Raw genomic sequence first — 115,343 nt, 5'->3', positions numbered from 1 at the left:
AATCGATTTCCCAAGGTCCCCACAGTGTACGTGGGCCGCCCCAGATTCTGGAATGGTGCCTTGTTGCAATGAGGCGCGTTGCGTTCACCGGACCAATCGCACCAGTCGATCTGGTCGACCTGTTCCCCGTCGACGATGAGCTGCTCGAGGTCGTTTGCCTCCTCATAGTTTGGATCCATCTGGTCAGGGACCATTTCTCCCACATCGTCAGTGCCAAATAGGGGCGACGATGAGACGGTGAAGCCGTAGAGGCCGCTGGACCCGTACCTGGTCCAGCCTCCCGCACCTTGGTGAGCGGGGAGTTCGTCGGCGCCTGACACGATCACTGTGGCGTGTTGTGCTGCTCGGATCGTGAGATTGTCGCGGTTGTAGGGCACTCGTATTGACTCGCGGTAGGTGCCGGAACGGACCACGACCGTCGAGCCGTTCGAGGACGCGGCCACCGCTGCGGAGATCGTCTGGTACGGGTAGTTGTCGGTGCCGTTGCCGCCAGGTGCAGCGTTCTGGTCGACCCACAACACGTCGCCACCGGTCGGGTTCGGCGTCATGATCGGCAAGACCGCCCCCGCGTATTCCCGCGCCCGGTTCGGGTCCCACTCGTAGGCAGGCACTGCCGCTTGAATGCCCGTCGACACCGCCGCGGTGATGAACTTCACCCCACCCGTGACGTATTCGCGTTCGAGGTAGTAGTTCGCCCCGACCGAGTTGTAGTCCAACTGGCTGGACTCCGCTGCCGCCCCGGTCACAGCGACACGATCCATCGTGACCGGTCCACCACCGACACCGACGAGCGACCGCTTCAACGTCCAAGTTCCCTGAGTAACCGACGACGACCACTGTGCACGCAGCCGCCACGGACGCATCGGATGCCCACTGCTGTGTTGAGCGATGGTCGGTACCGGTGGCATCTCCAGCTGAAACGCCGGCGAAGCCGTCGAATGGATACAGGTCGACTTGCCCGACCCTGGCCAGCAACTGTCCGCGGCGGTCTGCGCGATGACGGTGAACTCGTACAGATCGATCCCCGCCGCGTCGGGCACCTCTACGATGCCGTACGCGTTCGTGCCGAGATCGGCGTACTGCGACCCCGATCCCGTCACCCGCTTCTTTTCGGTCTGATAGCCGTACTGGCCGTCAACCAGCGTGGATGAGGAGATCGTTGGCTTGTAGGTGCCACTGTTTCCAGTCCATGACTACGACCCGCCCGACGGTTTCCACCAGATCTGATAGCTCGCCACGGTTGCGTCGACCGGCGCCCACCGCACACGAACACGGTGGAAGTTCGGGTTCGCGTTCCCGGGACCGGAATCGGTACCCGAGGCCAACAAGGCGACCTCGGTTATCACCGGCGTGGCAACGGCCGCACCTGCCGCTGGTGATGACATGACCGACAACGCTGACGCCAAGAGCGTCGTTGTCACGATGGCAGCCGCCATTGTGAATCGTTCAAACTTCATCGCACCCCTCCAGAAGTCCGCTCGCGTGCGAACCCTGTCGGTAGGCGCGCCGAGTTGTTGAGCTTCCGACCGGAAGGGCCCGCGGCACCCGTAGCCCGACAGCCGTGCCGGCGACTGCTGGCGACCGCCGGCAGCGCGGCCGGGTAGTGTCCCGCTGGCATGCCAGCGTTTGTCGCCGTCGTCGTCGTTCTGGCCGTCGTCAACCTGACGCGTGATCACGCTCCCAACGGGGTGTGGCAGGTCGTCGTGATGGCTGCGCTCGGTCTCGTGGTGTGGCGCGCCGGGTTGACCCGTGACGAACTCGGCTTGGGTCGCGGAACAGCGCGTCGTGGACTACGGGTCGGGGCGATCGTCTTTGTTGGCATTGCGATCTTGGTGATACTCGGCGGGGCGCTTGGGCTCGTCACCGACGAGCGGGTCGCCGGCAGCGGCGCCGAGGCGGCGTGGCGCATTTTCGTGGTCATCCCGCTCGGCACCGTGGCGGTCGAGGAGTTCGCGTTCCGGGGAGTGCTGTTCGGTTTAGGGGAGCGGCTGTGGGAATCGCGGACTGCGCTGGTGGTTAACGCGGTGCTGTTCGGAATGTGGCACCTCTACCCGGCGGCAACCGGCGGGGCGGTGACGTCGCCGGACACGGCGGGCGTTGAGGTGGCAGGTCCGTGGCTCGTGGCCGGCACGGTGCTCGCGACGACCGCAGCGGGTTTCGCCTTCGCCGGGCTCCGCCGAACGACAAAAAGTGTGATTTCGCCCGCGTTTGCGCACCTCGCTCTCAACAGTGTTGGCTACGCTGTCGCGTACTGCGCGGGATCCCGTTTTGGAGGAATGACATGAAGATCGAGGTGAGCGTCGGGTCGGTACTGGAATCTGCCGCATCGGTGGGCATTTTGGGTTGGCTCGGCGATACCGACCTTCCCGATTCCCTAGCGTCTTCGGTGGAGGCAGCCGACTTTACGGGCAAGCCGAACCAGACCGTCGTCGTCTACCCCCGCACCGAGGGCCTTCCGACACGGCTCGTGCTGGTGGGGTTGGGCGAGGCCGACAAGGTCGATGGTGAACGCATCCGCCAGGCGGCCGCCTCGGCGATTCGTGTCGCGCGAGGCTTCGGCGAGGCCACGGTCGCGATGGGGCTTCCTGAAGGGCTCGTGGTCGCCGGGGCCGAACTCGGCGAGGCGGTGGCCGTCGGTCTCCTGTTAGGCAACTACCGCTTCCTTCGCTATCGCACCAACCTGAGCGACGCCGAGTCCCACGAAATCGAGGCGGTGGAGGTGCTCGTCGGCGCAACTGAACTCGACGCGGTGAGCGGCGGTGTTGCAACCGGCACGATCGTCGGCAACGGCGTCGTGTTCGCACGCGACCTCGTCAACACCCCGGGGGCTGAGAAGACTCCGCCACAACTTGCCCAGCGGGCCGTCGAACTCGGCGAGCAGGTGCCGTCCATCTCGGTGACGGTGCTCGACGAGAACGAACTCGAAGCGCAGGGATTCGGGGGAGTCCTCGCCGTGGGCAAGGGTTCGGACAGCCCGCCGCGCTTCATCATCATGGAATACGGCGCCGACCTCGAAGGGGTCCCGACCGTGTGCCTCGTCGGCAAGGGTCTGACCTTCGACTCGGGTGGTCTCAACATCAAGGTCGGCGACTTCATGACCAACATGAAGAACGACATGGGCGGCGGAGCGGCGGTCTACGGGGCGATGAAGGTCGCCGCCGAACTGCAGTTGCCGGTCCACCTCGTCGGGCTCGTTCCGTCGGCCGAGAACATGCCGAGCGGCCGGTCCTTCCGCCCGGGCGACGTCGTCACGACCCTGTCGGGGTCGACCATCGAGGTGCTCAACACCGACGCCGAAGGCCGGGTGATCCTGAGCGACGGTCTGCATTACGCACAGCGCTACAACCCCGCGGCGATCGTGGAACTGTCCACGCTCACCGGCGCCGCGATCATTGCGCTGGCCCACCACGCGACCGGGCTCATGTCGACCGATCAGAGCCTTGCCGACGCGTTGCTCGCCGCCGGCGAGTCCGCCGGCGACCGCGCCTGGCAGCTCCCGCTGTGGGAGGAATACCGCGAGATGGTCAAGAGCGAGATCGCGGATGTGAAAAACCTCGCGGGGCCGGCCGGCGGTTCGATCACCGCAGGGGCTTTCCTCGCTCATTTCGCCGGCGACGTTCCCTTTGCCCACCTCGACATCGCAGCGACGGGTTGGCTCGACAAGCCGGTCAAGCCGTACCAGGCGGCCGGGGCGACCGGGGCCGGTGTGCGCCTCGTCGCCCAGTACCTCCGCGATCTGGTGGGCTGACCGAGACGTTGGTGATCAGGCCCTAACACTGTCAGGCACAGGAGCCCAGCAATGAACGACACAGCGGCAGTGGCCCCCGAAGGCGAGTCCTCGGGCTTCCTCGACAAGATCGAGACGATCGGCAACAAGGTCCCGCACCCGGTGATCATGTTCCTGTACCTCATCGCCGGTGTGGCGGTGTTGTCGATGGTGCTGTCCATCTTCGATGTGTCGGTCACCGAGGAAGTCGTGACGCCGGTCCCCAAAGCCGAACTCCACGATCTCCAGGGCCAACTCGGCGGCTCGATCGTCGCGTGGGATCTCCTGACCGGGCAGGAAGCCGAACTTCCCGACTACACGGTTCAGGAAGTCACCTACCCGGTTCGGAACCTGTTGTCGATCGATGGGATCCGCTACATCCTCAGCACCTTTGTTAACAACTTCGCCGGGTTCGCGGTCGTCGCCGTGACGTTCGTGGCGATGGCGGGCGTCGGGGTCGCCGAGCAGGCGGGGATGATGGATGCGCTCATCCGTCGACTGGTCTCGGTGGCGCCGTCAGGAGCGATTGCCTTCAGCCTCATCTTCATCGGTGTGCTCTCCAGCGTCGCATCCGATGCGGGCTACCTGATTCTGATACCTCTATCTGCCGCGGCATTCCATTCGCTCGGGCGACACCCGCTGGCGGGTCTCGCCGCGGCCTACGCCGGAGTCGGGTGCATCTTCGGGGTGAACCTGCTCATCACCCCGGTCGACTCGATGCTGACCGAAATCACCAACGAGGCGATCGGTTCGTCCGGCGAACACCTCGACGTGACGGCCAACCTGTATTTCGGCATCGTGTCGTCCTTCCTGCTCGCAGCGGTGGCGGTGCTGGTGACCCAGCGGATCGTGGAACGTCGCCTCGGCGCCTACGACGCGGCTGAGGGCGACCCGGCCTACGTCGGCGGCGGCGCAGCATCCGGCGACGAGGTCGACGAAGAGGCCGAGCGCCGCGGGCTCAAGTTCGCCTTCCGGGCCATGGTCGCGATGCTTCTCGCGATCGTCGTGCTGGTCGCACCCCCGGGTGCGCCCCTGCGCCACCCCGTCACCGACGCCATCATCGGCAACACGCCGTTCATGGCGAGCCTGATCTTCCTGATCACCCTGGTGTTCCTCGCCTGTGGCATCGCCTACGGCATCGGCGCCAAGACGATCACGGCAAGCGACGACGTGATCGCGGCGGTGACAAAGACCTTCGCCGGGCTGTCCGGCCTGATCTTCATGTTGCTGATGATTTCCCAGTTCATCGCCTACTTCAACTACACGAACATCCCCCGGGTCCTCGCGGTGGTGTTGGCCGGCGTGCTCGAGTCGGCGAACGTCGGTGCGTTGCCGTTGCTCATCGCCATGATCCTCGTGATTCTCCTGTTGGACTTCATCCTTCCCGGGGTCGTGCCGAAGTGGGCGATCTTTGCCCCAGTGTTCATCCCGATCTTCATGAGGCTCGGCGTTGCGCCTCAGACGGTGCTGGCGGCGTACCGAGTTGGGGACGGCCCGGTCAACGTCATGACCCCGCTCATGGTGTATTTGCCGTTCATCGTGACGGTCGCTCAGCGCTATCAGCGCAAGGCCGGCATGGGCACCATCGTGGCGTTGATGTTGCCGTACGTGGTCATTATTTCGGTGGCGTGGATCCTGTTGTTCGGCGTGTTCTGGGTCTTTGGGATCCCGCTCGGTCCTGGAGCCCCCATCTCCTTGTGATCTACTGATCACAGAGGAGTGGGTGTGACTGAGAACGAGTTCGAGACCGAGGACACGTCGAGCAACAGCAACGGGAGCCACCGCGCCCAGCATTCCTTCGGGGGCTGGGTGCGGTGGTTGGTTCGTCCGCGCCTGACCTTTGGCGGGCTGGTCGTCGGTCTGTGGTTCGCGTTGTGGTCGCTCAGCCCGTCGTTGTTGCCGCGCGGGTGGGTCACCCAGAGCGTGGTCACCGGCATTGCCGCGGTGTGCGGGTATGGTATCGGGTCGGGCCTCAGCGCAGCGTTGCGGCGATGGGTCGTACGACGCGAGCCGTCACCGCTGGTCAAGCGGCGCGCCTGGATGGCCTTGGGTGCGATCTCGGTCATCGGTTTGGCGACGATGCTTTGGAAATCGCGCGGATGGCAGGACGAACTGCGCACCAAGGTCGGCCTGGAGCCGGACCCGGCGCTGACGCGGGCGTATGTGGTCGTGGTAGCCGCCGTGGTGGCGGTGCTGGTGTTGTTCATCTCCCGCTTGGTGCGCTCGGGAACCCGGGCGTTGATCCGTCCACTGAACCGGGTCGTCCCGCCACGGGTGTCGATGGCGGTCGGATCGTTCATCATGTTGTTGCTGATCGTCGGGTTCGCCCAGGGGGTTCTGGCCCGGCTCGCCGTGTCGACCATGCAGTCCATGTTCTCCACGATCGACCACTCGACACGCGAGGGCATGTATCAACCGACGAATGCCGAACGCTCCGGAGGGCCGGGTTCGGTGGTGGACTGGGACGAGTTGGGATTCCAAGGCCGCAATTTCATCGGGTCCGGACCTCGGCTCGCCGAGTTGGAAAGCTTCGGTGGTGACGACTGCTGCGAGGAGCCGATCCGGGTGTACGTCGGGTTGGCCGCCGACGATTCGCTGGCCGAACGGGCCCGCCTCGCGGTTGAGGAGCTCGAGCGAACCGGAGCGTTCGAGCGCGAGGTCCTGGTGTTGTTCACCGCTACGGGTACCGGATACATCAACCCCTATGCGGCGGATGCCATCGAGTATCTGTACGGCGGCGACACGGCGCTGGTGGCGATGCAGTATTCCTACCTGCCGAGTTGGATCACCGTGCTGATCGACGACAAGCCACCGGGCGACACCACCCGGGCCATGTGGGACGCCGTGATGGAGCATCTCGACGAGATGGACCCCGACGTCCGCCCGACGGTTCTGGGATTCGGAGAAAGCCTGGGCTCCTTCGGGTTGGAGCGCGGGCTCGAGACCGTCGAAGAGATCCAGACGCTCAGCGACGGGGCGTTGCTCATCGGCCCGACCTACGACAACCCGTTGCGTCAGGAACTGACCCGCCATCGGGTCGAGGGTTCGCCCGAGTGGCAGCCGAAGCCGTCGGTGCCCGGGGTGTTTTTCGCCCAGGAGCCCGCCGATCTTCCCGGGCCACCGAGCGCGGATGATCCGCCGCGAATCGTGTACCTCCAGAACGCATCGGATCCCGTGACGTGGTGGAACTGGGGTCTGTGGGCGCTGGAGCCGGATTGGAACGAGCGGCCGTATGCTGTCGACCGGTCACCGGCGTTCGGGTGGCGTCCGGTCGTGGCGTTCTGGCAGATCGTCGGGGACCTGCCCGGTGCTGGCGAGGTCCCTGCCGGGCACGGCCACATCTTCGGCGAGAACGTTGTCGACGGCTGGTTGGCGGTTCGGCCGCCCGAGGGCTGGGTTGAGGCCGACACGGCCCGGCTGCGCGACCTGCTGCGCGACAACCTGGGATAGGGCGACGGTCGACGTGGGCGCTTCGACATGACCGACCTCAGCTGTGGACTGAGCGCGGCCAGCCTGAACGCAGCGGCGACCGCTGGCTGGTATTCCGCGGTTGCCGGGCTCCTGAGCGGGTTTGCGCTGCTGGCGATTCTGATTCCGCTCGACCACACCGACGATGACTGCGACAGCAACGATCTGTCGGCCGGGGCAGAGGTGTTCACCGCTGCCTTCTTCACGTTGCTCATCTTGAGCCTCACCTACGCGCGGCTCGCGGGCGAGACAGGCGCCGACGTCGACCGAGGCCGCCTCACACACGAGATGATGCTCAACGGTGCCGCGCTGTCGATGTCGGCGTTGTTGTTGCTGTTTGCGTTACGCAGCATCCTGGGGGCCTACAGCGCGGCACGTGCGCTCTTCGTGCGAACGAGAGGGCTGATCCTCATCGCTACTGCGGTCGTGGGCCCGGTGATTGCGCTGTCCTCGCAGTTCGCCAGCTCCCTCGACCTCGAGCGCTACCGCATCGCCGCAGGCCGTACCACCTGCGAGGGAGCGCTGCCGGCCGGTGTGGCGATCAATCTCACCATCCTGCTCGCGGGTTGGGCGATCATCGCCGGGTTGTGGTGGCAACGTCGACGCATTCGATTGGCGTCCGCCATCCCGACGGTTGTCGCCCGGACGGTGCTGGCGTTCACGGTGGCCGTCGCAGTGTGGACGTCGGTGGTCGTTCCACTGCTCGACATCGAGGTGGCGACGAGCCCCTGGTTCGAACATATCGTTCTAGCCGCGACGGCGCTCGGCGGTGCCGCGATCGCCGCGGCGTCGTGGGCATCCCGATGACCCCCGCTACGCACCCGCCACATGGTCATCGGTTCCAACCGAGTCCATCACCGGAGAACCCATCATGAGTCTGTTCAAGACCGCCGGCCGGACCGCTGCGGTCGGCGGGGTCGCTCAGGGCGCGAACGGCCACATGATCGGGATCACGACCAATGCGATCGCCAGCCATGCGAGCAGAACCGGTGCGCCGAGGCGCCAATAGTCGCTGAACCGGTAACCCGCCGGGGCCATCACCATCATGTTGCCCGGGGTCTGAACCGGGGTCAGGACCGCAGCGGAACTCGCGACGGCGATCAACATGAGCACGGGCTTGGCGGCGTACCCGGTCTCGGCCGCGACGGACAAGGCCACTGGCAAGACGATGAGCACGGTGGCGGTGTTGCTGATGACGAGGCCGAGCACCGCGGTGAGCGCGAAGAGGGCGAGCATCAACAGCATCGGCGAACCCGAACCCACGAGGTCGATGACACGCTCGGCGATGCTGTCAGCGGCACCACTTGATTGGATGGCCGCCGACATCGGAATGAGTCCGCCGACCAGCACGACGGTTTCCCACGACACCGCGCGGTAGGCCTGTGCCGAGGAGATCGAACCGCTCAACACGAGGGCCAGTGCTGCGATCAAGCCGGCGCCGGCAGGGGGAACGAGACCGAAGGCGAGCGACAGCACCATGGCGCCGACGATGATTGCGGTGCGGGTCGCGGCCTTGCCGAGCGGTCCTGCCTGGCGGCGCATGAGGTCCGGGCTGTCGACGATCAAGACGTCGCGGTCGGTGACGAGGCCGTCGACCGAATCCCAAGAACCCCACACGAGGATCGAGTCGCCCGCAGCGATCTTGACCGGCTTGTCGCCGAAGTCTCGGCCGTACCGCTGGATCGCCAGGATCACGAGGTCGTCGCCTCGGACCATGCCAGGGAACATCGTCTCGTCGATCAGCGGTGACCTCGGCGGCACCACAACCTCGGCCACGCCGGCCTCGCGGCCGATGAGGGTGTCTGGGGAGTCCGGCGACGCGGGGCTGAGTGCGACCGCAAGCCCATCGGCGACCGCCAACGTGCTGACGTGTTCGGTGGTCCCCGAGACGACCAGCACGTCGTCGGGTTCGAGAACATGTTCCACAGCGCGGGCAAGGCCGTCGGCCCCTTGTGTGGCGATGAGGTCGATCGTGGGGTGATCGTCGAAACGCAACGAGGCGACCTTGCGGCCGATCAGCGGCGACTTGTCGCGAACTCGAAGCCGGTAGAAACCCTCGCTGAGTTGATAGTGGGAGGCGAGCGCGTGGGCGTGCCGGCTGAGGTCGGGTGGGGCGCTGACGGGCTGACGATCCGGCACAAGACGGCGTGTCAGCAGGGCGCCGATGAGCATCGTGGCGATCAGGAGGGGTACGCCGAGGACGGCGAACTCGAAGAACCCGAAGGCGCCTTCGCCGACCTCGCTGGCGGCATCGGACACGATGACGTTGACCGGGCTGCCCATCAGAACCAGCATCGAACCGGCGCTACCGGCGTACACCATCGGCATCAATAGACGTGACGGTGGAACCTTCAGCTTCATGGCCAACATGACCGCCATCGGCAACAGCGCTGCCACCGATCCGTTGAGACTGATCAGCGCTGTGAGCACAGCGCACAACGCCATGATCGACACCAGCACCCGCGACATGTTGTCGCCGGCGATCGCGACGACCCGTTGCCCAGCCCAGGTGGTGAGGCCGTTGGCGTCGATGGCTTCGCTGACGATGAACAGGGTGGCGATGAAGATCACCACGGGGTCGCCGAACCCGGCGACGGCCTCGTCGAAGGTCAACAGGCCCGTGGCCCACAGCGTGAGCGAGGTGGCGACGGCGACGGAGCCCACGGGGAACCGGTTCGCCATGAACAACGCGATGACCCCGCCGAGGACGAGCAGCGCGACAGCCGCGTCGGTCATGGTCGCTTCTGGGGTTCGTCGTCGAGTGGGTCCAGATCGAGCGGCACGTCCACGAAAGGGTGGCCGAGAACGACGGTGCGATACACAGGAACGGCCCGCTGAGCGATCACCACGATGGGAACGGCCATGATCATGCCGGGAATGCCGGCCACGGTCGCGCCGAGGGTGGTGGACAACAGGACGACGAGCGGGTGGATCTGAAGCGTCTTGCCGGTGACGGCGGGTTCGACGAGATTCTCGATGACGATGTTGGCGACCATGACCACACCGAGCATGACGATCGCCGACACGATGCCGTTCGAACCCAGCGCGACGACGACGGTGAGCGCGCCCCCGATCAGCGCTCCCAGATACGGGATGAACCCGCCGACGAAGGTGACGACGACGATCGTGGTGATCAACGGAAGGTTCAGGATTGCGGCACCGATTCCGACCACGGCAGCGACGACGGCCGAGATGATGGCCCGCCCGAGCCAGTAGCGGCGAAAGACGAAGAACGTGTCCTCGATGAACGCATTGAGGTGGGCCTGCTGATCTGCCGCGGCGCGGTTGACCGCGCCTCGGCGGATTCTCGAGCCGTCCTTGAGGAAGTAGTAGAAGATCAGCCCGCCCAACAACACCCCGACCAGGGTCCGGCCGACGGCGCTGAACCCTGCTGCAACCGATCCTGCGGCCCCGGACCCCAGCCCGCTTCCGAGGTTCTGCAGTTGGTTGCGGATCGCCTCGATATCGGCGTTGTCGATGTCGAAATGCGTCAGAGCGGATTCGACCTCATCCGCGATCCGGTCGTACTGCTCGATGAGGCCCCGGGCGGTGAGCGCTATCACGCCGATGATGGTCGCGGCGATGGCGAACACGATGAGTCCGGCAGCGAGCCCCGGTGGGATCCGGCGGTCGAGCAGCCAGCGCTGCATCGGCTGGGCGAGGATCGCAAAGACGGCGGCAAACACCAGGGGAAGTACCAGCGTGCTGATCGCGGCGAGCCCGTAGATCGCCCCCGCTGCGACGAGGGTGATTCCGACCACTGCCCAGGCGCTGCGTCCAACACTGTTGAGTGTCGGACTCTCGAAGCGGGGTCGTGGGGCGGCGGGTGGGCTCGTCGTCGTGCAATCCGCGCTCGTGTCGGCCATGAGGGCAGGTTAGGGGGCCTGGGTATGCACCCGCTGCCGTCCACAGAACTGCCGTCCACAGAGTCAGCACCCTGGGGCTAGTGTCGACCCATGTCAGCCGCCGATTCCCACGCCTCTGATCGATTGGGTCCCGGCGGCGTCGTTCGCTCGGTCGTGGTTGCCCTGGTCTGCGCTGTCGCGGTGGGAGCGATCGCGTTGTCGGTGGTGGGTTCGTGGGTGAACTCGATCATCGATTCGCCGGCGCGCACCAGCGACGCGGTGGCAGCGGCACTAAACGATGAGGAGGTCGTGTCGGACCTGGCGACCGCTGCGGCCGACCGGGCGGTGAGCGCGGCGATGGAGGTGTTGGGAATCGACGACGCGGACTCGACGTCGAATCCGGTGGTTCGGCGGCTCCGCTCGACCGCACAGGAGTGGGCTGCCGATGTGGCGGCTGCGCGAATAGCGGCGCCCGTGATCGGGTCCGATATCGCCAACTCCCTCGCAACGTCTGCGGCAGGTCGGCTCCATCGGGTCATCGTCGAGACGGTCGTCGACGGCGGCGGCCTCGGGGAGATCTCCGCCGATGAGCCGTTTCGGGTCAACCTCGTGCCGTTGGTGGTCGACGCATTCGCAGCGGCGCAGACGGTCGGAGTGCTGCCGTCGGTCGAACTGCCCGATCTCGCTCAGATCGACGGGGCGGACGCGCAGCGTGCAGCGGTGTCCGAAGCGCTCGGGGTGACGCTGCCGAGAAATTTCGCCGAGTACACGATCGCCCGGGAGGGGTCGGTCGGTGGAGTCCTTGCGGTCATCGAGTTCGTGGTCTCCCTTGCCCAGCGTGTCGGGCTCTATGCTCCGCTGATCGCGGTGGGGGCGACGGTGTCGGCGTTGGCGCTATCCCGGCGACGGTTGAGAACACTCGGCGCCCTGGCTGCCGCCACCGCGGTGATGATGGTGCTGCTGTGGGGGTCGACCCAGGCCGGGATCGACCGGTTGGACGATGCCGGCCTCACCCCCGGGGCGGTCCGGGCGATACGCATCGTGGCGGAGGAACTCGCGGCCCCGCTCGCTACAGCCGCCTTGTGGGTCGGCGCCGCGAGCCTTGCGATAGCCGTGGTTGCCACCGCGGCACGAGGCTGGGGGAAGAGGGGGGTGACCCATGCGACGTGACCTCAAGGACCATGTGCACATCGAGCGCGCTTATGACCCACCCGAGCCCGGCCGTCGGCGGGTGCTCGTCGACCGCCTGTGGCCCCGGGGCGTCTCCAAGGAACGGGCCGCCCTCGACGAGTGGTGCAAGGACGTGGCGCCGAGCACCGAGTTGCGGAAGTGGTACGACCACGCGGTCGACCGATTCGAGGAGTTCTCCTCCCGATACCAGGACGAACTGCGCCACGGCGATGCCGGAGCTGCGGTCGAGCGCCTCAGAACCGCCGCCCAAACCGGGGAGTTGGCGTTGGTCACTGCGACCCGCGATATCGAGCACTCCGGGGCCGTCGTCCTGCGGGAATTTCTTCTTGGCGGGGCCGGTATCTGAATCGAAACCGGGCGTCACGGCGCAAGCGGCGAGTTGTAGCGTGAGCTCGAGACGAGGAGGGGCGCAGATGAACAACCCGCAGGTCACGCTGAATGACGGCGTTACGATTCCGACCCTGGGATTCGGCGTCTATCAGGTCGTCCCGGAGGAGACCGAACGCGTCGTCACCGATGCGCTCGAGGTCGGCTATCGCCACATCGACACCGCTGCCGCCTACGGCAACGAGGAGGGGGTCGGCCGAGCGATCGCGCGCAGCGGTATCGCCCGCGACAAGCTGTTCGTGACGACGAAACTGTGGATCGTCGACGGAGGCGAACAGGGCGCGCGGCGCGCGTTTGAGTCGTCGCTCGAACGTCTCGGCTTGGGCTATGTCGATCTGTATCTGATCCATCAGCCCTACGGCGACTACTACAGCTCGTGGCGGGCGATGGAAGCGCTGCAGCGAGAGGGGCTCGTCCGCTCGATCGGGGTGTCGAACTTTCACCCGGATCGCCTCATCGATCTCATCGATCACAACGAGGTCGTGCCGTCGGTCAACCAGGTCGAGTTGAACCCGTATTTCCAACGGGCCGACGAACAGCGGTGGATGGCCGATCACGGCGTCCGGATCGAATCGTGGGGGCCGTTCGCCGAAGGCAAGAACAACCTCTTCGAAGACCCGACCCTTTCCTCGATCGGTGCGGGCTACGACAAGTCGGTGGCTCAGGTGGTCACCCGATGGCTCATCCAACGCGAGGTACTCGTGATCCCGAAATCGGTTCGACGGCAGCGGATGGAGGAGAATTTCGACGTGTTCGACTTCGAGTTGACCGCTGGCGAGATGGCGCGGATCGCTGAGCTCGACACGGGTGTATCGCAGTTCTTCGATCACCGTGACCCGAAGATGGCCCACGTTCTCGGCGGGGTGAGGGTGGATTGATCGCTTGGCCGATCCGTCTAAGCGGCTGCCCGGCGAGGTAGCGTTTGGCGGGTACGGGCCAAGCGAACGGAGAACGGGTCATGGCAGATATCGCGTTGGGCTTGGTGGCCATCATCGCCGGGGCGGCCTTTTGTTTCGCCGGCTATCAGTGGTTCCGACTCATCATCCCCGTGTGGGGGTTCTTCGCCGGGTTCAGCGCGGGCACCGGGCTCATCTCCGCCATCACCGGCGATGCGGTGTTGGCGACACCGCTGGGGTGGATTCTGGGGCTCGTGCTCGCGGTCGTCTTCGCGACGTTCGCATACCTGTACTACTCCGTGGCGATCGTGATGGCGATGAGCTCGATCGGGTTCATGTTGGGTGGAGCGCTCATGACCGCACTGGGGGTCCCCTGGAACTGGGCAATCGCCATCGTCGGCATCTTGGTCGGCGTCGCATTCGCCTTTGCCGGCATCGTGTCGAACCTGCCCCGAGTCGTGCTGGTGGTGGTCAGTGCGATCGGCGGAGCGACGGCGATTGTCGGCGGCCTCATGTTGTTCGGGTCGACCCTCGACACCGAGGACTTCTCGCGGGCCGTGATCACCGAGACGATCAACGACTCGTGGGGCTGGTGGCTGTTGTACGCGGTGTTGACGATTGCCGGAATCATGACGCAGAGCGCTATCGCCTCGACCGAGGACGAGCTGCGCGCCGCGTGGATGTCGGTGGACCAGAACTAACCGAGGTCGGCCGGCGCCTGTACGTCGGCGGTCGGGAAGCGCGAACCTGACAGCTCCTCGGAGATCGTCCACAACCTGTGGGCGAGTTCGCGGTCGTGGGTGCGGCCACTCGATCGCACCAACGTTGGATTGCCGCGGGCCTCAAGGAATCGATCTGGCCCGTAGTACTGCCCGCCGACGGCCTCCGGGTCGGTGGCGGCGCGCACGGCCGGAAGGCATCCGAGCGAGGCCGGTTGCGCGAGCCGGTGCAGGTACTTGCGCTGCCACTTCATCCCCGGGAGATGCTCGGCAATCTCGGTATCGGACGCACCGGGATGGGCCGCCAACGAGATGACCGTCGATCCAGCCGCCTGCAGACGTCGATCCAGCTCGTAGGAGAACAACAGGTTCGCGACCTTCGAACGCGCGTAGGCGCCAAAGCGGCTGTACTTGCCGGTTGCGGTCAGATCGTCGAGGTCGAACGCGTACGGAAGTCGGTGCCCGAGACTGCCGATGGTGACCACCCGTGCCCGCGGGGCGGCTTCCAACGAGTCGATCAACTCGAGGGTGAGTGCGAAGTGTCCGAGGTGATTGGTGCCGAACTGCAACTCGATGCCGTCACGGGTCAGTTCGCGTTCGGTGTACATCACCCCGGCGTTGTTGATGAGGGCGTCGATCGCCCCGAATCGCTGGCGCAGCGCGGCGGCTGCGGTGCGCACCGATTCGAGTGACGCCAGGTCGAGTTGTTGTACCTCGACGTCGGCGTCGGGCACCGTGTTGCGGAGGTCGTCGAGTGCCGTCGCGGCGCGTTCGGGGCTGCGGCAGGCCATCACCACCGTGGCGCCGGTGCGAGCGAGTGTGCGGGCGGTTTCGAACCCGAGGCCCGAGTTCGCGCCGGTCACGACGAAGACCCGGCCGCGTTGGTCGGCGATCTCCGCGGTGGTCCAGGTGTTGGTAGTGGACATCCGCGAATCAGAACACGCCGATGCCGGCGGCCTCGTTGCGCTCGCGCCACTGCGCCTTGGGCATGCGGGTCACGTCGACGCCGGCGGCATCGGCGCGTGCCCGAAGCGCCCCGACGGTGGCGTCTTCGCGAGCGGTGTGTTTGAAGGGGTCCCAGTCGAAGAACCGGCAGGCGTTCTCCCAGGTGATCTTGTGGATCTCGTCGTCGCGGCAACCGGCGTCTTGCAGTTCGCCCCACGTGAACTCCGGTGAGTTCGGCCAGGTGGTGTCGGTGTGGGGGTAGTCGCACTCCCAGGCGATGTTGTCGATGCCGATCCGGTCGCGCAGCAACAGCCCCGAAGGGTCGGAGATGTAGCAGGCCAGGATGTGATCGCGAAACACCTCCGAGGGCATCTTGCCGCCGTAGTCTTTGCTGAAACGTCCGCCCGGGGTGATGATCCACGGGCGTCCTCGCTCGCCGATCACCTCGTAGGCCAACCCCAGGCCGTTCACCGTTGTGCGGTCCATGTGGGCGAGGGTAGCGTGCAGATACAAGTGAGGGAGCGTTTACTTACTCCCTCCGTTCGTAGAGTCCACAGAGCAGAGTTCACAGAGCAGTGTCCGCAGAGCGGAGTCTGCAGAGCAGAGGAGAGCCGATGGAGCGCATCGACCATTGGATCGGGGGCAAGTTGTTGAGCCGGGACGGCCGAGTGTCACCCGTGTTCAACCCGGCGACCGGGGTTCAGCGCGCCGAGGTGTCGCTCGCCGATTCGGCCTTGGTGTCCGAGGCGGTGGGCGTCGCCGCGGGAGCCTTTGAGAATTGGCGCTATTCCACGCTGTCGAAGCGGGCGAAGCTGATGTTCAACCTTCGCGAACTCCTGACCCGCAACGCGGATGACCTCGCCCGAATCGTCGTGGGCGAGCACGGCAAGGTGCTCGACGATGCCCGAGGCGAGGTCGAACGGGGCCTCGAATGCATCGAGTTCGCGTGTGGGATTCCTTCGTTGCTCAAGGGCGGGCGCAACCCGGAGGTGTCGAGCGGTATCGACGTCCACACCGCATACGAGCCGGTCGGTGTCATCGCGGCGATCACCCCGTTCAACTTCCCGGTCATGGTGCCGCTGTGGATGCTGGCCAACGCCATCGCCTGTGGAAACACGGTGGTGTTGAAGCCCTCCGAGCGAGACCCTTCCGCGTCGATGCGCATCGCCGAGTTGGTGACCGAGGCCGGGTTCCCCGACGGGGTGGTCAACGTCTTGCACGGAGACGCCACGGCGGTGAATGAACTGCTCGCATCGCCCGATGTCGCCGCGGTGTCCTTCGTCGGCAGCACCCCGGTGGCGCGCTCGATCTACGAGGTCGGGGCCAAGCACGCCAAGCGGGTTCAGGCACTCGGCGGGGCGAAGAACCACATGGTCGTGTTGCCCGATGCCGATGTCGACGCGGCGGCGGATGCAGCAATTTCCGCCGGGTACGGCGCGGCGGGCGAACGCTGCATGGCGATCTCGGTGATCGTGGCGGTCGGTGCCGTCGCCGATCCGCTGGTGGAGGCCATCGTCAAGCGCATCCCCGACGTGAAGATCGGGTCGGGTCTCGACTCGTCGTCGATGATGGGGCCGCTCATCACCGAGGCGCATCGCGACCGGGTGCGCGGATACGTCGACGGCGCACCGGCGGAGGGGGCCACGATCGTGGTCGACGGAACCGACGGCATCCCCGCGGATGGCTTCTATCACGGGTGTGCATTGCTCGATCACGTGACGCCCGGGATGAAGGCCTATGACGACGAGATCTTCGGCCCCGTTCTCAGCGTGGTGCGCGTCGACACCTTCGATGAGGCGCTCACGCTCGTCAACGATAACCCGTATGGCAACGGCACGGCGGTGTTCACCCGCGACGGGGGAGCGGCTCGCGAGTTCGAACGCAAGGTGCAAGCCGGCATGGTCGGCATCAACGTGCCGATCCCCGTGCCGGTCGCCTGGCACAGCTTCGGCGGATGGAAGGCGTCGATCTTCGGCGACAGCGCGATCTACGGCCCCGACGGCATCCGCTTCTACACCCGGCCCAAGGTCGTCACCACGCGTTGGCCGGACCCGGCGTCGAGCGCGATCGACCTCGGCTTCCCGACCACCGACTGAGCCGCCAACTGGCCAACCCGCCGCGTTCCCCCGGCGGGGGTTTGCCGCGAGTCTGGGTGACGGCGTGGCCGGAGGGGTCAGTCGAGGAAGCGGTCGACGGTGGCGCGTAGTTCGGGCGAGTCGAAGGAGCGGAACTCCGCGTTCAGGGCGAAATCGATCGATCCGTTGAGTGCCCGGTCGAGGTGATGGTTGAGCATGCGCCGGGTGTCCTCGACCGCACCCCGAGGTTGTTTAGCGATGCGGTGTGCGCACGCGAGCGCGGCGTCGAGGACCTCGTCGTCGGCCACCACGTGGTTGGCGAGCCCGATGCGTTCGGCTCGTTCGGCCGTGATCCGATCGCCCGTGAGTGCGTACTCCTTGGCCAGGTGCAGGCTCATCATGAGCGGCCACGAGATGGCACCGCCGTCGGCGGCGACGAGGCCCACGCTCACGTGCGGGTCGGCGAGATAGGCGCTGCGCGCCATGTAGACGATGTCGGACATGGCGACCAGTGAGCAGCCCAGCCCGACCGCCGGCCCGTTGACCGCAGCGATGATCGGCACGCGACACGAGGCCATCGCGGCGGCGATGAGCTTGCCGTGCAGCAGCGACAACTTGCGGTAGTCGGGGTCGCGGATCTGTTCGTCGATATAGGCCATGTCGCCACCGGCGGAGAACGCCCGTCCATTACCGGTGAGTACGACGGCGCGGGCGTCGAAGTCCTCATGTATCTGCGGGAACACCTTGGTGAGCTGTTCGTGCAGTTCGTGGTTGGTGGCGTTGAGGTGGTCTGGCCGGTTCAGGCGCAAGATTCGCACCGGTCCGTCGTGGTCGACCTGGAGTACCGCGGACACGTCGTAACTCATGTACAGTCCTTTGCGACCCACTTTTGACAGTGGCGTCAAAGTCGATTTTGAAGGTTGATCAGATGCGCAACCGTACCCTATTGAAGTGAGCGTTCGCTTACATGTAGCGTGCGGAACGCCGATGACATGCCATCGATCCGGGGTTGGGGTATCGCGGATCGACGAGGAGGGGGACAACATGCCCGCACGAGACTTTCCCATCTTTGATGCCGACAACCACCTGTACGAGACCGAGGAAGCGTTCACGAAGTTCCTGCCGGATCGGTACAAGGGTGCCATCGACTACGTGCAGGTTCGCGGCCGCACCAAGATCGTCGTGCGCGGCCAGATCAGTGAGTACATCCCCAACCCGACCTTCGAGGTCGTCGCCCGGCCCGGCGCTCAAGAGGAGTACTACCGGGTCGGAAATCCCGACGGGAAGTCGCGCCGCGAGATTTACGGCGAGCCGATGAAGGCGATCCCGGCGTTTCGTGCACCTGCCCCGCGCCTGGAGTTGATGGACGAACAGGGCCTCGATCGCACCTTGATGTTCCCGACGCTCGCCAGCCTGCTCGAGGAGCGGATGAAAGATGACGTCGAACTCACCCACGCGGCGATTCACGCGCTCAACGAGTGGCTGTATGAGACCTGGCAGTTCGACTACGAGGGACGCATCTTCACCACGCCGGTGATCACTCTGCCGATCGTGGAACGGGCGATCGAGGAACTCGAGTGGGTCGTCGAGCGCGGTGCGCGCGTCGTGTTGATTCGTCCCGCCCCCGTGCCCGGCCTGCATGGCCCGCGGTCCTTCGGGCTGCCCGAGTTCGACCCGTTCTGGGAAAAGGTGGTGGAACACGATGTGTTCGTGGCCTTCCACTCCTCCGACAGCGGCTACTCGCGCTTCACCGGGGAATGGGCGGGCAAGCAGACCGAAATGTTGCCGTTCCAGCCGAATGCCTTCCGCATGATGTCGACGTGGCGGCCCGTCGAGGATGCGGCGGCGTCGCTCATCTGTCACAACACGCTCTCTCGCCACCCGGGCCTCAAGGTCGGATTCATCGAGAACGGCAGCACCTGGGTGCGGCCGCTGCTTGAGAACCTTGCCGACGTCTACAAGAAGATGCCCCAGGAGTTCATGGAGAACCCGGTCGAGGTCTTCAAGCGGCAGGTGCACATCAGCCCGTTCTGGGAGGAGGATCTCGGCAAACTCGCGGATCTCATCGGCCCGACCCAGGTGCTGTTCGGTTCCGACTATCCGCACCCCGAAGGGCTGGAAGTCCCGAGTACCTACATCGACGACATGGCACATGTCGACGCGGAGACGATGCGTCTGGTCATGGGCGGCAACCTCGCTCGGCTCATGCGGGTCGACGACGTCGCGGTGGCCCGGTAGGGGTCCGGCCGAGGCACGCAGGGCACGACACGGGTACGACGCAGGGCACGACGAGACGAGACGGGACGACAGCGAGGCGATGAGTTACGGGGGCCGACTCAGCGAACTGGCCGGGAGTGATCCCGACCGCGTCGTCGCGCGTCATGTCGACCCCGACGGCTCGCCGGATCACAACTTCACGCTCGCCGAACTGAACACGACCGCCGAGGCATGCGCAACGGAGTTCGCCAGCCGGGGAGTCAGCCTCGACGATCTGGTCGCCATCTCGCTTCAGAACTCACCCGAACTGCTCGTTTCGGTCTTCGCGGCGTGGAAGCTGGGAGCGACTCCGGTTCCGGTTCGGTGGGACCTGCCCGATTGGGAACGGTCCCGCGTGCTCGCGGCCGTGTCGCCGGCGTTGCACGTCGCCGACGGCACGGCCGTGTCCCTCGCTCCACAGCCCTTCGACACGCGGTCGGCGCCACATCGCACTGCGTTGGCCAGCGAACCCGTCGGCGCCGCGGCGTGGGGGATCTGCAGCGGCGGCTCGACGGGCACCCCGAAGGTCATCGTGGCCGATCGGCCCAGCCGATGGGCCGAGGCCTACGGCTCGTGCATCATGGGGCACTGGCGCGAGGTGGCGCGGCCGCAGCGGGTGTTGGTGCTGGCGCCCATGTATCACTCGACCGCCTTCACCTCGACCCTCAACCTCTTGGCCGGCGACGAGATCGTGGTGCTGCGCCGCTTCGACGCAGCGACGGCGCTCGACACGATCGAACGCCTGGACATCACCAACTTCGTGGCCACTCCGACCATGCTCGCCCGCATGGCCGACGCTCAACAGCGCACCCCACGCGACCTGTCGAGCCTCGACTGGGTCCTTCAAGGCGCCGCCCCGCTGCCGCCGAGCCTCACCCGGCGCTGGATCGACCTCGTCGGTGCGCAACGCTTCGTGATGGCCTACGGCATGAGCGAGGGCCTGGGCCTCACGGCGATTCGTGGCGACGAATGGCTCGAGCATCCGGGCAGTGTCGGTCGCGGGATTCGCGGCACCGAAGTGCGGGTGCTCGACGCCGAACGACGCCCGGTCGAGCCGGGGGTCGTCGGCGAGATCTACCTGCGAACCCCGGGCGGTTCGGCGCAGTATCTCGGCGACACCCCGGCGCTACCGACCACCGCGGACGGGTTCTCATCCGCTGGCGACCTCGGCCATCTCGATGCCGACGGGTACCTCCACCTTGCCGACCGTCGCACCGACCTCATCGTGACCGGCGGCGCCAACGTGTATCCGGCCGAAGTCGAATCTGCGTTGATCGAACACCCGGCGATCGCCGATGTCGTGGTGGTCGGGCTGAGCGATGCGCAATGGGGTCGACGCGTGCACGCGATCATCGAAGCGGCCGAGGGAGTCGAGGCGCCGGGGTCCGACGATGTCGTGGCCTTCGCCAGGTCGCGCCTCGCCGCCTACAAGGTGCCCAAGACCGTCGAGATCGTCGCGGCGATTCCTCGCAGCGCCGCAACGAAGGTCAACCGCCGAGCACTGGTGGAGGCTCGCGGTGGGTAGACCCAGCCACGACCCACCGCCGTCCCACCGACACATATCGACCGCTCAACCCTTCACCTATCGACCGAATACCCAGGGGAACCCATGACCGACCTGCCAACCATCCATCCCGAATCCCGAATGTTGATCGACGGCAAGCTCGTCGACGCCAGTAACGGGTCCACCTTCGACGTGTTCAATCCCGCCACGGGTGGGCTCGTCGGCAAGGTGGCCGACGGAACCGCGCAGGACATGGAGGCCGCCCTCGCCGCAGCCCGGCGCGCCTTCGACGAGACCGACTGGTCGACGAATCACGAGTTCCGCATCCACTGCCTCAATCAGTTCCAGGACGCGCTCGATGCCGAGTGCGAGGAGCTTCGCGAGTTGCTCATCCAGGAAGTGGGCGCGCCGCGGATGTTGACCCACAGCGCGCAACTCGACGTTCCGCTGAACCACTCGTTGCGCCATCCCATCTCGATGATCAGCACCTGGGAATGGGAGCGCGACCTCGGCGAGGCGATCAGCATCTAGGGTTCCCTCGATCGCCGCAGCGTCGTGTCGATGGCCGCCGGTGTCGTCGGCGCCATCACCCCCTGGAACTTCCCCTTCGAGGTCGCGATCATCAAGCTCGCCTACGCACTGGCCACCGGCAACACCGTGGTGCTGAAGCCCGCCCCGGACACACCGTTCAACGCGACGCTGCTCGGACGGCTTATCGCCGAGCGCACCGACATTCCTGCGGGTGTGGTCAATATCGTGACCTCCTCGGATCACCTTCGCGGCGAGCAACTCACGCTGTCGCCGCTGGTCGACATGATCTCGTTCACCGGCTCCACCGCGGTCGGGCAGGGGATCATGGAAAGAGGCTCGCGGACCATGAAGCGGCTCTTCCTCGAACTCGGTGGAAAGTCGGCGACGGTGGTGTTGGACGATGCCGATCTGCTCGCCGCCTCGTTCATGGGCCTCGCCGTGTGTACCCACGCCGGGCAGGGGTGTGCGATCCCGACCCGCATGCTGTTGCCGAAGTCGCATTACGACGAGGGGGTCAACGCGCTCATCGACATGATGAAGAACGTGCCCTATGGCGACCCGCAGCGGCCCGATGTGTTGCAGGGTCCGCAGATCTCGGCGAAACAGCGCGACCGGGTGATGGGCTACATCCAAAAAGGCCAGGAGGAAGGCGCCAAGTTGGTGCTGGGCGGCGGCATCCCGACCGGCCCCGAGTTCGACAACGGATTCTTCGTCGAGCCGACCCTGTTCGTCGACGTCGACAATTCGATGACGATCGCACAGGAGGAGATCTTCGGTCCGGTGCTCGTCGTGACCCCTTATGAGGACGAAGACGATGCGGTGCGCATTGCCAACGACAGCCGTTATGGACTCGGCGGTGGGGTGATGGCGGGCAGCTTCGAGCGGGCCAAGGCGGTGGCGGATCGGCTGCGCACCGGCATGGTGAGCATCAACGGCGGTGCCCCGTACGGAGCGGACCTGCCCTTTGGCGGGTTCAAATACTCCGGGGTCGGCCGCCAGAACGGTGACGCCGGGTTCGCGCAGTATCTCGAACTCAAGTCCTACGCTTGGCCGGCCTCATGAGCGACACGGCCGCACCCGAGGTCTATTACGACCCCTACGACTTTGGCATCGACGACGACCCGTATCCGATCTGGAAGGCGCTGCGCGACGACCATCCGCTCTATTACAACGAGAAGTTCAACTTCTACGCGCTGAGCCGGTTCCGCGACGTCGAGGCGGCGCTCAAGGACTGGCAGACGCTGAGTTCGGCCAAGGGGACCCTGCTCGAGTTGATCAAGGCCGACATCGAGATGCCGCCCGGCACGATCATCTTCGAGGATCCGCCGAACCACACGTTGCATCGCGGGCTGTTGTCGCGGGTCTTCACGCCGCGTCGCATGGCCGCGATCGAGCCGGAGGTGCGGGCGTTCTGCGCTCGCAGCCTCGACCCGCTCGTCGGTGCCGACGGACTCGATGTGATCGCCGATCTCGGGGCGCAGGTGCCGATGCGCACGATCGGGATGTTGCTCGGCATTCCCGAAAGCGACCAGGTGGCGTTGCGCGATCAGATCGACGGCGGCCTGAAGCTCGCCGAGGGGGAGATGCCGACCATCTCCGAAGGCTTCGGCGCGATGTCGATGACCGAGCAGTTCGAGGAGTACATCGACTACCGGTACAAGAACCCCTCCGACGATGTGATGACCGACCTCATCACCGCCGAATACGAGGACCTCGACGGCGTTCATCGCCGCCTGACCCGCGAAGAGGCGCTCAACTACATCAACCTCGTCGCCGCAGCCGGGAACGAGACGACCAATCGCCTCATCGGGTGGTCGACGCGGTTGTTGTCCGACCACCCGGGTGAGCGTGAGATCGTCGTGTCGGACCCCTCGATCGTGCCCAACATGATCGAGGAGGTGCTGCGCTACGAGTCACCGTCGCCGGTGCAGGCCCGCTACGTCACCCGCGACGTCGAGTATCACGGCACGACCGTTCCCGCAGGCTCCGCGATGCTGCTGCTCAACGGTTCGGGCAACCGCGACGAGCGGGTTTTCGACGACCTCGACCGCTTCGATGTGCGTCGAAACGTCGCCCATCACCTGGCGTTCGGACACGGCATCCATTTCTGCCTCGGTGCCGCGCTCGCCCGTCTCGAAGGACGCGTGGCGATGCAGGAACTGCTGGCCCGGTTCCCGAACTTCCATGTCGACGACTCGGTCGCCAAACGGGGTCGCACCTCGACGGTTCGCGGCTGGGAGTCGCTGCCCATCGTCATCGATCGGACGGCCTCGTGAGGCGCGATCGTCGAGTAAGCATCTGCGAGGGGTCGTCGTGGGCGGCCCGTTTACGAAAGGACACAAAATGGGGATCGAAGTGAAGCCAGGGGATCGGCTGCGCTCGACGGTCTGTGCGACGGCGGTCGTCGTGGTCAAGGCCCCCGCAGGTGAGATCGACCTTCGCTGCGGTGGGGCACCGATGGTGCCACTCGCCGACGCCGGCGAACCGAGCGGTAGCCCCGCTGGTGGGCTCAACAACGGCACGGTGCTCGGCAAGCGCTACACCGATTCCGAGGGTGTCGAAGTGCTGTGCTCGGCAGGCGGGCTCGGCACCTTGTCGCTCGGCGAGGTTCCGCTCGAACTCCAGGGGGCCAAACCCCTGCCGTCCTCGGACTGAACGGCAGGCCCGATGCACCTCGAACTCGTGTTGAAAATGGCCGCCGCGATGTCGGGGGACCGCGTCGCGTTCGGCTCGCTGGAGGGCGGCACCACGATGGCCGACTTCGCCGAGCGGGCCGGGCGGGTCGGGGCGCGGTTCGCCGCGTCGGCCGGGGCCGAACGCGTGGCCATGGTCGACCTGAACTCCGAGGCGGTTCCGCTCACCCTGTTCGGCTCGGTGCTGGCGGCCAAGCCGTTCGTGCCGATCAACTACCGCCTCACCGACGACCAACTGCGGGCCCTCGTGGCCCGTACCGCGCCAGCGCTGGTGGTGGTGGGCGAGGGGGTGGCCCAACGGATCGGCGAGATCGAGGGGATCGAGTTCCTGGAGCGCAGCGAGTTGTTGGCCATCGCCGCCGGTGACGGCGAGGGTGGAGGAGAGCGCCTCGACGATGCCCTCGACACCGATCCGTCTGCGATCGCCGTGTTGTTGTACACGAGCGGAACCACGGGCGATCCCAAGGCCGCGGTGCTGCGACACCTCAACCTCGGTGCATACGTTGTGACGACGGTGGAACTCGGCGGCTCGAGCCCCGAGGAGGCGGCGCTGGTGAGCGTTCCGCCGTATCACATCGCAGGGATTTCCGCCGCGGTGACCTCGGTGTACGGGGGCCGACGTGTGGTGTATCTCGAGTCGTTCGATCCCGTGCAGTGGGTCGCCACGGCGCGCCGGGAGGCGATCACCCATGCGATGGTGGTGCCGACCATGCTCGGCCGCATCCTCGATGTCATGGAGGCCGAGGGGCTGACACTCGATTCGCTGCGCACCCTCTCCTATGGCGGCGGGCCGATGCCCGCGGCGGTGATCGAACGGGCGCTGTCGCTGTTGCCCGGGGTGGACTTTGTGAATGCGTACGGGTTGACCGAAACCTCGAGCACCATCGCGCTGCTCGGCCCCGATGATCATCGGGTCGCGTTCGCCTCAGACGACCCGCAGGTGCGCGCCCGTCTGAACTCGGTGGGGCGGCCGCTTGCCTCGGTCGAGGTGTCGATACGCGACGAGGACGGCAACGAGGTGCCGGTGGGGCACACCGGCGAGGTCTGGGTGCGAGGCGAACAGGTCTCGGGGGAGTACCTGGGCCGCGATGGCGGCGGCGATGGGTGGTTTCACACTCGCGACGCCGGCCACCTCGACACCGAAGGGTTCCTGTTCGTCGAAGGTCGACTCGACGACGTCATCGTTCGAGGCGGCGAGAACCTTTCACCGGGCGAGATCGAGGCTACCTTGCTCGAACACGACGCGGTCGCCGAGGCCGCGGTCGTCGGCGTGCCCGATGTCGAATGGGGCGAAAAGGTCGTGGCCGCGGTGGTGGCCGTGCCCGGGGCCGAGGTCGATGCCGAGGAGTTGCGCGAGTTTGTACGGGGCCGACTGCGTTCGACCAAGACCCCCGAACGCATCTCGGTGGTGGAGGAGCTGCCCTTCAACGAGACCGGAAAGCTGCTGAGGCGCACGCTGCGTGAACAACTCGCCGATCCTCAGGGCTGAAACGGCAGGGGTGAACGGTCAGGGTTGAAACGGCAGGGTTGAAACGGCAGGGTTGAAATGCTCGGCTGAGAGTAAAGTTTGCAAAAACCGGTAATGGCGTTTCCGCTACAGTGGATATGGCGTTGACGCGTTGGCATCGGGGCCCAACGCAGGGGAACTCACAGGGGGATTTCGACATGCCACAGGCGCACGATGGCGCAGCGCACGGCGCACGGGTGCTCGAGGGCGTCCGCGTGCTCGAGGTTGCCGAGCACACCTTCGTTCCGGCGGCCTCGGCGCTGCTGGCGGATTGGGGTGCGGAGGTCATCAAGATCGAACACGTCACCCGCGGTGATGCCATGCGCGGCCTGGCGTCGACCGGAGTGGCCGAACTCGGCGGCGAGGTGCACGCGTTGTTGGAGCACTCCAACCGCGGCAAGAAGAGCCTCGGCCTCGACCTCACTCAACCGGAGGGCCTTGAGGTGCTCTATCGGTTGGCGGCCACCGCGGACGTGTTCATCACCAACAAGTTGCCCGGAGTTCGCGAGCGGCTGAAGATCGACGTCGACGACATCCGCGCGCACAACCCGTCGGTCATCTACGTGCGGGGCACCGGTCAGGGTGAGCGTGGGCCCGACGCCGACAAGGGGTCATACGATTCCCTCGCCTTCTGGGCGCGCGCCGGCATCGCCATCGGCGCACAACGACCCGAATACGACCTCACCCCGATCCCCCCGGCGCCGGGATTCGGAGACTCGATCGGCGCCATGACCATCGCCGGCGGGGTCATGGGGGCGCTGTATCAGCGCGAGCGCACCGGCCACGCAGCGGTGGTCGACGTGTCGCTGCTCGGCACCGGCCTGTGGGCGATGGGCCAGGCCATGGCGCTGTCGCTGTCGCTCGGTGTGCCGTGGCAGGCTCCGCCCGCCGATCGCATCGGGGCCAACCCGCTGTCGCGCAACTACGACACCGGCGACGGACGCACGCTGGCGTTCACGTGCCTGCAGGGGGCCAAGTACTGGCCGACCCTGTGCGTGGCAATCGGCCGCGAGGACCTCGCCAACGACGAGCGATTCGCCGACCAGCCATCGCTGCTCGCCAACAGTCAGGCCGCCGCAGCACTGCTCGAAGAGGTCTTCGCCACCGCCACGCTCGAGGAGTGGCGCCAGCGCCTCGAGAGCTTCGACGGACAGTGGGCGGTGGTGCAAAACACCCTCGAAGCGGCGGTCGATCCTCAGACTCTCGCCAACGGCTACCTGCAGGACCTCACGACCTCTGGTGGTGTGGCGTTTCAGCTCGTGTCGGCCCCGGTCCAGTTCGACGAGACCCCGGCCCCTTCGTGCCGCGCCCCCGAATTCAACGAACACGGCGACGAGATTCTCGAAGGCATCGGTCTCGACTGGGACCGCATCGTCGATCTGAAGGTCAAAGGCGTCGTCGCCTGAGCGTCATCCACCGACCTCGAATCATCTCAACAGCCACCAATCCCTAGTTCCCAACTACCAGCGAGGCAGAACATGTCGACCTTTCAAGCATTCCGATTCGATGGCAAGCGCGTGCTCGTCGTGGGCGGCGCCACCGGTATGGGCGCGGCCGCGGCGCAACTCGCGGTCGATGCCGGAGCCGAGGTGATCGTCGCCGACTTCGCCGAGATCACCCAGAGCGGCGTGCAAACCGTTCACGTGAACCTGGCCGAGACCGCGTCGATCGACGCGCTCGTCGGCGAACTCGGCGCTCCGATCGATGCCCTGTTGTCGTGCGCGGGCGTCGCGGATGGCACCCCCAACATCGAGAAGGTGAACTTCCTCGGGCACCGCTACCTCATCGACAAGTTGGTCGACGGCGGCCTGCTCGGTCGCGGGTCATCGATCGGGTTCATCTCCTCCGCGGCCGGCCTCGGCTGGGAAGCGAATCTGGAAGTGCTGAACGGTCTCCTCGACACGCCGGACTTCGAGGGCGGCGCCGAGTGGTTCGCCCAAAACGAAAAAGCCGACTACTACCACACCAAGCAGGCGGTGTGTGCGTACGTGGCCCGCGAGGCGTTCACCTTCATGAAGCAGGGCATCCGGATCAACGCCATCTGTCCCGGGCCAACCGAAACCCCCCTCGCCAAGGCGAACGCCGACACCTGGTTGGCCTTCGGCGAGGACTACCGCCAAGAACTCGGCATCGAGGCCTCGACACCGCTTGAGCAGGCCTATCCGCTGTTGTTCCTCGTCAGCGACGCGGCCGTGGCCATCTCCGGCATCACGCTGGTCACCGATGTCGGGTACATGAGTTCGGGACTCACCGAGTCGTTCCCGCCGGCGACCTTCCTCGCCAAATTGCTGAACGGCCGCCCGGTCGAGATGTGACCAGGGGGCTGTTGATCGTCGAGTCGGCGCCGTCGTCTCCCGATCGGGTCGAGGAGTATCACCGCTGGTACGACGAGGTCCACATTCCTCAGCTCCTCTCCTTCGACCTGTTCGTCTCGGCGCGCCGATTCGAACCGGTCGGTGGGGTGGGAGCCGGGGTGGGAGCCGCGGAGGGAGCCGCCGAGGGCCCCTTTGTCGCCGTGTACGAACTCGAAGCCGACGACATCGCCGCGGCCTTCGCGAAGTACCGGGCGGCCTCGGCCCGCGGTGAACTCGACCGCAGCGATGCATTGCAAACCGACCCGCCGCCACGGGTGCGCCTCCTCATCGAACGATGATGATGCCGCCCACGCAGCCCACGGCTGAAGCGTTGCCCCACCGAGGAGAGCCATGAGCGAGTATCAGTTCATCACCTACGAGACACTCGACGACGGGCGGATCGCTCGCATCATGTTGAACCGTCCCGAAGCCCGCAATGCCCAGAACCGGGGGATGCTCGTCGAGCTCGATGAGGCGTTCCTTCGGGCAGAGGCCGACGACGAGGTTCGAGTCGTGATCTTCGGGGGGCTGGGTCCGATGTTCACCGCGGGCCACGACCTCGGCTCGAAGGTCTCCCAGGAGGAGTACGCCACCCATCCGTCGTGGAAGGTCAACGGCGGTACCCGGCAGGGCGCCGAACGGCTGATGCTGCAGGAGTGGCATCACTACTTCAACAACACCCGGCGGTGGCGCAACCTGCGCAAGATCACCGTCGCTCAGGTGCACGGGCCGGTGTTCGCCGCCGGTCTCATGTTGATGTGGGCGTGTGACCTGATCGTCGCCGCCGACGACACCGTGTTCGCCGATGTCGTCGGTACGCGCCTTGGCATGTGTGGGGTCGAGTACTTCGCCCACCCGTGGGAACTCGGGCCGCGCCGGGCCAAGGAACTGTTGTTGACCGGCGACTCGTTGTCGGTCGAGGAGGCCGTGCAGATCGGCATGGTGTCGAAGGTGTTCCCGCTCGACGAACTCTCCGAGCGCACCGTCGAGTTCGCCCGTCGTATCGCCGAACAACCGACGATGTCGGCGCTGCTCATCAAGGAGGCGGTGAACCAAAGCGTGGACAACATGGGCTTCTACAACGCGCTCAACGCCTGTTTCACCTTGCACGAACTCAACCACTCGCACTGGGCGCAGGTGCATGAGAACGGGTTCCCGGTCGCCTTGCCCGAGGACGGTATTCAGGACTGGCGAACCGCACCGCCGGTGCAGACCCGCGACCCGTATTCGGTCGGCGGCGAGGTTTCCCCGCAATAGTCCGTTCCCGGGCAATAGTCCGTTCTGTAGGTACTTTCGGTGGCTATGACCACCGAAAGTACCTACAGAACGGCGAGGGCGGCGCGGGTGAGGCGGTCAGTCTCGGCGTAACAGGAAGGCACCCGACGGGGTGCCGCCGCCGGTCGACACGACCGCGACGCGGGCGTCTGCAACCTGTCGATCGCCGGCGTCGCCGCGAAGCTGGGTGACGGCCTCGTGGATGAAACCGAATCCGTGGGTGCGGCCCTCGGAGAGTTGGCCGCCGTGCGGGTTGAGCGGAAGGTCGCCGTCGAGGGCGATGCGACGCCCCCCGTCGAGCCAATCCTGAGCTTCGCCGTAGCCACAGAACCCGAGGCCCTCAAGCCAGGAGATCGCGTTGAAGGTGAACCCGTCGTAGAGCAAGGCGACGTCGACGTCCGCCGGTGTGAGATCGGTACGGGTCCACAGGTGAGCCGCCTGGCCGAGGACCTGCGGTTCGTGGGTGAGGGTGCCCTGATCCCACGACACCCGTTCGGTGATCTGGGTGCCGACGGCATCGAGCCGAATTGCCGGTTGAGCGAGGTCATCGACCGTGTCGGCGGCCGAAACGACCACCGCGATCGCTCCATCACACGGAACGTCGCAGTCGTACAGACCGAACGGGGTGGTGATCATGCGGGCCGACAGATAGTCGTCCATCGTCATCGGGTCGCGATAGATCGCGTCGGGGTTGAGGGCAGCGTTCGCGCGTGCGTTGAGAGCGATCCAGCCGAGCATTTCGCGGGTGGCGCCGTAGCGGTGCAGGTATTGCGAGGCGTTGAGGCCGATCCAGTTCGCGGCCGACATCGCTCCGAACGGCGCACGCCACTCCATGTTCGGACCCTCGACGCGTCCCATGCCCGAGGGGCGATTGCCGATGACCCCGAAGGTGGTCTCCCACACGGTGCGAAACGTCAGCACGTGGCGGCACAGCCCGGCGTTGATCGCCAACGCGGCGGCGATGATCGCACCGCCCGGGCCGGGGATGTCGCCGCCACCGTTGATCCATGTCGGGTGGACCCGAAGCGCCTCTTCCACCGCGGAGACACCGCCCTCGCTCATCCCCATGCCGACCGCGCCGGGGTAGGTGGCGAGCCCGTCGATGTCGTCGAGGGTCAGCCCGGCGTCGGCCACCGCAGCGAGGCAGGCGTCGACGGTCAGCGACAGCGGATCCACCAGAAGGCGTCGACCGATGCGCGACTTGCCGACGCCCGACAACACACTGCGGCGCTCGAAGCGGTCTTTGGTGAGCGGGGCGCGAACCCTGGGGGTCTCGGGTTCGGCGACCGGGTTGGCGACGGTCTCGCCGGTGAGCGTGAACAGCGGAACCCACACGTCGTCGATCTGCTCGAAGCGAACCTGCACGACCGATCCGATGGCGACCTCGTCGGGGTCGCAGTCGACGATGTTGGTCGTGAGGTGGACCTCGGGGTCATCGTCGAGGGCGACATTGGCGATCACGTAGGGCGGTGCGAATCCGGGAAGCCACTGCTGCAGGTTCGTCGTGTGCCCGGCAACGACTCCGCGTCCGGACACCTCGGTGGGTTCGTGGTTGAGGCTGCCGCAGTGTGGACAGCGCGGTACGGGCGGATGGACGAGGCGTCGGCAGTCGAGGCAACCCTGCACTCGTAACACCCCGTCGGCCCCGGAGGTCCAAAAGGGGGTGTTCGTCGGCGTGAGGTGGGGGAGTGGTCGCACGTACTGAAAGTTAGCGTTCACTTGCTTGAGTGGCCACGAATGACGCGACGAAGGCGGCGGTTCCGTGACAGGCTGCCAACCATGGTGAGTACCCCACCCCAACGTCTGGGACGAGAAGTCGTCGCCATGTCGGCCATCCTCGTGCCGCTGCTCGACGACCGATCGATCGACTGGGCCGCGCTCGAGGCCCACATCGCGAGAACTGCCGCGGCCGGCCTGACTCCCGCCGTCAACATGGACACCGGCTATGTCCAGCTTCTGTCGAGTGCCGATCGGCGACGCGTGTTGGAACTCGCCAGACGGGTCACCGACGCGCCCGACCGCCAAGATGCGTTCGTCGCCGGTGCGTTCGTTGGTGACCGCGCCGGGGACGCGTACGACCGTGCGGCGCTGGCCAAGGCGGCAAACGAGGTCGCAGCACACGGCGGCACCCCGGTCATCTTCCCGAACCACGGGCTCGGCGGTCTCGACGATGACAGCTGGGTCGCAGCCATGACCGAACTCGGCGACGAACTCGACCGGTTCATCGGTTTCGAGCTCGGCGAGATGTTCGTGCCCTATGGCCGCATCCTCGGCCTCGACGCGTACGAAGGACTACTCGGCGTGCGGTCCTGTATCGGGGCGAAGCACTCCTCGCTGTCGCGCACGCGTGAGTGGCAACGCCTCGAACTTCGAGATCGGGTCCGGCCCGGGTTCCATGTGTTCACGGGTAACGACTTGGCGATCGACATGGTGGTGTACGGCTCGGATTACCTCCTGGGCCTGTCGACGTTCGCCCCCGACCTGTTCGCCATCCGTGATCGACTGTGGCGTGACGGTGACGCACGGTTCTGGGAGGTCAACGACCTGTTGCAGTATCTCGGCATGTTCGCCTTCCGCGACCCCGTCCCCGCCTATCGCCATGATGCCGCCATGTTCCTCGAACTGCGCGGTTGGACCTCGAGCAGCGAAGTCCCCGACGGGGCGCCCAGGCGACCGGATGCCGATCGCGACGTGCTCGCCGACATCGCGCGCCGCGTTGACGCGCTCGTGGACGAGTTGTCCTCCGAGGTCGAAGCGGGCGGAGCGACACCATGAGTCGCCGCTATCCGCAGGTCAAGACGATGCGTACCCCGCAGCAACTACGCGGTCGTCTCGACGAGCTCCAACTCGACCTCCCCGTTGTCGATGAGGTTCACCCCGACGGCCCCCTCGCCGACTCCGTCTCGTTCAGCGACATCGCGGCCGGCACCATCACCACACCGAATCGATTCGTCGCGCTTCCGATGGAAGGGTGGGACGGCACCACCGACGGTCGCCCGACCGAACTGGTGCGCCGCCGGTGGGAACGCTTCGCCGCGAGTGGATGTGGGTTGGTGTGGGGCGAAGCGACCGCGGTGGTGCCCGAGGGTCGGGCCAATCCGAACCAACTCGTGATCCGCCACGAGTCGGTCGAGGAGTTCGCGGCGTTGCGGTCGGTGATCGACCCGAGTCAGGTCGTCGGCCTGCAACTCACCCATTCGGGGCGCTGGTCGCGCCCGGAGGGTGCGCCTCGACCTCGTACCGCGCAGCGCCATGTTGTGCTTGACGATCGAAGCGGGGTGACAGAACTCGGCGGGGCGGACGCGGTCATGTTCAGCGACGATGAACTCGACGAGTTGGTCGAATCGTTCGTGGCCGCGGGAGTGCTGGCGGCGCAGGCGGGATTCGACTTCGTCGACGTCAAGTGCTGCCACGGGTACCTGTTGCACGAGTTGCTCGGGGCCGTCGATCGACCGGGCCGATACGGCGGGGACTTCGAGGGCCGCACCCGGTTCTGGCGCAGCGTCGTGGAAGGCATGCGCGACCGTGCCCCCGGCCTGGCGGTTGCCGTTCGGCTGTCGGTGTTCGACCTGGTGGCGTTTCGAGCGGGGGCGGACAACGTCGGTGAACCCGTCTGCGCGGTCGGCACCCCCCGGCCATTCGGCGCGACCGACGACGGTCTCGATGTCGACCTCGCCGAGCCCACGCGATTTCTCGAACTGGCGCGACAACTCGGTGTCGGGCTCGTGTGCACGACCGCAGGCAGCCCGTATTACAACCCACACATCCAACGACCGGCGTACTTTCCCCCATCGGACGGATACCGCCCACCCGAGGATCCCCTGGTCGGGGTGGCCAGACAGATCGCTGCAACGGCAGCACTTCGGAGTGCATCGCCGGACATGACGATTGTGGGTTCAGGCTATTCCTACCTACAGGACTGGTTGCCCGAGGTCGCCGAGGCCGTGGTCCGTTCCGGTGGGGCGGACCTGATCGGCCTGGGTCGGATGATGCTCAGCTACCCGCACCTCGCCGCCGACACACTCGCCGGCGCCGAACGTGACCGGCGACTGATCTGCCGCACGTTTTCCGACTGCACGACCGCCCCGCGCTCCGGGCTCGTGTCGGGGTGCTACCCGCTCGACGATTTCTATAACGAGCGGCCCGAACGCATCGAGCTTGCAGCGATCAAGCGCCGCCTGCGCGACCCCTGAACCACCGCCTGAACCACCGCCCCGCCTGTTCTCCGATAACCAGTGGTCGTGATCACGACCACTGGTTATCGGAGAACAGGCGGTGAGCCGATGCTGTGTTGGGTAGTTCTACCTGGGCTGGGTGATCCACTTGCACTGGTGTTTAGAATTGCCCCCATGCGTTTGACTCCCCTCATGACCGCAGCCGCTGTTGGTGCTCTGCTGACCGCTGCTGCCTGTACCCCTTCAACCGGCGGCGGTTCGTCGACCACGGCCCCGCCCACGACCCCGCCCACGACCCCAACCACCGAGGCGCCACAGCCGCTCGAGCCCTTCGAGGTGTCCGGCACCGCGGACAAGACGGTGGGATGCTTCTCGGGCCTTCTGGGCGACGACAACCAGGAGGTGAACCTCGGCTCCGACGGTTGGTGGAACTTCGGGTTCCAGGGATGCAGCCTGGGTGCGACCGAAACGGTCGCCCTGCTCGGCGTCGCTCCGCACGTCGCCGACGGCTTCAAGGCTCCGACGGGATATGAGTGCAAGCTGGCGATCGCCGGCACCTCCGATGAAACCCCGTGGTACACCAACCAGATCGGCTCCACCGCCGATACCGGTGGCAAGGTTTTCCTGAGCAGCAGCTCGGCCTGGCCGAACACGACCACTTGGACGATCACCTGCCGGCCGCTCACCCCGATCCCGATGTGATTCCACTGCGTTGAGGCCCGCGGAGTGACGATCGCTAAGCGGGCACCGCAGTCACCTCAACCGTGAGCTCACCTCAACGGGGTGCCCGCTAGTGGGCACCCCGTTTGCGTTGGACGAGCCCGCCGGCGAACAGCAACGCCAACCCGACCATGAGACCCACGATCGCCGAACACAGGGTGTTCGCGACCCACCCGAGCACCCCTCCCACGCCGGAGACGTCGTGGAAAGGTTGCTCGATGCGGTGCACGAGGTCGTAGGGCCCGTGCCATCCGAGAGCGGCAGCGCTCGACAACAAGATGTGACCGCCGACCCAGAGCATCGCTGCGGTTCCCACGACCGTCAGCGTCGACAGCACCTTGGGCATGGCGGCGACGAGCGCTCGGCCGATTCGTTCCGACCGCCCGTTGTCTACGGTGGCCATTCGCAGCCCGACATCGTCCATCTTCACGATGAGGGCGACAGCGCCGTACACGATCGCCGTCATCAGAAACGCGACGATGACAAGGACCAGCAGGCGATTGATGAACGGGTCGTCGATGACCTCCTTGAGGGCCAGCACCATGATCTCGGTCGACAGGATCAGGTCGGTTCGGACCGCGCTCGAGATCGTCTTCTTCTCGGCCTCTTCGCCGGACATCGCGGCCGGTAGGTCGTCGTCGTGGTCGTGGCCATGGCCGGTGATTCGGGCGTGGATCTTGTGTGCGCCCTCATAGGCCAGGTAGCCGCCGCCGAAGATCAGGATGACCTCGATGAGTTTCGGGGCCACCGCGCTGAGCAGCAGCGCCGCCGGCAGGATGAAGACCAGCTTGTTTCGAAGCGACCCCGCCGCGATCTTCTTGATGATCGGGAGTTCTCGCTCGGCGGCGAGTCCTTGCACATAGGTCGGCGTGACCGCTGCATCGTCGACGACGATTCCGACGGTCTTCGAGCTCGCCTTCAGCGCGGCGGCGCTGGCATCGTCGAGGGTTGCCGCGGCGAGTTTGGCGAGTGCGGCGATGTCGTCGAGTAGGGCTACCAGGCCACCGGCCACGTTCACGTCCTCAGGTTCGAAGGTTGACGGTGAGCGATACGATACCCACGCGGTGCCCAGCGCAGGTGCCACAACCGGGGGCGTAGGTATGGGTGTTGCACTGGAGGAGCTTCGCGACCGGGTGGAGCGGCAGGGGATCGATTTGCCGGGGATGTACGGCGCTTTCGACTTCAACGCGATTCCGGAGCGGCTGGCGCTTCGACCGGAGGACGAGACCGAGCTCGACACCGTGCCGCGAGTGAATCGGGCCGACTTCTTGGCGGACCAGGGTCTCATGGATCTGATGGCCGCAGCGACGATGCTCGGCGATGCGGTGTGCGACGCCTATGTCGCGCTGATTCCGACCCATGGGATGCACGGCCTCATCACGATGTTGCGCACCGCGTGCCAGGGCAGCATCGACGACGTCGAGGACCCTCCGGACGAACTGCGCCGTTTCATCACCGAACTCGAGACCGTGCCGGCGTGGATCGACCTCGAACTCGTCGCAGAGGGCGCCCGTCTGGAACGAATCTCCGCCGCGCTGCTCGCCCCGTTCGGGGTTCGCGGGGCGTTCCTCGCCACCTTCTTGAACTCCTATGCGGCGCTTCCGATGGCGGTGACGGGTTCGTTGAGTGACAAGCGTTCCGCCAAGCGCGTCAACGAGACCGCAGCGTTCTTCGCGTCGACGGTGCTGCCGGGTGGAATGGATCGCAATGGTCCGGGCTTTGAGGCCGCCGCGATGGTGCGTCTCATGCACTCGATGGTGCGATACAACGCCTTGCGCCCGGAGCGGAACTGGGATCAGTCGGTCTATGGCGTGCCGATTCCCCAGGTCGACCAGATGCCGGCGGGGCTCATCACTTCCTTTCTCATGGCGGTCGAGGCGGTTCATGCGAAACGCGGCTACACCGACGACGAACGGGCGATGGTGGAGATGGCGCGGTACCGCTGTTACCTGCTCGGCCTGCCCGAGGTGTTGTTGCCCGACGACCCCGAAGGGCTGATGCGAGTGTTTCTCGCCCGTGCCGCGACCCTGCGCCGCGGCTACGACGACTCCACTTGTGGCGAATTGGTGCGTGGGACGCTCGCCGCCTATCTGCGCCCGGACACGACGCTCAAGAGCCGCGTCGCCGAGTCCTTCGAGCGGAGCTTCTCGACGGCCTTCTTCATTCGCGCCTTTCTCGGCAACGACGCCAACCGTGCGGCCGAAATGGGTGTGTCGTTGACGGGTGCCGACAAAGTGCGTGTCGCACTCGGCGCCCCGTTCATCTTCGGTCGGCACCGGATCGTGTCGCGGCTCAACGGCGTGGCACGTCTGCAACCGGCGATCGATCGCTACATCGTTCGTCGGCTCAACCGTCGCCTGCGCGACTACGGACATGCCGAGTATCGAAGCGATGCTGCGAGCTACACCGACCGGCGTGCGTTGGTGGGCAGATAGGCGCCGTTTGTATCCTCGTGGCCGACATCGCCGATCGGATCGAGGATTCATGACCAAGACGAACCCGGGCAACTTCTTCGAGGACTTCACTCTCGGGCAGGTCATCGACCACGCCGTGCCCCGCACCATCACCGAGGGTGACCGCGCGCTGTACACGTCGCTGTATCCGACGCGATTCGCGCTGCCGTCGGCGGCGACCTTCGCTGCGGGGGTCGGCCTCGCTGCGCATCCGGTCGAGGAACTCGTCGGGTTCCACGTCGCCTTCGGCAAGACCGTGCCGGACGTGTCGCTGAACGCCGTCGCCAACCTCGGCTACGCGGAATTGCGGTTCCACCGCCCGGTGCTGGTGGGCGACACGTTGCGTTCGAGTTCGGAGGTCATCGGCCTCAAGGAGAACTCCAACGGCAAGACCGGTGTGGTCTATGTGCGTTCGACGGCGACGAATCAGCGCGGCGAGGTGGCGATCGACTGGGCGCGTTGGGTGATGGTGAACAAGCGCGACCATTCCGCCGCGGCCCCCGAGACCGTCGTGCCCGAGTTGGCGAAGGCGGTGTCGCCCGAGGACCTGCTGATCCCGGACGGCCTCGACTTCACCAGGTACGACTTCTCCGCGGCCGGTGAACCTCACCGCTTCGACGACTACGAGGTCGGAGAGAAGATCGATCACGTCGACGGCGTGACCCTCACCGACCCCGAACACATGTTGGCGACTCGCCTGTGGCAAAACACCGCCAAGGTGCATTTCAACACCGAGGCCCGCCCCGACGGTCGCCGCCTCATCTACGGCGGCCACATCATCTCGATGGCTCGGGCGCTCAGCTACAACGGCTTGGCGAACGCGCAACTCATCGCCGCGATCAACGCCGGTGCCCACACCAATCCGGCCTTCGCCGATGACACCGTGTACGCATGGTCCGAGGTGCTCGACAAGGCGGACACCTCGGCGCCTGGCGTCGGTGCCATTCGACTGCGCCTGGTGGCGACAAAGGGTCGCGACACTTCGATGACACTCAAGGGTGAGGACGGTAAGTACGCCTCGAACGTGCTGCTCGATCTGGACCTCTGGGCGTTCATGCCACGCTGACCTGTTCTCCGATAACCAGTGGTCGTGATCACGACCACTGGTTATCGGAGAACCGGTCAGGAGGCGGGGAGATTTTGCAGGCGTACCTGCCCGCGGGCGACGAGCCGATCGTCATCAGTGCGGATCTCGACCAGCCACAACTGTTGCAACCGGCCTCGATGGATTGGTGTCGCCGTGGCGGTCACCACGCCGTCGCGGACGGCTTTGAGGAAGTCGGTGTGGTTCGACACGCCGACGACCTGACCCTGCGATCCGTACCACATGGCGCCGCCGACACTTGCGCAGGTTTCGATGACCGAGCACCACACGCCGCCGTGGGTGATGCCGTAGGGCTGATGATGCTGCGGGCCGATCTCGACGGTGGCGACGACCCGATCGCCGGACGCCTCGAGGAACTCCATCCCGAGGGCCTCGTTGAAGCCGAATTCGCCCATCGCGGTGAGTAGTTCGTCGGTCATGGTGTCTCCAGTCGGTTAGGGAGTTGCGATTCGTTGTTGGGTTCGACCTCGCTCGATGACGCCGTTCACCCGGTCCGCTGGATTGGCGAGCCCACCGAAGTCGTGGTGGAGCGAGGCTTCGAGCGCGAACCGATCCGACAAGGTCGCCTGGTCCTGCAGACCCCGGTAGTGCGCGACGAGCGCCCGAACGGCTCGCTGGTCGTTGCTCACGATGTCGGCGGCCGTCGCACGCGCCGTAGCCATCAGCTCGTCGTGAGGGACGACCCGGTTGACGAGCCCCAATTCATAGGCGGTTTGTGCGTCGAGGAAGTTGCCGGTGAGGGACAGTTCGGTGGCCCGTCGGACGCCGACGGCCTCGGTCAGCAACGCGGTGAGTCCCGCCCCGGGCAAGATGCCGACCCGGGCATGGGTGTCGGCGAAACGGGCTCGTTCGGAAGCGATGATGAACGTGCATTGCAGCGCCACCTCGAACCCGCCGGTGATCGCCGGTCCGTTGACCGCAGCGATGATCGGCTTGTCGACGACGGGAAAGAAGCGCATCGGCAGCCCGGGCGGCCGCGGGTCGGGTTCCTCGTCGCGAAACGCCGTCCCAGAGGCGAGTTCTCGAAGGTCGAGCCCGGCGCAGAACGCCGGATCGGCACCGGTCAACACGATGGCGTCCACCTCATCGGAACCGGCGACCTCCTCGACGGCCAGCCACAGTTCGCGGGTCAGCCGCGAGTTCAACGCGTTGCGAGCCTGCGGACGACTCATCGTCAGCACGGCGACCTGATCGGCGACCTCCACCCGGACCGTCTCGAACTGGTTCGTCTCGAAACCTTCCGGCACCCGACCTCCCTCACGGTGCGACCCATTGGCGTGGCCCTCTGGCGTGGCCCGTTGGCGTGGCCCTCTGCGGGGCGCACCGCGAGCGAGCCTATGCGTCGTTCGTCGAGAGGTGCGCCCACCGACCATGAGCCGCGAGACTGCGACCCATCAGTGTCGTTATCGGGGAGAACACCACATGCGTACCAAGGCCACCGAACTCGTCGGAATCGACGTTCCGATCTTTGCATTCAGTCATTGCCGCGACGTCGTAGCGGCGGTCACCAATGCCGGTGGTTGCGGGGTGCTCGGCGCCGTCGGACACTCGCCGAAGCAGCTCGACATCGACCTGACCTGGATCGAGAACGAGGTCGGCACCAAGCCGTTCGGCGTCGACCTGCTGGTTCCCGAGAAGTTCGCCGGGGCCGACGAGGGCGGCCTCGACCGCGGCAGGCTTCAGGACCTCATCCCCGAGGCCCATCGGTCCTGGCTCGACGACCTTCTCGACCGCTACGGGGTCCCGCAACTGCCGGAGGGGACGAGTTCGCAGGCGTCGGTGTCGATCGGCGGCATGCGGGTCGATCCGAAGTCGATGGCCCCACTGCTCGACGTGTTGTTCTCGCACAAGACCAAGCTCGTGGCCTCGGCGCTCGGCCCGCCCCCGGCCCACTTCATCGAACGTGCGCATGCCGCCGACATCCCGGTCGCCGCGCTCGCCGGTTCGGTGCACCACGCCGAACGCCATGTCGCCGCAGGCGCCGACATCATCGTCGCTCAAGGTGGTGAGGCGGGCGGTCATACGGGCGAAATCGCCACGATGGTGCTCGTCCCCGAGGTCGTCGATGCGGTGGGTGACGTGGCGGTGCTTGCCGCCGGTGGCATCGGCCGAGGCCGTCAACTCGCAGCCGGAATGGCACTCGGGGCCGACGGTGCATGGTGCGGGTCGGTCTGGCTCACCACCGAGGAGGCCGAGACCACCGACACCATCAAGGAGAAGTATCTCCAGGCGGGTCTTGGCGATACGGTCCGGTCTCGGTCGATCACCGGCAAGCCGGCGCGGATGCTGCGCAGCCCGTGGACCGAGGCCTGGGAGGACGACTCGGGTCCCGGACCGCTGCCGATGCCGCTGCAACCCATGCTCGTCGGCTCGGCGCTCGCCCGCATCGGGCGCTCGGCCAAGCCAGGCACGGGCGCCTATGACCTCACGACCTACTTCGTCGGGCAGATCGTCGGGTCGATGAACCAGGTGAAGCCCACCAAGCGGGTCGTGTTGGAGATGATCGAGGAGTTCGTCGAGACGCTCGAACGACTCAACCGACTCGCCGAAAGCTGAGGCCAGATGACAACCGTTCACACCGCGCAGGCCACCTCTCGACGCGACGTGTGGTTCTGGTCGGGGCCGGATCGTTGCCATGCGTGGCTCTATGTCCCCGACCGCGAGATGCCGGCCTCGGGTTTCGCGACGGTCGTCATGGCACACGGCTTCGCAGCGACCAAGGTGATGCGCCTCGACGCCTATGCCGAGGCGTTCTGTGCCGCGGGCTATGCCGTGTTGGTCTTCGACTACCGCTACTTCGGCGACAGCGAGGGCGAGCCACGAGAACTGTTGGACATCGACGCCCAACTCGCCGATTGGCGCGCTGCGGTGTCGTTCGCCCGCTCGCAATTCGAGGTCGACCCCGACCGTGTGGCGTTGTGGGGCACGTCGTTTGCCGGAGGCCATGTCGTGGCGACCGCGGCGCAGGACCGCCGCATCGCCGCGGTGATCGCCCAATGCCCGTTCACCGACGGTGTCGCCTCGGCGAGGTCCTCGGATCGCAGTGGTGCGCTGACACTGATGCGCAAGGCGATCGCCGATGCCCGCTCGGCCAAACGTGGTGGGGAACCGGTGCGTGTCGCGGTTGCCGGACGCCCCGGTGACCTCGCGATGATGACGGCCGCCGATGTCGCCGATGGGTACGCGTCGATCGTTCCCGAAGGGACGACGCATCGCAACATGATCCCGGCGCGCATCGCGTTGAAGGTGACGAACTATCGCCCGGGACGACTCGCTCGTGACACGCGCTGTCCGTTGCTCATGTACGTGTGCATGGACGACTCGGTGGCACCGCCGGGCGCCGCCATCAAGTACGCCGGCCAGGCACCACTCGGTGAGGTGTATCGATTCGGCGGCGGCCATTTCGACATCTATACCGGTGACGCCTTCGTCGAAACCATCACCGCGCAGCTCGAGTTCCTACAGCGGGTCCTGCCCGCCTGATCGCGCTCCGCCCTCGTCTCGTTCGTCTAGCAATTCACGTTCGCCTCGCTCGTCTCGCGATCCGCCGTCGTCTCGTTCCGCGCGCATCAGCGCGCCGACGCTTATACGCAACGTGGAGGTTGGCGGGACACCGCGTTCGAGCACCTCGACGAGCCGGTCGACCGACGCATCCGACTCGGCGCGGCCGGACTGTTCGACCGGATCGGTGATGATGGCCTCGACCGTCGCGAGCCGCTGACCGTCGACAACCAGGTCGAAGCGATCGACCGCTGTTCGGATAGGACCGCCGATGTCACCTCCGACAGCGCCGCTGTCGATGTCACCTCCGTCGGCCAGCCATGTCGCTTCGCGGAGATCGACGTCGGCGACATGCACGATGACCTCTTCGACGATGGTGCGGATGGCCTCGGTCCCCACGTAGGGCGCGGCTGCGACCACCTCCAGCGCATCGGCTCCTTGGGAATCGGCTCCCTGGGAATCGGCTCCGGGTGCATTGGTACCGCGAGCGTCGGCATCGCGAGAGCGGGCACGCTCCCCACGACGTCCTTCTGCATGAGGTCCTTCTGGATGACCGCCTTGTGTGTCATCGCCGTGGAGGACCGTGTAGAAACGCGGCACCCCGAGGGCGCTCAACGATCGCAGTGTCCATTCCCAGTCCTCGGCATCGCTCACCTCGTAGCGAACGAACTCCTGAGATTCGAGCGAGGCGCACAGTCGACGCGTGACCGCGGCGCTGGCGACAAGCCCTTCGACAAGGCCGCCTACAGGGCCGCCGTCGGGTCGCCGGCGTCCTGGGTCGCCGGGAGCGGATGGGTCGGGTGGGGTGACGCACTTGGCGACCATCGACCACCGGTCGACCGCGATCGTCATCTCGCCGGTGCGTGTGAAGACGACCGGACCGGTGGCCACGACGAGATCGCCGAGGTCGACGAAACGGGTCCAGTCGCCGAACGCGTCGTCGAGGCGATCGCTGGCGAGGAGGAGCCCTATCGAGGCTTCGCCGTCGTCGACGACCGCGAAGCATGCCTTCCCCATCTTGCGCAGTGCGGTGATTCGCCCGGCAACCGTCACCTCCCAGGCTGACACCCCTCCGTCGCTGAGGTGGACGAATCGTTCCCGAACCTCGGCGATCGGGTGTCGCCAGGGCACCGAGGTGGCATAGGGGGCCAACCCGACGGCGCTGAGTTGTGCCGCCTTGGAGAGTCGGCTCTCGGCCTGGGGTGGCAGCCGACGATCGACCCGGCGCGGACGCCGCTGAGCCAACTCTGCGGCGGCCGCCACGAGCGCCGGACTTGACGCGGGCTGCGGCATCGCCCGGGACGATCGACCCGGCAGAGCGATGAACCCTTCGGCGATTCCCGAGGCCAACAAGGCACGATTGAGCTGCAGCGGCTCGCTGAAACACAGGAAGCGTGGCTCCCAGCGAGGCTGGTACTTGGCGCTGGATCGATACAACGTTTCCAACTGCCACCACCTCGATGCCGCAGTGAGCAGTGATGCGGTCATCCGCACGACGGGACCGGCGCCGATGCGTTCGCTGTCGCTGAACACCTCGCGAAACATGGCGAAGTTCAGCGAGATTCGGTCGATTCCGACATGGCGAGCGGTGTCGACGAGGGAGCACACCATCGCCTCGATCACACCGTTGTCGGCGTCGGGGTCGCGACGCATGAGGTCGAGGGACAACCCGCGTCGCCCCCACGGCACGAACGAGAGAAACGCCCGCAAGTCACCGGTCGCGTCGGTCGCCCGCACGACCACGCATCGACCATCCGCCGGGTCGCCCAAACGGCCGAGGGCCATCGAAAACCCGCGCTCGGGTTCGTCACCGCGCCAGCGTTCGGCGGCATCGGCGAGGCTCCGTAGGTCGTCGGCATCGAGGTCGGCATGGGTGCGTCGGTCGATGTGGTACCCGGCGCGCTCGATTCGTGCGGCGGCGCGCTTCACCGGGCGCAACGCCGCGGCGTCAATGTCGAAGGCCGACACCTCGATGACTGCTTCGTCGCCGATCGAGAGCACCCGGAGCCCGGCGCGACGATAGGCCTCGGCGCCGCGACTCGATGCGGAGAGCACCGCCGGTTCCCAGCCGTGGTGCCCGGCGACCCGTCGCCATTGTTCGATGGCCGAGGGCCAGGACGCCTCGTCGCCGATCGGGTCGGCGGACGCCAGACTCGCGCCGGCTTCGACGCAATAGGTCACCGCGGCGCGACGGTCGGAGGAGAACACCACGGCCTTGTCGCGACGTGTCGCGAAGTACCCGAGCGAATCGTTCTCCCCGTAGTCGGCCAGCAGCGTCCGCACGGCGATCTCGTCGTCGGTGTCGACGAAGTCGGTGAGCCGCGACGAGCGCAGAAACACCCAGCCCGCGTACACCAGTGCTGCTGTCGACATGGCCCCGATGGCGGTGGCAACCCACGGGTCGCCGGTGCCGCGGATCAATTCGATGTCGGGGTCGGCGCCGAGGCCGAACGCGGTGCGAATCGCCCATTCGGCGCGAACGAACCGGTCGTGCAGCGACCCGGGTGCCAGTTCCGACAACACGATGCCGATGCCGGCGGAGATGGCGATGCCGACGAGGAGGGCGAGCACGGATCGTCGCAATGCCCGTGGGGCGACGCGCGCCGTGAACGCTCCCCGTACCCTCCAGAACACCCACAGCAACACGACGGCCACGACGGTCTCGATCGCAAACAGCACGACTTCGACAGGGGTGTCGAGCAGGACTTTGGGAACGGCGCCGACCTCCGCGGTTCTCAACACGGTGACCGCCAGGGCGGCGAGCAACCAGCCACCCTGGAATCCGACGGCGACGAACCACAGCGCGGCGCGTTTGCGAACGACCAGCGCGCTGCCGATCGACCCGAGCATCGCCCCGGTGAACAAGTTGGCGTCGGTCGGGATGTTGAGCAGGCCGAAGCCCCGGTTCACCCAGTCGACCAACGCGGGAGCGACGCCGGAGGACGGCAGCGAGAGCGGCACGGCGATGATGCACCAGAGCCCGGCGAGGACCACGATGCGACCCATCCAGGTGACGATCGGTCGGCCCCATGACGGAACCGCCGGGGCGCCGGTCGCCGTCGAGGATGCTCGGGCTCGCCCGGGTCGACTCGTCGTGTGGGGTGTTCGAGCGCTTGGCATCGCAGGTCGAATCGTACTGCTCGCGTTCGACATCCAAGCCGCGACAAGTGCCATCATGTCGACACCATTCGGGTCGCATCGTCGACCTTGCGGCCGCCGGGCCGACCGATTTGTGATCACAGGGGGATCGATGAACGACGTGCCACAACACAACCTCGCGGCGGTAGCCGAAGCGGTGGCGCAACGGGTGCCGGATCGAACGGCCATCGTGGCGAAGGGGCACCGATTCACCTACGACGAGCTCAATCGGCGCACCCGTCAATTGGCACACGTCCTGCACGATCATGGGCTCGGTGCTCGACCGGGTGGTCGTGAGGGTCTCGCCTCTCATGAGTCCCACCAGGACCACCTCGCCATCTACGCCTACAACGGCAACGAGTACCTGGAGGCGATGATCGGGGCCTTCAAGGCCCGCGTCGCTCCGGTCAACGTGAACTATCGCTACGTGGCCGAAGAGTTGCGGTATCTGCTCGACAACTCCAAGTCGAAGGCGATCGTGTATCACTCGGCCTTTGCCCCGACCCTCGCCGAGGTCCGCGACGACCTTCCGGAACTGACGTTGCTCCTCCAGATCGCCGATGACTCGGGTAACGAGTTGCTGCCGGGTGCGCTCTGGTACGAGGAGGCGCTCGCCGCGGCTTCCGACGAGTTGCCCTCGTGGGCCGGCGAGTGGTCGCCCGATGACCTGTACATCCTCTACACCGGTGGCACGACCGGAATGCCCAAGGGTGTGCTGTGGCGTCAAGCCGACATCTTCCGGTCGTCGATGGGTGGACTGAACCAGGCGACGGGGGAGCCGTGGGAGACCCTCGACGAGGTCGCCGGAGCGGCAGAGGCGAACTCGCTCGTGTCGATGCCCGCCGCGCCGTTCATGCACGGTGCGGGCCACTGGATTGCCTTCCTTGGCTTGAACACCGGCTCGACGATCGTCGTGCAAAACGTGGTCGAACGTCTCGATCCGGTCGACATCTGCGAGTGCGTCGAGCGCGAGGGGATCCAGTTCCTCCAGATCGTGGGTGACGCCTTCGGTCGGCCCATCCTCGAAGAGATCGAACGCGGCAACCACGACGTCAGTTCGCTGTTCATCCTGTTGTCCGGTGGTGCCGCGCTGACCCAGCCGATCAAGCAGCGCTACTTCGAGGTCTTGCCGAACCTCATGATCGTCGACGGACTCGGTAGTTCGGAGGGCGGTGGCCAAGGAACGTCGATGACGACGAAGGACTCCTCGGCCGAACCGGCGACCTTCGCCCCCGTCGCGGGATCGATGGTGGTATCCGCGGATCTCACCGAGGTCTTGGAGCCCGGACATGAGGGCATCGGCTGGCTGGCCAAACGCGGCAGTGCCCCGCTCGGCTATTTCGACGACGCGGAGAAGACGGCACGCACCTTCCCGGTCATCGACGGTGTGCGCTATTCGGTGCCCGGCGATCGCGCCCGGTACTTGGCCGACGGATCGTTCGAACTCCTCGGGCGCGACTCTCAGACCATCAACTCCGGGGGCGAGAAGATCTTCGTCGAGGAGGTCGAGGCGGCGATCGTGGCCCACCCCGACGTTGCCGACGCCGTGGTGGTGGGGCGTCCGTCGCAGCGTTGGGGGTCCGAGGTGTGTGCCATCGTCCAGATGGCCGACGGTAAGACGGCCGAGATCGCTGACCTGAAGGCGACCGCGGCCGAACACATCGCCCGCTACAAGTTGCCCCGCGCCTGGGTGTTCGTCGATCGGGTCCTGCGCTCGCCCGCGGGCAAGGCCGACTATCGCTGGGCGGCATCGACCGCTGCCGAGGCCCCCGAGGAGTGAGGCCCGGCGGCGGTGGTTCCGACGAACGCAGCCGCAACGATCGCTGTCCCAACGAATGCAGTGACCAAAGACAAAGGAGCCCGCTATGGCGTTGAATCTTGAATCGATCGGGTCGGTCGGCCGGCCGGTCGAGGTGCGGTGGAGCGCGGACGACACCATGCTCTACGCACTGGCGGTCGGCGCGGGGTACCCCGATCCATTGCAGGAGTTGGCGTTCACGACCGAGAACACGACCGGGGTCGAGCCACAGGCGCTGCCGACCTTCGCCGTGGTGCACAGCATCTCGGGGATGGACGTGTTGGGCAACATCGGCGCCTTCAACCCGGCGATGCTCGTCCATGCCGAGCAGTCGATCGAATTGCATCGGCCCTTGTCGCCGAGCGGCGCGGTCTCGGTGGTGGGACGTCTCGCCGACATCGTGGACAAGCGGTCGGGAGCGTTGGTGCGTATCGAGGCGGTGGCAACCGATATCGAGTCGGAGGAGCCGGCCTTCACCGCGTTGACCGGGGCGTTCATCCGTGGCGAAGGCGGGTTCGCCGAAGAGGCCGGTGCCGGTACTGCCGGTGCTTCCGCTGGCTCCTCAGGGAGTGGCGCGGAATCGACATCCGAAGTGACGATTCCCGAACGTGACCCGGACGTCTCGGTCGAATACGAGACGTTGGCGAATCAGGCGTTGCTCTATCGACTCTGCGGTGACCGCAATCCGCTGCATTCCGATCCGACCTTCGCGGCCTTCGGTGGCTTCGATCGTCCGATCCTGCACGGTCTGTGCACGTACGGGTTCGCCGGTCGGGCGCTGCTGCAGTCGTTGTGCGAGGGGGATTCGTCGCGGTTCGTGTCGATGAACGGTCGATTCTCCAAGCCGGTTCTGCCCGGTCAGACGTTGAGCGTCGACATCTGGCGAGTGGGCGACGGTGCCGCGGCGTTTCGCACTCGGGTGGGTGAGACGACGGTGATCGACCGGGGCAGTTGTCGCTACCGGCCGTAGTCTGCGTCCTGGACGGTGTTTGAGGCCTGGACGGTGGTTACGTCGTCGGCCGCGGTGGGTGTGCCGAGGCCGACGGCCTCGGTGAGCAACTCGACCGAGCAAGTTCGCTATACTATTGAAATCGGTCGCTCACCATTGATGCTGAACTCATCCGCAACCAAGAATGATGCTGTGAACACAATTCGGCGACGGAAACCCTTTCTAAGGCGACTGTAAGAATGAACACTGACCGATTGTCGCGTCAAGGCCCCAAGGAATCGAATCGCTCGCGCCTCCGCGTGGCTATTTTGATTGCAATGGGGATCTGGATCATGGTGTTTCTTGTTGGAATCGCGTACACTGTGATCGTTGGCATCCTTGGTTCCACAGTCTGTGAACCATTTGAAGGAAGTTCCCAGTACGGTGAACTCCGATGGTCGGCGTGGCCACCTGGGCCGACTTGCACATTCAGGGAATCGGTACATGGCTTCGACGAGGTTCGAGGTCCATCACCGGCGGCGACGGTCTGGCTCGTGGCGCTGGGCCTCGGGATGTGCGTGATAGCGGGGCTGTCTCTACTCTACCGTCGTCGGTATCGCGGCCGGCTGCGAATGAAGTGATTCGCTGGTAGTATCCTAATCTGAAGGGGGATCGATGGGTATTCAGAAGACTACAAGTGGCTATGTTCTCGTACCTTTTCTGGTGATATTGGGAGCGGGGTGCGGAGAGGCCCGCCACTCACCAGGGCTAGCTTCCGAAAAGGCTGCTGAGGTGGCGTTGGCAACGGAGGAAGTCCGTGAAGATGCAATAGTCGACATGATCGAAGATGGCGTCGTGCTCCTTCCTGTATATCGAGATAGAGCGAGCATCAAGGATCTGTCAGATGATCAGCGCGTCGATATCGCGGTCGAATCCTTTGGTCTATGGCGTGCGCAGAGCTTGGAGCAGATAGCAAATGGGTTGCCGACTGACGAAGAAGCCCTTGAAACGATGGCGAAGAGCTTCGGGGTTGGCGTTGAGACAATGTCTCGGTTCCTTGATGAGGGTGGTCGACAGGTCGCGGCCTCTGGGATTCCGGTCCCTGCTCCGTCGGAACTATTTGATGTCATCTGGACGCCCATCTATTCCGAGCCAGTTATATTCTGCGATGTACCTTCCGCCGTTTCACTCTTTCTGGCATCTAAAGGGGAGCCAGCGATACTGAAATCAGAAGTAATGTCTGAAAGGGTGGAGGTTATTAATGACGTTGGGGCTGATGGTGGGCGTGTATGGGTTTCGCAAAATCCGTCCAAGGGATTCCGAACCATCTCGTGGGTGCCGACTGCAGATAGTAGGATCTCAGTCTCATTGACAACTTCGGCTGAATGCACGGCAGCTGATGCCGTCGCGTCGATCACGGTCCAGGAGGTGAATCCGTGAGCAAGAATAGCAGACCAATGAGACGTGCCAATAATGGTATCAAAGCGACGGCAGTTGCGGCCACCGTGGCGGCTGTATTCCCGACGCTGGGCACACCTGAAGCGGCGGCCTATCCGCTTAGTGGCGTAGTGAATACTTACGAAGTTGCCGTGTGTGCTACTTCGACGACGAAATGCCTACTTACTTACGCCTCATCGACCGCAGCGAAGGAAGATGCACTGACTCGTCCTGGCCGCCTGCCGGCAGAGGATGGTTGGCCGATGGACGGTAGTAGGGACAACGCGTTCATGCACGCGTCCTGGAATGCGCGAGCCGCGGTAACTACTAAGGATAGGGGGTGGGTGTTTCTTATGACTTTGGCACATGAGCAGCCGGTCACGTCGAGCAATCCACCAGGCCCTGATTTAGCAAATCGCAATGAGAGAATGGACATATGCAACAATCAGTACGGTGCGAACAAACCATCGAACTGGGACTTGGTGACCAATGACCAGATGAGTTCAGTCAATAGTCTTTGGAATGAGTCAAGAGCAATGTCGGAAGACGCTAATCAGCCGAACGCGATGATGTCATATGACACCTGTTCTGGCGTTCGACTGTACTTTATCCGTAAGAACAATGGTGCTTTCTTTGGGTGAGGACGTGGTTCGGGAGGGAATGGATCGAGCGCGTGCTGTATCCAAGGCCAATGATGGCGGCAGCTCGCCTCTTTCTGCAGTGGATCGATTCTATCTATCACGCAGTGAACTCGGCTCGTTGAGCGAGGCGCATGCACAAGGAGGTCTTCGATCAGGCCGGGTGAGGTTGCGTGCGCCGAGGATGGCTGATGCGGAGCTAATTCTTGATCTGGTGAACAGCCCGGATACGGGATGGCGGTTGCCAACCGCGGGTCAGTACATCCATCCGGCGGAGGTGATTGCTGATATCACGAACCAGGTCGCTGGGTTTGTGGTGGCGGAGGAGACGGTTAGCGGTAGTGCGGTTACGTTGCTGGCCTTGACGGCTCACTCGGAGCGGAACGGCGTTGGTGAAATGTCGTTCTATTCCCTTCGCCGGTCCCTTTCTCGTGATACCGGCCTCTCAATCGAGGCCGCTATACTATATCTATCATTCCTCTTCACGGTTCTCGATCTCCGAAAGGTGACCCTGCAAGTCCGAGACCGAGACCTGTCTCAGTTCGGACCTATGCCTGAATCTGTTGTCCAGCGCGAGGGGAGAATGAGGCATCAGATTAGGGAAGGAAATACATTCGAGGATGTTCACCTTTTCGCTATTTGGCGTGAAGCATGGAGTGCTGTTGAACCTGAACTACGCCGTTTCCTGGACGGATCCGAGGCCATCTAACTTTGACTGTCTGCGGGATGGCTGACATCTCTGTCGTCCGCGTCTCTGCTGCATTTCAATCCGACCTTCGCGGCATTCGGTGGCTTCGATCGTCTAATCCTGCGCGGTCTGTGCACGTATGGGTTCGCCAGCAGGGCGCTGCCCGGTCAGACGTTGAGCGTCGACATCTGGCGAGTGGGCGACGGTGCCGCTGTATTTCGCACTCGCGTGGGTGAGACGACGGTGATCGACCGGGGCAGTTGTCGCTACCGGCCGTAGTTTGCGTCCTGGACGGTGTTTCAGTCCTGGGTAGCGGTAGCGGTAGCGGTCGCGTCGTCGGCTGCGGTGGGTGCGTCGAGGCCGGCCGCCTCGGCGAGCAACTCGACCGAGCGAATCCGGGTGGCTACCGAGTTGGTCTGGTGCACGACCATCAGCTCGTCCGCATGTGCGAGATCGGCGAATCGACGTAGATACTCGACGCAGACCTGCGGGGTGCCGGCGACCGAGTAGGTCATCATGTGGTCGATCGTTCGAGCGCCGGAACCCTGGAGTACGGCGGACACCTCGTCGTCGTTGAGCGGCGCATCTCCTCGCGAGAACAGACTCTTGAACCGTCCCGGGTTTGATGCACTTCTCCTTTCTTGGAAGGTTGAGTGTTATGCCGAAAAGATTCGATTCGGAAACGAAAGCGAAAGCGGTCCGGTTGGTGACCGATCACGTCGGGGAGTACCCGTCGGAATGGCAAGCGATCAAAGCAGTCGCTACCCGTTTGGGGATGCATGCCGAAACGTTGCGGAACTGGGTTCGTCAAGCACAGGTCGATGGTGGTGAACGGCCAGGCGTGACCAGCGAAGCCGCCGCAGAGATCCGCGAGTTGAAACGCAAGAACCGTGAGCTCGAAGAAACGATCGAGGTGTTGAAAGCTGCGACGTCTTTCTTCGTGCGGGAGAGCGACCCGCGCTCACGTCGCTAACAACGTCCGAGCTCTGCGAGTTCATCGCAGCCCATAAAACCCGTTTCGGGGTCGCTTCGATCTGCCGGGCGCTGAACGCGTCTGGTGTCAAGATCGCTCCGAGAACGTTTCACGCCTGGGCGGCCAGAGCGCCTTCGAAACGGGCGTTGTGGGACGCCACGATCACCGAGATCCTCGCCGGCTATCACGAGCCTGACCACACGGGGCGGCGTCGCCCTGAAGCGGTGTATGGGTCGCTCAAAATGTGGGCTCATCTCCGTCGCGAAGGGATCCCTGTCGCAAGGTGCACGGTTGAGCGGTTGATGAAACTCAACGGTTGGCACGGGGTTCGACGCCAAGCCCGAGTACGCACCACCGTTGCGGATCCGGCTGCGGTGAGGGCTCCTGACCTTGTGGACCGCCAGTTCCGTGTTGACGCCCCGAACCGGCTGCTGGTCGCTGATTTCACCTACGTGAAACTGGTTGATGGCCGTTTCGCGTATGTGGCGTTTGTGATCGACGCGTACGCGGGTGCGATCATCGGTTGGGAAGCGTCGATGTCGAAGCACACGTCCTTTGTCGAGGCCGCGATCCGCCAAGCCGTCGCGTTGCGTCAACGTCAGGGCCACAGCGTTGCGGGGGCGGTTCATCACTCCGATGCCGGGTCCCAATACACCGCGGTGCGCTTCGGTGAAACCCTGGTCCTGTCGGGGCTTCGACCATCTATCGGCACGGTTGGTGACGCATACGACAACGCTCTGGCTGAAACCACGATCGGGTTGTTCAAGACCGAGTGTGTCCGAGCTGATTCGCCGTTTCGACGCGGCCCGCTACGAAACGTGTCTGATGTCGAGCACATCACTGCGGACTGGGTTGGCTGGTTCAACAACGACCGGCTGATGCACCGTCTCGGACGCGTGCCCCCAGTCGAGGCTGAAGCCGCGTATTATGCCGCCCAGAGGTCCAACGAAACCGTTGGCACCCAATAACCCGAGGGTGCATCAAACCCGGGATGATTCACTCTTGACCCGGGCGCGTCGAGTTGCCTCGCGCAGTTCCGCGGCCTCCTCCTCGCTCGGTGCCGCGATGACGCTGACCCCGGCGATCACATAGGGCTCGGGGCAATAGGCACTCGGCCGGAACCGATCGCGGTAGATCCGCACGGCGTCGTGGAGATGGTCGGGTGCGAAGTGCGAGGCGAAGCCGTAGGGCAAGCCCAACACCGCTGCGAGTTGGGCGCCGTACAGCGACGAGCCGAGGATGTAGAGGGGGACATGGGTGCCCTTGCCTGGGATGGCGGTGATGCCGGGAATCGGAGACTCGTCGCCGAGGAACCCCTGGAGTTCGACGACGTCGTCCGCGAAGCGTTCCGAGGCCCGAGGGTCGCGGCGCAGCGCGCGAAACGTCGCCTGATCGCTGCCCGGTGCTCGCCCGAGACCGAGGTCGATACGGCCCGGGTGGAGCTCGGCCAAGGTCCCGAACTGTTCAGCGATGACGAGAGGGGAGTGGTTCGGCAACATCACCCCACCCGCACCGAGGCGAATGGTCGAGGTGTGCGCGGCGACGTGCGCGATGAGCACGGCGGTGGCCGAGGAGGCGATCGAGGCGATGTTGTGATGCTCGGCGTACCAGACGCGCTCATAGCCGCAACGTTCGGCGGCCCGGGCCAATTCGACGCTGCCGGCGAAGCTCTCGGCGATGGTTTCGCCACTCCCGACCGCCGCCAGGTCGAGCATCGACAACCGCAGCCGATCGTTCGCCGGCACGGGAGCGTCGGCGGTTTCCGGGGTCACCGCTCCGCCTTGCCGTGGTGGGTCTCGCTCCAAGCGGCCTGGAGGACATCGAGAATCTGTTCGGCCGGCTGTGCCCCGGCGATGCCATACGCCCGATCGATGACGACGAACGGCACGCCGGTCGCGCCGAGTTGGCGCGACTCGTCCTGTTCGATCCGTACCCGGTCGCGGTAACGGCGATCGGTGAGCACCGCCTCGGCCTCGTCGACGTCGAGCCCGATCTCCTCGGCGAGTTCGAGCACCCCGTCGAGGGTGAAGACGTCCTCGTTGCGGCCCCAGTGACGGGCATAGGCGGCGGCCCATCCCTCCTCGCCGAGGCCCACATCGGTGGCGAAGGCCAACAGCTCCTGCACCAGCGCCGTCGACCCGGTGCGGGCACTCGCCACGTTGTAGGGGGAGAGGCCCTCGGCCTGTGCCAACTGTTCGATGCGCTCGGTCATCGGAGCGATCTGTTCCGCCGGGTACCCCTTCTCGACGAGGGCCTCCATCGTGGAGCGCGACCTCCCCTCGGGCGCGCCGGGATCGAGTTGGAACGCACGGTGCACGATCTCGACCTCGTCGCGATGTTCGAACTCGGCGAGCGCCCGATGGAGACGGTGACTCCCGAGCCCACACCACGGGCACACCACGTCGGCCCACACTTCGATCTGCATGTCGGTCTCCTCGTCTCGGTGGTCTGACGGTTCAAGTCTCGCACCGGGTGGCGGACCGGGTGTCACCACCAGCCGAGTGCCCGCGCCTCGCGTTCGAGGCTGTCTCGATGGGTGGGGTGGGCGATCGACACCAATGCGTGGGTGCGCTCGCGAATGGACCTGCCGCGGAGCTCAGCCACCCCGAACTCGGTCACGACCTTGTCGACGGTGTTCTTCAACGTGGTGACGGCCTGTCCATGGCCCAAGCGCGGGACGATGCGCGACACCGATCCGTTCGCCGTCGTCGACCGACACACCAAAAACGCCTGTCCGCCGGGCGAATACAACGCGCCCCGAGCGAAGTCGGCCTGCCCGCCGGAACCCGACCACAGGGCGCCGCCGATCATCTCGGATGCCGCCTGCCCCATGAAGTCGACCTCGACCGTGCCGTTGATCGACACGAAATTCGGCTGTTGGGCGATGACCCGGGGGTTGTTCACCCAGTCGACCGGCAACATTTCCACCACGGGGTTCTCATCGAGGAACTCATAGAGACGCCTGCTGCCGAGGCAGAAGGTCGCGACCACCTTGCCGGGGCGACGAACGCTGTGAACGCCGGTCACCACGCCGGACTCGATCAGGTCGATCGCCCCGTCGGACAACAACTCGGTGTGAAGGCCGAGGTCGCGGCGGTCACCGAGGCTGGCGAGCACGCTGTTGGGGATCGATCCGATTCCGGCCTGGATGCAGGCGCGGTCGCCGATCCGCTCAGCGACGAGGCGTGCGATCGCCAGATCTCGCTCATCGGGCATGGCGGGAACGACCTCGATGAGTGGCCGCTCACCCTCGCACCAGCCGGCGACCTGGCTGAGATGGATGCTGTTTCGTCCGGCGGTTCGAGGCATGTTCGGGTTGGTTTCGACATACACCGGCACGTGCCCGAGTAGCGCCGCGACGTAGTCGGCGTTGGTGCCGAGGCTGACGTATCCGTGGCGGTCGGGCGGGGAACAGGCCGTCAACACGACGAGTCGGTCCAACATGCGTAACAGCAGCGGGACCTCGCTGAAGTGGGCGGGCACGACATCGACGGTGCCGGCCGCGGCATGGCGGCGGGTGATGTGGGACAGGAAATAGCTGACGCCACGCAGCGCGTCGCCGTAACGGCCGTCGAAATACCCCCGGTCGCGCAACGCATGCATCTGGTGGGTTCGAACGCCGACGAGTTCTCCATCGGCGGCCGCGTGTTCGAGGGCGTCGGTCAGCCCGTGGGCCTCGCCGTTGGACATACCCAACACGACGTTCGCCCGTTCGGGGATCTGTGCGACGAGTTCACGAGCCGGGCGAGGTCGGGGAAGGGCCTTCACGAGGCGTCACGCTATCGGTCGTTGCTGTCGAACCGTTCGCGATGCCGGGTCTTGGCGGTAGTACTCGCTCAACACTTCGTAGAGCTCACGGTGCTCGCGGCGCAGTTCGCGGGCGTCGTCGAAGAACGCTTCGGTGGCGACGGCGAAGAACTCTCCGGGGTTGACGCCGGCGTAGGACCGCAACGATCGCCCGCCATGGCCGGCGGAGACTTGCCGATACGCGTCGGTGCACACATCGACCCAGCGTTGGAACTGTTCGGTCGTCGCCAGCGGTGGGGTGCCGTCGGTCGTGCCGTCCAACATGTCGAGTTGATGGGCGAACTCGTGGATGACGACGTTGTGCCCGTTGCCGGGACGGCGGGCATCGGACAGCACCGAGTCCCACGCGACCATCACCGTTCCGGTGTGCTCCGCGAGGCCGAGGACCGCCATGTCGGCATTGCTGACGATGCCCGGGACCTGCGAGTGTTCGCCGCGCATCACCAGGGTGGTCGGGTGAACGAGGATCGTTCGAACCTTGCGGTAGACGTCGTCAGGAAGCCCAAGGGCGAGCAACGCCGCCTGAGACGCGATCGTGACCTGGATCTCGTCGGTAAGCTCGAAGCCGTTCGCGGCCTCCCACCTCTTGTCGAACATGAGCGCCATCGTGAGGAACTCGAGGCGCTCGCGCTCCTCATCGTCCAGCGCATTCCAGGCGTTGAGGCGCCTGGAGACGAGCTCACGCCACCGTGGATCAAACCCCGCCGACCAGCGTTGGCGTCGGCGCCGTCCTCGGCCGATCACCAGGGCGGTCCGTCGACGAGCACCCGGGGTAACGGCGACGCCACGGTGCCGAAGCGTGCGTCTTCGGCGGTCCACTGCCGATGCGCCTCGACGATCTCGTCGCGGGAGGGGGCGACGTAGTTCCACCACATGACGATCGGCTCGGCGCGAGGCGGGCCGCCGATCAGCATCAGGCGGGCCGGCGCACCGGCTTGCACGCTCAAACTCGTTCGTCCCGGTCCGAACACCGCGAGTCGGTCGGCGGCGAGGTCGGCCCCGTCGACGACGACGTGGCTGCCGTCGACGACGGTGAGCGCGTGTTCGAAGGTCGGATCGAGTGCGAATTCACACCGCCCGGGTGCCATCGCGAGTTCGACTCCGACGATGGCACCGTCGCGCCGTGCTGGGGAGGTCGCCCCGGCGAAGGTCCCCATGAGAACCGTCGCTCGTGCGTCGCCCATCTCGACCACGGGCAGCTCGCCATGGTGTTCAAAGGCCGGTTCGATCGCGCGGCCGGCCTCGGGCAGCGCAACCCAGAGCTGTACCCCGTGCAGCGCTCCGTCGTAGTAGCCGGCGGTCTCTTCTGAATGCGAGACGCCCCGCCCGGCGGTCATGAGGTTGAGCTGCCCCGGTCGGATGAGTTGTTCGGTTCCGAGGCTGTCGCGGTGCAACACGGCGCCCTCGAGCAGCCAGGTCACGGTCTGTAGCCCGATGTGGGGGTGCGGCCCGACCCCCAGGCCGGGCGCGCCGCTCACCGTCGACGGACCCATGTGGTCGAGAAAGCACCACGGCCCAACGGTTCTCCGGGTCCGTCGGGGCAGGACCCGCACGACATCGATGGCGCCGACCGCGGCGCGACTGCCTTCGTGAATCTCCATCGACTCGTTCTACTCGGTGAGCGCTGGCCCATCTCGCCGCCCTAAGCCGCCCTGGGCGTTCTGTAGGTAATTCCGGTGGTCATGGCCACCGGAATTACCGACAGAACGTGAATGGGTCGGGTAGCTGCGGCGCACCCGTGCATGGGCCGGGTAGCGACCCGCTGCCATCGTGTCCAATGTGACGCCACGCATCGGCTCCGTCAGGATGAACGCTGCCCGATCGCGCGTTATCGCGCCGAGAGTCCCGGGTCTGATCGTGAGTGCCATGTCCCCCGATTCCTCATCCATCCCGTCAGAGGCGGCCGCTTCGGACACCCGGGTCATCTGGGTGCTTGCGGGAGCCGGAATGACCGTTTCGGTGATGCAGACGATCGTCATTCCGCTCATTCCGTCGTTTCCGACGTTGTTCAACACCGACGCGGCAAGCGCCAGTTGGGTCATTACCGCGACCCTGCTCGTCGCAGCCGTTTCGACCCCCGTGATGGGGCGTCTCGGCGACATGTTCGGCAAGAAGCGGATGCTGCTGATCTGCATGGGGTTTCTCGCGGGTTCGGCGGTGGTATGTGCGCTCAGCACCTCGTTGCCGGTGGTGGTGTTCGGCCGTGGCGTGCAAGGGCTCGGTATCGGGGCGATCCCGCTCGGAATCAGCCTGATGCGCGACATCGTCGCCCCCGCACGACTCGGGTCGGGAGTTGCCCTCATGAGTTCCTCGCTCGGGGCCGGCGGAGCGCTCGCCCTGCCGGTCGCGGCGTTCATCGCCGATCGGTGGGGGTGGTCGGCGCTGTTCTGGTTCGCCGCGGCGTTGGGGTCGGCGTTGGGAGCGTTGGTCGCAGTCGGCGTCCCGGAGTCGCCCGTGCGTCGACCGGGGTCGGTCGATCTCGTCGGCGTCGGCGGCCTGGCCGTCGGAATGGGATCGCTGCTGCTGGCGATTTCCAAGGGCGGTTCGTGGGGGTGGGGGAGCGCGACGATTCTCGGCCTGTTCGCGATCTCGGTCGTGGTCCTGGCGATGTGGGGCGCCTGGGAGTTGCGTGTGGAGGCTCCGATCGTCGACCTGCGCACCACCGCGAGTCGCCCGGTGCTCATGACCAACCTCGCCTCGGTCATGGCCGGGTTCTCGATGTATGCGATGAACCTCCTGGCACCACAGATGCTCCAGTTGCCGGAGGTGACCGGATACGGCCTCGGCAAGTCGGTGCTCGCGGCGGGCCTGTGGATGGCTCCGGGCGGATTGTTGATGGTCGCGATGTCGCAGGCCGCGGCGAAACTGGCGGCGGAACGCGGAGCGAAGATGTCGTTGCTCGCAGGAGTGCTCATCATCTGCGCTGGCAACGTCTTGGCCCAGGTCCTGTTGACCTCGGGTTCTGCGTGGTCGGTGCTGTTGTTCGCGTCGATCGTGAGCGTCGGGGTGGCCTTCGCCTACGCGGCGATGCCGACGCTGATCATGGAGAACGTGCCCCTGTCGGAGACGGCGGCCGCCAACGGGTTCAACTCGCTCGCTCGTTCGTTCGGCACGTCGACCGCGAGTGCTGTCATCGGCGTGGTGCTCGCCCAGATGACGGTGACGATCGGCGACCACGTGCTGCCCTCGGAGTCGGGAATGCGCACGACGCTGGTGATTTGCACCGTCTCGGCGCTCCTGGCCGCCGCGCTCACGTGGGCCATCCCGGCCCGAAGCCCGCGCCACGCCCACTCGTGAGCGTTCTGTAGGTAATTCCGGTGGTCATGGCCACCGCAATTACCTACAGAACGTGTGTGTGCGGGGTGAGATGTCGCGTCACCTCGTCGAGGACCACGCCGATGCGGTCGCGATCGGCCTCGGGCAGGTCCAGCGCGTCGTCCCACGCGTGCAGAGCCCCGTGAATGGCGGTGGCCTTGGCCAGCCCGTCCGGTGTCAGCGACACCACGATGCGGCGTCGGTCGGTCTCGTCCGGGGTGCGTTCGACCCAGCCGGTGTTGATGAGGCGATCGATGGTGAGGGTCATGCCGCCGGTGGTGCGCCGAAGGACGCGACACAACTCGGCGGGGGAGGTGCATCCACGCCGGATCGAGGCGAGGACCATGTAGTCGGCGACGCTCACCCCGTGGGGGGCGACGAGGTTGTCGAGCGCCTCGGACACGAACATCTGAATCCGCAACAGGCGCGTGAGCACGCCGACCTCATCGTCGGCCAGTCCCGCCTCGGCGGCCCAGTCGAAGCGGGGAGCGAGTACCGCCCCCCGCTGTGCGACCGTGCCGCTCGAGACCGTGCCGCTCGAGACCGTGCGGGCGTCGCTCACTCGGTGATTCCGAAGCGTTCGAGCCCGAAGGCCCGAATGGCGTTGCCTCGAAGGAACGAGTGCACCTCGTCGTGGGTCATTCCGGCGTTGATGCACAGGCGATAGGCCACGTCGAGCGAGTGCGGGAAGGTGCCGTCCGCATGGGGATAGTCGGTCTCGAACACGATCGACTCCATGCCGACCGCGTGGCGGCTGTTGAGGCCGTGCTGGTCGTCGAAGATGCACCCGAACACGCGGTTGGGAACATAGGAACTCGGCAGGTTCGGCAGGTGCTTGATGTCGCCGGCACCGTCGCGCCACACGATGTCGGCGCGCTCGAGGAGATAGGGCATCCAGCCGACCTGGCTCTCGGCATACACGACCTTGAGGTCGGCGAACCGGTCGAGCGTGCCGCTCATGATCCAGTCGAGCAGCGAACCCTGGGCGTTGATCGCGCTGAGGGACATCGACACCGCCAGCGGGGCGTCGGGCGAGGTGGTCGGCATGGACGACGAGGACCCGATGTGCATCGTGATCGTGGTGTCGGTCTCGTCGCAGGCTTGCCACAGCGGATCCCATTCGCCGGAGTGGATGGTGCCGAAACCGAGCTTCGACGGGTTCTCGGAGAAAGCGATCGCGTGCGAGCCCTTGGCGGCGCAACGGCGGACCTCTTCCGCGGCGAGTTGGGGATCCCACAGCGGGATGAGGGTGAGCGGGATGAGGCGACCCTTGCCGGCACCGCCACACCAGTCGTCGATCATCCAGTCGTTGTAGATGCGCAACGACGCCAGCGCGAGTTCCTTGTCCTCGCGCTCGGCGAATCCCTGCCCACAGAAACGGGGGAAGATGTTGGGGAAGTTGACCGCGGCCTCGACACGGTTGATGTCCATGTCCTTGAGGCGCTCGTCGCGGTCGTAGGTGCCCGGACGGAAATCCTCGTAGATCGCCGGCACGTTGACGACGACCGACTTGTCCATCCCCGCGGGGGCGTGCAGCCGGCCGGTGGGCATCACAAGATCGTCGAACACCCAGACGTCGCACGGGTCGCCGTCGGGGGCGTTGCGTTCGAAGCCGTAGTGGCCGCCCTTGAACGTGAGCTTCACGTTCTCGCGTACGACCTTGGGGCCACGGTCGCGAAGGGAGGGCGGGAGCTCCTGTTGCCAGAGGTCGCGGGGTTCCATCACGTGATCGTCGACCGAGATGATCCACGGCATCTCCTCCATCGAAGTCAGCAACTCGGAACCGCGGGCGCCGGTTTTGGTCAGTGGTTGAACGGACATCTTTCCCCCTCACACATTTGGGCTACCGCTAAGTTACTATGCGGAAAGCAAAAGGGGGAAACATGAGTGATCACTACACCATCATCTCGTCCGACACCCATGCCGGAGCGAGCCACGCCGCCTATCGCGAATACCTCGACCCTGAGTACCACGAGGCCTTCGACGAGTGGCGCGGCGGCTACTCGAACCCGTTCAGCGACCTCGGCGACGAACGGCGCTACCGCAACTGGGACGACGAGATGCGCAACGGCCAACAGGACGCGGATGGCGTCGTCGGCGAGGTGATCTTTCCGAACACCGTGCCGCCGTTCTTCCCGAGTTTCGTGTTGTTCGCCCGCCCGCCGAAGGACGACGAGTACGAGCTGCGCCACGCGGGGGTGCGGGCCCACAACCGATGGCTGGCCGACTTCTGTTCGCGGTTTCCCGAACGGCGCGCGGGGATCGGGCAGATCTTCCTCAACGACATCGACGATGCGATCGCCGATGTGCGCTGGATCAAGGAGAACGGATTGCGCGGTGGCATCTTGTTGCCGACGATTCCACCCGACTGCGACTGGGTGTTGCCGCTGAATCATCCCGACTACGACCGACTCTGGGCCGTGTGTGAGGAACTTGAGGTGCCGGTCAACAGCCATGGCGGGTCCGGCTCTCCGGCCTACGCCCGACACCCGTCCTCGGCGCTGTTGATGCTCGCCGAGATTCCGGCGTTCTCGCGGCGGCCGTTCATGTTCATGATGCTCAGTGGGGTCTTTGACCGCTTCCCGAAACTGAAGTTCGTCATGACCGAACAGGGCACGGGGTGGCTGGTTCCGACGCTGGCCCAACTCGATGAGATGCTGGCGAAAGTGCGTGACCGTGGTGCGGTCGGCGAGTTGCGGTTCAAGCCCGAACACGTGTTGGCACGCTCGGCAACCGAGTACTTCCAGCAGAACTGTTGGGTTGGAGCAAGCTTCCCGAGGGCAACCGACGTGGCGGCATTTCGAGAACTCGGCATCGACAAGATCATGTGGGGCAGCGACTACCCCCACGACGAGGGCACCGCTCCGTTCACCCGGGAGGCGATTCGCCAGACGATGAGCGATTGGCCTGAGGCCGACCTTCGACGCGTCCTCGGCGAGAACGCCGCGGAGGTCTACGGGTTCGACCTCGAGGCCCTCGCCCCTGCCGCGGCACAGTTCGGGCCGACGGTCGAGGAGATCGCCCGGCCGCTGAGCGAACTTCCCGCCGAGGCCAACGAAGCCCTCCTGCAGAACGCGTAGCGACGATGACCGCCGAAACGCCTCCGAACTCAACCGACACCGCTGCTGCCGATTCCGATTCTGCGGCCGGCCCCGCGGCTGGCCCCACCATCGTGTCGATCGACGACGTCGCCTGGGTTGAGGTGAAGGCTCAGTCTCACGACGGTCGGCGGGTGTCGATCTGGGAGAAGTTCCTGGAGTGGACCCCCGAACGCATGGTGATCTACGCGCGCTACGACCCCGGCGTGGTCGTCGAAAAGCACGGTCACGCATCCGATCACTACGTCTTCGTGCTCTCCGGTGAGGTCGCGATCGGCGATCGGATCTGTGGGCCCGGGACCTCCATCACCTTGCCGCTCGGCGCCGTGTTCGGACCGCTCACCGCGGGGCCCGAGGGGGCGACCATGTATGAGGTCATGTGCGGAGACCCGCGTGCGATTCCGGCGGACCGGGACGGCTTCGTTGCGCTGTGTGCCGAGCGTGGCATCGAACCGCTGCCCAACCCGCCCGTGCCGTGGCCGACATGGCTGGGGGCCCGTACCGACGGCAACCCCGGAGCCTGACCCGCGGGCGGATCGACGGCCGGTACCGTCACATCCCCACGCTCCACGCCGGCATCAGCGGAGCTTCAGAAACATCTCTTCCATATCGCTGACGGTCATGCCCTCGGCCTCGGCGCGGTCGGGGTCGACGAGGCAGTACTGCATGCCTGCTGCCATGAGGCGCAAGCCCGTTCGTTGGAGTGCGGCCTGGGCGGCCGACAGCTGCGTCATGACGGTCTTGCAGTCGGCGCCCTCCTCGATGAGGCGTTGCACCCCTCGGACCTGACCCTCGGCGCGGCGCAATCGCTTGATGACGTCGTCGTTGACCTCTTCCGGGAACTTCATGTTGACAGCATATACCCCTATGGGTATGGTTTACATACCCATAGGGGTATATCTTCGAACAAGGAGCATCATGACTGTCACCGTCCGTCCCGCCGATCTCGCTCGACTGCGAACCGAGCATCCGACCGTACGGCTCATCGACGTTCGTACCCCGGGCGAGTTCGCCGTCGGCCACATCGACGGCTCCTACAACGTGCCGCTGCCCAACCTCGCCGAACACCGTGAGGAGTTGACTCGCACCACCGACCCGGTCGTGCTCATCTGCCAGTCGGGGCGTCGCGCCGAAGCCGCGGAGACGCAGCTTCGCGAAGCGGGACTCGACACGGTGCACGTGCTCGACGGCGGCATCGAGGCGTGGTCGGCGGGCGGGCACGCACTCCGTCACCTCGACGGTCCCCAGCCATGGACCCTCGAGCGTCAGGTCCGCTTGGTTGCCGGCGGCATTGTCGCCGTGTCGATTCTGCTCAGCATCATTTGGCCCCACACCCGCTGGGTGGCGGGCGCGCTCGGGCTCGGCCTCGTCTTCGCTGCCGTCACCAACACATGTGCGATGGGCATGATGCTGATGAAACTCCCCTACAACCGGCGCAACGCCGGAACCTGCGACATGCCCACCATTGCCGCAGCCCTCACCGGAGCGACTCCCGCCCCGGTCGATCTCACCAGTCAGCCGAAGCTCAACAGCACGGCATCCACGACGTCCACCACGTCCACCACGTCCGGAGGTGTCCGATCATGACCGCCCAACCGCCCACCCAGTTGCCCGCTCATCTCGCCGCTTCCACCGTTCCCGGTGGAGAGCGAGTCTCCGGGCTACCCGATCATGTCCTGATCCGGCAGTTCTACCTCGGCTGTTTGTCGCAGGCTGCCTACCTGGTCGGCGACCTGAACACCGGTCGTGCCATCGCGGTCGATCCCCGTCGTGACGTCGACGAGCTCCTCGCCGCGGCGGCCGAGGACGGCCTGAGCATCGAGTACGTGATGCAGACCCACTTCCACGCCGACTTCCTGTCCGGCCACCTCGAACTTGCGGCCGCCACCGGTGCGACGATCGGCTACGGCTCGGCCGCGGTGACCGAATTCGAGTCCCGCTTGTTCGCCGATGGCGACGTCATCGACCTCGGTGGCGTCACGGTCGAGGTCTGGGAGACGCCGGGGCACACCCCCGAATCCATCTCGCTCATCGTCCGCGCCGAACCCGAGGGCGCCCCGGTCGCAGCACTGACGGGTGACACGTTGTTCATCGGAGACGTCGGTCGGCCGGACCTGCTCGTCGCGTTCGACGTGCCGGCGGACGAACTCGCCGCCAAGCAGTACTCCTCGGTGCACCGGATGATGACGCTGCCCGACGACACGTTGGTCCTTCCCGCCCACGGCGCCGGATCCGCCTGCGGTAAGTCGTTGTCGAGTGAGACGATTTCGACCATCGGCGAACAGCGCGTGAGCAACTACGCCGTTCAGCCGATGGACGAGGCGACGTTCGTGGCGATCGTCACCGATGGCCAGCCGACCACCCCGGGGTACTTCGGCTACGACGCAACGCTCAACCGCAAGCTGCGACCCATTCGTGCCCACAACGATGCTCCCGATGCGCTCGATCTCGCGGCCTTCGACCGGATCAAGGCGCTCGGAGCGATGGCGGTGGACGTGCGCTCCGCCGACACCTACGCGGCCGGTCACCTCGCCGGGTCGATCTCGGTTCCGTTGACTGGCCGCTTTGCCGAGCAGGTCGGGATGTTCGCGGGTCCGGGTACTCCGGTGCTGCTCATCGGCGATGCCGACGCGGTGACCGAGGCGGCGCTGCGCATGTCGCGCATCGGCTTCGACAACGTCGCCGGCGCGCTCGGCGAGGTGGAGCGGGTGCTGATCGAGCATCCCGAGCGGTCCAGGCGCCAATCGCGGCTGACGGCGGTCGAGTTCGCAGACCGCCGTGATGCGCTCGGCGAGTCGTTGCAGTTTGTCGACGTGCGCAATCCCGGCGAGGTTGAGGCGGCCCCGGTCGAGGGCGCCATCACCATTCCGCTGCCAAGGTTGAGCGCAGCGATCGACGACGCAGGGCTCGACCCGGCACGTCCCACCGTTGTGGTGTGCGCCGGCGGCGCTCGGTCGGCGATCGGCTCAAGCGTCCTTGAGGCGGCAGGATTCGCGGACGTGTCCGATCTGGTCGGCGGGGCCAGCGCACTCGGAATCGCCGCAGCCTGCGGGTTGGGCGACAGGTGACCGCGATCGCCGGTCTTGTGATCGGCGTTCTGCTCGGAGCGCTGGGCGGCGGGGGGTCGATCCTCGCCGTCCCGGCGCTCGTCTACCTCGGTGGGTTGACCTTCACCGAGGCCACCGCGATCTCGCTCGTCGCCGTCGGTGTCTCGGCGGTCGTGTCGTCGGTGTCCCATGCGCGGCGCGGTAACGTGCGCGTCGGGGTGGCGGCGGCCTTCGTCGCAGCGGGTGCCGTTGCGTCCTGGGCGGGCAAAGAGGTCCACACCCACCTCGACGACGACCTGTTGATGCTGTTGTTCAGCGGGTTGATCCTCGTCGCAGCACACCGCATGTTGACGGCGTGTCCGTCGTGTACCCGGGCGGGGGAGGAGGCCGCCGGCGAGTCCGTGGTCGACGGTTCGATCAGTGTCGGATGGCTTCTGGTCGCCGGCATGGGAGTCGGTTTCCTGACCGGTCTGTTCGGTGTCGGTGGTGGCTTTGTGATCGTTCCGGTGCTGACCTTGGCACTCGGGTTCAACATGGCCAAAGCCATCGGCACCTCGCTGTTGATCGTCGCCGGCAACTCCTTGGTGGCGCTACTCATCCGCGGGTTCGACACGGTGGAGTGGGACCTGGCGATGCCGTTCGTCATCGCCATGCTGATCGGCAGCGTGGTGGGCGCTCGCATCGCCCCGAAGCTCCCACCGACGGCGTCGCTGCGGGCCTTTGCGAGTGTGCTCGTCGCGGTCGCGATCGCAAACGGCGCGGCCTCGGCAATAGCGCTAGCCCGCTAGCCCAACTAGCCCGTTCTCCGATAACCAGTGGTCGTGATCACGACCACTGGTTATCGGAGAACAGGCGGCGTGGGGGAATAGACGGGGATAGTTGAGGGTTCAAATAAGTGCTACCGTCGTGGAGGCGGTTTGAGAACCTGGAGGCATCCGATGTCCACCGAACCCGTCCGTCTTCCCACCTACTTCATCTCGCACGGCGGTGGGCCGTGGCCGTGGATCAAGGACCTCCTTCCCGGAGACCTCGAACCGATGGAGCGTCATCTGCAGGCAATCCCCGCCGATCTGGGCCTCACCCCGCGGGCGGTGCTCGTGGTGTCCGCTCATTGGGAGGAGCGGGAATTCACCGTGCAAACCTCCCCGCAGCCGACCATGTACTACGACTACGGCGGCTTCCCGGAATTCACCTACCACCTGCAGTACCCATCACCGGGTTCCCCCGAGGTGGCGGCTCGCGTGCGCGACCTGCTGACGGGGGCCGGCATCACTTCGGCCGAAGATGCACAACGCGGCTACGACCATGGTGCCTTCGTCCCGCTCGCCGTGATGTACCCCGAGGCTTCAGTCCCGGTTCTGCAGCTGTCGATCCGGGCGGGCTACAACGTCGACGATCACCTGGCGCTCGGACGGGCACTGGCCCCGCTCCGAGATGAGGGCGTGCTGATCGTGGGGAGCGGGTTCACGTTTCACAACATGCGGGCCTTCGGCGAAGCAGGGCGCGTCGGGTCGGCCGAATTCGATGCATGGCTGAAGTCGGCTGTTGTCGACGGCCCCGTCTCGGAGCGGACCGAGCGCCTGCGCAACTGGGTCGAGGCCCCGAGCGCGCGTTTTGCGCACCCGGCTGAGGATCACCTCATCCCGCTCCACGTAGCGGTCGGGGCTGCCGAGGGCGATCGCGGCGTGATGGCATATCACCAGGAGGATGTGTACGACGCCATCGTGGCCTCGAGCTACCGGTTCGGCGTGCTGCCTCGTGAGCAAGCCGGCTGGGCGGCCAACGCTCAGGAAACGCTCACCACTTGATCTCGATTTCGATCTCGCTGTCGTCGCCCACCTCAATCTCGTAGGACAACGTCACCTCATCGGGAACATCGACGGTGTAGCGAAGTCCGTCGCGCTCGAAGGCCACCTCGTTGTGGCGTGCGAGTTGGTCGGCGAGATCGCGCAGCTTGGCGGCGGCCTGTTCGCGGCTCAACTTCTCGCTGGTCTCGTATTCGATGAGTCCCATCATCCCTCGTTTCGTGTGGGTTGCGTCGGCTCGGGGCGATCAGCCCGGTACGTCCGGCGCAGCGTTGCGTGTGGCGTCCGACATCGTTGCAGGTGTCGGCGGCGGACACGAGTCGCCACGGCACTAGCGATCGCCGGGTGCGTCCTCGAGTTCGATGAGGTTCGCGAGGATCGCTTCGAGCACATCGCCGAGCGCGGTCGCCTGCTCCTCGTTGAGCGCATCGAACAACACGGTCCGGACGTGTTCGACGTGAATGGGGGCGACCTGTTCGACCACGCGCATCCCTTCGTCGGTCAACGTGGCGATGATCTGGCGGGCGTTGCCCTCTGCCCGGCGCCGCTCGATCCACCCGTTGGCTTCGAGCTTGGTGACGGCGTGGGACAACCGGCTCGGAGAGAAGCGCGTGGCAGCCGCCAATTCGCTCATCGTGCAGGAGCGGCCTGGTTGTTCGGACAGCATCGCCATCGTCACGTAATACGCGTGGGGAATCGCGGCGTCGCGCTGCAGCTGGCGATCGAGCGTGGCCGCCAGGAGGGCGTTGATGCCCAGCCACGCTCGCCAGGTGCGTTGTTCGTCTGCGGTGAGCCAGCGGGTTGCCTCGGTCGGGGCCATCTCCGGAGCCTACGGCGAGCGGCCGACAGGGCAGGGCCCAGGGCATGGCCCCGACCGAGGCCCCGGCCAATGACCCGTTCTCCGATAACCAGTGGTCGTGATCACGACCACTGGTTATCGGAAATGGGGCTGGGTGGCGGGAATATACCCTAGGGGGGTATGGTTGGGGTGATCAGGAGGTCGATCATGACTGCGACGACATACACGGTGGATGGAATGACATGTGGGCACTGCGAGGCGGCGGTGCGACAGGAGGTTGAGGCGCTCGATGGCGTCACGGTGCTGCAGGTGAGCGCCGCGGACAAAGTGCTCGTGGTCGAATCCGACGAGGTACTCGACGATGCAGCAGTGATCGCGGCAGTCGACGAAGCCGGCTACCGCGCTGCGCGGGTCTGATCATGGCCGGCGAGGCGTCGGTGCGCACGCGGCTCGGCGCGTATGTTGTCGCGCTCGTGGTGGTGTTCGGCGCGTCCTTCGGAATCGGACGGGTCGTTGTGCCCGACGGTGCCGGACAGCGGTGGCAGGAGCGCATCGAGTCCGACCATCACACCGGCACCGACGCCTCGCAAGAGGCGGAGGACCACGATGAGCACTGACGCAACCCTGCACACGATCGATCTCGACATCGGCGGCATGACGTGCGCCTCGTGCGCGATGCGGATCGAAAAGAAGCTGAACAAGGTCGACGGGGTGAGCGCGTCGGTCAATTACGCGACCGAAAAGGCGCACGTTGAGGTGCCCGAGGGCGTGTCGGTCGAGGATCTGATTCACGTCGTCGAACAGACCGGGTACAGCGCGAGCCAACCCCGCCCCGTCGGCAACGATGCCAACCCCGCCGACGGCATCGCGACGAGCGGTCACGACTTGGAGTTGATCGCGCTGCGCCAGCGTCTCGTCGGTGCGGTCGTGCTGTCGGTTCCGGTGATCGCCATGGCGATGGTGCCGGCGCTGCAGTTCACCTACTGGCAGTGGTTGTCGCTGACCCTCACAGCGCCCGTGGTCGTGTGGGCGGCGTGGCCGTTTCACCGTGCGGCGCTGATCAATCTCCGTCACGGCGCGGCGACGATGGACACCCTCATCTCGGTCGGCACGACCGCAGCGTTTGTGTGGTCGCTGTACGCACTGTTCTTCGGCACCGCGGGTGAGCCCGGGATGACGCACGCGTTCGAACTGTCGGTCGCCCCGACCGACGGAGCGGCCAACATCTACCTCGAAGCGGCGGCGGGCGTGATCACCTTCGTGTTGGCCGGCCGGTACTTCGAAAAGACCTCGAAGCGTCAAGCCGGTGCGGCGCTGAACGCACTCCTCGAACTCGGGGCCAAGGAAGTCTCAGTGCCTCGCTCACCGGACGACGTCGAGGTCACCATCGCGATCGACGAACTCGTCGTCGGCGACCGCTTCGTCGTGCGCCCCGGCGAAAAGATCGCCACCGACGGCCTCGTGGTCGAGGGCGCCTCAGCGGTCGACGAGTCGATGGTGAGCGGAGAGTCGGTGCCCGTCGACGTCGCAGTCGGCGACCGTGTGATCGGAGCGACGGTCAACCAGAGCGGGCGCCTCGTCGTCGAGGCGACCAGGGTCGGCGCCGACACCCAGCTCGCGCAGATGGCCCGACTCGTCGCCGAGGCCCAGTCGGGCAAGGCGGAGGTGCAGCGTCTCGCCGATCGCATCGCCGGGGTGTTCGTCCCGGTGGTCATCGCCGTTGCGGTCGCCACCCTCGGGGTGTGGCTCGGAGGCGGGTTCGGAATCAGTGCCGCGTTCACGGCGGGGGTGGCGGTGTTGATCATCGCGTGCCCATGCGCGCTCGGGTTGGCCACCCCGACGGCCTTGCTGGTCGGCACCGGGCGTGGTGCGCAGATGGGTGTGCTCATCCGTGGCCCGGAGGTATTGGAGTCGACCCGTTCGATCGACACGATCGTGTTGGACAAGACGGGCACGGTCACCACCGGGGTCATGACCCTTGTCGGCGTCGCGGCCGCGGACGGCGTGGACCGTAACGAACTGCTCGCGGTGGCGGGGGCGATCGAGGCCGCGTCGGAACACCCCATCGCCAAGGCGGTCGCTTCGGGGGCGCGGGCTGAACTCGGTTCGCTCGAGCCGGTGGGGGACTTCTCGGCGCTTGAGGGGCGCGGTGTTCGCGGGACGGTGGGCGGTCGGTCGGTGATGGTCGGTCGCGAGGCGTTGCTCACCGCCGAGGGATTCCACGTGGGTGACGACGTGCGCGAGGCGAAGGCCGAATCTGAACGGCGTGGTGAAACAGCGGTCGTGGTCGCCTGGGACGGCGAGGCCCGCGGTGTGGTTTCGGTGGCCGACGCGATCAAGGACACCAGTGCCGACGCCATCCGCCGTCTGCGCGGGCTCGGCCTCGAACCAGTGTTGTTGACCGGCGACAACCGAAGCGTTGCCGAAGAGGTGGCGGCGAAGGTTGGTATCGACAACGTCATCGCCGAGGTGTTGCCGAGCGAAAAGGTGGATGTCGTGGCCCGGTTGCAGTCGGAAGGCAAGACCGTGGCGATGGTCGGCGACGGAGTCAACGACGCGCCGGCGCTGGCGCAGGCCGATCTCGGGTTGTCGATGGGCACCGGCACCGACGTGGCGATCGAGGCCTCCGACATCACGCTCGTCGCCGGCGACCTGCGGGCGGCGGTCGACGCCATCCGGCTGTCGCGTCGAACGTTGTCCACGATCAAGGGCAACCTGTTCTGGGCGTTCGCCTACAACGTCGCCGCCATCCCGCTCGCGGCGTTCGGGCTGCTGAATCCGATGCTCGCGGGCGCGGCGATGGCGCTGTCGAGCGTCTTTGTCGTATCCAACAGCCTGCGGCTGCGCCGCTTCGCTTCGATCTCGACGGAACGCGGATGAGCCCCGCCGACCTCGACTCACCTGGGGTGGGCGACCAGCACCTTCCAGAGCCGGTGTGTCACAACGCAACCGATCCGGGCTACATGGCCGACAAGGCCAAGTATCTCGCTCGGATCAGGCGCATCGAAGGGCAGGTCCGAGGAGTTCACCGGATGGTGGACGAGGAGCAGTACTGCATCGACATTCTCACCCAGATCGCCGCGTTGCGTTCCGCGATGCAGAGTCTCGCGGTGGAGCTGTTGGGCGACCACCTGAGCCACTGTGTGGCGGACGCCATGCAGTCCGGCGGTGAGGACGCGCAGGCCAAGATCGCCGAGGCCAAAGCCGCCGTCGCCCGCCTGGCGAAGTAGTCCAGCGCGGCCGGAGCTCCACAGCCGCCGCGGGAGTTATCGGGTCGACGCGGGGTTGTACGCTTGGTTGAGCGCCGCGGCCGGCCGAACATCGCCGCCATCGGAGCGTGCCGCACGGAGTCCCACCGATTCCGTGTCAGCCTCCGCCGGGCGCCCCACACGAAGGACGACGAACATGCCTGAACTCCGCTCACGGACCGTCACCCACGGACGCAACATGGCCGGTGCCCGCTCGCTGCTGCGGGCCGCCGGTGTCGACGGCAACGACTTCGGCAAGCCCATCATTGCCGTGGCGAACAGCTTCACCGAGTTCGTGCCGGGACACACCCACCTGGCCCCGGTCGGGCGGATCGTCAGCGCCGCGGTGAAGGCCGCGGGCGGCATTCCGCGCGAGTTCAACACGATCGCGGTCGACGACGGCATCGCCATGGGCCACGGCGGCATGTTGTACTCCCTGCCGTCGCGCGACCTCATCGCCGACTCGGTCGAGTACATGGTCGAAGCGCATTGTGCGGACGCGCTCGTGTGCATCTCCAATTGCGACAAGATCACCCCGGGAATGCTGAACGCGGCGTTGAGGCTCAACATTCCGACGGTGTTCGTCTCTGGCGGTCCGATGGAAGGTGGGGAGGCCAAACTGGTCAATGGCACCGTCCGCAAGGGGTTGAACCTCATCACCGTGATCGCCGAGGCGGTCAACGACGAGGTGAGCGACGAGGACATCAACCGACTTGAGGAGTCGGCATGTCCCACGTGCGGGTCGTGTTCGGGCATGTTCACAGCGAATTCGATGAACTGTCTGACCGAAGCGCTTGGCCTGTCGCTTCCCGGCAACGGCTCCACGCTCGCCACCCACACCGCTCGGCGCGACCTCTACGAGGCAGCCGGCGCTCTCGTGGTCGAACTCGCGCATCGCTACTACGACAACGACGACGCGTCGGTGTTGCCGCGCAACATCGCCACCTACGACGCGTTCGAGAACGCGATGACCCTCGATATCGCCATGGGCGGGTCCTCCAACACCGTGTTGCACCTGCTCGCGGCGGCGAACGAGGCGGGGGTGCCGTTCACGATGGCAGATATCGACCGGTTGAGCCGGACGGTCCCCTGCCTGTCGAAGATCGCACCGAACGGCACCTACCTGATGGAAGACGTGCACCGTGCCGGCGGCGTCCCGGCGTTGCTCGGCGAGCTCGACCGGGCCGGCCTGTTGCGCCACGACGTGTCGTGTGTGCATTCGGTGAGCTTGAAGCAGTGGCTTGCAGACTGGGACATCCGCGGTGGCGCCGCGACCGACAAGGCCGTCGAGTTGTTTCACGCCGCGCCGGGCTGCGTGCGCTCCGCTGAGGCGTTCAGCCAGTCGGAGCGCTGGCACAGCCTCGACCTCGATGGTGAGAACGGTTGCATTCGCTCGGTCGATCATGCGTATTCCGCCGAGGGCGGCTTGGCGACCCTGTTCGGAAACATCGCCGAGGACGGTTGCATCGTCAAGACCGCTGGCGTCGACGAGTCGATCTTCGTGTTCAGCGGCCCGGCGGTGGTGTTCGAATCCCAGGACGACGCCGTCGAGGCGATCCTGAAAGATGAGATCCACGAGGGTGACGTCGTGGTCATCCGCTACGAGGGGCCCCGCGGCGGTCCCGGGATGCAGGAGATGCTGTACCCGACGTCGTATCTGAAGGGAAAGGGTCTCGGCGCCAAGTGCGCGTTGATTACCGACGGCCGTTTTTCGGGTGGCACCTCGGGTCTGTCGATCGGCCACATCTCGCCCGAGGCCGCCGCAGGCGGAGCGATCGCTCTTGTGCGCAACGGCGATCGCATCAATATCGATATTCCGAACCGTTCGATCGAACTCGACGTCCCGGCGGCCGAACTCGCCGAGCGCCGTGGCGAACTCGAGGCCGACAACGGCTACAAGCCCGTGGCGCGCGACCGGAAGGTGTCGGCAGCGTTGAAGGCCTACGCAGCGATGGCCAGTTCGGCCGACCGCGGCGGGGTCCGCGACCTGAGCATCATCGGCATCGTCGACTGAACGGCGCTCGGCCGGCGCTCGGCTGCCGGTCAGTCGACCTCGTGGCCGGCCGCAAGGTCGGAGACGTCCGAGACGCGAAGCGTGGACCCGTTGGTCGTGTCGCCGTCGCTGCCGTCGGCGGCGTCGGTGCCGCCGGCAGCGTGTGCGTGCGACGGTGCGAGGACGACCCCGACGTGGTCGAGGTCAGGGTGATCCAGGAGATCGACGATCGGGCCACTCACGTGCGCCTCGGGGAGGGCGAGGCCGGCGTGGGCCATGGTCTCCCACTTGTCGATGTCGTCGCCGGAGCGCGTGGCGAACAGCGTGGCAACCTCGCGGTCGGCGTCGGTGAGGGGGTGAACGCTCAACTCCGAGGCATCCGCGAGGAGGCCGAAGGTGTGGTTCTCGCGGGAGATCCACACGCAGTAGCGCAGCGGTTCGATGCCCACCTGGGAGTGGAACCCGACCAGGCATCCCGATCGGTCGCCTGTCGGCGTGGTGACGACGGCGATAACGACCGCCGCATCGAGTTGTCGGTTCACGGCATCGAAGCCGGGCAGTCCGCTCATGTTCGATCTCCTTAGCGCGGGCGTGCGCGGTGCCCGTCTGCGAACGTCATCCCATCACATGTCGGCGCCGGGCGCGTGGGAACCCGGATGAACGCGGCCGACCCAGGGCAGAGCGCCCCATCTCCAAAGCTGCACCATCCTGAACGTTGCGCAAACTGCAAGGTTGCACCATCGGCAAAGTTGCATAACGTGCAATAAAGCGCGACCATGGTGCCCATGACCACCACCGGACTTCGCGAGCGAAAAAAGCGCGAGACCTTCGTGCGCATCGTCACGGCGGCGCGTGAACTCGTCAGCGAACGTGGGATCGCCGGCGTGACCGTCGACGACATCGCGGAAGCAGCCGGCATCTCGACTCGGACCTTCTTCAACTACTTCTCCAGCAAGAACGAGGCGGTCATCGGCAGCGACCCTCAAGGCTTCGAAGCCGCCGCGTCTGCATTGCGGAATCGGCCGAGCGACGAACGCCCAGCGAGGGCGCTGTGGAGCGTCATCACCGGTGAGGGTGACGACGCGATGCTGCAGCGTTGGATGTTGCGCAACGAACTTGTTCGCCGCCACCCGGAGTTGTTGCCCCGGCACCTCGAATCGTTCGACCTCGCCACCCGGGCCCTCACCGAGGCCGTCGCCGATCGGATGGACGTCGACCAGGGACGCGATCCGCGGCCGGCCTTCGTCGTCGCCACCACGATCGCGGCGCTGCGTTCGGTGATGGCGTGGTGGCAGGCCTCTGATCGCAGTACCGATCTTCACGTCCACCTCGCCACGACCCTGACAACCCTCGAAATGCTCGACCTTGACGCGTTCCGACCCGACCCCGTCGATCCCGTCGACCCCGTCGACCCCGTCTCTGCCCGTCGCGAAAGGATCTCATGACCTCCACCGTGCCTCGTCAGGAACTCACCGCGTCCGGCTACACGCATCGTCAGGTGCTCGTGATCTTCAGCGGACTGATGTTGGGTATGTTTCTCGCCGCGCTCGACCAGACCATCGTCGCGACGGCCCTACCCGAGATCGTGGGTGACCTCGGCGGCGCCAGCCATCTCGCCTGGGTGGTCACCGCCTACATGTTGACGGTGTCGATCTCGACCCCGCTGTATGGCAAGTTGGGCGACCTGTACGGCCGTAAGCGGCTCTTTCAGTTCGCCATCGTCACGTTCCTGGTGGGCTCGATGCTCTGCGGAGTCTCGCAGTCGATGTCGCAACTCATCGGGTTCCGCGCGTTGCAGGGCCTCGGCGCCGGGGGGCTCATCGTGTTGGCCCAGGCGCTGATCGCCGAGGTCGTCACCGCTCGAGAACGCGGTCGCTATCAGGGGTATTTCGGGGCGCTTTTCGGCGTGTCGAGCGTGGCCGGTCCATTGCTCGGCGGATTCCTGACCGACAACTTGTCATGGCGGTGGGTCTTCTACGTGAACCTGCCCGTCGGATTGGTCGCCCTGGTGGTGACCGCCTTGAAGCTCCCCGCCAACGGCGCTCCGCGTTCGAAGCCGAGGATCGACCACCTCGGTGCCGCGCTGCTGGCCGCCTCGGTGACCTGCATCGTGTTGGTCACGACCTGGGGTGGGGAACAGTACGCCTGGGGGTCGAGCCTCATCTTGAGCCTCATCGCCGTTTCGGTCGTGTTGTTGGGTGCCTTCATCGCCGTCGAACGCCGCGCCCCTGAGCCGGTGTTGCCGCTGCATCTGTTCAACCTGCGCACATTCGCGGTGTCGTCCGCGGTTGCCTTCATCGTCGGCGTGGGCATGTACGGCACGATCAGTTACCTGCCCTATTTCATGCAGACGGTCAACGGCGCCTCCGCAACCGATTCGGGCCTGGTGCTGTTGCCGCTCATGTTGGCGATGCTGTTGGCCTCGATGGTTGCCGGCCAGAGCATCTCGCGCACGGGTCGCTATCGGATCTTCCCGGTGTCGGGCATGGTCATCGCGGCGGTTGCCATGTTCCTGTTGTCGACGATGGGCGGCGACACCTCCAAGACTCTGGTGACCGGCTACATGGCGCTGTTGGGTGTCGGGCTCGGGTTCTGCATGCAGACGCTGATCCTCGCGGTGCAAAACGAGGTCGAGACCAAGGACCTCGGGGTCGGAACCTCGGCGGTGAACTTCTTTCGGTCGATGGGAGGATCGCTCGGTGTGGCGGTGTTCGGTGCGATGTTCAATGCCCAGTTCGCACGCAACCTGCCGTCGTTCACCCACCAGCTCAGCGAGGCGGAACGCGCGGCCTTACGCCTCGCGGACCCAGCGGAATACGCGCACTACGTGTACCGATTCGCCGATTCGATCACCTCGATCTTCGGTTGGGCCGCGGTGGTGCTCGCCATCGGGTTCGGCTTGTCGCTGATGTTGCGGGACACGACCTTTGGCACCGGAGCCATCCATGGCTCAGGCGATCACGACGGCTCCGACGGCACTCGAACGATCGGTGACCGCGTGGTCGCCCACTGATTCCCTCGTCGGCGCCGTCGGCCGTCGGGTGACCAATGGCATACTCCATGACATGACTGGATCGACGATATGAACAGCGTTCGCACTCCTGACGACCGATTTGTCGGGCTACCCGGCTTCGACTTTGAGCCGAGGTATCACGAGGTGGGCGACGGGCTGCGAATGCACTACCTCGACGAGGGGCCGAGAGACGGTCGCGTCGTGGTGTTGCTGCACGGCGAGCCCTCGTGGAGCTACCTGTACCGAACCATGATCCCGGTGCTGACGGCGGCGGGTTGTCGTTGCGTCGTTCCGGATCTCATCGGGTTCGGCCGATCCGACAAGCCGACCGAGCAGTCCGACTACACCTACGCCCGCCACATCGCCTGGACCACCGAGCTGTTGGTGGACCATCTCGACGTGCTCGACGCGGTCTTCTTCGGCCAGGACTGGGGCAGCCTGGTGGGGCTTCGCGTCGTGACAGCGCATCCGGACCGTTTCGCTGCGATCGCAATCGGCAACGGCGGGTTGCCGAACGGTGACATGGCGATCTCCGACGCGCTGCGCGCCTGGCGCGAGTTCGCGGCCACCGCCGATGAGTTCCCGGTCGGGGCGATCATCAACGGCGGGTGCACGACCGATCTGTCCGCCGAGGTGATCGCCGCGTATGACGCACCCTTCCCCGACGACTCGTTCAAGGCTGGCGCGCGGATCTTTCCGTCGCTCATCCCCGTGTCTCCCGACGACGTCGAGGCGCGGAATCAGAAGGCGGCGTGGAAGGTGCTCGAGGGTTGGGCGAAGCCGTTCCTGTGCGTCTATTCCGACAGCGATCCGATCACCAAAGGGGCCGATGCGGTGTTCATCGCCAAGGTCCCTGGCGCCGACGGGCAGCCGCACACGACGATCGAGGGCGGCGGCCACTTCCTGCAAGAGGATCGTGGCGCCGACCTCGCCGCCGTGCTCGCCGACTGGATCGCAGCGCTGTAAAAGCGCTCGGGTAGTTCAGGGAACCTGCGGTAGTTCGGCGAGGGCCTGGGCGACCTTGTCGGCGGGGTAGTCGTAATCGACGATCTCGCCGGCGAAGTACTTGTCGTAGGCCGCCATGTCCAACATGCCGTGGCCGGACAGCGCGATGAGGATCACCGGTTCCTCGCCCGTCTCCTTCGCGGCATTCGCTGCGGCCACTGCCGCAGCGATCGCATGGGTCGACTCGGGGGCCGGGATGATCCCCTCGGCGCGGGCGAACTCGATGGCCGCGGCGAAGCATTCGCTTTGCTGCACCGATTCGGCCTCGATCAAACCGAGTTCGTAGACATGGCTCACCAGCGGGCTCATGCCGTGGTAGCGGAGCCCGCCCGCATGGATCGGGTCGGGGATGAACCCGTGGCCCAGAGTGTGCATCTTCATGAGCGGGGTCATGCCGGCGGAGTCGCCGAAGTCGTACGCATACACGCCGCGGGTCAGCGACGGGCACGCCGACGGTTCGACGGCGAGAATCCGCGGGCTGATCCGGCCGGCCATCTTTTCGCGAAGGAAGGGGAAGGTGAGGCCACCGAAATTTGAGCCGCCACCGGTGCAGCCCACGATGAGATCGGGAGTGTCGCCGGCCTTGGCCATCTGCAAGAGCGCCTCTTCCCCGATGACGGTCTGGTGCAAGATGACGTGGTTCAGCACCGACCCGAGCGCATAGCGGATCTCGGGGTCCTGGGCGGCCACCGATACCGCCTCGGAGATGGCGATGCCGAGCGAACCGGGGTTCTCGGCGTCGGCAGCGAGCAACGAGCGCCCGTAATCGGTCTGGTCGGACGGCGACGGGTGAACCGTTGCGCCGAAACTGCGCATGATCGCGGATCGGTAGGGCTTGGAGTGGTACGAGGCGGCGACCTGCCAGACCTCGCAGTCGAGCCCGAATGCCTGGGCGGCGAACGAGAGCGCCACGCCCCACTGCCCGGCACCGGTTTCGGTCGTGAGCTTCTTCACCCCGGCCTTGGCGTTGTAGTAGGCCTGCGGCACCGCGGTGTTGGGCTTGTGCGAACCCGCCGGGCTGACGCCTTCGTACTTGTAGTAAATGCGTGCGGGAGTTCCGAGCGCCTTTTCGAGGCGGTGCGCACGGTGCAACGGGGTCGAACGCCACAGGCGGTAGACGTCGAGCACCTCGCCGGGGATCTCGACGTAACGGTCGGTGGTGACCTCCTGCATGATGAGTTCCATCGGGAACAACGGAGCGAAGTCGTCCGGTCCGGCGGGCTCGAGCGTCCCCGGATGCAACGCCGGCGGAGGAGGACTGTCGAGATCGGCGATGAGGTTGTACCAGGTGGTCGGCATTTCATCGTCGGAGAGCGTGTAGCGGAGTGGTTCGCCCATCGGTGGTGTATCCCCTTCGTGTCGTGGCAGCAACGGCTGACCCGGTGGATCGTAGGTGACCATGCAGATGGTGTGGAGCGCAACGGTGGACCCGGGTGGAGGTCCGTGGCGCCGTCGAGTGCGCCCGGCGATAGCGTGAGCGACGGAAAGGGTGGTCATGTCGCTCCGACGCTTCCGGATCAACGAGCCGCAGCCGAATCAGCCGCGGCCAGCGAGATACATCGTTGGCACGATCCTGGTCACCATCGCGGTCGGTTCGGTGCTGTTGTCATTGCCGATCGCGACGGCGCCAGGACGTCATACGTCCTCGCTCACGGCAGTTTTCACCGCGGCTTCGGCGTCGAGCGTCACCGGGTTGACGGTGGTCGACACGGCGCGGCACTGGAGCACCTTTGGCCACGTCGTCATCGTGGGGTTGGTCCAGGTCGGCGGCCTCGGCATCATGACGATGTCGTCGCTGGCCGTGGTGGTGTTGAGTCGACGCCTTGGCTTGCGGCAACGCCTGCTCGTCGCGGCACAGGCGAATTCGCTCACGTTGGGAGATGTCCGCGAACTCGTGCGCCGAATCCTGCAGATGACCTTGATCGTCGAGGCCATCACCGCGCTGGTGCTGACCGCACAGTTCTGGTGGGTCCACCACATGAGCCTGGACAGCGCAGCCGGGATGGGGGCGTTTCATGCGATCAGCGCGTTCAACAACGCGGGGTTTTCGATGTTCGATCAGAGCCTGCAGCGCTTTGCCCATGATCCGGTGGTGTTGACGGTACTCGCCTTGGCGGTGACCGCAGGGGCGCTCGGCTTCCCCGTCTGGTCACAGCTCATCGACCACCCTCGAGAGCCACGACGGTGGGACCTTCACACCAAGCTGACGCTGGCGATGACCGCCGTGATCACCGCTGGTGGGTGGGTCGCGTTCATGTGGTTCGAGTGGACGAATCCCAAGACGATGGGGCCGATGTCGAGCCTCGCGACCATCGGCAACAGCCTTGCCCACAGCGTCTTCGGGCGTACCGCCGGGTTTGCGACCGTCGACGTCGCGGCGACCAACGACACCTCCCATCTGGCCACCGTGATGCTGATGTTCGTGGGTGGCGGCAGCAGTTCGACCGCCGGCGGCATCAAGGTGTCGACCTTCGCGCTGTTGGGGTTGGCGATCTGGGCCGAAGTGCGAGGTGATCGCGACACCACGATCTTCCATCGGAGGGTTCCGTCGAACCTGCAACGTCAGGCCGTCGCGGTGGCGCTCCTGGCGGTCGGGGCGGTGATGGCCGCGACGCTGGCGATGTTGGCGTTGACACCATTTGGCCTCTCGGAGGTGCTGTTCGAGTCGGTGTCGGCTCTGGCCACGGTCGGGTCATCGACCGGAATCACTCCGACACTCGGCGCGGGTGCGAAGATCTTGATGATCGTGTTGATGTTCCTGGGCCGAGTCGGCCCACCCACGTTGTTCGCGGCACTGGTGTTGCGCGAACGAGAACGGTTGTATCGATATCCCGAGGAGAGGATCGTCATTGGCTGATCAAGCGTCGAGGCCGCGCAGCTTCGGTCAACTGTCCCCGGAGGAGCGCCCCGGTCCGGGCGAATCGATCGTCGTGTTGGGCCTGGGCCGATTCGGCGCCGCCGTTGCGTCGGAGTTGGTGCGGCTCGGTTGCGACGTTCTCGGCGTCGACGAGGTCGAGTCGTTGGTGCAGACCTACAGCAGGCACCTGACCCATACCGTCGAGGCTGACGTAACCAACGTGGACGCAATCCGTCAGCTTGGGATCGACGAGATGACCCACGCGATCGTGGCGGTCGGATCCGATATCGAGGCGAGCATCTTGGCCACGGCGGTGCTCGACGAGGTCGGCGTCCCCAACATCTGGGCGAAGGCGGTCAGCAAACAGCACGCTCGGATCCTCGAGCGTGTCGGCGCGCATCACGTGGTGTTGCCCGAACACGACATGGGCCATCAGGTCGCCCACATGATCGGTGGACGGATGCTGGATTGGTTCCAGCTCGACGAGCGCTTCGCCATGGTGGAAACGGTCGTTCCGGCGGAATTGGTCGGAAAGACGCTCACCGAAGCGGCGATTCGTCAGCGTTGGAACGTCACCGTTGTGTGTGTGAAGCCGAGCCGAGGCAACTTCACCTACGCCAACGCCGAGACCGTGCTCGGCAAGGGCGACCTGTTGGTGGTGGCGGGGGAGACCGAATCCGCCGAGGCGTTCGCCCGGGTCCACTGATCAAGCGCCGGAGCGGTGAATCAGGCGAGCGGGGCAGCGTCCGATCGGATGTGAACCCGGCAATGCCGGGGGTTCGACCGCGTTTTGGTGAAACGCTGGAAGAATGGTCTCGATGAAACCAGCGTCGCGACATCCGCTTGTGTTGAGTTACTACTCCGAGTTGCGCGAGAAGTGCTCGGACCTCGACGACGAGCCACGTCGTGCGCTGTTGGGCGAGGCCGTTCAGCAGTTGAACGCGGCGACGCGCGGTGTCCGCGACGACGAGATGGAGTCGGTCCTCGCCGCGTTTGCCGACCCAGCCGACGTGGTCGCCGCTTCAGGACGATTGCAGGCAATCGAGGAGGCGCAAGGGGTCGGTACGGGCGCAGTGCCGTTGTACCTGGCGATCGTCGGGCTGGCGTTCGTGTTCATCCCGTGGATCGGCGCGGCGATCGGTGCTTTAGCGGTGGTAGCCGGCCTCGTGACGCTGGTTCGCCGCCGCGCGGCAGGGCTGTCGATCGGCGTCCCCCTTGGAGCGATCGGGGTGGGCGTGTTGGCCGTTGTGCTGCCGATCGTGTTGTTGATCGTGCTGAACAACATCCAAGACGACCAGTCGACGCCGACCCCGAGGGTCGTCGAGCTGCGCTGACCCGGGCTGAGCTGACCGGCGCGGTACGGACGCGGGTTGAGCCGACCGGCGCTGTGGGGCGATGGCCGGCTGGAGCGACCCGCCAGGGGTCGCGTTCAGGCGGCGGTTTTTGCTGCCTCTTTGTTACGCAGGTAGTCCTGCAGCTGCTTTGCGATGAACGCGGCGAGGATCGGGATGAGTGCGATGACGATCTTGTTGCGCATGTCATGACCGTATCGCGGCGTGGTGCCGAGGTGGTGACGGCCGCCGACACGGACCGGACACCGGTTGGCGGGCTCCGGCTGGGAGGGCAACGGTCAGAGCTCGGCGAGCCAGTCGATCCATGCGAGGCGTTCCGACTCGACGTCGAGGACGGCGTGATCGGGGTCGAGGTACTGGTGATGGGCCACTGCGATCGGTAGCCCGATGGCCTCGCGTCGATGGAACCGTACGAGGAAGTCGCGGCCTGCCACCCCGACGAAACGTTCGGTGAGGTAGTCGACGGTGCCCTCGAGCGGGTCGACCCCGACCCGCTTGATCCGCACCGAGGCTCCAACGTTGGCGTCATCGTCGAGTCCGAGCGCTGCGCGGAGATTGTTCCAAGCCGCCGAGGGTGCTTCGCCGAAGGCCTGTGTTGGGGCCTCGGCCTCGATGTAGGCAGGAACCAAGTGCGCGAAATCGCGCAGGTAAACCCGAAGCGTCGCGAAGTACTGGTCCCACGCGAGGTCGGTCATCTCAATGGACTGAGGCGAGGCGCTCTGAAGGCCCGCGTGGGTAAACCGCAGATTGGTCTCGCCGGTGGGGAGTGGCTCGATCTTGTAGTCGAACTCCTGGAAGGACCCATCGTCGCCGGTTGGGATGTGCAGCGAGAGGTGCTGGGCATCCCGCCACAAGGTGACGGTGGGGGAGTCCCGCTGAGGGGCGATGGGCATGGTCCATCCAGCGAGACCCTGCGGTTCGGTCAGGGCGAACCAGACGAGAGCGGCCGGCGCTGGCAGGTCGACGGTCTTGACGATCTCGAACGGGGCGATCATGGCCCCATACTCGCAGAGGCGAACGCGCCCCGGGGGGTGCGGACCCGCGTGCGCGCCAACGCGTCCCGGAAGGGGTGGTGCCTCAGCGTTGGGATGAGGTGGGGTCGCGTGGGGTCGGACACGGTCTATTGGGGCCGCCGGTTCATTGGCGTATCGGTGGTTGGGGTGGTTTGGCTGGGGTGAGTGAGAGTTGCCCGGCGGTGGCTCGCCCGGCCCTCGTCGCTCCGCCGGTTCGTCCGGTCCTGCCCGAGCCTCGGCTGGAGGCTGACCTGCGGGCGTCGTGGGGTCGGTACATGCGGGTGTCGGGCGTGGCGGTCATGCGGTCGTAGCGGCGGCGGATCGTGGCGATCGCTTCGGCGAGGTCGACGGTTCCGCCGCGGACTTTCACCTTCGGTCGGGCGGGTGGTTCGGGTTCTGCCGCGAGTTCTTCGGGGATGGGGCCTTGGCGTTGAACCCCGTGTTGTTGCCCCCAGATCGTGATGCCACAGGGGTGGGTGTAGAGGGTCCAGCCGTCGGTGGTGATGTGCATGGCCCAGCCGACGCGGTGCACCAGGCCGTGGTGGTGTCGGCACAGACATGCCAGGTTGTTCACCGCCGTGGCGCCGCCGTTGCGGTGATGGCGAACATGGTGGGCTTCGGTGTGGTGTGCGGGTGCCTCACAGCCGGGAAAACAACACCCCCCGTCGCGTGCCGCCAACGCGGCGCGTTGAGCGTCGGTCGCCAACCGCACGCTATGGCCGACATCGAGCGGTTGGCCCAACGAGTCCAACAGCACAGCGCGGAGTTCTGGGTCACACATCATGCGTTCGATCACGTCCGCGGTGAGCGGATCACCCGTAGGCGAATACGCGCGTGGTTGGCCGTGTTCGTCGTGTTGCAGGATGATGGTGACTTCGGCGGTTCCTGGCCGGTAGTTACCCGACAGGGTGAACTGGGTGCCGAACCGGCACAGGTCCATCAACGCTTTCGCCCGCAACTGCGATTCTGATGTTGTCGGTGACCGGTCGAATTGTTCGGCGTCGTTGCGGACAGCTTTGCGGTGACGGTTGGTGGCGTCGTTGATGGCTTGGCGTACGACCTCGGCGTAGTCGCCGAAGAACTCTCCGACGATTTCCACACCGATAACACCGTCGGGGCCGTGGATGTCGCGTAGGTCGAGCCAGGATTCTTCGGCTGGTGGGGCGGGTTCGGTGCCGTCGGTGTCGACGAGGCGTGCCAACGCGGCGATGACCTTTTCCCATTTCGCGAACGTCAAATGCTCCGCGAGGTCCAGCATTGGTCCGGCGTTGTCGGACCAGGTGGGTTCGATCCGCGGGTTCGACCACCGGCCGATCACGACCAGATGATCAAACCCCACGACACCGGACCGCAGGCGGTCCAACACGTCGGGCCGATACCGGCGCCGCACCGCCCGAGCGACCGAAACGCGTCGGGTGGCGGTCACACCGGAACAACGAGCGGTCTTGGACACCCACGCTTTGGTGGACAGGCCCTCGACGACGTCGGTCATCCCAACAGCATCCAACTCCCCGAGCGCGTCGATCATGTGCAGATCCAAACGGCGTTGCAGCTCGAACAGGACCGCAACATCGTCGATCCCGGAACCCAGGCTATTCAGTTCGCTGTCGAAGCCCTCGAACATGCGTTTGATACTAAACGCGACCTCCGACAGCGAAGCCCAACCGCGCCCGAGCCACGACCAAACCCCAACCCCGGCACAATGTCGTCATGGGTTCCGACATGGCTCGCCGCTGGCAATCGTCCCATGATGCTGCTGTCGAGCGGGGCGAGTCCCACTACATCGACCCGGACAGTGGGTACTTGGTGTTCACGGTCGTCGGATTACTCGAGCGGGGATACTGCTGCGGCAACGGCTGTCGTCACTGCCCGTATCAGGATCGAGATCGGGACCGGGACGTCGAGGGCGACCCCATCGCTTCGTTACCCGACACCGACCCATAGAGCCGTCTCGACGGCGCCACTACGGCTGGTAGCGAACCGGCGGGGCGCTTCGGTCGCGCCGCCACCCCATCGCCACGGTTTGAACGGTGGTCACGCCGAGCAGCGTGACGGCGACGGCGGCACCCCAGCTGATCATGTGGCTTCGTTGGTGCGCCGTGAGCCAGTCGAGTTCGGCGATCCAAGCCGGGTTGAGCGCTCGGCGCGAGGTGAGCAGCCAGCAGCTCACCCCCGCCCCGATCACGGCGTCACCGATGAGCACGAAACTCGTCAACGGTGTCCAGCGGCCTTGGCGGTAGGCGGCGATGGTCAACGTGAAAGCGTTGGCGTAGATCAACATGACCAGCGGAATCCAAAAGTCCCACTCGGCAGGGTTCAACACCGGCACGACGTCACCGTCGGGGCCGCGCCAGCCGATGGCGCGCTGGGTGAAGACGAAGGCCACGATGAAACCGGACCACCACAACGTCAACAGCACTTCGCCCAACGCGATCCGCTTTGACGCGCGGTTCTTGTGGGAATGATCGTCGATCACCGCGAGGTTCGGCTTCGACTCGGCGAGAAGCTCGCCCGCCCGTTCGCGCCAGTCGACGTACGCGTACGCCAATGTCGCCCAGAACGTGAGGTGGACCGTGGTCTCGATGGCGACGAGCACGGCGTCGAGGGCACTTGGCGCCACTCCGCGGGGGGACCGTGCCGACGTGACGAACGCCCCGAGTCCGATGGTCGGAACGACGGTGGCGATGAGTCCCTTCATTAGGAGTTGCCAGTCTCCGAAGCGGCTCGCGCTGATCAAGACGCGCTCGGCCGATGCGGTGTCGTGGTCTGCACTCCCAGGTTGCACCGCTACGAACCCCTCCGGTTGAAATGCCTACCAAGGCCGGTTGCGCGTTCGCACCACCCTCTCGCCAACGCTAGGTCGGATTGCCCATCGGAGGGAAGGAACATGCGCCCGACCACAGCGAGCGACTAGAACACGTTCGCGATTTCCGATCCGTAGGGGAGATGACGATGGAGACTCAGGCAGCGATCCTGTGGGAGCCCGGGGCGAAGTGGAGCGTCGAGACGATCACGCTCGATCCGCCCAAGGCCGGCGAGGTACTCGTCGAGATGGTCGCCTCGGGCATGTGCCATTCCGATGACCACGCTCGTACCAGCGATCTACCGGCGGTGACGCCGCTCATCGGCGGACACGAGGGGTCGGGCATCGTCATGGAGGTCGGCGAGGGAGTCACCCGCGTCAAACCCGGCGATCACGTCGTGTTCTCGTTCGTTCCGGCCTGCGGGCACTGCATCTCGTGTGCCGACGGGCATTCCAACCTGTGCGACAACGGTGCAGCGCTGCTCGTCGGCGCCCAACTCGACGGCACGAGCCGCCACCACGCGCAGGACGGCACGGATCTGTGGACGATGGTGTGCCTCGGCACGTTCGCGAAGCACACGGTCGTCAACGAGATGTCGTGTGTGAAGATCGAGGACGACATCCCGCTCGAGCTGGCTTGCCTCGTCGGCTGCGGCGTGACGACCGGGTGGGGTTCGTCGGTGTACGCGGCGGACGTCCAGCCGGGAGACAACGTCGCGGTGATCGGCGTCGGCGGCATCGGCGCCGCCGCGGTTCAGGGCGCCCGCCTCGCCGGTGCGCGCAACATCTTCGCCATCGACCCGGTCGAGTTCAAACGTGAGCAGGCGATGAAGTTCGGCGCGACCCACACCATCGCGAGCATCGGTGAGGCGCTCGAGTTGATTCAGCAGGTCACGTGGGGGCGGATGTGCGACAAGATCATCTGTGCCGTGGGCGTCGGCCAGGGGGAACAGATCGGGCCGATCATGCAGCTGTGCGCCAAGCGTGGCCGTGTGGTGGTCACCAACATTCACCCGGCGTCGGAGACCTCCATCGACATCTCGCTGTGTGATTTGACGCTCATGGAAAAGCAGCTCGTCGGCACGATCTTCGGTTCGGCGAATCCGAATTCTGACATTCCTCGCCTCATGCACCTGTATCGCAGCGGTCAACTCGACCTCGCGGGGATGGTGACCCGGGAGTATGCCCTCGAAGACATCAACGATGGATTCGCCGACATGCTTGCCGGAAACAACATCCGAGGGGTACTCCGCTACAAGTAGGCGCCACCCCGAAGCGCTACGAGTAGCGCCAGACAAGTAGCGCCGGTCAGTAGCGCCAGGTCAGCACGGAGACGATCTGGGTGGGGCCCAGCGTCGACTCCTCATATCCGAGCTGGCTCCACTCGTTCGACCCGGCGCACCGCAGCGCCGTGCCCGAACTGGAATAGGTGCACGTGTGATAGGCGCCGAGTTCTTTCGCGAGCGTGGTGACGCCCGTGGTGATCGATAGCGGTGTCAGCCGTTGGGTCTGAGCGCTGCCGTTGCCGAACTGCCCCTCGGCGTTGTTGCCCCAACACCGCAGGGCGCCTCCCGAGGTTCGCAATGCGCACGCATATCGGTGTCCGGCGCTGACGGTGGACCACACGGCGCCGGCGCCGGGCGTGACCTGTGCCGGCGCCGCTGTCGCATCGGTGGAGCCGAGACCGGTTTCGCCGTAGTCGGCGCGCCCCCAGCACCACAGGGTGTTGTCCGTGCGCGTCGCACAGGTGAATTCGTCGCCGACGGTGACCTGTCGCCAGTTCGTCGCGGTGCCCACCTGAACCGGGGCTGCTTTGGGCGTGGCCCACGTGCCGTCGCCGACCTGGCCCGTCCAGTTCGCCCCCCAGCACCACAGTGTTCCGTTGGTGCGGGTGGCACAGGAGTGGACCTCGCCGGTCGAGACCTCATCCCAGCTTGCCGTCGTGATCAGGCGTGGAGTGATGCGGGTGCTGGTGGTGCCGTCGCCGAGCTGTCCGGTCCAGTTGTTGCCCCAGCAGTACAGCGCGCCACCGGTGGTCGTTGCGCACGTGTGGTCGGCGCCGGCGGCGACCGACTTCCAGGTCAGGTCCGATCGGATGCGCACGGGCGACCACCGGTCATCGGTGGTGCCGTCGCCGAGCTGACCGATCCAGTTCCCGCCCCAACACCAGAGCCCACCGCCGGTCTTGATGCCGCACGTGTGGGACGTGCCGACGGTGATGCGGGTCCATCCGGTGCCGATCGGCGCTTTGGTGGGGACGTTGTACCCGTCGTTGCCGTTGATCATGCCCAGCTGCCCGTTCTCGTTCCATCCCCAGCACCAGATCTCGGTGCCGGAGTCGATGGCACAGGAGTGTTGAAGGCCGAGTGCGATCTGGGTCCAGGCGGTGCCGGTTGCGACGGTCTGGAAGCTTCGACGGGTCTGGATGTTGTTGGCGGTCATCCCGGTCCCCGCCGCACCCCAGCAGTGCAGGCGTGCGTCGGCGCGAATGACACATCCGTGGCGCCATCCCACCGTGAGCAGGAGATTGTCGGAGGTCGATCCGACCTGAACGAAGCCGCCGGTGGAACCGGTGTTGGTGGACAACCCGGTGCGGCCGTCGATGTTGGTCCCTCCGCACCAGAGGGTTCGGTCGATCTTGAGGGCGCACGTCAACAACCTCCCGGCCTCAACCTGTGCCCAGTCGTTGCCGGCAACCAGCTTCGGGGTCGTCGACATCCCCGATGCGCTGCCGCCCTCGCCGTAGTAGTCGTTGCCCCAGCAGTACATCGCGCTGTTCATCGTGATGGCGCAGGTGTGGCGGCTCCCGGCACTGATCTGGCTCCAGTGCGTGGCGGAGCCCACCTGGGTCGGGGAGGTCCTGACCGAGGTGGTGCCGTCGCCGAGCATGCCCCACCAGTTGGTGCCCCAACACCACGCGGTTCCAGTGTTGAGCACACCGCAGAAGTGGCTCTTTGTTCCACTGACGGTGCGCCAGTTCGCGGAGCCGACCTGGACCGGGGAGGAGCGGTTGGTGGTATCGCCGAGGCCGAGCTGACCGAACGCGTTCAAGCCCCAGCAGTACAGCCGGCCGCCGGTGCGGATGCCGCACGAGGAGGTTTCGGACAACGCGACCAGGCTCCAGTCGCTGGAGGAGCCGACCCTGACGGGGGTGAGCCGGACCGTTGTGGAGCCGTCGCCGACCTGCCCCGCCCAGTTGTCGCCCCAGCACCAGAGTTGGCCGCTGGTGCGGATCCCGCACATGTGGCCGCTGCCGATGGCCACCTGTCGGTAGTTGTTCGCCGCGTCGACCGCCACGGGGGTCGCGACGGTCCGTTCATTGGATTGCCCGTTTCGGCCGCGTTGGCCGCGGCCCCAGCAATACAACTTCTCTGCGGTGGTGATGCCACAGGTTGTCGAGTCTCCGGCAGCGATCGAGGTCATCGCCTCCTGAAAGCAGGTGGAGGTGCTCGACTCGGAGTCGGGGGATACCCAGTTCGAACTGGAACGGGTGAGCAGGCGGTAGCTCGACAGGACCCGACCGGGGGTGAAGGTCGTGTTGTCGGCACCGACCGAGTTGTTCGGCGTGGTCGTGCGCGTGGTTCTCGCCGGCTCATCGAGCACTTCGAAACGGTTGGCGACGTCCGTTCCGCCGCTCAGGGCTTCCCATTTGACGGTGCAGTCCGTCATGCTCACGCGATGAGCCTGGAAGGCCGCGACGCCGGATGCCGGCGCGTTGGGCCCGTTGAGCGCCCCGGCAGCACTCGAGGCGCCGGTGTCGGTGGTGTCGGAGAATGCGGCGACCGACACGGTGCGCGTAGCGACGGTGAGCGCGCCGACGACCAACAGCCAGCCCAGCAACACCCGCGAGATCCAGAGGCGATTCATCTGAATGCTCATCGGCGGTGCGGCGGTCCTGTTGAGTTGTCAGCGGTCGAAAACCGGCTCGCGCGTTCGCCTGGGTCATCAGGGCTACCTCGGTTGGGAATTTCGACCGGTGCACTCAGCCGCGACGCCTCGATGCCGATCTACATGATGTCCATGCCGCTACGCGACCCACCCCTCTGAGGACACCATGTCAAGCAACCATCGCAATCGCGTCGTCACCCTCGTCGCCACCGCCGTTTCGTTCATCTTCGTCACGTTCCTCATCGTTGGAACCTCACGTGCCGCGTTCTCCGACACCACGGCGAACGACAACAACACCGTCGGTTCGGCCGGGGTTGTCCTCACCGATGATGACTCGGGGTCGGCGATGTTCACCGTCGCTGACATGAGCCCCGACGACACCATCGTGCGGTGTATCGAGGTGACCTACGACGGCACGATTACCACGAATGACCCCATTCAGCTCTATCGCACGGCTGCTCCGACCGGCACGGGCCTCGAGGCCTACCTCGACATGACCGTCGAAATCGGCACGGGTGGGGGTTCGGCTGCATGCACCGGGTTCACCCCGTCTTCGACCCTGACGAGCGGATCGCTTGCCGCGTTCTTCAGCACTCACACGGCCTACGCCAGCGCATTGTCGACGGCGTGGACTCCCACCGGAGCCGGGCAGAAGCGCACCTTCAGGTTCACCCTGACGATGCAGGACGACAACGCCGCCCAGGCGAAGAACACGACGTTCGGCTACACCTGGGAAGCCCGCGCCTAGCGGCATCGCCGCTGCGTCGACGACGTCTCGCTCCATGTCCCCCGTCCCGGCGATCGAATCGCCTCGCACCACCTCGATGACCGCTGCGGTCGACGATCTGGCGGCGTCTGAGCGTTCGCGTACACGCCTGACCGCGTGGGACGTTTCGAAGATGGCGTTGGAATCGGTGTCGGTGTTCGGGGTCGTGACGATGTCGATGCTGTGCCTGTGGGTCGTGGTGCCGGTCGTGGTGCTCGGGTGGTCGGCCTCCGCGATCGAGTCGGGTTCGATGCGGCCGTCGATCGAACGCGGCGACGTCGTGTTGCTTCGACCCCTCGACCGCGACGAATCCCTGGATCCGGGGGCGATCATCCGGTTCCGATCGGGAGGGGTCGGCGATTCGATCATCCACCGGGTTTCCGATGTCGACCTCGACGGCGAGCGGTACGTCACTCAGGGGGATGCGAATCGCTCGGTCGACAGCGATCTGGTGCCGTTCGACGAGGTCGAAGGGGTCGGTGCGCTCATGATTCCGATCGTCGGATTTCCAATGGTGTGGATCGCCGAGGGCTCGTACTGGAGCGCCGCGCTCGTCTTCGTCGGCGTGCTCGTGTTGCTCACGCCCGTGTTGCGGCCGACGTCGCCCCGAAAAGGATCATCGTCGCTCGACTCGATCGATCGCGGTTCGGTCGCACTGACCGCGTGGTCATTCGTTCCGAACGACTCACGGACCCTCACACTCGTTCCGGCAGCCGAAGGCCGAGCGGTGGGCTCGGAACGGGAAGTGTGAGCCATGGGGACGGCCCGTTTCTCCAGAAGCGACGGTTCGGTCAAACGCCGGCCGCTCGAGACCGTCGAATTGTCGATTCGGGGTGTTCGGTGGGCGGCGATCGCGCTCGTCACGGCATGGATGGCGTCCTCGATCGGACGTCTTGACGTCACGACCGCCTTGACGGCACTCGTCGCTCCGTTGGCGTTGTTGGCGGCGAACCTGTTGTCGGTGCGCACGGCACGGTCGTCGTCGGTGTCGCGGCTGATATGGCTCCAGTTGTTCCTTGGAGTCGTGGCGGTCGTGGCGATGACGTTGGCCATTCGCCCCGGAGGCGGCAGCCCGATGTGGGCGGTGATCGCCTTTCCCGTGCTCGAGGGGGCGATGCGGTTCCAGTTCGGCGGCGCGGTCATGTGCTGGATCGCCGTGGCGACACCGTTGTTCATCGATCGGATCATGCGCTGGCAGCCCGGTGACGGGGTCCAGCCGATGACCGACTTGGCGAACCGAGCGGGGATCGCGTTGGTGCTCGGCATGGTGGCCGGTCACCTGGCCCAGCACCTGGTCGAGGAGATGTACATCGTCGCCGATGAGCATGAGGAGGCCGAGCGCCGGGCTCGACTGCTGGCGGTACTGACGGTCGCGAGTGCGCGCTTGGCGTCGTCGAGTTCGTCGGTGCTTTCCACGACTGCGATCGAATCGGTGGTCGAGTTGGGTTATGAGGCAGCGACGCTGATCGTCACCTGGGAGGGCGACCCGAGCCCGACGATTGTCGAGGAGTACGGCTCGACCGGGTTAATTCCCGAAGGCGTGGCGGACACCGTCGCCCACCGGTCGCCTCGCGACATCGTCGATCTGGCGAGCGGTGGCAGTGCGGTCGGTGCTGCCGATGACACTGCCGATGACACTGCCAGCACTGCCGACGGGCTCGATGGGTCTCCGGCGAAGATCCTCGGCGTCGTCGGCCGCAACGGTGGCAGGTCGATGCTGCTCATCGTATCGTCGCCAACCCGAAATCGGGCCCGGGACCAGGCCTTCGAGGTGCTCGTGGCCTATCTTGCCGCCGCGCTCGCGACCGTCGTTCGAGAGCGCGACGTCGCGGCGACCGAGCGTCGCTTGCGCCACGAGGCGACCCACGACCATCTCACCGGGTTGCTCAACCGGGCCGGACTCGCGTCGCTGGCTCAAGAGGCGGTCGGCGACCCCGGTGCGGCAACGCGACTGATCGGATTCATCGACCTCGATGGGTTCAAGGCGATCAATGACACCCTCGGCCATGAGGTCGGCGATGCCGTGCTGCACGCGGTCGGGCTCCGACTCGATCGGCTCTTCGGGGAGGATCACTGGCTTGCCCGTCTCGGCGGCGACGAGTTCGTCGTCGTGAGCCCGCCCAACCCCGGGGTGACCGAGGACGAGTTCTCGGCGTCGGTCGAGCGGATCTTCAGCGACCCGGTGGCGACCGCGAAGGGTTCGGTGGAGGCTCGCGGTTCGGTGGGTGTGGCGCGGTTCGACCCGGCGCTCGACCCCTCGCAGCAGTGGCGTCGAGCCGATGCGGAGATGTACGCCGCCAAGGCGGCGCGCAAGGCGCAACGCCACGACGCCCAGAGGGCCGCGTCGGGTGTTGTCGAGCGTGGTGACCGTGGTGGCCATGTCGAACGGGACAAAAGTGCATTGCTTGTTCCTTTGGACGAACGGGTGTAAACATGAGACCTCATTCGGGTATCCGGGGGGATACCCAGAAATGGGGAGAGATGAGGAACTATCTAGGCGCGGCCGCGTTGACGGCTGCGGTGGCGCTCGTGGGGTGCACCCCGAGTAATCCCGGAACGACGACGACCGTGCCCACGGGCCCGACCGCCGACCGTTTCGTCGTCAATGGCGCCGCTGATGTCGGCGACTGCGCAACGTTGGCCACGGCGTGTGGAACGGTGAACTACGCCGTGTCGCAGGCCGCTGATGGTGAGACCATCTCGGTTGGGGCAGGCACCTACGACGAGATGGTGAGCGTCGACAAGTCGCTCACTTTCGAGGGGCCGAACGCCGGCATCGGCGCCGGGACCGCAGCGGGCACGCGAGGCGCGGAGGCCACCGTCAAGGGGTTCCGCAGCCCCGGAAACCCGCACCCGGTTGCCGCATATGAGTTCGACGTCACGATCGACGGGTTCTCGATCGACCCGCAAGGCGACAGCTCCCTGCTCACGCCGGACACCTTGAACCTCATCGCCCTCTACGGCGGCAGCGACGTCGAGATCGTCAACAACCGCCTCAACGGCGGCACCTGGAATCCGCTGTGCAGCTACTCCTGCACCACGATGGCGGACAGTGCGATCCTCGTACGTTCGGGTTCGTACCTCGTTTCGAACAACCGGGTGGAGAACTTCCGTCGCCCACTCGACATCTCACAAGCGAGTCCGGCCACCCCCGTCGTCTCGGCCAAGTACACCAAGAATGTCGTGCAGAACTTCTCGTTCCGCGGGTTCTGGGCGGCGGAGTGGGACAACTCGGCATTCGGCGCCAACACGATCAGCATCGACGACAACTACATCGAGGGAGGCAGCACTGCCGACCTCACCGCCAACCCGACCTTCAGCCCGACCGCGATGCTCGTGACCGCAGGCGGTGTCAACTTCACGAACAACACCGTGAAGAACGTCGATACCGGCATCTACGAGGAGGTGTGCGGCGTCCCGAACCCGAATGATCTCGTCAACCGCTACACGGGCAACACCTTTGACGAACTCCGTGCTGGGCTCACGATTGCCACGGCCGGCGACTGCACCGGACGTACGGCGGATCGCGTCTTCACCGGGAACTCGTTCGTGGGTGGAGTGTGGGACCGCACGGGCAACCCGACCCGCGCCGCGGCGTGGTTCGTCAACGGGGTCATCCCGGCTGACGCTTCTGGAGCTCCCGGCACGATCGACGCTGCGTGCACCTTCTGGGGATCGGCCGACGGGCCGGGTGTGAACCCGAACCCCTGGGTCACCCCGGGCGTCTCCACCACACCGTTCCGCGCTGCGCTGGGCGATGCCTGCCCCTGATCGGCTGTCACCAGGCCGGTGATGCCGGCCTGGTGATTCCGGCGCGACCGGTCCTCGGTTGTGCGCGAACATGCAGCGATGAAACGACGCCTCACCGCTGCCGAGATTGCGACCGTCGAGGCGGCCTCGTGGGTGACCAGTCACCTTCGGCGTCGCCTCGACGCGTTGGATACGACGAAGGTTCGTTGGTCTCGGGAGCGGGCGTGGGAGTGGTACGAGCGCACCCCGTGGCTCGTCGGCGCGAACTTCGTGCCCTCGACGGCGGGTAACCAGCTCGAGATGTTCCAGGCGGCGACCTTCGATCCGGTCACGATCGATCGTGAGCTCGGTTGGGCGGCCGACCTCGGCATGAACTCGATGCGCATCTTCCTGCACGACCTGTTGTGGGAGACCGAAGGGAGTGGATTCCTCGATCGTGTCGACGAGGTGTTGTCGATCGCTGCGTCCCACGGCATCGGAGTGATGCCCGTGCTTTTCGATGGCATCTGGGATCCTCGCCCCCAGGCCGGACCTCAGGGCGATCCGAAGCCGGGCGTTCACAACTCGATGTGGCTGCAATCGCCCGGAGCGTCGGTGATCTCGGACCGCCGACAGTGGGCGCGGCTTCGCGGCTACGTCGAGGCGGTGATGGGACGGTTTGCGACGGATGATCGCGTACAGGTGTGGGACCTGTTCAACGAGCCCGACAGCCCCAACCCGGCGTACGCATTCCATGAGGCGCGCAACAAACAACGACTCGTCGCCGAACTCCTCGAACAGATCTGGGACTGGGCCGACGGCGTCGACCCCGACCAGCCGGTCACCGCTGGTCTGTTCATGCACACGTTGCGCGCCGTCGAGGCTCGACCGGTCTCCAAGGTGATGCTCGAACGTTCGGACGTGATTTCCTTTCACAGCTATCAGCCGCGCCACCAGCTCGTCGAGATCATCGACCGCCTCGAGGGGTTCGGGCGGCCATTGCTGTGCACCGAATGGATGGGGCGCCCGACATCGCCGGTGTCGTTGCTCGAGGTATTCGAGCAACGACGGGTCGGGTGTTGGACCTGGGGTCTCGTCGACGGCCGTACACAGACGAACTACCCGTGGACCTCGTGGTTCACGAGGTACGACCCCGAGGTGGACGGCTGGTTCCACGACCTGCTGCGACCCGATGGAACGCCCTATGACACCGACGAGGCGGCGTTGTTTCGGCGGGTCACGGCGGCCTACCGCTGAGATCGGTTCCGTCCCGTTTCGCCGATGCGAGCGTCCGGGAAACACAGCGGTCCGGGCGCCGAACAACACCCGGACCGAATCACCATCCCGAGGTTGGCGCAGCACCCCTACGGCGCCAACCCCGGAACTCGTGTGTGAACCCAGCAGAGCGGCTCTGTTAGGTGGGGCTATCATTGCATATCAGGATGAGTTGTCAAGCTGGTTGGTGAACTCTTCCCGAAACTGCGATGGCCAATGGTCGCGATGGGTAGGGACAGGGATCGGTAGGGTTCGACCATGTCCGACGACGTGATTGATGTCGAAGCCGCCCCAACCGTTCTCATCCGCAACGGCCGCGTCTTCGACGGGGCCGGATCGCCTTCGGTGGAAGCTGACGTGCTCGTGCGCGATGGGGTGGTGGCGGCGATCGGTCTCGGGCTCGTCGCACCGGCCGCAGCGACGGTCGTCGATGCCGACGGGTGTTGGGTGACCCCCGGCTTCATCGACCTGCACACGCACTACGACGCCGAGTTGGAGATCGCCCCGAGCCTCGGAGAGTCGGTGCGACACGGCGTCACCACGGTGCTCATCGGCAGTTGCGGACTGTCCTTCGTGATGGGCGAGCCCGAAGACCTCGCGGATCAGTTCTGCCGCGTCGAAGGCGTGCCGCGCGACGTGGTGTTGCCGCTCCTGGAAACCACCAAGAACTGGGACGACCCGAGCGGGTACCTCGCGCACTTGCGGTCGCTGCCACTCGGCCCCAACGTCACGCTGTTTCTCGGGCATTCGGCCGTTCGCACGTCGGTCATGGGTCTGGAACGCGCCGTCGACGCTTCGGCCAAGCCCACCCGGTCCGAACGGCGCGAAATGTTGCGCCTGCTCGACGAGGCGCTCGACGCCGGGTACCTCGGAATGAGTTTCAACACGCTGCCGTGGGACAAGCTCGGCGGCGACCGGTTCAACTCGCGCCCGACGCCGTCGGTGTTCGCGACTTTCGGCGAGTACCGGTCCTTCGCCAAGGTGCTGCGCGAACGGGGACGGATCTTTCAGGTGGTCCCCGATCTTCAGGGGCGCTGGAACATCCCGGTCCTCATGGCGATGTCGGCCGGGGTCGGCCGCCCTGCACTGCGGATGAACCTGTTGTCGATGCTCGATCCGGTGGTGGCACATGGCAGCCACCGGTTCATCGGCGCCACCACGAACGCGTTCAACCGGGTCCTGCGCGGCGACGTGCGCTTCCAGGCGGTGCCGCTGGTGTTCGACCTGTTCGTCGACGGGCTCGACGTGCCGGTGATGGAGGAGTTCGGCGCCGGTACCCAGGCTTTGGCAGTCGGCGATCTCGAGGCTCGTCGACGGCTGATGTCGGACCCGGATTTCCGCGCCCGGTTCCGCAAGCAGTGGAACAACCAACTCGCACCGCGTGCGTATCACCGCAAGCTTGATGAGCCGGTCATCGTCGGCTGCCCCGACGAGACCCTGGTGGGCAAGACCTTCGGTGAGGTGGCGGCGAAACGCGGGGTCGATGCCATCGAGGCGTTCATGGACCTGCAGGCACAGTTCGGCCACGAGTTGCGGTGGCGCACCGTCGTCGCGAACGACCGCCCGCGCTCGGTCGCTCAGATCGCCAACCACCCTGCGGCGATCATGGGGTTCGCCGATTCCGGAGCGCACCTTCGCAACATGGCCTTCTACGACCTGCCCTTGCATCTGTTGCGGCTCGCGGCGAGTGCTGACGGTGGTGGCGGCGACGATGGCGGTGGCGGCGACGATGAACCGGTGCTGAGTCCCGAACGGGCGGTGTATCGCATGACGGGCGAAATCGCCGACTACCTCGGCATCGATGCCGGTCGGCTGGTGGTCGGGGGCCGGGCGGACATCGCGGTCGTCGACCCGGCAACGTTGGATGAGCGGCTCGACAACATCGTCGAGGACGACTCGGCCGATGTCGTCGGGGTCGACCGGTTGGTGCGTCGACACGACGAATGCGTCACCCACGTGCTGGTCAACGGAAGGCTGGCGTGGAGCGACGGGGCCTTCGTCGAGGGGTTCGGGGCACAGGGCGGCTACGGCCGGGTGCTCACACGGGTCGACTGAGCGTTGCCGCAGCGCCGATCTTGGCATCGACGGGGTCTCGCCGGTCGACGTCGTAGCATCGGTGGATGGCCAAGGCTCCAGCAGGGTTGGTGAACGCGGCGGGTCGTGAGATTCGAGTGTCGAGCCCGGACCGCATCGTGTTCGAGGCGACCGACCGGACGCCCGCCATCACGAAGTTGCAGGTGTGCGAGTACTTCGCTGCGGTCGGCGAGACGATGATGGCCTCGCTGGGGGAGCGGCCGACCGCGCTCGAGCGTTGGCCCGACGGCTGGCGTGACGGGATGCGCCTGGCGCTCGGCCCGCAGGACCCGGACGGCGCCGGCTTCTACCAGAAGCGCCTTCCGCGGGGAGCCCCCGAGTTCATCGAAACCGTGCGGGTCACCTTTCCTAGCGGTCGAACCGCGGACGAGCTTTGTCCGACCGAGCCGGCGGCGTTCGTGTGGGCCGCACAGATGGGGACCTTGACGTTTCACCCGTGGCCGGTGCGCCGCCGCGACGTCGATCATCCCGACGAGTTCCGCATCGATCTCGACCCGCAGCCGGGTACCGGGTTCTCCGATGCTGTGCGGGTGGCCGGTGTGGCGCGGGAGCTTCTCGAGGAACTGGGTCTTCGCGGCTTCGCGAAGACGAGTGGGAACCGCGGCATTCACATCTACGTGCGGATTCAACCGCGCTGGTCCTTTGAGGACGTGCGCCACGCGGCCATCGGGTTCGGACGCGAACTCGAACGGCGCGACGGCGGCGTGACGACCGCCTGGTGGAAGGAGCTTCGCGGGTCGCGGATCTTCGTCGATTTCAACCAGAACAACCGCGACCGCACGATCGCCGGGGCCTACAGCATCCGGGCCCGGGCGGGTGCGCCGGTGTCGATGCCGATTGCGTGGGATCGGCTTGGCGACCTGGAGGACCCGACGCAGTTCAATCTCCTCACCGTCCCGGACCTGCTGGCCTCCGAGGGTGACCCGTGGCGCGAGATGGAAGACGTTGAGTATTCGCTCGATCCGCTGTTGCAGCTCTGGCAGACCCTGCCCGGCGGTGAGCTCAACTTCCCGCCGGATTACCCCAAGATGCCGGGCGAGCCCCCACGCGTGCAGCCCTCGCGCAAGGTCGAGTCTCACTGGGACGCGCAGGGCCGACGCATCGGACCGTAACCAGCGGCGACTTGCACGGTAGGGTCGCGACATGAACGATTCATCATCGGCCGGTTTCGGCTTGAGTGGAGACTCCCTGGCGGACGAACTTGCGTCGATTGAGTTCTGGACTCAACCGCTCGAGAGCCGAGCCGCGCGTCTCGCGGAGATCCGTGAGATCGCACCGTTCGTGCACACCTACCAGCCCAACCCGCTCACGCTGGAAAACGAGTGGTACTGGCTGAGCACCCGTTACGACGACGTGATCGAGATCAGTCGGCGTCCCAAGGAGTTCTGTTCGGGGCAGGGTTCGGTGTCGATCGCCGACATGCCCACCGACATCATGGAGTTCTTCGGCAGCTTCATCGTGATGGACGACCCGCGCCACGCACGACAGCGGGGCATCGTCAGCCGCAATTTCGGCCCGCGGCAGTTGCAGGGCCTCCTCGACTCGGTGCAACACGTCGCCGATGAGGTGATCGACCGGTTCTGCGAACAGGGCGAGGTCGACCTGGTGTCGGCGTTCAGCGAGCCGTTTCCGCTGCTGATCATCTGCGACATGATGGGCATTCCCCGCAGCGAGTTCGACAGCGTGTTGCGGTGCACCAACGTCATCTTGGGTGCGGGCGATCCCGACACGGTCGGCGAAGGCGAGGATCTGTTCACCGCACTCATCGGGGCGGGCACCGAACTGTCGGTGCTGCTCGGCGAACTCGCGAGAGACCGTCGCGCCAATCCGAAGGACGACCTGACCTCGGCGCTGGTGAACGCTGAGCCCGGCGAGGACGTGCTGACGCCGGAGGAACTGGCGCCGTTCTTCATCCTCTTGGCGGTGGCCGGCAACGATACGACGCGCAACGCCATCACCTACGGGGTCGACTTCCTGACCCGCAACCCCGATCAGCGGGCGATCTGGCAAGGCGACATCGACGGCGTCACCCCGACCGCGGTGGAGGAGATCGTGCGGATGGGCTCACCGGTCACCTTCATGAGGCGAACCGCGACCTGTGAGGTGACGTTGTCGGGACACGACTTCCACGAGGGGGACAAGGTCGTCATGTTGTACGGCGCGGCGAACCGTGACCCCCGCGAGTTTGCGGACCCTGAGCGTTTCGACGTGCGTCGGTCCCCGAACAACCACGTCGGCTTCGGCGGACCGGGTCCCCATTTCTGCCTCGGAGCGCACCTCGCCCGTCGCGAACTGTCGGTGGCGTTTCGCACCTTCTTCAATCGCTTGGGCGACATGGAGGCGACGGCGCCGGCGGTGCCGCTCAATGCGTTGGGCGTTCCCCTGGTGAGTGGCATCAAGTCGCTGCCGGTGCGGTTCACCCCGTCCAAACCGCTCGGCTGAGGAGTCGTCGCCGGCGGCTCTCCGCCGGCGGCTCGGACTCGGATACTCAGACCTGGTGGCTCAGCGGATGGTTTCGTCCGCGTCGAGGTCGAGCGCGTGGCGGGCGTGGCGATCGAGCATCGTGAGAAACATGGTGTCGCCGCGTTCGGTGCGTTCGACCATGACCGCGGCGACGATGCCGATCAACATGCCCGCCCACGTGCCACGTCGGTAGTCCGCTTCAAGCGACGCCTGCGAATAGTCCTGCACCCCGTTGGCGACGAGGCCGCGGTGGTACTCGGCGAGTAGTTCCCACTCGATTTCACGCCGGATCGGCGGCTCGACGCTCGAGCCGAGGAAGTACGAGACGTCGTAGGGCGCGCAGCCGTAGGCGACCGTTTGCCAGTCGACCACCGTCGGGCGCCCCTCGGTGGTGCCCGCGAAGACGCCGGGGGCGAACAGGAGGTTGTCGAGGCGGTAGTCGGAGTGGGTGATGCCGGTGCCGATGACGTCGGCGTCGAGATAGTTGGCGATGTGTTCGACGAAGAACCCGCCGGCCCGACGAAGGTGCGCTTCGACCGCTCCGCCGTAGCGGGCGAGGAACTCCTGCCACAACGTCGGCAGCATCGACGACAACAGGTCTCGCTGGTCGCGGGTGGCGCGGGCCATCCAGTCGAAGGACTCCAACGAGTCGTCGCCCCAACGCGGGGCGTGGAGTTGCACCAACTCGGCGACGGCCAGGCGGGCGACCTCGGGGGTGGTGCCCGCGATCTGGTCGCCTTGGACCGCAGGCGACCGGTCCTCGAGCAACAACACGAACGACCCCGAGTCGACGTCGATATCGGCGAGATACATGGCCGGGGAATTCACCGGGAGGCTGTGGGCGAGGTGCTGATAGAAGCGAACCTCCTTTTCGTAGGCCCGCATGAGCTTTCCGGCGGCGACGCTGGAGGCGTCGGTCGAGGGGAACTTGGCGACGAAGGTGTCGGGCAGGTCGGTTTCGCCGTCAAAGGCGACCCGTACCCGCATCGAGTCGCACATCTGGCCGGTGCCGATCGGTTGCATGTCGACGGTCGCCACCCGGGAGTCGACCTGCAGATGGCCGGCCGTGCGCAGGGCGTCGGTCAACCACGCCGGTGTGAGTTGGTCGGGGCGATCTGCGATGGGTCCCATGGGGTGCTGCGGCTTCGACTCGTCCGCAGTGCTCAGATCGCGGCGGTGTGCCAGATGTCGTCGCCGCGCAACACCACGTCGGCACCTCCGTCGACGAACAGGATCTGACCGCAGATACGCGTGGGGCGGGCGGAGGCGAGAAAGGCGATGACGTCGGCGACGTGTTGTGGGTGGCAGTACCCGCCAAAGGGCATCGGAACCGACGCATCGGCGAGCTCCTTGGAGTCCTCATGAGCCAACATCTCCGCGGTCATGTTCGTCTGCACGATGCCGGGAGCCACCCCGTTGAGCGCGATTCCTGCGCCCGCCCACGCGTCGCCGATCGCGCTGCGACGCAGCCAGCGCGCCAGCGCGTACTTGGAGGTCGGGTAGCCGGCCATGTCCATGGCGCCGGGCGCGCTTGCGAGCTCGATCGCCTGGGCCTCGTCGCCGGCGAGGCAGGCCTCGACAACGGCGGGCATCTGCACGTTCAGGATCGACGAGCTCACGGTGACGACCGCTCGGGGGGACTCCCCGCGGGCCAGCAGTGGGGCCAGGCCCTCGAGGGTGGCGACCGCGCCGAAGTAGTTGACGCGTAGGCACATCTCGGCGGTGTTCATGACGCCGGCGTTGGCGACGAGGACGTCGAGGGTCCCGCCGGTGCGTTCGGTGACGGCCTCAACCATGGCGGAGCGACCTCCGGGGGTCGACAGATCTGCGGTGATTTCGGCACCGGCAATGTCGACACCGATGACCTCGTATCCCTCGGCCTCAAGGGTGGTGGCGGTGGCGGCACCGATGCCTCCGGCGGAGCCGGTGACGACTGCGAGACGTGACATGACAATCCTCCTGGTTCTGGCCGTACGCTACCGGTCGCCCGGGTTCGATGCCCCCGATAGGGTGAGTCCCATGCGCCGAGTTGTGTGTACCGAGTGGGGGGCTCCAGAGGGTCTTGAGGTCCAGGAACACCCCGACCTCGAACCGGGTCCCGGACAGGTTGTCGTGGAGGTCGCGGCCGCGGGGGTCAACTTCGTCGACGCGCTCTTCGTCGCCGGGACTTATCAGATCAAGATTCCGCCTCCGTTCACGCCGGGAAGCGAGTGCGCCGGGGTGATCAGCGCGCTCGGCGAAGGGGTGGAGGGGCTCGACGTCGGCGATCGAGTCATCGCGGCGGGGGGACTCGGAGGGTACGCGTCGCAGATCGCGGTGTCGGCCGCGGCGGTGACGCGGGTGCCTGACGATCTGTCGCTGGCGATGGCGGCAGCGGTCGTTCAGAGCTACTGCACGGCCTGGTTCACCTTGACCCGGCGCATCAGCGTGGTTTCCGGGGAGACGGTGCTCGTGCTCGGTGCCGGTGGAGGAGTCGGTCTGGCGGCGATCGATGTGGCGCGTTCGCTCGGTGCGACGGTGATCGCAGCGGCGTCGAGCGCCGAGAAACTCGAGGCGGCGCTGGTCGCCGGAGCGAGCGCGACGATCGACTATTCGACCGAGCCGATTAAGGACCGCGCCCGCGAGTTGTCGCCCGGAGGGGTGGATGTCGTCATCGACCCGATCGGCGGCGATGCGACCGAGGCGTCGCTGCGAGCGCTGCGATTCGGCGGGCGGTTGGCGGTCATCGGATTCGCTGCCGGAACGATCCCGAAGATCCCCACCAATCAGGTGCTGTTGAACAACCGCTCGGTGGTCGGTGTCGACTGGGGGGCGTGGGCGATGCACAACCCGGCCGATCAGGGCGTGTTGTTGCGCGAGGTGCTCGATGCCGTCGTAGCGGGGACGCTTTCGCCGGCGGCGCCGAGCGAGCGGCCACTCGACGAGGCGGCCGCGGTGTTGCGCGAGGCCCTCGATCGTCGGGTGGTCGGCAAGGTGGTGCTCGTTCCCTGAACGCCTCTGTCGGCGCCACCGGCCGGCCGGTCCGTGGTCAAGAGGTGCCACGTGACGCGTCTGGAGTACGCTTCGTGCGCCGTGATTCCCACGGAGATAACCAGTAGCCGAACGTTCGGGGGAAGCCGGTGAGACTCCGGCGCTGTCCCGCAGCCGTGTGCATCTCGACCGAGATGCGAGCCGGATCGCCCGTCGTCGGCAGGTGCCACATCGGCACGTGCTTCAACCATCGTCGAGGACAACGAGGGTCGTGGCGGGCGGACCGACAGGCTCCTCCCGGCAACGGCCAGGAGGAATCTATGAACACCACATCCACCACCCCGAATCGGGCGCGTCGCCGCCTCGCCGCCATGGCCGCCGTCGGTGCGGCGCTCGCCGCTGGCTGCGCGCCGCAGACTCCGAGCGGTCCCAAGGTCGTCGGTCAGCCGTGTGATGCCGGCGAGGGAGTGACCGTCGTGGTCGATTTCCAGAAGCTGAACAACACCGTTGCCATCGGATGTGCGCCGGGCACTCAGGCGAGTGGCCTCGCTGCGCTCACCAACGCCGGATTCACCTACGACGAGATCGGCGGGTTCGCGTGCCAGATCAACTCGCTTCCGGTCGAGGGCTATCCGACATGTCAGTTCGATGCCTACTGGAGCTACAACAAGTCCGACGGCACCTCCCCGTGGGACTACTCGATGGTCGGCGCTTCCAGCGGCCCGATCGCGGTCGATTCGCTCGAGGGTTGGTCCTACAGCGTGATCACGCCGGACAACTATGACGGCGCGCCGATCCGCCTCTCCGTCGAAAAGGTGCTGGCCCGTCGCGGCTGACCAGCGGCCGACCCGCCGCGGCCCGTTCTCCGATAACCAGTGGTCGTGATCACGACCACTGGTTATCGGAGAACGGGTCAGGTGGTGGGAACGGGTCAGGTGGTGGGCCAGTAGTGCGAATCGGGGAGTCCGCGGGGCCCGAAGATCGCCTGGCCGACCCGCACGACCGTCGCCCCCTCTTCGATCGCCAACTCGAAATCGCCGCTCATTCCCATCGAGAGTTCCTCGAGGCCCATGCCGTCGGGGCGGGTCTCGCGCAGGCGGTCGCGGATGGTTCGCAGCCTGATGAAACAGTCGCGGACCCGGGTGTGGTCGTCGCTGAACACCGCGAGCGTCATCAGCCCGACCGGTCGGAGCGCGTGGAAGTGGCGAAGCTCAGCGACGAACCCGTCGACCTCCTCGGGCGGAAGGCCGAACTTCGACTCCTCGGCTGAGGTGTTGACCTGCACGAACACGTCGAGCGACCTCCCGAGCGCCTGGAGGCGACGGTCGAGGGCCTCGGCGACCCGGAGCGAATCGAGCGCCTGAAACTCATCCGCGAACGCGGCGACATTTTTGGCCTTGTTGGTCTGAAGGTGACCGATCACCGACCACGACACCCCCAGGTGGGCGAGGTTGGCGGCTTTGCGTTTCGCCTCCTGAACCTTGTTCTCGCCGAGTTGGGTGCAGCCGGCGGTGATTGCGTTGATCAATCGAGACTCGGGAACGGTCTTCGAGACCGGTAGAAGGCGAACCTCCGCGGGGTCGCGGTCGACCCGGCATGCGGAGTCGACGATCCGCGAACGAACCTCGTCGAGGTTGCGCCGGAATTCCTCGACGGTCTCGGGTGGTCGGGTCATGTCAGCCATGCGCGCACAGTAGTGGGACCGATCAGGGCGCGAAGACGTCAGAGCGACGACGACGCATGCGGCGCGGTTCAGCCGTTGAGCGTGGGGAAGAAACCCTCGACGGTGCCGAGAGCGGCGCTGCGCGACAGGTCGGCTCGCGAGGGGTGCTCCTTCGCGTACTTCGACTCGATGGCCAAGATGAGCGCGGTGCCCATGACGGCGCGCGCGGAGATCGCGGTCAAATCGACTTCGAGGCCGTAACGCTGTTCGACCTCCGCCCACGCTCCGGCGAGGCGATCCATCGCCACCTCGAAGTGCTCGCGGTAGAAGCGTCGCGCCACCTTCGGGTCGCCGAAAAGTACGAGTCCGAGCAGCGGCAGCACCTCGGTGAGCGTGGCGATGAGTTGTGAATAGAGGCCGGCGAGGGCTTCGATCTGGCGCTCGCCGGTCAGTGGGGTTTCGGAGTCGATGCCCTCGGTGGCGGCAACGAGGCTGTCGACGGCGTCGCGGAGGGGTTCGACCACCGCTTCGAAGAACAGTTGATCCTTGTTCTCGAAGTGGCGGTAGATGATGCCTTCGCTGATCCCGGCACGATCCGCGATGGTGCGCATGGTGGTGCCGGCCATGTCTCCAGACTCGCTGAAGGCTTTGCGGGCGGCGTTGAGGATGGAACTTCGCCGATCGGCTGCGTTCATTCGTTTGGCCCGCGGTGGCGGTGTCTTGGCCACTGACGTCTTCGCCATGAGGATCCTGCTTTCGCGACGCGTGAGGCCCCAGCGCACGTGTGCCTCGCCCGAGCCATGATAGTGCGGGAGTTGAATTGTGAGAGCGATCGGTTACTCTCATCGCGTTGAGAGTAAGTCCTTACTCGACTAGGGTACTCGCATCACCGGAGAATCCGGGGTTCACCGAACTCAGCCAGGGGGACAGGCATGGGGGACGCAGTCATCGTCGCGACGGCACGAACGCCGATCGGCACCGCCTTCAAAGGCACACTTCGAGATGTCGGGGCCTACGAGCTCGCCATCCACGCGATCACCAATGCGGTCGCCCGGGCCGGCATCGACCCGCAGCGCTACGACGACGTGGTGATGGGCGAGTCGCGCTACGGCGGCGGCGACCTCGCCCGGTACGCCGCGATCGAGTCGGGCCTCGTCAATGTGGCGGGCCTCGCTAACAACCGCCATTGCGCGGCCGGTCTTGCCGCAATCACGACGGCCGCGGGGTCGATCCGCGCCGGTATGGATTCGGTCGTCGTGGCGGGCGGAGCCGAGTCGGCCTCCACCGCGCCGCGCTTCACCCGACGGGTGCTCGGCACCGACGAATGGGATGCCTGGGCACCGCCGAGTCATGTGCAGACCCCTGACGCCCCGATCGAAGACATGTCGATCACCGTGGGCTGGAACGCCGCGGTCGAGGCCGGCGTGACCCGCGAGGAGATGGACTACTGGGCGTTTCGTTCGCACCAGCGGGCGATCGAGGCGATCGACGCCGGCAGCTTCACCGCCGAGATCGCTCCGATCAAGGTCACCTTGCGCGACGGAAGCGTCACCGAGTTTGCGGTCGACGAGCATCCCCGCCGGGGTACGAGCCTGGAAAAGCTGGCCTCGCTCAAGGTGATCCACCCGGAGATCGAGGGGTTCAGCATCACCGCTGGCAATGCCTCGGGGGTCAACGACGGCGCAGCAGCACTCGTCATCGTCGACGATTCGGTGGCGCGCAGCGAGGGGCTCGAGTCGCTCGGCACCGTCCGGGCGTGGGCATCGGCCGGGGTCACCCCGGCACGAACCGGCCTCGCTCCGACGATCGCCATTCCGAAGGTTCTCGACCGGGCGGGTTTGTCGATCGGCGACGTGAAGCTGTGGGAAATCAACGAGGCGTTCGCGTCGATGTGTGTCGGCACGACGAAGCTGTTGGGCATCGACGACGAGATCGTCAATGTCGAGGGCAGCGGGTGCAGCCTCGGTCACCCGGTCGCCATGACGGGCGCCCGCATGGTGATTTCGCTGGTCCATGAACTCGGGCGCCGTGGTGGCGGCATCGGTGTTGCGGCCATGTGCGCCGGCGGCGGCATGTCCACCGCGGTGGTGGTGGAGGTCTGAAGGTGAGCTTCGACGAGACGATCGACGAGACCGAACTCCTCGAGCACTTCAACCACCTCGCCCCCGAAATGGGCGACCGCGACTACTTCCACCGGGCCCTCGAACGGTTGCGCGGCGCCGCCAACGGTGTCGTGCGCAGCGATCAGCACGAGGGCTTCTGGGTGGCCACCCGTTACGAGGATGTGTTGGCCATCGCCCAGGACTGGGAGGGTTTCAGCTCGGAACACGGAATCACGGTTCCGCCCCGCGAGTCTCCGCTGCCGGCGATCCCCGAGATGGTCGACCCGCCGTTGCATCGTGAGTACAAGCGCCTGATCAACCGGTTCTTCACCCCGGTGCAGGTGCTCGAACACGAAGAAGCGACGCGGGCGATCGTCAATCAGCTCATCGATGAGTTCATCACCGAGGGTCGCTGCGACTTCATGGAGGCGTTCGCCAATCCGTTGCCCGGCCTGGTGTTCTTCGAGGAGTTCCTCCACGCGCCGTCGGAGGAACTCGCAGAGGTCAATCGTCTCGCGACCGCGGCGTCGACGCCGAACACTCCCTCGGCGATCGATGCCCGGCGCGAGATGATTGGATGGATTTTCGGATTCATCGAACGGCGGCGCGCCGCAGAACCCATCGACGACGTCATCGACGCGGTGCTCAATGCGGAGATCGACGGACGTGCCATCACCGATCTCGAAGCGGTGGGGATCATCCAACTCCTGCTCTTCGGCGGCCTCGACACCACCGCCGGCGCGCTCGGCACGATGATGCTCTGGTTCGCAAAGCAGCCCGAGATCGCACAGCGGCTACGCGCCGAGCCCGAACTCATCCCGACGGCGATCGAGGAGATGTTGCGGCTCGACGGTCCCTTTGCCTTCATCGGTCGCCGAGCCACCCGCGACATCGAGGTCGGCGGGGCAGCCATCTGCGAGGGCGACATGGTGGTCGTGTCGTGGGCGGCGGCGAACCGCGACCCCAACGAGTTCGGCTGCCCGGCCGAGTTCGACCTCGACCGCGAAGGTAACCGCCACATCGCCTTCGGTGCTGGGCCGCACCGCTGCGCCGGATCGAACCTGGCGCGCATGAACCTGCGCATCGCGGTCGAGGAGTTGCTGCGTCGGCTGTCCGACGTTCGCCTGGCGACCGGCGAAGTTCACTTCCACCCCGGTTACAGCAGGGCGCCCTCGGCCATCGAGATCGAGTTCACCCCAGCGGAACGCGAATCGTAGATCTGTCCGGGCACGCCACCACCCACCCAGGAGACGACCCTTTCATGTATGCCAACGACATCCGAGTCATCGACGCCGACACCCACATGACGGAGCGTCACGACCTGTTCACGTCTCGCGCCCCGAAGGGATTCGAAGACCGTGTCCCGCGGGTGACCATGGTGGATGGCACCGCGACCTGGACCCTCGAAGGGGTGCCGCTCGGACCGGCGCGCCCGGGTGGGGTCATCGACCGCAACGGCGACAAGCACGCCTTCGCCGAGACGCGGGCACATGGGATCGACTGGGTCCACCAGGGGGCGTGGGACTGGCAATACCGCCTCGGGGTGATGGACGAGACGGGCATCGACGTGCAGATCGTCTACCCGAACGCGGTCGGCATCGGGGGCCAGAACCTTGCCAAGGCAACCCAGGATCCAGTGCTGCGACGCCTGTGCGTCGAGTTGTACAACGACGCGATGGCCGAGGTTCAGGAGAACACCAACGGCCGGATGTTGCCGATGCCGGTGATGCCGGCGTGGAGTATCGACGAGTGCGTCGCCGAGGCGCAGCGGTGCGCTGCGATGGGGTTCCGCGGCGTGAACATGACGTCTGATCCCCAAGATGCCGGGTCGACCGACCTTGCCGATCGCGCCTGGGATCCGTTCTGGGAGGTGTGCGCCGACCTGCACCTGCCGATCCACTTCCATATCGGAGCATCGCAGACCTCGCTCACGTTCTACGGCAAGTACTTCTGGGCCTCGCTGCACGAGAACCTGAAGCCGGCTGTCGGCGGTTCGATGCTGTTTCTCAACAACGCCGGCGTGGTCATCAACAGCATCTACGCGGGCATCTTCGACCGTCACCCGAACCTCAAGATGGTGTCGGTGGAAAGCGGCATCGGCTGGATTCCGTTCATCCTCGAAACGATGGACTACGAGATTCTCGAGAACGCTCCCGAACAGGCGGATGCGCTCGGGCGCCGACCGTCGGAGTACTTCAAGGACCATTGGTGGGCCACGTTCTGGTTCGAGACGAATCACGGCGACCTGCAGGGGCTCATCGACAAGGTCGGCGAGGACAACGTGATGTTCGAGACCGACTACCCGCACCCGACCTGTCTGTACCCGGATCCGCTCGGCACGGTGTCGGAGATCATCTCCACGCTTCGACCGGAGACCCAACGCAAGGTGCTCGGGGAAAACGCCGCCAAGCTGTACCGCGTCTGACACCTCAAGCCAGGAGGGGACTCACCCAATGTTGTTGGAACCGATCGAAGACCAGGCGTTTCTTCGCGACACGACCGCGAAGTTCCTCGCCGACGCGGCGCCGCCGCAGGTGCTGAGGACGTTGCGTGACGACGAGGCCGGATTCGACGAGGCCTATTGGCGCCAGGGGGTCGAGCTGGGGTGGACCTCGCTGCTGGTGAGCGAGGAGGCCGGCGGCGGTTCGGTGTCGGGGGACGGCCTCGTCGATCTGAGCCTCATCGCTCATGAGTTCGGTGCGGCGGCCGCTCCGGGGCCGCTCGCTCCCAACGCGGTGGTGGCCGGGGCGCTCGCCCGCAGTGGCGGCCACGACGAGGTGGTCGCCGGAGTGCTCAGCGGGGGGACGCTGGTGTCGTGGGCGATCGACGAGGATGCCCACAACGTCGCGGCGATGCCGCGGTTGTTCCGGTTTCGGATCGAGGGCACCGAGTTGGTACTCGACGGAACCAAGCGGCTCGTCGAGTCGGCGAACCGCAGCGACTACCTGCTCGTCACCGGTGTTACGCCGGGTGGGATCACCCAGGTGCTCGTGGCCACCGACGCCGCGGGAATCGAGATTCGTCCCATGCACACGGTGGATCTGACCCGTCGGTTCTCGGTCGTGACGTTCAACAACGTGCGGGTTCCACTCGACGCGGTCGTCGGGTCGATCGACACCGCGGCCGAGGCGGTGAAACTGCAGCGCCGACAGGCCATCGTGATCGCGAATGCGGAGTCGGTCGGGGCGATGCAACGGGCCTTCGACCTCACCCTGGAATGGACCTTCGACCGGTACTCCTTCGGGCGGTCGCTGGCCTCCTATCAGGCGATCAAACACCGCATGGCTTCGATGAAGATGTGGCTCGAGGCCAGCCATGCCATCGCGGACGATGCGGCGGCAGCGGTCGCGGCCGACAGTCCCCGAGCGGAGAAGTTGGTGCGGGCCGCCGCCGCGTACATCGGCGAATACGGCTCGGAACTCATGCAGGAATGCGTACGGTTCCACGGGGGAATCGGGGTCACCTACGAACACGATCTGCACCTGTACCTGCGTCGACATACGTTGAACCGGGCGCTGCACGGAACCCCTGCCCAGCACCGCCGTCGGGTGGCGGTGGAACTCGATCTCGAAAGCGCCGTCTCATGAGCACCGAATCGATGGCTCCGGTCTCCAACACCGACACCCTCGACGACCTCGACGAGTTCCGGCGTCGGGCCAAGGAGTTTCTGCGCGCCGAGGTCGGCCCGGCGCGGGCGAGCCTCACCGCCGGGCTACGCAAGCTCGGAACCGACGAGGACGACCTGCGCGAGGTCGCGCACGACCGGGCGCTGCAGCGCACGTTCTTCGACGCCGGGTTCGCCGGAATCACCGTGCCGGTGGAGTTCGGGGGTCAGGGGTTGACCCGGGCGCATCAACTCGTGCTCAACGAGGAACTCGAGGGCTACGACTATCCGGTTCGGCTGCAGGTTCCCACCATGACGCCGTGTATGGCGGTGCTGTTGGAGTTCGGCACCGAGCAGCAGAAGCTCACCCACATCCCGGCGATCCTGCGTGGCGAAGAGCTGTGGATGCAGTTCCTGTCCGAGCCGAGCGGAGGGTCCGACGTGGCGGGAGCGCTGATGAGTGCGGTGCGCGACGGCGACGAATGGGTGCTGAACGGTTCGAAGGTGTGGACCACCGGGGCCTGGTGGTCGGACTGGGGGCTGTGTCTGGCCCGAACGAACTGGGACGTTCCCAAACACCGTGGGCTGTCGGTGTTCATCTTCCCGATCGACGCGGCCGGCATCGAGATCCAACGCATCGAGATGCTCAACGGCAACATGGATTTCTGCCAGGAGTACCTCGACGACGTTCGGGTTCCCGACAGCGACCGGGTCGGCGGAGTCGACGACGGGTGGACGGTCGGAACCCGGTGGATGTTCCACGAGCGGATGTCGTCGAACTCGCCGTTCGTGACCCGACCACAGGAGCTCGAACGGTCGTCCCTCGACGGTGCGGCGCTGCGCCGAATCGCCCGCGACGGCGGCATTTCCGGCACCGATGCTGCACAGGAACTCGTCGGCGAGGGGGAGATGTTGACCCTGGTCGGATCGGCGCTGGGCCGCCGTGTCGGCCAGGGGATGCGCACCGGGACCCTGAGCGACCAGTCGGCGGCGATCGCCCGGCTGTACGGGGGGTTGAGCCTCGTGCGACGCAACACGATCGCGCTCGAACTCGCCGGATCCGCCGGTGCGGCCTGGAGCGACGACGATGGCGAGTTGGCGTTGCGAGGCGAGGATTTCCTCATGCGCCAGGCCAGCTGCATCGGTGGCGGCACGACGGAGATGGCCTCCAACGTCATCGCCGAGCGGGTGCTCGGGATGCCGCGGGAACGGGCGCTCGATCGCGACGTGGCGTTCCGCGACGTCCCGCGCGGACCCGCACCAGAAGAGAACTGAACCACGGAGGTATATCGAATGAGAGTCGTGATCTTGGGAGCGTCGAGCGGGTTGGGCCGCTCGGTTGCGGTCGGACTCGCCGAGGCCGGCCACGACGTGGCGCTGTTGGCCCGTCGCGTCGATCGTCTCGAACAGACCGTGGCCGACCTCGGCGAGCGCGCACATGCCATTCGCTGCGATGTCACCGACGAGGCGCAGTGCACCGAGGCCGTCCGGGCGGCCGCCGACGTGCTCGGCGGAATCGATGCGCTGGTGTATGCGCCAGGAGTCGCCCCGCTCGGCCGTCTCTCCGATCTCGACGCCGATGCGTGGACGCGCACCTTGACCACCAACGTCGTCGGTGCCGCCACCGCCACCCGCGCTGCGCTCGACCATCTCCAGGCGTCGCAGGGCTGCGCGATCTACTTCTCCTCGGTGTCGGCCTCGATGACCCCGGCGTGGCCCGGCCTCGGCGCCTACATCGCGAGCAAGGCCGCCCTCGACAAGATGGTCGAGGCGTGGCGAGTCGAACACCCCGAGGTCGGCTTCACACGGCTCATCGTGGGCGACTGCGGCGGCGGCGAGGGGGATTCGGCAACCGGGTTCACCTCCGAATGGGACATGGACATCGCCGTCGAATTGGGCCGACAGTGGTATGCCAAGGGGTACGTCGCTGGAGCGTTGATCGACGTGAACGAACTGGTGCGGGCCGTGGAGAGCATCATCTCGCTCGGCAACACCGCGGTGGTTCCGACGATGGCGGTCGTTCCCCGCGTGCCCCGAAACGACGGGTGAAACTCGCGGCGCACCATGGTTCGGCGTTTCCGAAGCGCCTGCAATGATTTGGGCCATGGCTCTGCAACACAACACGTACTTCGACGGAACCGTACAAAGCATCGGATTCGTCACGGGTGAGAGACGCTCGAGCGTCGGGGTGATGGACGTTGGCGAGTACCACTTCGGCACCGAGGCCCCCGAGCGGATGACCGTGGTGGCTGGCGAGCTGATCGTGCAGCTTCCGGGCGCGCCGTGGGCGACCTACGTAGCGGGCTCTTCTTTCGAGGTTCCGGGCAACAGCGCCTTCGACCTCAAGGTCGAGCGGCCGACGGCCTATCTCTGCGACTACCTGTGACGGTTCCGTCGACGCCGGAACTCACCCGGGTTTCACGTGGATGGACCGCTCGTTTCGGTCTCATCTGGCTGGGTGTGTGGATCGCGATGCTGGTCCCCGTCTCGCTCGCGCTGCCGGATCAGCTCGCGACGGTCGACCACGCTCACCGGTATCGCAACTTCGGTCTGATCAACGCCCTTGTCGGGCTGGCGGCGCTCGTGAGCCTGCCGTTGTTCGGGGCGATGTGTGACCGGACGAACTCTCGATTCGGGCACCGCAAGGCGTGGGTTCTGGGCGGCGTCGTCGCGATGGTCGTCGGGTTGATTCTGACCGGCCGGCAAGACACCTGGCAGATGATCGCGTTCTGGTGGATCGTGGCGAATCTGGGCAACTCCGCGATCGCGACGGGGCTGACCGCCTCGGTTGCCGACCAGGTTCCCGACGATCAACGCGGCACGATCTCGGGGTTCATGTACGGCACTCAGGGCCTGGGCATCGTCGTCGGAATGGTGGCGGTCGAGGGGTTCGAGGCCGCCACCCGCTACGTGCTGTTGGCCATCGCGCTCGTGTTGTGCGCCCTGCCATATCTGGTGGTGAACCGCGACGTCGAACCGAGCGCCGGCACCGAACCGCTCACCCTCAAGCGGATCCTGTCGAACATGTGGATCTCGCCGCGTCGCTATCCCGACTTCGGATGGGCCTTCGGCTCGCGGCTGTTGGTCAACGTGGGTAACGCCCTCGGCACGACGTATCTGTGGTTCTTCCTTCGCGACGGCCTCAAGGTGGAAGACCCCGACGGCACCCTGATCACCGTCACGGTCATCTACCTCGTCGCCACGCTGATCGCGACCTTCGTCGCCGGGCCGGTGTCGGACCGCACCGGACGTCGGCGGATCTTCGTCGGCGTTGCCGCGGGCCTTCAGGCGGTCGCCGGGGTGTTGGTCGCCGCCGCACCGTCGGTCGGGATGTTGATGGTGGCGGCAGCCTTCATCGGCGCCGGATACGGGGCCTTCGTGGCGGTCGACCAGGCGCTCGTGACCGCGGTGTTGCCCAACGCCGATGACCGTGCCAAGGACCTCGGCATCCTCAACGTCGGGGCCGCGGTTCCACAAGGCCTCGGTCCGCTGGCGGCGGCGGGAATCACCACGGCGTTCGGGTTCTCGCCGCTGTTCTTGGCGGCCGGGCTGTCGACGGCGGTCGGTGCGCTCATGGTGAGCCGGGTGCGCTCGGTGCGCTGAGGTCCGCGCCGAAGGAAGGTCCGCGTCGAAGGAAGGTCACTCGCGATTGCGGGTCGGGGCCCAGAGCCGTTCATCACCGCTGGCGACGGTCCGTGCGAGTACGAACAGGACGTCGGACAGGCGGTTGAGATACCTGCCGGCTTCGCCGATGTCGCCGCCGAGTGCCAACACTCGCCGCTCGGCGCGACGACAAACCGTGCGGGCGAAGTGCAGCTGCCCGGCGCCATTGGGTCCGCCCGGAAGGATGAAGCTGCGCAGGGGACTCAGCGGCGCGTTGAACGCAGCGGTTACGTTCTCGAGCCACACCACGGTGTCGACGGTGATGAGCCGTCCGCGTTCGCCGGGCTCGGGCAGGGCGATGTCGGCACCGAGATCGAACAGTTGCTGGAGGAGTTCTTCGAGCACTTCTGCGATCGTGACGTTCAGCGCGGAACCGGGCTCGGTGTCGGCATCGGGCCCGGTGTCGCTGTCGGCGTCGGGCAGCTCGGCGAGTGCGACGGCGTCGGCCGCGAGTGCCACGACCGCGTTGAGCTCGTCGATCGCTCCGATGGCCTCGATGCGGGCATCGGTCTTGGAAACCCGGGTGGCGTCGCCCAGCGACGTTTCGCCGTGGTCGCCTCCGCGAGTGGTCACGCGGGTGATATGTACGGTCACGGTCACTCCAGTCGTCGAGGTGTCGTGGCACCGCAGTGTCGCCACCCCCTCTGCGTCGATGTTATGGTCAGGACTCGGCGCAGCGCTTTCGCGAGGTCGCGCCGATCACAACTCAGCTCCGCGAACGGGGAAAGCCGGTGAGAAACCGGCGCTGTCCCGCAACCGTGAGCGGTTCCGTCCGGAACCGTAAGTCGGATCGCCCGCCGCCGGAGATCGCTTCAACCACCGTCGAGGAAAGCGGGGGTCGTCGCTCGGCGGTGAGCATTCTCCCCGGGTCTCGGCCCGGAGGAAATCATGAATACTCAATCAGTCATCGCCCGCCCGCGCCGCACCCGAACGCTGCGCCTTGCCCTCGCGTTTGTGGCGTTGGTGGGGATCGTCACCTCGGCGTGCGTGTCGGAGTCGACCCCGAGCCAGCCGGTCCCGGTGGCGAATATCGTCGGCGAGCCATGCATGCCAGGCGTGGGAGTGACCGTCGTGGTCGACTTCCAGGCGCTCGACGATCGCATTTCGATCGGCTGCGCTGTCGGGCCTCAAACCGATGGGCTCGCTGCGTTGACCAATGCTGGGTTCACCATCAACAACAAGCCCGGCGCACCCGCCTCCACGATCTGTCAGATCAACAATCAACCCACCGCGGGCTATCCGGTGTGCTGGCTGCAGAACTACTGGAGCTATTGGAAATCGGACGGCTCCAAGGCGTGGAGCTTCAGCGAGGTTGGCGTCGCGGCGGGGCCGTTGCCGATCGATTCCTTCGAGGGGTGGTCGTACTCGCCCTTCTCCGAGGGCGATATCACCGGCCTCAAACTGCGCCGTACGGTGAACCAGATCAAGGCGTTGCGGGGCTGACTCCGGTCGGTCCTGCAGGGTCCGGTCGGCGTCTCGGCTGAGCAGCCGGTCGGTACTGACCCGTCCGGACCCAAAGATCAGTGGTGCTATCGTGCCCCACTGCATCGGCGAACGTCGTCGATGACAACACTTCCCGCAGCGGGGGAAGCCGGTCGAAATCCGGCGCTGTCCCGCAGCCGTGGGTGAGTCACCAGCCGGTGTCTCACGAGTCGGAATGCCCGCTCGGGAAGGTACTGAACCATCCGTCGAGGACTGCGGAGAAGGCTCGGATTCGTCAGGTGTCGGGCCCCGTGCCCTCGAAGATCACCGGTCGGAGACGAACTCTTCGGAGGACTCGTCAACGAAAGGTGATTTCATGGCTTCTGAGAAGCTGACCCACACGACGGTGCCTCGGTCGAAGGCGCTCGTCCTCATCCCGGCAATTGCCGCGGTCTCCCTCCTCGGGGCGTGCACCCCGAACGGGCCCGGAACCCCGGCGACAACGACCACGACCACGTCCAGCACCAGTACGACGACCACCACGGCTTCGCCCCTTCCGGTCTGTGAGGTGCCCGAGGCCCCCGTGCTCACCATGATCCGGTCGAACGAGGTCCTGACCTTCACGATCGCGGACGGATCGCCGATCGAGTTGGCGGTGATCGCCCCCGACGCCGATCCCGGCGATGCGCTCTACGAAGAGGCCTCGACGCTGAGCCTTGCCGCCGATGAGGGACAGGTCGTGCGCGTGCTCGCCCGTTCCGGTGGCGACTGTGATCCGGAGGTGATCTTCGATGCCACCTACGACGTGCGGGCCCAGATGCCGAAACGTCCAGGTGTCGCCGGGACCGATTCAGTGGCGGTGGCCCGCTCGAGCAGCTCCGTTGTTGGATGGGCAACCGGTTATGAGGACTTCGTCCCCGGTGCAGACGTGACGTCGAACTGGACGAACAACCCGGGTGCCGCGCTCGGTGGAGCCGGCGGCCTGTTGCCGATCGGGAACGGGGGACGGATCACGCTCACGTTCGGCACCCCGATCGCCAACGGAAGTGGTTACGACTTCGCGGTCTTCGAGAACGGGTTTTTCAGTCCCGGTACCTCGGAGACGATGTTGTTCGCGGAACTCGCCTACATCGAGGTGTCGTCCAACGGAACCGATTTCGTCCGCTTTGACTCGGCGAGTCAACAGCCGACCTCGGTCGGAGCGTTCGCGTCTCAGGACGTGCGACTCTTGAGCGGCCTGGCCGGTCGCGAGCCGGCGAACTACGGCTCGGTGTTCGACCTCACCGCCCTGGCGAACAAGGCGGCGGTGCGCAACGGCACGGTCGACCTCAATCACATCACTCACGTGCGGGTGGTGGACATTGTCGGGGCCCGCGACTACCCGAATGCCGGAGACACGTACCTCGACTCCTTCGGCCGCGATATCTATGACGCCCACAAGACCACCGGCTCTGGCGGCTACGACCTTGCGGGGATCGCGGTGTTGAACCAGGCGCCGGTCGCCGCCGAATAGTCGACGACCAGCCGAATCATCGGTCGCGGTGAGGTTCTGGGCGCGTCAGCGGGTGACAGCCGACCCGCAG

Annotated in this window: 105 protein-coding genes, 2 pseudogenes and 3 riboswitches (1 of these 110 running past the window's edge); of the genes and pseudogenes, 74 read left to right on the top strand and 33 right to left on the bottom strand. The window is 66.0% G+C overall.

Going from position 1 to position 115,343, the window contains the following annotated elements; all coding sequences use genetic code 11:
- Positions 1–1,100: the start of a right-handed parallel beta-helix repeat-containing protein gene (locus M9952_10300; GenBank protein MCO5313306.1), read on the bottom strand. The gene continues 1,321 nt to the left of window position 1, outside the view; only the first 1,100 of its 2,421 coding nucleotides appear in the window; the start codon lies at positions 1,098–1,100; its stop codon lies off the left edge, out of view.
- Positions 1,101–1,616: 516 nt separating this feature from the next.
- On the opposite strand from M9952_10300, the gene M9952_10295 reads away from it, so the two are divergent.
- Genes M9952_10295 through M9952_10275 form a run of 5 tightly spaced genes read left to right on the top strand, consistent with a single transcriptional unit; the run spans position 1,617 to position 8,041 of the window.
- Entirely contained in the window at positions 1,617–2,285 is a 669-nt protein-coding gene (locus M9952_10295; GenBank protein ID MCO5313305.1) for a CPBP family intramembrane metalloprotease, read from the top strand.
- Entirely contained in the window at positions 2,282–3,748 is a 1,467-nt protein-coding gene (locus M9952_10290; GenBank protein ID MCO5313304.1) for a leucyl aminopeptidase, read from the top strand. The genes M9952_10295 and M9952_10290 overlap by 4 nt, the downstream gene beginning before the upstream one ends.
- Positions 3,749–3,799: 51 nt before the next feature.
- On the top strand, positions 3,800–5,467 hold the full coding sequence (locus M9952_10285) for an AbgT family transporter (protein MCO5313303.1): 1,668 nt from the start codon (positions 3,800–3,802) through the stop codon (positions 5,465–5,467).
- A 24-nt stretch (positions 5,468–5,491) separates the two neighbouring features.
- A complete protein-coding gene (locus M9952_10280) occupies positions 5,492–7,216 on the top strand; it encodes an alpha/beta-hydrolase family protein (GenBank protein MCO5313302.1) in 1,725 nt (574 codons plus the stop codon).
- Positions 7,217–7,243: 27 nt separating this feature from the next.
- Complete coding sequence (locus tag M9952_10275) at positions 7,244–8,041, top strand: hypothetical protein (protein MCO5313301.1); 798 nt, start codon at positions 7,244–7,246, stop codon at positions 8,039–8,041.
- Positions 8,042–8,155: 114 nt separating this feature from the next.
- Here the strand turns inward: M9952_10275 and M9952_10270 are convergent, their stop codons facing one another.
- Together M9952_10270 and M9952_10265 are read right to left on the bottom strand one after the other, a co-directional pair.
- Positions 8,156–9,970, bottom strand: a complete 1,815-nt coding sequence (locus M9952_10270; protein MCO5313300.1) for an SLC13 family permease — start codon at positions 9,968–9,970, stop codon at positions 8,156–8,158.
- A complete protein-coding gene (locus tag M9952_10265; GenBank protein ID MCO5313299.1) occupies positions 9,967–11,100 on the bottom strand; it encodes an AI-2E family transporter in 1,134 nt (377 codons plus the stop codon). The genes M9952_10270 and M9952_10265 overlap by 4 nt, the downstream gene beginning before the upstream one ends.
- A gap of 90 nt (positions 11,101–11,190) precedes the next feature.
- On the opposite strand from M9952_10265, the gene M9952_10260 reads away from it, so the two are divergent.
- The 4 genes from M9952_10260 (at position 11,191) to M9952_10245 (ending at position 14,254) form a co-directional block, all read left to right on the top strand.
- Positions 11,191–12,249: a hypothetical protein gene (locus M9952_10260; GenBank protein MCO5313298.1), complete on the top strand. Its 1,059-nt coding sequence runs from the start codon at positions 11,191–11,193 to the stop codon at positions 12,247–12,249.
- On the top strand, positions 12,239–12,616 hold the full coding sequence (locus tag M9952_10255) for a DUF488 family protein (protein ID MCO5313297.1): 378 nt from the start codon (positions 12,239–12,241) through the stop codon (positions 12,614–12,616). Before M9952_10260 ends, M9952_10255 begins: the two co-directional genes overlap by 11 nt.
- 67 nt (positions 12,617–12,683) lie before the next feature.
- The gene (locus tag M9952_10250) at positions 12,684–13,535 is read left to right on the top strand and encodes an aldo/keto reductase (GenBank protein MCO5313296.1); all 852 of its coding nucleotides are present in this window, start codon (positions 12,684–12,686) and stop codon (positions 13,533–13,535) included.
- Positions 13,536–13,615: 80 nt separating this feature from the next.
- On the top strand, positions 13,616–14,254 hold the full coding sequence (locus M9952_10245; protein ID MCO5313295.1) for a TMEM198/TM7SF3 family protein: 639 nt from the start codon (positions 13,616–13,618) through the stop codon (positions 14,252–14,254).
- Here M9952_10245 and M9952_10240 read toward each other — a convergent pair.
- Complete coding sequence (locus M9952_10240; protein ID MCO5313294.1) at positions 14,251–15,198, bottom strand: oxidoreductase; 948 nt, start codon at positions 15,196–15,198, stop codon at positions 14,251–14,253. The two genes, M9952_10245 and M9952_10240, sit on opposite strands and share 4 nt — an antisense overlap.
- A 7-nt stretch (positions 15,199–15,205) precedes the next feature.
- Positions 15,206–15,703, bottom strand: a complete 498-nt coding sequence (locus M9952_10235; protein ID MCO5313293.1) for an amidohydrolase — start codon at positions 15,701–15,703, stop codon at positions 15,206–15,208.
- Between the two features lie 128 nt (positions 15,704–15,831).
- Here M9952_10235 and M9952_10230 point away from each other — a divergent pair, with 128 nt between their 5' ends.
- Positions 15,832–17,313: a CoA-acylating methylmalonate-semialdehyde dehydrogenase gene (locus M9952_10230; GenBank protein ID MCO5313292.1), complete on the top strand. Its 1,482-nt coding sequence runs from the start codon at positions 15,832–15,834 to the stop codon at positions 17,311–17,313.
- Between the two features lie 77 nt (positions 17,314–17,390).
- On the opposite strand, the gene M9952_10225 is transcribed toward M9952_10230, so the two are convergent.
- Positions 17,391–18,158: an enoyl-CoA hydratase/isomerase family protein gene (locus M9952_10225; protein ID MCO5313291.1), complete on the bottom strand. Its 768-nt coding sequence runs from the start codon at positions 18,156–18,158 to the stop codon at positions 17,391–17,393.
- Between the two features lie 178 nt (positions 18,159–18,336).
- On the opposite strand from M9952_10225, the gene M9952_10220 reads away from it, so the two are divergent.
- From M9952_10220 to M9952_10175, 10 genes and pseudogenes are all read left to right on the top strand, one after another.
- Entirely contained in the window at positions 18,337–19,530 is a 1,194-nt protein-coding gene (locus M9952_10220; GenBank protein MCO5313290.1) for an amidohydrolase, read from the top strand.
- 79 nt (positions 19,531–19,609) lie between these two features.
- The gene (locus tag M9952_10215) at positions 19,610–21,073 is read left to right on the top strand and encodes an AMP-binding protein (GenBank protein ID MCO5313289.1); all 1,464 of its coding nucleotides are present in this window, start codon (positions 19,610–19,612) and stop codon (positions 21,071–21,073) included.
- 120 nt (positions 21,074–21,193) lie between these two features.
- Positions 21,194–22,645, top strand: a pseudogene (locus tag M9952_10210) (aldehyde dehydrogenase family protein).
- Positions 22,642–23,859 (top strand): cytochrome P450, encoded by a 1,218-nt coding sequence (locus tag M9952_10205; GenBank protein MCO5313288.1) that lies wholly within the window; start codon positions 22,642–22,644, stop codon positions 23,857–23,859. The pseudogene M9952_10210 and the gene M9952_10205 overlap by 4 nt, the downstream one beginning before the upstream one ends.
- A gap of 67 nt (positions 23,860–23,926) precedes the next feature.
- A complete protein-coding gene (locus tag M9952_10200) occupies positions 23,927–24,238 on the top strand; it encodes a hypothetical protein (GenBank protein ID MCO5313287.1) in 312 nt (103 codons plus the stop codon).
- Positions 24,239–24,250: 12 nt separating this feature from the next.
- Complete coding sequence (locus M9952_10195) at positions 24,251–25,765, top strand: AMP-binding protein (protein MCO5313286.1); 1,515 nt, start codon at positions 24,251–24,253, stop codon at positions 25,763–25,765.
- A 176-nt stretch (positions 25,766–25,941) separates the two neighbouring features.
- Positions 25,942–27,189 carry a CoA transferase gene (locus M9952_10190; GenBank protein MCO5313285.1) on the top strand — a complete coding sequence of 416 codons (1,248 nt, stop codon included), beginning with the start codon at positions 25,942–25,944 and terminating at the stop codon, positions 27,187–27,189.
- 72 nt (positions 27,190–27,261) lie between these two features.
- Positions 27,262–28,098: an SDR family oxidoreductase gene (locus tag M9952_10185; GenBank protein MCO5313284.1), complete on the top strand. Its 837-nt coding sequence runs from the start codon at positions 27,262–27,264 to the stop codon at positions 28,096–28,098.
- Positions 28,095–28,436: a hypothetical protein gene (locus tag M9952_10180; protein ID MCO5313283.1), complete on the top strand. Its 342-nt coding sequence runs from the start codon at positions 28,095–28,097 to the stop codon at positions 28,434–28,436. The genes M9952_10185 and M9952_10180 overlap by 4 nt, the downstream gene beginning before the upstream one ends.
- Positions 28,437–28,488: 52 nt before the next feature.
- A complete protein-coding gene (locus M9952_10175) occupies positions 28,489–29,394 on the top strand; it encodes an enoyl-CoA hydratase (GenBank protein ID MCO5313282.1) in 906 nt (301 codons plus the stop codon).
- A 96-nt stretch (positions 29,395–29,490) separates the two neighbouring features.
- On the opposite strand, the gene M9952_10170 is transcribed toward M9952_10175, so the two are convergent.
- Positions 29,491–31,110, bottom strand: coding sequence for an OB-fold domain-containing protein (locus M9952_10170; GenBank protein ID MCO5313281.1), 1,620 nt, complete (start codon positions 31,108–31,110; stop codon positions 29,491–29,493).
- Between the two features lie 81 nt (positions 31,111–31,191).
- On the opposite strand from M9952_10170, the gene M9952_10165 reads away from it, so the two are divergent.
- The 3 genes from M9952_10165 (at position 31,192) to M9952_10155 (ending at position 34,289) form a co-directional block, all read left to right on the top strand.
- On the top strand, positions 31,192–32,187 hold the full coding sequence (locus M9952_10165) for a dihydrodipicolinate synthase family protein (GenBank protein MCO5313280.1): 996 nt from the start codon (positions 31,192–31,194) through the stop codon (positions 32,185–32,187).
- Positions 32,184–33,605, top strand: a complete 1,422-nt coding sequence (locus M9952_10160; GenBank protein MCO5313279.1) for an NADH:flavin oxidoreductase — start codon at positions 32,184–32,186, stop codon at positions 33,603–33,605. Before M9952_10165 ends, M9952_10160 begins: the two co-directional genes overlap by 4 nt.
- Positions 33,606–33,761: 156 nt before the next feature.
- Positions 33,762–34,289, top strand: coding sequence for a hypothetical protein (locus tag M9952_10155; protein MCO5313278.1), 528 nt, complete (start codon positions 33,762–33,764; stop codon positions 34,287–34,289).
- Between the two features lie 88 nt (positions 34,290–34,377).
- Here M9952_10155 and M9952_10150 read toward each other — a convergent pair whose 3' ends face one another.
- Complete coding sequence (locus M9952_10150; protein ID MCO5313277.1) at positions 34,378–35,319, bottom strand: DUF808 domain-containing protein; 942 nt, start codon at positions 35,317–35,319, stop codon at positions 34,378–34,380.
- An 88-nt stretch (positions 35,320–35,407) separates the two neighbouring features.
- On the opposite strand from M9952_10150, the gene M9952_10145 reads away from it, so the two are divergent.
- Both M9952_10145 and M9952_10140 read left to right on the top strand, forming a co-directional pair.
- Positions 35,408–36,742, top strand: a complete 1,335-nt coding sequence (locus M9952_10145; GenBank protein MCO5313276.1) for a DUF2236 domain-containing protein — start codon at positions 35,408–35,410, stop codon at positions 36,740–36,742.
- 49 nt (positions 36,743–36,791) lie between these two features.
- On the top strand, positions 36,792–37,826 hold the full coding sequence (locus M9952_10140) for a MaoC family dehydratase (protein ID MCO5313275.1): 1,035 nt from the start codon (positions 36,792–36,794) through the stop codon (positions 37,824–37,826).
- A gap of 56 nt (positions 37,827–37,882) precedes the next feature.
- On the opposite strand, the gene M9952_10135 is transcribed toward M9952_10140, so the two are convergent.
- Both M9952_10135 and M9952_10130 read right to left on the bottom strand, forming a co-directional pair.
- Complete coding sequence (locus M9952_10135; GenBank protein ID MCO5313274.1) at positions 37,883–38,284, bottom strand: PaaI family thioesterase; 402 nt, start codon at positions 38,282–38,284, stop codon at positions 37,883–37,885.
- 15 nt (positions 38,285–38,299) lie between these two features.
- Positions 38,300–39,112, bottom strand: coding sequence for an enoyl-CoA hydratase (locus M9952_10130; GenBank protein ID MCO5313273.1), 813 nt, complete (start codon positions 39,110–39,112; stop codon positions 38,300–38,302).
- A gap of 175 nt (positions 39,113–39,287) precedes the next feature.
- On the opposite strand from M9952_10130, the gene M9952_10125 reads away from it, so the two are divergent.
- Together M9952_10125 and M9952_10120 are read left to right on the top strand one after the other, a co-directional pair.
- Positions 39,288–40,421: a nitronate monooxygenase family protein gene (locus M9952_10125; GenBank protein ID MCO5313272.1), complete on the top strand. Its 1,134-nt coding sequence runs from the start codon at positions 39,288–39,290 to the stop codon at positions 40,419–40,421.
- Positions 40,422–40,427: 6 nt separating this feature from the next.
- Positions 40,428–41,348, top strand: a complete 921-nt coding sequence (locus M9952_10120; protein ID MCO5313271.1) for an alpha/beta hydrolase — start codon at positions 40,428–40,430, stop codon at positions 41,346–41,348.
- On the opposite strand, the gene M9952_10115 is transcribed toward M9952_10120, so the two are convergent.
- Positions 41,325–44,372 (bottom strand): phosphatidylglycerol lysyltransferase domain-containing protein, encoded by a 3,048-nt coding sequence (locus M9952_10115; GenBank protein MCO5313270.1) that lies wholly within the window; start codon positions 44,370–44,372, stop codon positions 41,325–41,327. The genes M9952_10120 and M9952_10115 overlap by 24 nt on opposite strands.
- A 244-nt stretch (positions 44,373–44,616) precedes the next feature.
- On the opposite strand from M9952_10115, the gene M9952_10110 reads away from it, so the two are divergent.
- The 6 genes and pseudogenes from M9952_10110 (at position 44,617) to M9952_10085 (ending at position 50,224) form a co-directional block, all read left to right on the top strand.
- The gene (locus M9952_10110; protein ID MCO5313269.1) at positions 44,617–46,284 is read left to right on the top strand and encodes an acyl-CoA synthetase; all 1,668 of its coding nucleotides are present in this window, start codon (positions 44,617–44,619) and stop codon (positions 46,282–46,284) included.
- Positions 46,285–46,369: 85 nt separating this feature from the next.
- The gene (locus M9952_10105; protein MCO5313268.1) at positions 46,370–47,272 is read left to right on the top strand and encodes a MaoC family dehydratase N-terminal domain-containing protein; all 903 of its coding nucleotides are present in this window, start codon (positions 46,370–46,372) and stop codon (positions 47,270–47,272) included.
- Between the two features lie 633 nt (positions 47,273–47,905).
- Positions 47,906–48,670 carry a hypothetical protein gene (locus M9952_10100; GenBank protein ID MCO5313267.1) on the top strand — a complete coding sequence of 255 codons (765 nt, stop codon included), beginning with the start codon at positions 47,906–47,908 and terminating at the stop codon, positions 48,668–48,670.
- The gene (locus M9952_10095; GenBank protein ID MCO5313266.1) at positions 48,667–49,308 is read left to right on the top strand and encodes a hypothetical protein; all 642 of its coding nucleotides are present in this window, start codon (positions 48,667–48,669) and stop codon (positions 49,306–49,308) included. The genes M9952_10100 and M9952_10095 overlap by 4 nt, the downstream gene beginning before the upstream one ends.
- Positions 49,309–49,489: 181 nt before the next feature.
- Positions 49,490–50,014: a hypothetical protein gene (locus tag M9952_10090; GenBank protein ID MCO5313265.1), complete on the top strand. Its 525-nt coding sequence runs from the start codon at positions 49,490–49,492 to the stop codon at positions 50,012–50,014.
- A 42-nt stretch (positions 50,015–50,056) separates the two neighbouring features.
- Positions 50,057–50,224 (top strand): annotated as a pseudogene (locus tag M9952_10085) (enoyl-CoA hydratase).
- A 68-nt stretch (positions 50,225–50,292) separates the two neighbouring features.
- Here the strand turns inward: M9952_10085 and M9952_10080 are convergent.
- Entirely contained in the window at positions 50,293–50,556 is a 264-nt protein-coding gene (locus M9952_10080) for a hypothetical protein (protein MCO5313264.1), read from the bottom strand.
- Between the two features lie 95 nt (positions 50,557–50,651).
- Between M9952_10080 and M9952_10075 the strand changes: the two genes are divergently transcribed.
- A protein-coding gene (locus M9952_10075; GenBank protein MCO5313263.1) for an IS3 family transposase occupies positions 50,652–51,934 on the top strand; the annotation gives its coding sequence in 2 pieces (ribosomal slippage) (positions 50,652–50,925 and positions 50,925–51,934; 1,284 coding nt in all).
- A gap of 12 nt (positions 51,935–51,946) precedes the next feature.
- On the opposite strand, the gene M9952_10070 is transcribed toward M9952_10075, so the two are convergent.
- The 5 genes from M9952_10070 to M9952_10050 form a co-directional block, all read right to left on the bottom strand.
- On the bottom strand, positions 51,947–52,738 hold the full coding sequence (locus M9952_10070; GenBank protein MCO5313262.1) for an LLM class flavin-dependent oxidoreductase: 792 nt from the start codon (positions 52,736–52,738) through the stop codon (positions 51,947–51,949).
- A complete protein-coding gene (locus tag M9952_10065; protein ID MCO5313261.1) occupies positions 52,735–53,391 on the bottom strand; it encodes a DsbA family oxidoreductase in 657 nt (218 codons plus the stop codon). The genes M9952_10070 and M9952_10065 overlap by 4 nt, the downstream gene beginning before the upstream one ends.
- 62 nt (positions 53,392–53,453) lie before the next feature.
- Positions 53,454–54,734 carry a propionyl-CoA--succinate CoA transferase gene (locus tag M9952_10060; protein ID MCO5313260.1) on the bottom strand — a complete coding sequence of 427 codons (1,281 nt, stop codon included), beginning with the start codon at positions 54,732–54,734 and terminating at the stop codon, positions 53,454–53,456.
- A 6-nt stretch (positions 54,735–54,740) separates the two neighbouring features.
- Positions 54,741–55,517 carry a zinc-dependent peptidase gene (locus M9952_10055; protein MCO5313259.1) on the bottom strand — a complete coding sequence of 259 codons (777 nt, stop codon included), beginning with the start codon at positions 55,515–55,517 and terminating at the stop codon, positions 54,741–54,743.
- A complete protein-coding gene (locus M9952_10050) occupies positions 55,514–56,374 on the bottom strand; it encodes a pirin family protein (protein ID MCO5313258.1) in 861 nt (286 codons plus the stop codon). The genes M9952_10055 and M9952_10050 overlap by 4 nt, the downstream gene beginning before the upstream one ends.
- Positions 56,375–56,639: 265 nt before the next feature.
- Here M9952_10050 and M9952_10045 point away from each other — a divergent pair, with 265 nt between their 5' ends.
- A complete protein-coding gene (locus M9952_10045; protein MCO5313257.1) occupies positions 56,640–58,070 on the top strand; it encodes an MFS transporter in 1,431 nt (476 codons plus the stop codon).
- Positions 58,071–58,113: 43 nt separating this feature from the next.
- Here M9952_10045 and M9952_10040 read toward each other — a convergent pair whose 3' ends face one another.
- Together M9952_10040 and M9952_10035 are read right to left on the bottom strand one after the other, a co-directional pair.
- The gene (locus M9952_10040) at positions 58,114–58,650 is read right to left on the bottom strand and encodes a MarR family transcriptional regulator (GenBank protein MCO5313256.1); all 537 of its coding nucleotides are present in this window, start codon (positions 58,648–58,650) and stop codon (positions 58,114–58,116) included.
- Positions 58,647–59,909: an amidohydrolase gene (locus M9952_10035; protein MCO5313255.1), complete on the bottom strand. Its 1,263-nt coding sequence runs from the start codon at positions 59,907–59,909 to the stop codon at positions 58,647–58,649. Before M9952_10035 ends, M9952_10040 begins: the two co-directional genes overlap by 4 nt.
- 62 nt (positions 59,910–59,971) lie before the next feature.
- Between M9952_10035 and M9952_10030 the strand changes: the two genes are divergently transcribed.
- Together M9952_10030 and M9952_10025 are read left to right on the top strand one after the other, a co-directional pair.
- The gene (locus M9952_10030) at positions 59,972–61,168 is read left to right on the top strand and encodes an amidohydrolase (protein MCO5313254.1); all 1,197 of its coding nucleotides are present in this window, start codon (positions 59,972–59,974) and stop codon (positions 61,166–61,168) included.
- Between the two features lie 5 nt (positions 61,169–61,173).
- Positions 61,174–61,710, top strand: a complete 537-nt coding sequence (locus tag M9952_10025) for a hypothetical protein (GenBank protein MCO5313253.1) — start codon at positions 61,174–61,176, stop codon at positions 61,708–61,710.
- A 54-nt stretch (positions 61,711–61,764) separates the two neighbouring features.
- Here M9952_10025 and M9952_10020 read toward each other — a convergent pair whose 3' ends face one another.
- On the bottom strand, positions 61,765–62,034 hold the full coding sequence (locus tag M9952_10020; protein ID MCO5313252.1) for a metal-sensitive transcriptional regulator: 270 nt from the start codon (positions 62,032–62,034) through the stop codon (positions 61,765–61,767).
- Between the two features lie 70 nt (positions 62,035–62,104).
- Between M9952_10020 and M9952_10015 the strand changes: the two genes are divergently transcribed.
- The 4 genes from M9952_10015 to M9952_10000 all read left to right on the top strand — a co-directional run bounded on the left by M9952_10015 (position 62,105) and on the right by M9952_10000 (position 66,041).
- Entirely contained in the window at positions 62,105–62,773 is a 669-nt protein-coding gene (locus M9952_10015; GenBank protein ID MCO5313251.1) for a rhodanese-like domain-containing protein, read from the top strand.
- Positions 62,770–64,254, top strand: coding sequence for an MBL fold metallo-hydrolase (locus M9952_10010; protein MCO5313250.1), 1,485 nt, complete (start codon positions 62,770–62,772; stop codon positions 64,252–64,254). The genes M9952_10015 and M9952_10010 overlap by 4 nt, the downstream gene beginning before the upstream one ends.
- On the top strand, positions 64,251–65,021 hold the full coding sequence (locus M9952_10005) for a sulfite exporter TauE/SafE family protein (GenBank protein ID MCO5313249.1): 771 nt from the start codon (positions 64,251–64,253) through the stop codon (positions 65,019–65,021). The genes M9952_10010 and M9952_10005 overlap by 4 nt, the downstream gene beginning before the upstream one ends.
- Positions 65,022–65,171: 150 nt before the next feature.
- The gene (locus tag M9952_10000; protein MCO5313248.1) at positions 65,172–66,041 is read left to right on the top strand and encodes a dioxygenase; all 870 of its coding nucleotides are present in this window, start codon (positions 65,172–65,174) and stop codon (positions 66,039–66,041) included.
- Here the strand turns inward: M9952_10000 and M9952_09995 are convergent.
- Positions 66,031–66,246, bottom strand: coding sequence for an amphi-Trp domain-containing protein (locus tag M9952_09995; GenBank protein ID MCO5313247.1), 216 nt, complete (start codon positions 66,244–66,246; stop codon positions 66,031–66,033). The two genes, M9952_10000 and M9952_09995, sit on opposite strands and share 11 nt — an antisense overlap.
- A 123-nt stretch (positions 66,247–66,369) precedes the next feature.
- Positions 66,370–66,858 (bottom strand): MarR family transcriptional regulator, encoded by a 489-nt coding sequence (locus M9952_09990; GenBank protein MCO5313246.1) that lies wholly within the window; start codon positions 66,856–66,858, stop codon positions 66,370–66,372.
- 186 nt (positions 66,859–67,044) lie between these two features.
- On the opposite strand from M9952_09990, the gene M9952_09985 reads away from it, so the two are divergent.
- From M9952_09985 to ilvD, 5 genes are all read left to right on the top strand, one after another.
- Positions 67,045–67,254 carry a heavy-metal-associated domain-containing protein gene (locus M9952_09985; protein MCO5313245.1) on the top strand — a complete coding sequence of 70 codons (210 nt, stop codon included), beginning with the start codon at positions 67,045–67,047 and terminating at the stop codon, positions 67,252–67,254.
- 2 nt (positions 67,255–67,256) lie between these two features.
- Positions 67,257–67,454, top strand: coding sequence for a hypothetical protein (locus M9952_09980; GenBank protein ID MCO5313244.1), 198 nt, complete (start codon positions 67,257–67,259; stop codon positions 67,452–67,454).
- On the top strand, positions 67,444–69,717 hold the full coding sequence (locus tag M9952_09975) for a heavy metal translocating P-type ATPase (protein ID MCO5313243.1): 2,274 nt from the start codon (positions 67,444–67,446) through the stop codon (positions 69,715–69,717). The genes M9952_09980 and M9952_09975 overlap by 11 nt, the downstream gene beginning before the upstream one ends.
- Positions 69,714–70,067, top strand: a complete 354-nt coding sequence (locus M9952_09970) for a metal-sensitive transcriptional regulator (protein ID MCO5313242.1) — start codon at positions 69,714–69,716, stop codon at positions 70,065–70,067. Before M9952_09975 ends, M9952_09970 begins: the two co-directional genes overlap by 4 nt.
- 175 nt (positions 70,068–70,242) lie before the next feature.
- Complete coding sequence (ilvD, locus tag M9952_09965; protein MCO5313241.1) at positions 70,243–72,099, top strand: dihydroxy-acid dehydratase; 1,857 nt, start codon at positions 70,243–70,245, stop codon at positions 72,097–72,099.
- Positions 72,100–72,128: 29 nt separating this feature from the next.
- Here ilvD and M9952_09960 read toward each other — a convergent pair whose 3' ends face one another.
- Positions 72,129–72,647, bottom strand: coding sequence for a flavin reductase family protein (locus tag M9952_09960; protein MCO5313240.1), 519 nt, complete (start codon positions 72,645–72,647; stop codon positions 72,129–72,131).
- A gap of 216 nt (positions 72,648–72,863) precedes the next feature.
- On the opposite strand from M9952_09960, the gene M9952_09955 reads away from it, so the two are divergent.
- From M9952_09955 to M9952_09945, 3 genes are all read left to right on the top strand, one after another.
- Positions 72,864–73,523 carry a TetR/AcrR family transcriptional regulator gene (locus tag M9952_09955; GenBank protein MCO5313239.1) on the top strand — a complete coding sequence of 220 codons (660 nt, stop codon included), beginning with the start codon at positions 72,864–72,866 and terminating at the stop codon, positions 73,521–73,523.
- Complete coding sequence (locus M9952_09950; protein MCO5313238.1) at positions 73,520–75,091, top strand: MFS transporter; 1,572 nt, start codon at positions 73,520–73,522, stop codon at positions 75,089–75,091. Before M9952_09955 ends, M9952_09950 begins: the two co-directional genes overlap by 4 nt.
- 69 nt (positions 75,092–75,160) lie before the next feature.
- Positions 75,161–76,057, top strand: a complete 897-nt coding sequence (locus tag M9952_09945; GenBank protein MCO5313237.1) for a haloalkane dehalogenase — start codon at positions 75,161–75,163, stop codon at positions 76,055–76,057.
- 15 nt (positions 76,058–76,072) lie between these two features.
- Here M9952_09945 and M9952_09940 read toward each other — a convergent pair whose 3' ends face one another.
- Entirely contained in the window at positions 76,073–77,434 is a 1,362-nt protein-coding gene (locus tag M9952_09940; protein ID MCO5313236.1) for a TrpB-like pyridoxal phosphate-dependent enzyme, read from the bottom strand.
- Between the two features lie 157 nt (positions 77,435–77,591).
- On the opposite strand from M9952_09940, the gene M9952_09935 reads away from it, so the two are divergent.
- The 3 genes from M9952_09935 to M9952_09925 all read left to right on the top strand — a co-directional run bounded on the left by M9952_09935 (position 77,592) and on the right by M9952_09925 (position 80,287).
- On the top strand, positions 77,592–78,953 hold the full coding sequence (locus M9952_09935; GenBank protein ID MCO5313235.1) for a TrkH family potassium uptake protein: 1,362 nt from the start codon (positions 77,592–77,594) through the stop codon (positions 78,951–78,953).
- Positions 78,946–79,659 carry a TrkA family potassium uptake protein gene (locus M9952_09930; GenBank protein MCO5313234.1) on the top strand — a complete coding sequence of 238 codons (714 nt, stop codon included), beginning with the start codon at positions 78,946–78,948 and terminating at the stop codon, positions 79,657–79,659. Before M9952_09935 ends, M9952_09930 begins: the two co-directional genes overlap by 8 nt.
- Before the next feature lie 112 nt (positions 79,660–79,771).
- A complete protein-coding gene (locus M9952_09925; GenBank protein ID MCO5313233.1) occupies positions 79,772–80,287 on the top strand; it encodes a hypothetical protein in 516 nt (171 codons plus the stop codon).
- Positions 80,288–80,583: 296 nt separating this feature from the next.
- Here the strand turns inward: M9952_09925 and M9952_09920 are convergent, their stop codons facing one another.
- Positions 80,584–81,300: an SRPBCC domain-containing protein gene (locus M9952_09920; protein ID MCO5313232.1), complete on the bottom strand. Its 717-nt coding sequence runs from the start codon at positions 81,298–81,300 to the stop codon at positions 80,584–80,586.
- A gap of 142 nt (positions 81,301–81,442) precedes the next feature.
- Entirely contained in the window at positions 81,443–82,942 is a 1,500-nt protein-coding gene (locus M9952_09915; GenBank protein MCO5313231.1) for an HNH endonuclease, read from the bottom strand.
- Positions 82,943–83,028: 86 nt separating this feature from the next.
- Between M9952_09915 and M9952_09910 the strand changes: the two genes are divergently transcribed.
- A complete protein-coding gene (locus tag M9952_09910) occupies positions 83,029–83,262 on the top strand; it encodes a DUF5522 domain-containing protein (GenBank protein ID MCO5313230.1) in 234 nt (77 codons plus the stop codon).
- A 19-nt stretch (positions 83,263–83,281) separates the two neighbouring features.
- Here M9952_09910 and M9952_09905 read toward each other — a convergent pair whose 3' ends face one another.
- Positions 83,282–84,103, bottom strand: coding sequence for a hypothetical protein (locus tag M9952_09905; GenBank protein ID MCO5313229.1), 822 nt, complete (start codon positions 84,101–84,103; stop codon positions 83,282–83,284).
- A gap of 167 nt (positions 84,104–84,270) precedes the next feature.
- Here M9952_09905 and M9952_09900 point away from each other — a divergent pair, with 167 nt between their 5' ends.
- The gene (locus M9952_09900; GenBank protein ID MCO5313228.1) at positions 84,271–85,383 is read left to right on the top strand and encodes an NDMA-dependent alcohol dehydrogenase; all 1,113 of its coding nucleotides are present in this window, start codon (positions 84,271–84,273) and stop codon (positions 85,381–85,383) included.
- A 46-nt stretch (positions 85,384–85,429) separates the two neighbouring features.
- Here the strand turns inward: M9952_09900 and M9952_09895 are convergent, their stop codons facing one another.
- Positions 85,430–87,988 carry a hypothetical protein gene (locus M9952_09895; GenBank protein ID MCO5313227.1) on the bottom strand — a complete coding sequence of 853 codons (2,559 nt, stop codon included), beginning with the start codon at positions 87,986–87,988 and terminating at the stop codon, positions 85,430–85,432.
- 187 nt (positions 87,989–88,175) lie between these two features.
- On the opposite strand from M9952_09895, the gene M9952_09890 reads away from it, so the two are divergent.
- The 8 genes from M9952_09890 (at position 88,176) to M9952_09855 (ending at position 98,315) form a co-directional block, all read left to right on the top strand.
- Positions 88,176–88,757, top strand: a complete 582-nt coding sequence (locus M9952_09890; protein MCO5313226.1) for a hypothetical protein — start codon at positions 88,176–88,178, stop codon at positions 88,755–88,757.
- 34 nt (positions 88,758–88,791) lie between these two features.
- Positions 88,792–89,526: a signal peptidase I gene (locus M9952_09885; protein MCO5313225.1), complete on the top strand. Its 735-nt coding sequence runs from the start codon at positions 88,792–88,794 to the stop codon at positions 89,524–89,526.
- Positions 89,527–89,529: 3 nt separating this feature from the next.
- Complete coding sequence (locus M9952_09880; GenBank protein ID MCO5313224.1) at positions 89,530–91,206, top strand: GGDEF domain-containing protein; 1,677 nt, start codon at positions 89,530–89,532, stop codon at positions 91,204–91,206.
- 50 nt (positions 91,207–91,256) lie between these two features.
- Entirely contained in the window at positions 91,257–92,546 is a 1,290-nt protein-coding gene (locus tag M9952_09875; protein MCO5313223.1) for a hypothetical protein, read from the top strand.
- Between the two features lie 78 nt (positions 92,547–92,624).
- The gene (locus M9952_09870) at positions 92,625–93,761 is read left to right on the top strand and encodes a hypothetical protein (GenBank protein ID MCO5313222.1); all 1,137 of its coding nucleotides are present in this window, start codon (positions 92,625–92,627) and stop codon (positions 93,759–93,761) included.
- A gap of 276 nt (positions 93,762–94,037) precedes the next feature.
- Positions 94,038–95,834: an amidohydrolase family protein gene (locus M9952_09865; protein MCO5313221.1), complete on the top strand. Its 1,797-nt coding sequence runs from the start codon at positions 94,038–94,040 to the stop codon at positions 95,832–95,834.
- A gap of 65 nt (positions 95,835–95,899) precedes the next feature.
- Entirely contained in the window at positions 95,900–96,985 is a 1,086-nt protein-coding gene (locus tag M9952_09860; GenBank protein MCO5313220.1) for a DNA polymerase domain-containing protein, read from the top strand.
- A gap of 31 nt (positions 96,986–97,016) precedes the next feature.
- Complete coding sequence (locus M9952_09855; GenBank protein ID MCO5313219.1) at positions 97,017–98,315, top strand: cytochrome P450; 1,299 nt, start codon at positions 97,017–97,019, stop codon at positions 98,313–98,315.
- Between the two features lie 60 nt (positions 98,316–98,375).
- Here M9952_09855 and M9952_09850 read toward each other — a convergent pair whose 3' ends face one another.
- Both M9952_09850 and M9952_09845 read right to left on the bottom strand, forming a co-directional pair.
- Positions 98,376–99,467: an ecdysteroid 22-kinase family protein gene (locus M9952_09850; protein ID MCO5313218.1), complete on the bottom strand. Its 1,092-nt coding sequence runs from the start codon at positions 99,465–99,467 to the stop codon at positions 98,376–98,378.
- Between the two features lie 32 nt (positions 99,468–99,499).
- Entirely contained in the window at positions 99,500–100,285 is a 786-nt protein-coding gene (locus tag M9952_09845) for an SDR family oxidoreductase (GenBank protein ID MCO5313217.1), read from the bottom strand.
- Positions 100,286–100,355: 70 nt separating this feature from the next.
- On the opposite strand from M9952_09845, the gene M9952_09840 reads away from it, so the two are divergent.
- Both M9952_09840 and M9952_09835 read left to right on the top strand, forming a co-directional pair.
- Entirely contained in the window at positions 100,356–101,327 is a 972-nt protein-coding gene (locus tag M9952_09840) for an NADPH:quinone oxidoreductase family protein (protein ID MCO5313216.1), read from the top strand.
- 77 nt (positions 101,328–101,404) lie between these two features.
- A riboswitch (cobalamin riboswitch) is annotated at positions 101,405–101,539 on the top strand.
- Between the two features lie 87 nt (positions 101,540–101,626).
- Complete coding sequence (locus M9952_09835) at positions 101,627–102,142, top strand: hypothetical protein (GenBank protein MCO5313215.1); 516 nt, start codon at positions 101,627–101,629, stop codon at positions 102,140–102,142.
- Positions 102,143–102,237: 95 nt separating this feature from the next.
- Here M9952_09835 and M9952_09830 read toward each other — a convergent pair whose 3' ends face one another.
- Positions 102,238–102,990: a YggS family pyridoxal phosphate-dependent enzyme gene (locus tag M9952_09830; protein ID MCO5313214.1), complete on the bottom strand. Its 753-nt coding sequence runs from the start codon at positions 102,988–102,990 to the stop codon at positions 102,238–102,240.
- A 68-nt stretch (positions 102,991–103,058) separates the two neighbouring features.
- Entirely contained in the window at positions 103,059–103,712 is a 654-nt protein-coding gene (locus tag M9952_09825; GenBank protein ID MCO5313213.1) for a TetR/AcrR family transcriptional regulator, read from the bottom strand.
- Positions 103,713–103,901: 189 nt separating this feature from the next.
- On the opposite strand from M9952_09825, the gene M9952_09820 reads away from it, so the two are divergent.
- The 8 genes from M9952_09820 to M9952_09785 all read left to right on the top strand — a co-directional run bounded on the left by M9952_09820 (position 103,902) and on the right by M9952_09785 (position 112,278).
- On the top strand, positions 103,902–105,071 hold the full coding sequence (locus M9952_09820; GenBank protein ID MCO5313212.1) for a thiolase family protein: 1,170 nt from the start codon (positions 103,902–103,904) through the stop codon (positions 105,069–105,071).
- 2 nt (positions 105,072–105,073) lie between these two features.
- Positions 105,074–106,288: a cytochrome P450 gene (locus M9952_09815; protein MCO5313211.1), complete on the top strand. Its 1,215-nt coding sequence runs from the start codon at positions 105,074–105,076 to the stop codon at positions 106,286–106,288.
- 44 nt (positions 106,289–106,332) lie between these two features.
- Positions 106,333–107,496 carry an amidohydrolase gene (locus M9952_09810; GenBank protein MCO5313210.1) on the top strand — a complete coding sequence of 388 codons (1,164 nt, stop codon included), beginning with the start codon at positions 106,333–106,335 and terminating at the stop codon, positions 107,494–107,496.
- Positions 107,497–107,524: 28 nt separating this feature from the next.
- On the top strand, positions 107,525–108,658 hold the full coding sequence (locus M9952_09805; GenBank protein MCO5313209.1) for an acyl-CoA/acyl-ACP dehydrogenase: 1,134 nt from the start codon (positions 107,525–107,527) through the stop codon (positions 108,656–108,658).
- Complete coding sequence (locus M9952_09800; GenBank protein MCO5313208.1) at positions 108,655–109,950, top strand: acyl-CoA dehydrogenase family protein; 1,296 nt, start codon at positions 108,655–108,657, stop codon at positions 109,948–109,950. The genes M9952_09805 and M9952_09800 overlap by 4 nt, the downstream gene beginning before the upstream one ends.
- 18 nt (positions 109,951–109,968) lie before the next feature.
- A complete protein-coding gene (locus M9952_09795; GenBank protein ID MCO5313207.1) occupies positions 109,969–110,724 on the top strand; it encodes an SDR family oxidoreductase in 756 nt (251 codons plus the stop codon).
- A gap of 55 nt (positions 110,725–110,779) precedes the next feature.
- Positions 110,780–111,061, top strand: a complete 282-nt coding sequence (locus M9952_09790; GenBank protein MCO5313206.1) for a pyrimidine/purine nucleoside phosphorylase — start codon at positions 110,780–110,782, stop codon at positions 111,059–111,061.
- A gap of 86 nt (positions 111,062–111,147) precedes the next feature.
- Positions 111,148–112,278 (top strand): MFS transporter, encoded by a 1,131-nt coding sequence (locus M9952_09785; protein ID MCO5313205.1) that lies wholly within the window; start codon positions 111,148–111,150, stop codon positions 112,276–112,278.
- Between the two features lie 36 nt (positions 112,279–112,314).
- Here M9952_09785 and M9952_09780 read toward each other — a convergent pair whose 3' ends face one another.
- Positions 112,315–112,911 carry an ATP:cob(I)alamin adenosyltransferase gene (locus M9952_09780; GenBank protein MCO5313204.1) on the bottom strand — a complete coding sequence of 199 codons (597 nt, stop codon included), beginning with the start codon at positions 112,909–112,911 and terminating at the stop codon, positions 112,315–112,317.
- Positions 112,912–113,008: 97 nt separating this feature from the next.
- Positions 113,009–113,155, top strand: a riboswitch (cobalamin riboswitch).
- A gap of 71 nt (positions 113,156–113,226) precedes the next feature.
- On the opposite strand from M9952_09780, the gene M9952_09775 reads away from it, so the two are divergent.
- A complete protein-coding gene (locus tag M9952_09775) occupies positions 113,227–113,781 on the top strand; it encodes a hypothetical protein (protein MCO5313203.1) in 555 nt (184 codons plus the stop codon).
- Positions 113,782–113,875: 94 nt separating this feature from the next.
- A riboswitch (cobalamin riboswitch) is annotated at positions 113,876–114,020 on the top strand.
- Between the two features lie 116 nt (positions 114,021–114,136).
- A complete protein-coding gene (locus M9952_09770; protein MCO5313202.1) occupies positions 114,137–115,273 on the top strand; it encodes a hypothetical protein in 1,137 nt (378 codons plus the stop codon).
- The last annotated feature ends 70 nt before the right edge of the window (positions 115,274–115,343 follow it).

The organism is Microthrixaceae bacterium, from assembly GCA_023957975.1.
Classification (GTDB): Bacteria; Actinomycetota; Acidimicrobiia; order Acidimicrobiales; family Microtrichaceae; genus JAMLGM01.
This window is presented reverse-complemented; position numbering and strand designations above follow the sequence as displayed.

Coding starts and splice junctions, on each gene's coding strand:
- M9952_10295 (MCO5313305.1), top strand. CDS start 1,617: ATGCCAGCGTTTGTCGCCGTCGTCGTCGTTCTGGCCGTCGTCAACCTG.
- M9952_10290 (MCO5313304.1), top strand. CDS start 2,282: ATGAAGATCGAGGTGAGCGTCGGGTCGGTACTGGAATCTGCCGCATCG.
- M9952_10285 (MCO5313303.1), top strand. CDS start 3,800: ATGAACGACACAGCGGCAGTGGCCCCCGAAGGCGAGTCCTCGGGCTTC.
- M9952_10275 (MCO5313301.1), top strand. CDS start 7,244: ATGACCGACCTCAGCTGTGGACTGAGCGCGGCCAGCCTGAACGCAGCG.
- M9952_10270 (MCO5313300.1), bottom strand. CDS start 9,970: ATGACCGACGCGGCTGTCGCGCTGCTCGTCCTCGGCGGGGTCATCGCG.
- M9952_10265 (MCO5313299.1), bottom strand. CDS start 11,100: ATGGCCGACACGAGCGCGGATTGCACGACGACGAGCCCACCCGCCGCC.
- M9952_10260 (MCO5313298.1), top strand. CDS start 11,191: ATGTCAGCCGCCGATTCCCACGCCTCTGATCGATTGGGTCCCGGCGGC.
- M9952_10255 (MCO5313297.1), top strand. CDS start 12,239: ATGCGACGTGACCTCAAGGACCATGTGCACATCGAGCGCGCTTATGAC.
- M9952_10250 (MCO5313296.1), top strand. CDS start 12,684: ATGAACAACCCGCAGGTCACGCTGAATGACGGCGTTACGATTCCGACC.
- M9952_10245 (MCO5313295.1), top strand. CDS start 13,616: ATGGCAGATATCGCGTTGGGCTTGGTGGCCATCATCGCCGGGGCGGCC.
- M9952_10240 (MCO5313294.1), bottom strand. CDS start 15,198: ATGTCCACTACCAACACCTGGACCACCGCGGAGATCGCCGACCAACGC.
- M9952_10235 (MCO5313293.1), bottom strand. CDS start 15,703: ATGGACCGCACAACGGTGAACGGCCTGGGGTTGGCCTACGAGGTGATC.
- M9952_10230 (MCO5313292.1), top strand. CDS start 15,832: ATGGAGCGCATCGACCATTGGATCGGGGGCAAGTTGTTGAGCCGGGAC.
- M9952_10225 (MCO5313291.1), bottom strand. CDS start 18,158: ATGAGTTACGACGTGTCCGCGGTACTCCAGGTCGACCACGACGGACCG.
- M9952_10220 (MCO5313290.1), top strand. CDS start 18,337: ATGCCCGCACGAGACTTTCCCATCTTTGATGCCGACAACCACCTGTAC.
- M9952_10215 (MCO5313289.1), top strand. CDS start 19,610: ATGAGTTACGGGGGCCGACTCAGCGAACTGGCCGGGAGTGATCCCGAC.
- M9952_10205 (MCO5313288.1), top strand. CDS start 22,642: ATGAGCGACACGGCCGCACCCGAGGTCTATTACGACCCCTACGACTTT.
- M9952_10200 (MCO5313287.1), top strand. CDS start 23,927: ATGGGGATCGAAGTGAAGCCAGGGGATCGGCTGCGCTCGACGGTCTGT.
- M9952_10195 (MCO5313286.1), top strand. CDS start 24,251: ATGCACCTCGAACTCGTGTTGAAAATGGCCGCCGCGATGTCGGGGGAC.
- M9952_10190 (MCO5313285.1), top strand. CDS start 25,942: ATGCCACAGGCGCACGATGGCGCAGCGCACGGCGCACGGGTGCTCGAG.
- M9952_10185 (MCO5313284.1), top strand. CDS start 27,262: ATGTCGACCTTTCAAGCATTCCGATTCGATGGCAAGCGCGTGCTCGTC.
- M9952_10175 (MCO5313282.1), top strand. CDS start 28,489: ATGAGCGAGTATCAGTTCATCACCTACGAGACACTCGACGACGGGCGG.
- M9952_10165 (MCO5313280.1), top strand. CDS start 31,192: ATGGTGAGTACCCCACCCCAACGTCTGGGACGAGAAGTCGTCGCCATG.
- M9952_10160 (MCO5313279.1), top strand. CDS start 32,184: ATGAGTCGCCGCTATCCGCAGGTCAAGACGATGCGTACCCCGCAGCAA.
- M9952_10155 (MCO5313278.1), top strand. CDS start 33,762: ATGCGTTTGACTCCCCTCATGACCGCAGCCGCTGTTGGTGCTCTGCTG.
- M9952_10145 (MCO5313276.1), top strand. CDS start 35,408: ATGGGTGTTGCACTGGAGGAGCTTCGCGACCGGGTGGAGCGGCAGGGG.
- M9952_10140 (MCO5313275.1), top strand. CDS start 36,792: ATGACCAAGACGAACCCGGGCAACTTCTTCGAGGACTTCACTCTCGGG.
- M9952_10135 (MCO5313274.1), bottom strand. CDS start 38,284: ATGACCGACGAACTACTCACCGCGATGGGCGAATTCGGCTTCAACGAG.
- M9952_10125 (MCO5313272.1), top strand. CDS start 39,288: ATGCGTACCAAGGCCACCGAACTCGTCGGAATCGACGTTCCGATCTTT.
- M9952_10120 (MCO5313271.1), top strand. CDS start 40,428: ATGACAACCGTTCACACCGCGCAGGCCACCTCTCGACGCGACGTGTGG.
- M9952_10115 (MCO5313270.1), bottom strand. CDS start 44,372: ATGGGTCGCATCGTGGTCCTCGCCGGGCTCTGGTGCATCATCGCCGTG.
- M9952_10110 (MCO5313269.1), top strand. CDS start 44,617: ATGAACGACGTGCCACAACACAACCTCGCGGCGGTAGCCGAAGCGGTG.
- M9952_10105 (MCO5313268.1), top strand. CDS start 46,370: ATGGCGTTGAATCTTGAATCGATCGGGTCGGTCGGCCGGCCGGTCGAG.
- M9952_10100 (MCO5313267.1), top strand. CDS start 47,906: ATGGGTATTCAGAAGACTACAAGTGGCTATGTTCTCGTACCTTTTCTG.
- M9952_10090 (MCO5313265.1), top strand. CDS start 49,490: ATGGCTGATGCGGAGCTAATTCTTGATCTGGTGAACAGCCCGGATACG.
- M9952_10065 (MCO5313261.1), bottom strand. CDS start 53,391: ATGCAGATCGAAGTGTGGGCCGACGTGGTGTGCCCGTGGTGTGGGCTC.
- M9952_10050 (MCO5313258.1), bottom strand. CDS start 56,374: ATGGAGATTCACGAAGGCAGTCGCGCCGCGGTCGGCGCCATCGATGTC.
- M9952_10045 (MCO5313257.1), top strand. CDS start 56,640: ATGTCCCCCGATTCCTCATCCATCCCGTCAGAGGCGGCCGCTTCGGAC.
- M9952_10035 (MCO5313255.1), bottom strand. CDS start 59,909: ATGTCCGTTCAACCACTGACCAAAACCGGCGCCCGCGGTTCCGAGTTG.
- M9952_10030 (MCO5313254.1), top strand. CDS start 59,972: ATGAGTGATCACTACACCATCATCTCGTCCGACACCCATGCCGGAGCG.
- M9952_10025 (MCO5313253.1), top strand. CDS start 61,174: ATGACCGCCGAAACGCCTCCGAACTCAACCGACACCGCTGCTGCCGAT.
- M9952_10020 (MCO5313252.1), bottom strand. CDS start 62,034: ATGAAGTTCCCGGAAGAGGTCAACGACGACGTCATCAAGCGATTGCGC.
- M9952_10015 (MCO5313251.1), top strand. CDS start 62,105: ATGACTGTCACCGTCCGTCCCGCCGATCTCGCTCGACTGCGAACCGAG.
- M9952_10010 (MCO5313250.1), top strand. CDS start 62,770: ATGACCGCCCAACCGCCCACCCAGTTGCCCGCTCATCTCGCCGCTTCC.
- M9952_10000 (MCO5313248.1), top strand. CDS start 65,172: ATGTCCACCGAACCCGTCCGTCTTCCCACCTACTTCATCTCGCACGGC.
- M9952_09995 (MCO5313247.1), bottom strand. CDS start 66,246: ATGGGACTCATCGAATACGAGACCAGCGAGAAGTTGAGCCGCGAACAG.
- M9952_09990 (MCO5313246.1), bottom strand. CDS start 66,858: ATGGCCCCGACCGAGGCAACCCGCTGGCTCACCGCAGACGAACAACGC.
- M9952_09985 (MCO5313245.1), top strand. CDS start 67,045: ATGACTGCGACGACATACACGGTGGATGGAATGACATGTGGGCACTGC.
- M9952_09980 (MCO5313244.1), top strand. CDS start 67,257: ATGGCCGGCGAGGCGTCGGTGCGCACGCGGCTCGGCGCGTATGTTGTC.
- M9952_09975 (MCO5313243.1), top strand. CDS start 67,444: ATGAGCACTGACGCAACCCTGCACACGATCGATCTCGACATCGGCGGC.
- M9952_09970 (MCO5313242.1), top strand. CDS start 69,714: ATGAGCCCCGCCGACCTCGACTCACCTGGGGTGGGCGACCAGCACCTT.
- ilvD (MCO5313241.1), top strand. CDS start 70,243: ATGCCTGAACTCCGCTCACGGACCGTCACCCACGGACGCAACATGGCC.
- M9952_09960 (MCO5313240.1), bottom strand. CDS start 72,647: ATGAGCGGACTGCCCGGCTTCGATGCCGTGAACCGACAACTCGATGCG.
- M9952_09955 (MCO5313239.1), top strand. CDS start 72,864: ATGACCACCACCGGACTTCGCGAGCGAAAAAAGCGCGAGACCTTCGTG.
- M9952_09950 (MCO5313238.1), top strand. CDS start 73,520: ATGACCTCCACCGTGCCTCGTCAGGAACTCACCGCGTCCGGCTACACG.
- M9952_09945 (MCO5313237.1), top strand. CDS start 75,161: ATGAACAGCGTTCGCACTCCTGACGACCGATTTGTCGGGCTACCCGGC.
- M9952_09940 (MCO5313236.1), bottom strand. CDS start 77,434: ATGGGCGAACCACTCCGCTACACGCTCTCCGACGATGAAATGCCGACC.
- M9952_09935 (MCO5313235.1), top strand. CDS start 77,592: ATGTCGCTCCGACGCTTCCGGATCAACGAGCCGCAGCCGAATCAGCCG.
- M9952_09925 (MCO5313233.1), top strand. CDS start 79,772: ATGAAACCAGCGTCGCGACATCCGCTTGTGTTGAGTTACTACTCCGAG.
- M9952_09920 (MCO5313232.1), bottom strand. CDS start 81,300: ATGATCGCCCCGTTCGAGATCGTCAAGACCGTCGACCTGCCAGCGCCG.
- M9952_09915 (MCO5313231.1), bottom strand. CDS start 82,942: ATGTTCGAGGGCTTCGACAGCGAACTGAATAGCCTGGGTTCCGGGATC.
- M9952_09910 (MCO5313230.1), top strand. CDS start 83,029: ATGGGTTCCGACATGGCTCGCCGCTGGCAATCGTCCCATGATGCTGCT.
- M9952_09900 (MCO5313228.1), top strand. CDS start 84,271: ATGGAGACTCAGGCAGCGATCCTGTGGGAGCCCGGGGCGAAGTGGAGC.
- M9952_09895 (MCO5313227.1), bottom strand. CDS start 87,988: ATGAATCGCCTCTGGATCTCGCGGGTGTTGCTGGGCTGGCTGTTGGTC.
- M9952_09890 (MCO5313226.1), top strand. CDS start 88,176: ATGTCAAGCAACCATCGCAATCGCGTCGTCACCCTCGTCGCCACCGCC.
- M9952_09885 (MCO5313225.1), top strand. CDS start 88,792: ATGTCCCCCGTCCCGGCGATCGAATCGCCTCGCACCACCTCGATGACC.
- M9952_09880 (MCO5313224.1), top strand. CDS start 89,530: ATGGGGACGGCCCGTTTCTCCAGAAGCGACGGTTCGGTCAAACGCCGG.
- M9952_09875 (MCO5313223.1), top strand. CDS start 91,257: ATGAGGAACTATCTAGGCGCGGCCGCGTTGACGGCTGCGGTGGCGCTC.
- M9952_09870 (MCO5313222.1), top strand. CDS start 92,625: ATGAAACGACGCCTCACCGCTGCCGAGATTGCGACCGTCGAGGCGGCC.
- M9952_09865 (MCO5313221.1), top strand. CDS start 94,038: ATGTCCGACGACGTGATTGATGTCGAAGCCGCCCCAACCGTTCTCATC.
- M9952_09860 (MCO5313220.1), top strand. CDS start 95,900: ATGGCCAAGGCTCCAGCAGGGTTGGTGAACGCGGCGGGTCGTGAGATT.
- M9952_09855 (MCO5313219.1), top strand. CDS start 97,017: ATGAACGATTCATCATCGGCCGGTTTCGGCTTGAGTGGAGACTCCCTG.
- M9952_09850 (MCO5313218.1), bottom strand. CDS start 99,467: ATGGGACCCATCGCAGATCGCCCCGACCAACTCACACCGGCGTGGTTG.
- M9952_09845 (MCO5313217.1), bottom strand. CDS start 100,285: ATGTCACGTCTCGCAGTCGTCACCGGCTCCGCCGGAGGCATCGGTGCC.
- M9952_09840 (MCO5313216.1), top strand. CDS start 100,356: ATGCGCCGAGTTGTGTGTACCGAGTGGGGGGCTCCAGAGGGTCTTGAG.
- M9952_09835 (MCO5313215.1), top strand. CDS start 101,627: ATGAACACCACATCCACCACCCCGAATCGGGCGCGTCGCCGCCTCGCC.
- M9952_09830 (MCO5313214.1), bottom strand. CDS start 102,990: ATGGCTGACATGACCCGACCACCCGAGACCGTCGAGGAATTCCGGCGC.
- M9952_09825 (MCO5313213.1), bottom strand. CDS start 103,712: ATGGCGAAGACGTCAGTGGCCAAGACACCGCCACCGCGGGCCAAACGA.
- M9952_09820 (MCO5313212.1), top strand. CDS start 103,902: ATGGGGGACGCAGTCATCGTCGCGACGGCACGAACGCCGATCGGCACC.
- M9952_09810 (MCO5313210.1), top strand. CDS start 106,333: ATGTATGCCAACGACATCCGAGTCATCGACGCCGACACCCACATGACG.
- M9952_09805 (MCO5313209.1), top strand. CDS start 107,525: ATGTTGTTGGAACCGATCGAAGACCAGGCGTTTCTTCGCGACACGACC.
- M9952_09800 (MCO5313208.1), top strand. CDS start 108,655: ATGAGCACCGAATCGATGGCTCCGGTCTCCAACACCGACACCCTCGAC.
- M9952_09795 (MCO5313207.1), top strand. CDS start 109,969: ATGAGAGTCGTGATCTTGGGAGCGTCGAGCGGGTTGGGCCGCTCGGTT.
- M9952_09790 (MCO5313206.1), top strand. CDS start 110,780: ATGGCTCTGCAACACAACACGTACTTCGACGGAACCGTACAAAGCATC.
- M9952_09785 (MCO5313205.1), top strand. CDS start 111,148: ATGCTGGTCCCCGTCTCGCTCGCGCTGCCGGATCAGCTCGCGACGGTC.
- M9952_09775 (MCO5313203.1), top strand. CDS start 113,227: ATGAATACTCAATCAGTCATCGCCCGCCCGCGCCGCACCCGAACGCTG.
- M9952_09770 (MCO5313202.1), top strand. CDS start 114,137: ATGGCTTCTGAGAAGCTGACCCACACGACGGTGCCTCGGTCGAAGGCG.